The 113,819-nt window shown below is 71.4% G+C and carries 97 protein-coding genes and 1 pseudogene (2 of these 98 only partly in view); 45 read left to right on the top strand and 53 right to left on the bottom strand.

Going from position 1 to position 113,819, the window contains the following annotated elements; all coding sequences use genetic code 11:
• Positions 1–951: the 3' portion of a helix-turn-helix transcriptional regulator gene (locus ACWD02_RS22325; protein ID WP_451213519.1), read on the top strand. Its footprint begins 120 nt before the window's first position; the window shows 951 of its 1,071 coding nt (coding positions 121–1,071); the start codon falls outside the window, past its left edge; it ends in the stop codon at positions 949–951.
• A gap of 1 nt (position 952) precedes the next feature.
• Here the strand turns inward: ACWD02_RS22325 and ctaD are convergent.
• Positions 953–2,575, bottom strand: a pseudogene (gene ctaD, locus ACWD02_RS22330) (aa3-type cytochrome oxidase subunit I); the annotation flags it as partial.
• A gap of 366 nt (positions 2,576–2,941) precedes the next feature.
• On the opposite strand from ctaD, the gene ACWD02_RS22335 reads away from it, so the two are divergent.
• On the top strand, positions 2,942–3,157 hold the full coding sequence (locus tag ACWD02_RS22335) for an I78 family peptidase inhibitor (RefSeq protein ID WP_451213522.1): 216 nt from the start codon (positions 2,942–2,944) through the stop codon (positions 3,155–3,157).
• Positions 3,158–3,268: 111 nt separating this feature from the next.
• On the opposite strand, the gene ACWD02_RS22340 is transcribed toward ACWD02_RS22335, so the two are convergent.
• The gene (locus ACWD02_RS22340) at positions 3,269–4,282 is read right to left on the bottom strand and encodes a phosphatase PAP2 family protein (protein ID WP_451213525.1); all 1,014 of its coding nucleotides are present in this window, start codon (positions 4,280–4,282) and stop codon (positions 3,269–3,271) included.
• Positions 4,283–4,518: 236 nt separating this feature from the next.
• A complete protein-coding gene (locus tag ACWD02_RS22345) occupies positions 4,519–5,679 on the bottom strand; it encodes a glycosyltransferase family 39 protein (protein ID WP_451213528.1) in 1,161 nt (386 codons plus the stop codon).
• Positions 5,680–5,909: 230 nt separating this feature from the next.
• Here ACWD02_RS22345 and ACWD02_RS22350 point away from each other — a divergent pair, with 230 nt between their 5' ends.
• Together ACWD02_RS22350 and ACWD02_RS22355 are read left to right on the top strand one after the other, a co-directional pair.
• Positions 5,910–7,538 carry an MFS transporter gene (locus ACWD02_RS22350; protein ID WP_451213531.1) on the top strand — a complete coding sequence of 543 codons (1,629 nt, stop codon included), beginning with the start codon at positions 5,910–5,912 and terminating at the stop codon, positions 7,536–7,538.
• Positions 7,539–7,681: 143 nt separating this feature from the next.
• Positions 7,682–8,878, top strand: a complete 1,197-nt coding sequence (locus ACWD02_RS22355) for an acyl-CoA dehydrogenase family protein (RefSeq protein ID WP_451213534.1) — start codon at positions 7,682–7,684, stop codon at positions 8,876–8,878.
• A gap of 13 nt (positions 8,879–8,891) precedes the next feature.
• On the opposite strand, the gene ACWD02_RS22360 is transcribed toward ACWD02_RS22355, so the two are convergent.
• Positions 8,892–9,335, bottom strand: coding sequence for a cell division protein SepF (locus tag ACWD02_RS22360; RefSeq protein WP_160504177.1), 444 nt, complete (start codon positions 9,333–9,335; stop codon positions 8,892–8,894).
• A 290-nt stretch (positions 9,336–9,625) separates the two neighbouring features.
• On the opposite strand from ACWD02_RS22360, the gene ACWD02_RS22365 reads away from it, so the two are divergent.
• The 5 genes from ACWD02_RS22365 (at position 9,626) to ACWD02_RS22385 (ending at position 15,421) form a co-directional block, all read left to right on the top strand.
• Positions 9,626–10,906, top strand: a complete 1,281-nt coding sequence (locus ACWD02_RS22365) for a DUF5685 family protein (RefSeq protein WP_451213538.1) — start codon at positions 9,626–9,628, stop codon at positions 10,904–10,906.
• Between the two features lie 74 nt (positions 10,907–10,980).
• On the top strand, positions 10,981–11,799 hold the full coding sequence (locus tag ACWD02_RS22370) for a DUF1684 domain-containing protein (RefSeq protein ID WP_451213541.1): 819 nt from the start codon (positions 10,981–10,983) through the stop codon (positions 11,797–11,799).
• A 254-nt stretch (positions 11,800–12,053) separates the two neighbouring features.
• Complete coding sequence (locus ACWD02_RS22375; RefSeq protein ID WP_451213544.1) at positions 12,054–12,953, top strand: S1 family peptidase; 900 nt, start codon at positions 12,054–12,056, stop codon at positions 12,951–12,953.
• Positions 12,954–13,133: 180 nt separating this feature from the next.
• Positions 13,134–14,060, top strand: a complete 927-nt coding sequence (locus tag ACWD02_RS22380; RefSeq protein ID WP_451213547.1) for a slipin family protein — start codon at positions 13,134–13,136, stop codon at positions 14,058–14,060.
• 275 nt (positions 14,061–14,335) lie between these two features.
• Positions 14,336–15,421, top strand: a complete 1,086-nt coding sequence (locus tag ACWD02_RS22385; protein WP_451213550.1) for a S1 family peptidase — start codon at positions 14,336–14,338, stop codon at positions 15,419–15,421.
• A 94-nt stretch (positions 15,422–15,515) separates the two neighbouring features.
• On the opposite strand, the gene ACWD02_RS22390 is transcribed toward ACWD02_RS22385, so the two are convergent.
• Together ACWD02_RS22390 and ACWD02_RS22395 are read right to left on the bottom strand one after the other, a co-directional pair.
• On the bottom strand, positions 15,516–16,661 hold the full coding sequence (locus ACWD02_RS22390; protein ID WP_451213553.1) for an AAA family ATPase: 1,146 nt from the start codon (positions 16,659–16,661) through the stop codon (positions 15,516–15,518).
• Positions 16,662–16,716: 55 nt separating this feature from the next.
• Positions 16,717–17,772, bottom strand: coding sequence for a DUF3533 domain-containing protein (locus tag ACWD02_RS22395; RefSeq protein WP_451213556.1), 1,056 nt, complete (start codon positions 17,770–17,772; stop codon positions 16,717–16,719).
• Between the two features lie 163 nt (positions 17,773–17,935).
• Here ACWD02_RS22395 and ACWD02_RS22400 point away from each other — a divergent pair, with 163 nt between their 5' ends.
• Together ACWD02_RS22400 and ACWD02_RS22405 are read left to right on the top strand one after the other, a co-directional pair.
• Positions 17,936–21,391 carry a DNA polymerase III subunit alpha gene (locus ACWD02_RS22400; RefSeq protein WP_451213558.1) on the top strand — a complete coding sequence of 1,152 codons (3,456 nt, stop codon included), beginning with the start codon at positions 17,936–17,938 and terminating at the stop codon, positions 21,389–21,391.
• Positions 21,388–22,362 (top strand): DNA polymerase Y family protein, encoded by a 975-nt coding sequence (locus ACWD02_RS22405; protein ID WP_451213561.1) that lies wholly within the window; start codon positions 21,388–21,390, stop codon positions 22,360–22,362. The genes ACWD02_RS22400 and ACWD02_RS22405 overlap by 4 nt, the downstream gene beginning before the upstream one ends.
• Positions 22,363–22,378: 16 nt before the next feature.
• Here the strand turns inward: ACWD02_RS22405 and ACWD02_RS22410 are convergent, their stop codons facing one another.
• Both ACWD02_RS22410 and ACWD02_RS22415 read right to left on the bottom strand, forming a co-directional pair.
• On the bottom strand, positions 22,379–23,239 hold the full coding sequence (locus ACWD02_RS22410; protein WP_451213563.1) for an ABC transporter permease: 861 nt from the start codon (positions 23,237–23,239) through the stop codon (positions 22,379–22,381).
• Positions 23,236–24,144 carry an ATP-binding cassette domain-containing protein gene (locus tag ACWD02_RS22415; protein ID WP_451213566.1) on the bottom strand — a complete coding sequence of 303 codons (909 nt, stop codon included), beginning with the start codon at positions 24,142–24,144 and terminating at the stop codon, positions 23,236–23,238. The genes ACWD02_RS22410 and ACWD02_RS22415 overlap by 4 nt, the downstream gene beginning before the upstream one ends.
• Before the next feature lie 133 nt (positions 24,145–24,277).
• Between ACWD02_RS22415 and ACWD02_RS22420 the strand changes: the two genes are divergently transcribed.
• The 3 genes from ACWD02_RS22420 to ACWD02_RS22430 all read left to right on the top strand — a co-directional run bounded on the left by ACWD02_RS22420 (position 24,278) and on the right by ACWD02_RS22430 (position 27,315).
• Complete coding sequence (locus ACWD02_RS22420; RefSeq protein WP_451213569.1) at positions 24,278–25,621, top strand: sensor histidine kinase; 1,344 nt, start codon at positions 24,278–24,280, stop codon at positions 25,619–25,621.
• Positions 25,618–26,286: a response regulator gene (locus ACWD02_RS22425; RefSeq protein ID WP_451213572.1), complete on the top strand. Its 669-nt coding sequence runs from the start codon at positions 25,618–25,620 to the stop codon at positions 26,284–26,286. Before ACWD02_RS22420 ends, ACWD02_RS22425 begins: the two co-directional genes overlap by 4 nt.
• A 162-nt stretch (positions 26,287–26,448) precedes the next feature.
• Positions 26,449–27,315, top strand: a complete 867-nt coding sequence (locus ACWD02_RS22430) for an esterase/lipase family protein (protein ID WP_451213575.1) — start codon at positions 26,449–26,451, stop codon at positions 27,313–27,315.
• A gap of 54 nt (positions 27,316–27,369) precedes the next feature.
• On the opposite strand, the gene ACWD02_RS22435 is transcribed toward ACWD02_RS22430, so the two are convergent.
• Both ACWD02_RS22435 and ACWD02_RS22440 read right to left on the bottom strand, forming a co-directional pair.
• Positions 27,370–28,383 (bottom strand): lytic polysaccharide monooxygenase, encoded by a 1,014-nt coding sequence (locus tag ACWD02_RS22435; RefSeq protein ID WP_451213578.1) that lies wholly within the window; start codon positions 28,381–28,383, stop codon positions 27,370–27,372.
• Between the two features lie 254 nt (positions 28,384–28,637).
• On the bottom strand, positions 28,638–29,324 hold the full coding sequence (locus ACWD02_RS22440) for a response regulator (RefSeq protein WP_451213581.1): 687 nt from the start codon (positions 29,322–29,324) through the stop codon (positions 28,638–28,640).
• A gap of 217 nt (positions 29,325–29,541) precedes the next feature.
• Between ACWD02_RS22440 and ACWD02_RS22445 the strand changes: the two genes are divergently transcribed.
• Genes ACWD02_RS22445 through ACWD02_RS22460 form a run of 4 tightly spaced genes read left to right on the top strand, consistent with a single transcriptional unit; the run spans position 29,542 to position 33,038 of the window.
• Entirely contained in the window at positions 29,542–30,525 is a 984-nt protein-coding gene (locus ACWD02_RS22445; protein ID WP_451214564.1) for a Bug family tripartite tricarboxylate transporter substrate binding protein, read from the top strand.
• Positions 30,522–31,073, top strand: coding sequence for a tripartite tricarboxylate transporter TctB family protein (locus ACWD02_RS22450; RefSeq protein WP_451213584.1), 552 nt, complete (start codon positions 30,522–30,524; stop codon positions 31,071–31,073). Before ACWD02_RS22445 ends, ACWD02_RS22450 begins: the two co-directional genes overlap by 4 nt.
• A gap of 1 nt (position 31,074) precedes the next feature.
• Positions 31,075–32,583, top strand: coding sequence for a tripartite tricarboxylate transporter permease (locus ACWD02_RS22455; protein WP_451213587.1), 1,509 nt, complete (start codon positions 31,075–31,077; stop codon positions 32,581–32,583).
• The gene (locus ACWD02_RS22460) at positions 32,580–33,038 is read left to right on the top strand and encodes a GNAT family N-acetyltransferase (RefSeq protein ID WP_451213590.1); all 459 of its coding nucleotides are present in this window, start codon (positions 32,580–32,582) and stop codon (positions 33,036–33,038) included. Before ACWD02_RS22455 ends, ACWD02_RS22460 begins: the two co-directional genes overlap by 4 nt.
• Before the next feature lie 22 nt (positions 33,039–33,060).
• On the opposite strand, the gene ACWD02_RS22465 is transcribed toward ACWD02_RS22460, so the two are convergent.
• On the bottom strand, positions 33,061–33,201 hold the full coding sequence (locus ACWD02_RS22465) for a hypothetical protein (protein ID WP_451213593.1): 141 nt from the start codon (positions 33,199–33,201) through the stop codon (positions 33,061–33,063).
• Between the two features lie 108 nt (positions 33,202–33,309).
• On the opposite strand from ACWD02_RS22465, the gene ACWD02_RS22470 reads away from it, so the two are divergent.
• Positions 33,310–33,855, top strand: a complete 546-nt coding sequence (locus ACWD02_RS22470; RefSeq protein ID WP_451213596.1) for an NUDIX hydrolase — start codon at positions 33,310–33,312, stop codon at positions 33,853–33,855.
• A 2-nt stretch (positions 33,856–33,857) separates the two neighbouring features.
• On the opposite strand, the gene ACWD02_RS22475 is transcribed toward ACWD02_RS22470, so the two are convergent.
• A complete protein-coding gene (locus tag ACWD02_RS22475; RefSeq protein WP_451213599.1) occupies positions 33,858–34,346 on the bottom strand; it encodes a DUF402 domain-containing protein in 489 nt (162 codons plus the stop codon).
• Entirely contained in the window at positions 34,327–35,256 is a 930-nt protein-coding gene (locus ACWD02_RS22480) for an N-acetyltransferase family protein (RefSeq protein ID WP_451213601.1), read from the bottom strand. Before ACWD02_RS22480 ends, ACWD02_RS22475 begins: the two co-directional genes overlap by 20 nt.
• Positions 35,257–35,326: 70 nt before the next feature.
• Here ACWD02_RS22480 and ACWD02_RS22485 point away from each other — a divergent pair, with 70 nt between their 5' ends.
• Positions 35,327–35,719 (top strand): GntR family transcriptional regulator, encoded by a 393-nt coding sequence (locus tag ACWD02_RS22485; RefSeq protein WP_451213604.1) that lies wholly within the window; start codon positions 35,327–35,329, stop codon positions 35,717–35,719.
• Positions 35,720–35,745: 26 nt separating this feature from the next.
• Here the strand turns inward: ACWD02_RS22485 and ACWD02_RS22490 are convergent, their stop codons facing one another.
• Entirely contained in the window at positions 35,746–36,840 is a 1,095-nt protein-coding gene (locus ACWD02_RS22490) for a DUF5925 domain-containing protein (RefSeq protein ID WP_451213607.1), read from the bottom strand.
• Positions 36,841–37,012: 172 nt separating this feature from the next.
• Here ACWD02_RS22490 and ACWD02_RS22495 point away from each other — a divergent pair, with 172 nt between their 5' ends.
• On the top strand, positions 37,013–38,437 hold the full coding sequence (locus ACWD02_RS22495) for a GH39 family glycosyl hydrolase (protein ID WP_451213610.1): 1,425 nt from the start codon (positions 37,013–37,015) through the stop codon (positions 38,435–38,437).
• Between the two features lie 36 nt (positions 38,438–38,473).
• Here the strand turns inward: ACWD02_RS22495 and ACWD02_RS22500 are convergent, their stop codons facing one another.
• The 6 genes from ACWD02_RS22500 to ACWD02_RS22525 all read right to left on the bottom strand — a co-directional run bounded on the left by ACWD02_RS22500 (position 38,474) and on the right by ACWD02_RS22525 (position 47,006).
• A complete protein-coding gene (locus ACWD02_RS22500; protein ID WP_451213613.1) occupies positions 38,474–42,409 on the bottom strand; it encodes a lipopolysaccharide biosynthesis protein in 3,936 nt (1,311 codons plus the stop codon).
• A complete protein-coding gene (locus ACWD02_RS22505) occupies positions 42,402–43,202 on the bottom strand; it encodes a polysaccharide deacetylase family protein (RefSeq protein ID WP_451213616.1) in 801 nt (266 codons plus the stop codon). The genes ACWD02_RS22500 and ACWD02_RS22505 overlap by 8 nt, the downstream gene beginning before the upstream one ends.
• A gap of 31 nt (positions 43,203–43,233) precedes the next feature.
• The gene (locus ACWD02_RS22510; protein ID WP_451213619.1) at positions 43,234–44,265 is read right to left on the bottom strand and encodes a glycosyltransferase family 2 protein; all 1,032 of its coding nucleotides are present in this window, start codon (positions 44,263–44,265) and stop codon (positions 43,234–43,236) included.
• Positions 44,262–45,095 carry a glycosyltransferase family 2 protein gene (locus tag ACWD02_RS22515; protein ID WP_451213621.1) on the bottom strand — a complete coding sequence of 278 codons (834 nt, stop codon included), beginning with the start codon at positions 45,093–45,095 and terminating at the stop codon, positions 44,262–44,264. Before ACWD02_RS22515 ends, ACWD02_RS22510 begins: the two co-directional genes overlap by 4 nt.
• Positions 45,096–45,472: 377 nt before the next feature.
• On the bottom strand, positions 45,473–46,573 hold the full coding sequence (locus ACWD02_RS22520; RefSeq protein ID WP_451213624.1) for a GNAT family N-acetyltransferase: 1,101 nt from the start codon (positions 46,571–46,573) through the stop codon (positions 45,473–45,475).
• Position 46,574: 1 nt separating this feature from the next.
• Positions 46,575–47,006, bottom strand: coding sequence for a hypothetical protein (locus tag ACWD02_RS22525; protein ID WP_451213627.1), 432 nt, complete (start codon positions 47,004–47,006; stop codon positions 46,575–46,577).
• Positions 47,007–47,240: 234 nt separating this feature from the next.
• Between ACWD02_RS22525 and ACWD02_RS22530 the strand changes: the two genes are divergently transcribed.
• Entirely contained in the window at positions 47,241–48,065 is an 825-nt protein-coding gene (locus tag ACWD02_RS22530; protein WP_451213630.1) for an SGNH/GDSL hydrolase family protein, read from the top strand.
• A 16-nt stretch (positions 48,066–48,081) separates the two neighbouring features.
• Here the strand turns inward: ACWD02_RS22530 and ACWD02_RS22535 are convergent, their stop codons facing one another.
• From ACWD02_RS22535 to ACWD02_RS22550, 4 genes are all read right to left on the bottom strand, one after another.
• Positions 48,082–49,698: a serine/threonine-protein kinase gene (locus tag ACWD02_RS22535; protein ID WP_451214566.1), complete on the bottom strand. Its 1,617-nt coding sequence runs from the start codon at positions 49,696–49,698 to the stop codon at positions 48,082–48,084.
• A gap of 110 nt (positions 49,699–49,808) precedes the next feature.
• Complete coding sequence (locus ACWD02_RS22540) at positions 49,809–51,203, bottom strand: urease accessory protein UreH domain-containing protein (RefSeq protein WP_451213633.1); 1,395 nt, start codon at positions 51,201–51,203, stop codon at positions 49,809–49,811.
• Entirely contained in the window at positions 51,200–52,525 is a 1,326-nt protein-coding gene (locus ACWD02_RS22545) for a tetratricopeptide repeat protein (RefSeq protein ID WP_451213635.1), read from the bottom strand. The genes ACWD02_RS22540 and ACWD02_RS22545 overlap by 4 nt, the downstream gene beginning before the upstream one ends.
• Before the next feature lie 97 nt (positions 52,526–52,622).
• Complete coding sequence (locus ACWD02_RS22550; protein ID WP_451213638.1) at positions 52,623–54,179, bottom strand: DUF4331 domain-containing protein; 1,557 nt, start codon at positions 54,177–54,179, stop codon at positions 52,623–52,625.
• 210 nt (positions 54,180–54,389) lie between these two features.
• Here ACWD02_RS22550 and ACWD02_RS22555 point away from each other — a divergent pair, with 210 nt between their 5' ends.
• The 3 genes from ACWD02_RS22555 (at position 54,390) to ACWD02_RS22565 (ending at position 56,079) form a co-directional block, all read left to right on the top strand.
• A complete protein-coding gene (locus ACWD02_RS22555; protein ID WP_451213641.1) occupies positions 54,390–54,932 on the top strand; it encodes a sigma-70 family RNA polymerase sigma factor in 543 nt (180 codons plus the stop codon).
• 35 nt (positions 54,933–54,967) lie between these two features.
• Positions 54,968–55,696, top strand: a complete 729-nt coding sequence (locus tag ACWD02_RS22560) for an anti-sigma factor (protein ID WP_451213645.1) — start codon at positions 54,968–54,970, stop codon at positions 55,694–55,696.
• A 116-nt stretch (positions 55,697–55,812) separates the two neighbouring features.
• Positions 55,813–56,079: a hypothetical protein gene (locus ACWD02_RS22565; protein ID WP_363210773.1), complete on the top strand. Its 267-nt coding sequence runs from the start codon at positions 55,813–55,815 to the stop codon at positions 56,077–56,079.
• 182 nt (positions 56,080–56,261) lie between these two features.
• Here ACWD02_RS22565 and ACWD02_RS22570 read toward each other — a convergent pair whose 3' ends face one another.
• Positions 56,262–57,044: an ABC transporter permease gene (locus ACWD02_RS22570; protein ID WP_451213648.1), complete on the bottom strand. Its 783-nt coding sequence runs from the start codon at positions 57,042–57,044 to the stop codon at positions 56,262–56,264.
• 61 nt (positions 57,045–57,105) lie between these two features.
• On the bottom strand, positions 57,106–58,035 hold the full coding sequence (locus ACWD02_RS22575; protein WP_451213651.1) for an ATP-binding cassette domain-containing protein: 930 nt from the start codon (positions 58,033–58,035) through the stop codon (positions 57,106–57,108).
• Between the two features lie 63 nt (positions 58,036–58,098).
• On the opposite strand from ACWD02_RS22575, the gene ACWD02_RS22580 reads away from it, so the two are divergent.
• On the top strand, positions 58,099–58,809 hold the full coding sequence (locus ACWD02_RS22580) for a TetR/AcrR family transcriptional regulator C-terminal domain-containing protein (protein ID WP_451213654.1): 711 nt from the start codon (positions 58,099–58,101) through the stop codon (positions 58,807–58,809).
• A 13-nt stretch (positions 58,810–58,822) separates the two neighbouring features.
• Here ACWD02_RS22580 and ACWD02_RS22585 read toward each other — a convergent pair whose 3' ends face one another.
• Genes ACWD02_RS22585 through ACWD02_RS22595 form a run of 3 tightly spaced genes read right to left on the bottom strand, consistent with a single transcriptional unit; the run spans position 58,823 to position 63,568 of the window.
• A complete protein-coding gene (locus ACWD02_RS22585) occupies positions 58,823–61,585 on the bottom strand; it encodes a helix-turn-helix transcriptional regulator (RefSeq protein ID WP_451213657.1) in 2,763 nt (920 codons plus the stop codon).
• A 22-nt stretch (positions 61,586–61,607) separates the two neighbouring features.
• Positions 61,608–62,549: an NADP-dependent oxidoreductase gene (locus ACWD02_RS22590; protein ID WP_451213660.1), complete on the bottom strand. Its 942-nt coding sequence runs from the start codon at positions 62,547–62,549 to the stop codon at positions 61,608–61,610.
• A gap of 35 nt (positions 62,550–62,584) precedes the next feature.
• Complete coding sequence (locus ACWD02_RS22595) at positions 62,585–63,568, bottom strand: zinc-binding dehydrogenase (protein WP_451213663.1); 984 nt, start codon at positions 63,566–63,568, stop codon at positions 62,585–62,587.
• A gap of 209 nt (positions 63,569–63,777) precedes the next feature.
• On the opposite strand from ACWD02_RS22595, the gene ACWD02_RS22600 reads away from it, so the two are divergent.
• A complete protein-coding gene (locus tag ACWD02_RS22600; RefSeq protein WP_451213666.1) occupies positions 63,778–65,169 on the top strand; it encodes an MFS transporter in 1,392 nt (463 codons plus the stop codon).
• Between the two features lie 13 nt (positions 65,170–65,182).
• Here the strand turns inward: ACWD02_RS22600 and ACWD02_RS22605 are convergent, their stop codons facing one another.
• The 3 genes from ACWD02_RS22605 to hmgA are packed head-to-tail and all read right to left on the bottom strand — an operon-like array spanning position 65,183 to position 68,570.
• The gene (locus ACWD02_RS22605; RefSeq protein ID WP_451213669.1) at positions 65,183–66,391 is read right to left on the bottom strand and encodes a type ISP restriction/modification enzyme; all 1,209 of its coding nucleotides are present in this window, start codon (positions 66,389–66,391) and stop codon (positions 65,183–65,185) included.
• Between the two features lie 15 nt (positions 66,392–66,406).
• The gene (locus ACWD02_RS22610) at positions 66,407–67,156 is read right to left on the bottom strand and encodes a GntR family transcriptional regulator (RefSeq protein WP_451213672.1); all 750 of its coding nucleotides are present in this window, start codon (positions 67,154–67,156) and stop codon (positions 66,407–66,409) included.
• A gap of 58 nt (positions 67,157–67,214) precedes the next feature.
• Positions 67,215–68,570, bottom strand: coding sequence for a homogentisate 1,2-dioxygenase (gene hmgA / locus ACWD02_RS22615; RefSeq protein ID WP_451214568.1), 1,356 nt, complete (start codon positions 68,568–68,570; stop codon positions 67,215–67,217).
• A 101-nt stretch (positions 68,571–68,671) separates the two neighbouring features.
• Between hmgA and ACWD02_RS22620 the strand changes: the two genes are divergently transcribed.
• From ACWD02_RS22620 to ACWD02_RS22635, 4 genes are all read left to right on the top strand, one after another.
• Positions 68,672–69,304: a TetR/AcrR family transcriptional regulator gene (locus ACWD02_RS22620; protein WP_451213675.1), complete on the top strand. Its 633-nt coding sequence runs from the start codon at positions 68,672–68,674 to the stop codon at positions 69,302–69,304.
• Positions 69,305–69,394: 90 nt separating this feature from the next.
• Positions 69,395–71,635, top strand: coding sequence for a molybdopterin-dependent oxidoreductase (locus ACWD02_RS22625; RefSeq protein WP_451213678.1), 2,241 nt, complete (start codon positions 69,395–69,397; stop codon positions 71,633–71,635).
• A gap of 121 nt (positions 71,636–71,756) precedes the next feature.
• Positions 71,757–73,190 (top strand): CitMHS family transporter, encoded by a 1,434-nt coding sequence (locus tag ACWD02_RS22630; protein WP_451213681.1) that lies wholly within the window; start codon positions 71,757–71,759, stop codon positions 73,188–73,190.
• Positions 73,190–74,431, top strand: a complete 1,242-nt coding sequence (locus ACWD02_RS22635) for an MFS transporter (protein WP_451213684.1) — start codon at positions 73,190–73,192, stop codon at positions 74,429–74,431. Before ACWD02_RS22630 ends, ACWD02_RS22635 begins: the two co-directional genes overlap by 1 nt.
• 16 nt (positions 74,432–74,447) lie before the next feature.
• Here ACWD02_RS22635 and ACWD02_RS22640 read toward each other — a convergent pair whose 3' ends face one another.
• From ACWD02_RS22640 to ACWD02_RS22665, 6 genes are all read right to left on the bottom strand, one after another.
• Positions 74,448–76,670 (bottom strand): beta-xylosidase/alpha-l-arabinosidase, encoded by a 2,223-nt coding sequence (locus ACWD02_RS22640; RefSeq protein ID WP_451213687.1) that lies wholly within the window; start codon positions 76,668–76,670, stop codon positions 74,448–74,450.
• A gap of 13 nt (positions 76,671–76,683) precedes the next feature.
• On the bottom strand, positions 76,684–77,571 hold the full coding sequence (locus ACWD02_RS22645; RefSeq protein ID WP_451213690.1) for a carbohydrate ABC transporter permease: 888 nt from the start codon (positions 77,569–77,571) through the stop codon (positions 76,684–76,686).
• Positions 77,568–78,470, bottom strand: a complete 903-nt coding sequence (locus tag ACWD02_RS22650) for a carbohydrate ABC transporter permease (RefSeq protein ID WP_451213693.1) — start codon at positions 78,468–78,470, stop codon at positions 77,568–77,570. The genes ACWD02_RS22645 and ACWD02_RS22650 overlap by 4 nt, the downstream gene beginning before the upstream one ends.
• On the bottom strand, positions 78,467–79,822 hold the full coding sequence (locus ACWD02_RS22655) for an ABC transporter substrate-binding protein (RefSeq protein WP_451213696.1): 1,356 nt from the start codon (positions 79,820–79,822) through the stop codon (positions 78,467–78,469). Before ACWD02_RS22655 ends, ACWD02_RS22650 begins: the two co-directional genes overlap by 4 nt.
• 144 nt (positions 79,823–79,966) lie before the next feature.
• The gene (locus ACWD02_RS22660) at positions 79,967–80,980 is read right to left on the bottom strand and encodes a LacI family DNA-binding transcriptional regulator (RefSeq protein ID WP_451213699.1); all 1,014 of its coding nucleotides are present in this window, start codon (positions 80,978–80,980) and stop codon (positions 79,967–79,969) included.
• Between the two features lie 157 nt (positions 80,981–81,137).
• Complete coding sequence (locus ACWD02_RS22665) at positions 81,138–82,352, bottom strand: S8 family peptidase (RefSeq protein ID WP_451213702.1); 1,215 nt, start codon at positions 82,350–82,352, stop codon at positions 81,138–81,140.
• 329 nt (positions 82,353–82,681) lie between these two features.
• Here ACWD02_RS22665 and ACWD02_RS22670 point away from each other — a divergent pair, with 329 nt between their 5' ends.
• The 3 genes from ACWD02_RS22670 to ACWD02_RS22680 all read left to right on the top strand — a co-directional run bounded on the left by ACWD02_RS22670 (position 82,682) and on the right by ACWD02_RS22680 (position 86,754).
• Complete coding sequence (locus ACWD02_RS22670; RefSeq protein ID WP_451213705.1) at positions 82,682–84,070, top strand: aldehyde dehydrogenase family protein; 1,389 nt, start codon at positions 82,682–82,684, stop codon at positions 84,068–84,070.
• A gap of 34 nt (positions 84,071–84,104) precedes the next feature.
• The gene (locus tag ACWD02_RS22675) at positions 84,105–85,187 is read left to right on the top strand and encodes a Zn-dependent alcohol dehydrogenase (RefSeq protein ID WP_451213708.1); all 1,083 of its coding nucleotides are present in this window, start codon (positions 84,105–84,107) and stop codon (positions 85,185–85,187) included.
• 202 nt (positions 85,188–85,389) lie between these two features.
• Positions 85,390–86,754, top strand: coding sequence for an MFS transporter (locus tag ACWD02_RS22680; RefSeq protein ID WP_451213711.1), 1,365 nt, complete (start codon positions 85,390–85,392; stop codon positions 86,752–86,754).
• On the opposite strand, the gene ACWD02_RS22685 is transcribed toward ACWD02_RS22680, so the two are convergent.
• Together ACWD02_RS22685 and ACWD02_RS22690 are read right to left on the bottom strand one after the other, a co-directional pair.
• Positions 86,720–87,763: an urea transporter gene (locus ACWD02_RS22685; protein ID WP_451213714.1), complete on the bottom strand. Its 1,044-nt coding sequence runs from the start codon at positions 87,761–87,763 to the stop codon at positions 86,720–86,722. The two genes, ACWD02_RS22680 and ACWD02_RS22685, sit on opposite strands and share 35 nt — an antisense overlap.
• A gap of 111 nt (positions 87,764–87,874) precedes the next feature.
• Positions 87,875–88,525 (bottom strand): TetR/AcrR family transcriptional regulator, encoded by a 651-nt coding sequence (locus ACWD02_RS22690; protein WP_451213717.1) that lies wholly within the window; start codon positions 88,523–88,525, stop codon positions 87,875–87,877.
• A gap of 108 nt (positions 88,526–88,633) precedes the next feature.
• Between ACWD02_RS22690 and ACWD02_RS22695 the strand changes: the two genes are divergently transcribed.
• The 3 genes from ACWD02_RS22695 to ACWD02_RS22705 all read left to right on the top strand — a co-directional run bounded on the left by ACWD02_RS22695 (position 88,634) and on the right by ACWD02_RS22705 (position 90,869).
• Positions 88,634–89,785: an acyl-CoA dehydrogenase family protein gene (locus tag ACWD02_RS22695; RefSeq protein WP_451213720.1), complete on the top strand. Its 1,152-nt coding sequence runs from the start codon at positions 88,634–88,636 to the stop codon at positions 89,783–89,785.
• A gap of 85 nt (positions 89,786–89,870) precedes the next feature.
• Positions 89,871–90,167, top strand: coding sequence for a YiaA/YiaB family inner membrane protein (locus tag ACWD02_RS22700; protein WP_451213723.1), 297 nt, complete (start codon positions 89,871–89,873; stop codon positions 90,165–90,167).
• 69 nt (positions 90,168–90,236) lie between these two features.
• Positions 90,237–90,869 (top strand): TetR/AcrR family transcriptional regulator, encoded by a 633-nt coding sequence (locus ACWD02_RS22705; protein ID WP_451213725.1) that lies wholly within the window; start codon positions 90,237–90,239, stop codon positions 90,867–90,869.
• Positions 90,870–90,882: 13 nt separating this feature from the next.
• On the opposite strand, the gene ACWD02_RS22710 is transcribed toward ACWD02_RS22705, so the two are convergent.
• Positions 90,883–91,347: a MaoC family dehydratase gene (locus ACWD02_RS22710; protein WP_451213728.1), complete on the bottom strand. Its 465-nt coding sequence runs from the start codon at positions 91,345–91,347 to the stop codon at positions 90,883–90,885.
• A gap of 116 nt (positions 91,348–91,463) precedes the next feature.
• Between ACWD02_RS22710 and soxR the strand changes: the two genes are divergently transcribed.
• Positions 91,464–91,931: a redox-sensitive transcriptional activator SoxR gene (soxR, locus tag ACWD02_RS22715; protein ID WP_451213731.1), complete on the top strand. Its 468-nt coding sequence runs from the start codon at positions 91,464–91,466 to the stop codon at positions 91,929–91,931.
• Here soxR and ACWD02_RS22720 read toward each other — a convergent pair.
• Entirely contained in the window at positions 91,888–93,234 is a 1,347-nt protein-coding gene (locus ACWD02_RS22720; RefSeq protein ID WP_451213734.1) for a uracil-xanthine permease family protein, read from the bottom strand. The genes soxR and ACWD02_RS22720 overlap by 44 nt on opposite strands.
• Before the next feature lie 4 nt (positions 93,235–93,238).
• The gene (locus tag ACWD02_RS22725) at positions 93,239–94,411 is read right to left on the bottom strand and encodes an aryl-sulfate sulfotransferase (RefSeq protein ID WP_451213737.1); all 1,173 of its coding nucleotides are present in this window, start codon (positions 94,409–94,411) and stop codon (positions 93,239–93,241) included.
• 60 nt (positions 94,412–94,471) lie between these two features.
• On the opposite strand from ACWD02_RS22725, the gene ACWD02_RS22730 reads away from it, so the two are divergent.
• Positions 94,472–95,062 (top strand): helix-turn-helix domain-containing protein, encoded by a 591-nt coding sequence (locus ACWD02_RS22730; RefSeq protein WP_451213740.1) that lies wholly within the window; start codon positions 94,472–94,474, stop codon positions 95,060–95,062.
• 28 nt (positions 95,063–95,090) lie between these two features.
• On the opposite strand, the gene ACWD02_RS22735 is transcribed toward ACWD02_RS22730, so the two are convergent.
• Together ACWD02_RS22735 and ACWD02_RS22740 are read right to left on the bottom strand one after the other, a co-directional pair.
• Positions 95,091–96,173, bottom strand: coding sequence for an RNA ligase (ATP) (locus tag ACWD02_RS22735; RefSeq protein ID WP_451213743.1), 1,083 nt, complete (start codon positions 96,171–96,173; stop codon positions 95,091–95,093).
• 142 nt (positions 96,174–96,315) lie between these two features.
• Entirely contained in the window at positions 96,316–97,038 is a 723-nt protein-coding gene (locus tag ACWD02_RS22740; protein WP_451213746.1) for a 3-keto-5-aminohexanoate cleavage protein, read from the bottom strand.
• Between the two features lie 51 nt (positions 97,039–97,089).
• Between ACWD02_RS22740 and ACWD02_RS22745 the strand changes: the two genes are divergently transcribed.
• Positions 97,090–97,608, top strand: a complete 519-nt coding sequence (locus ACWD02_RS22745) for a hypothetical protein (protein WP_451213748.1) — start codon at positions 97,090–97,092, stop codon at positions 97,606–97,608.
• 33 nt (positions 97,609–97,641) lie between these two features.
• On the opposite strand, the gene ACWD02_RS22750 is transcribed toward ACWD02_RS22745, so the two are convergent.
• Complete coding sequence (locus ACWD02_RS22750; protein ID WP_451213750.1) at positions 97,642–98,250, bottom strand: hypothetical protein; 609 nt, start codon at positions 98,248–98,250, stop codon at positions 97,642–97,644.
• Between the two features lie 238 nt (positions 98,251–98,488).
• Between ACWD02_RS22750 and ACWD02_RS22755 the strand changes: the two genes are divergently transcribed.
• Positions 98,489–101,302: a penicillin acylase family protein gene (locus ACWD02_RS22755; protein ID WP_451213753.1), complete on the top strand. Its 2,814-nt coding sequence runs from the start codon at positions 98,489–98,491 to the stop codon at positions 101,300–101,302.
• A 13-nt stretch (positions 101,303–101,315) separates the two neighbouring features.
• Here ACWD02_RS22755 and ACWD02_RS22760 read toward each other — a convergent pair whose 3' ends face one another.
• The 4 genes from ACWD02_RS22760 to ACWD02_RS22775 all read right to left on the bottom strand — a co-directional run bounded on the left by ACWD02_RS22760 (position 101,316) and on the right by ACWD02_RS22775 (position 106,774).
• A complete protein-coding gene (locus ACWD02_RS22760; RefSeq protein WP_451213756.1) occupies positions 101,316–102,596 on the bottom strand; it encodes a serine-threonine protein kinase in 1,281 nt (426 codons plus the stop codon).
• Positions 102,597–102,671: 75 nt separating this feature from the next.
• A complete protein-coding gene (locus ACWD02_RS22765) occupies positions 102,672–103,925 on the bottom strand; it encodes an MFS transporter (protein ID WP_451214570.1) in 1,254 nt (417 codons plus the stop codon).
• A gap of 139 nt (positions 103,926–104,064) precedes the next feature.
• Complete coding sequence (locus tag ACWD02_RS22770; protein ID WP_451213759.1) at positions 104,065–105,390, bottom strand: erythromycin esterase family protein; 1,326 nt, start codon at positions 105,388–105,390, stop codon at positions 104,065–104,067.
• A 115-nt stretch (positions 105,391–105,505) separates the two neighbouring features.
• Positions 105,506–106,774: an exo-beta-N-acetylmuramidase NamZ family protein gene (locus ACWD02_RS22775; RefSeq protein ID WP_451213762.1), complete on the bottom strand. Its 1,269-nt coding sequence runs from the start codon at positions 106,772–106,774 to the stop codon at positions 105,506–105,508.
• A 155-nt stretch (positions 106,775–106,929) separates the two neighbouring features.
• On the opposite strand from ACWD02_RS22775, the gene ACWD02_RS22780 reads away from it, so the two are divergent.
• The 3 genes from ACWD02_RS22780 to ACWD02_RS22790 are packed head-to-tail and all read left to right on the top strand — an operon-like array spanning position 106,930 to position 110,013.
• Complete coding sequence (locus tag ACWD02_RS22780) at positions 106,930–107,697, top strand: SDR family NAD(P)-dependent oxidoreductase (protein ID WP_451214572.1); 768 nt, start codon at positions 106,930–106,932, stop codon at positions 107,695–107,697.
• A complete protein-coding gene (locus ACWD02_RS22785) occupies positions 107,694–109,394 on the top strand; it encodes a class I adenylate-forming enzyme family protein (protein WP_451213765.1) in 1,701 nt (566 codons plus the stop codon). The genes ACWD02_RS22780 and ACWD02_RS22785 overlap by 4 nt, the downstream gene beginning before the upstream one ends.
• A gap of 25 nt (positions 109,395–109,419) precedes the next feature.
• Entirely contained in the window at positions 109,420–110,013 is a 594-nt protein-coding gene (locus ACWD02_RS22790; RefSeq protein WP_451213767.1) for a TetR/AcrR family transcriptional regulator, read from the top strand.
• Positions 110,014–110,029: 16 nt separating this feature from the next.
• Here ACWD02_RS22790 and ACWD02_RS22795 read toward each other — a convergent pair whose 3' ends face one another.
• The 3 genes from ACWD02_RS22795 to ACWD02_RS22805 all read right to left on the bottom strand — a co-directional run bounded on the left by ACWD02_RS22795 (position 110,030) and on the right by ACWD02_RS22805 (position 112,797).
• Positions 110,030–111,244: an acyl-CoA dehydrogenase family protein gene (locus ACWD02_RS22795; RefSeq protein ID WP_451213770.1), complete on the bottom strand. Its 1,215-nt coding sequence runs from the start codon at positions 111,242–111,244 to the stop codon at positions 110,030–110,032.
• Between the two features lie 7 nt (positions 111,245–111,251).
• Positions 111,252–112,286, bottom strand: a complete 1,035-nt coding sequence (locus tag ACWD02_RS22800; RefSeq protein ID WP_451213773.1) for a phosphotransferase family protein — start codon at positions 112,284–112,286, stop codon at positions 111,252–111,254.
• Positions 112,287–112,500: 214 nt separating this feature from the next.
• Positions 112,501–112,797 carry a hypothetical protein gene (locus ACWD02_RS22805; protein WP_363312015.1) on the bottom strand — a complete coding sequence of 99 codons (297 nt, stop codon included), beginning with the start codon at positions 112,795–112,797 and terminating at the stop codon, positions 112,501–112,503.
• Between the two features lie 128 nt (positions 112,798–112,925).
• Here ACWD02_RS22805 and ACWD02_RS22810 point away from each other — a divergent pair, with 128 nt between their 5' ends.
• Positions 112,926–113,819, top strand: the 5' portion of a protein-coding gene (locus tag ACWD02_RS22810) for an NADP-dependent oxidoreductase (protein WP_451213776.1). The gene runs 63 nt beyond the window's last position; only the first 894 of its 957 coding nucleotides appear in the window; the start codon lies at positions 112,926–112,928; the stop codon falls past the right edge of the window.

The following is a 113,819-nucleotide window of genomic DNA, read 5'->3' on the forward strand; positions in this document are numbered from 1 at the left end:
GTGGACCGGCTGCGCGAGCTCGGCTACCCCGTCAACGCCAGCCCCGGCACGGGCGGCGGTTACCAGCTCGGCGCGGGCGCGGAGCTGCCCCCGCTGCTCCTGGACGACGACGAGGCGGTCGCGGTGGCCGTCGGCCTGCGCACCGCCGCGGGGCAGGGCATCGAGGGCATCGGTGAGACCTCCGTACGCGCCCTGACCAAGCTGGAGCAGGTCCTGCCGAGCAGGCTGCGGCGGCGGGTGGGAGCGCTGACGGCGTTCACCGTGCCGATGCTGCGCACCCCGCGCCAGAGGGCCGTCGACCCCTCCGTCCTGACCGAACTCGCCCACGCCTGCCGGGACGCGGAGCGTCTGCGCTTCGACTACCTCGACCACGGCGGCAGTTCGACCCGCCGCACCGTCGAACCGCACCGCATCGTCTGCACCGAGCGCCGCTGGTATCTCGTCGCCTGGGACGTCGACCGCGCCGACTGGCGCACGTTCCGCGCGGACCGCATCACGCCGAGGCCGCCGCACGGACCGCGCTTCGCGCCGCGCACACCGCCCGCCGACGACCTCGCCGCCTACGTCTCCCAGGGCGTCTCCACTCGCGGGTACGCCGCCCAGGCGGTGTTCCGGCTCCTGGTGCCCCTGGAGGAGGCGGCCCAGCGGGTCACCCCCTCGGACGGCACCCTTCAGGCCGAGACCGAGGGCAGTTGTCTGTTGCGCACGGGGGCCATGAGCCTGGACGTCATGGTGATCCATGTGCTCCTGATGGGCTTCGAGTTCGAGGTCGTCGAGCCCGCGGACTTCACCGAGCGGATCAGCTCGGCGAGGGACCTCCTGAGCCGGGCCCTGGACCGGGGTGTTCGGTCTGCGGGTCCGGATACTGCGCCTGGGGCGGATGGAACGCCGCGTACTCCGGATGGTGCAGGTCGAACGCCGGGGACTCCGAGCGGATCCGGGGCAGCGTGACGAAGTTGTGGCGCGGCGCCGGGCAGGCGGTGGCCCACTCCAGGGAGCGGCCGAAGCCCCAGGGGTCGTCGGCGTCGACCTTCTTGCCGTACTTGGCGGTCTTCCAGACGTTGTAGAGGAACGGCAGCGTGGACATGCCGAGCAGGAACGCCCCGATGGAGGAGACGGTGTTGAGCGCCGTGAAGCCGTCCGCCGCCAGGTAGTCCGCGTAGCGCCGTGGCATGCCCTCGGCGCCCAGCCAGTGCTGGACGAGGAACGTCACGTGGAAGCCGATGAAGAGCGTCCAGAAGTGGATCTTGCCGAGTCTCTCGTCGAGCATCTTCCCGGTGAGCTTGGGCCACCAGAAGTAGAAGCCGCCGAAGGTCGCGAAGACGACGGTGCCGAACACGACGTAGTGGAAGTGCGCCACGACGAAGTACGAGTCGGTGACGTGGAAGTCGAGCGGCGGCGAGGCCAGGATGACGCCGGTGAGCCCGCCGAAGAGGAAGCTCACCAGGAAGCCGACCGACCACAGCATCGGTGTCTCGAACGACAGCGACCCCTTGAGCATCGTTCCCGTCCAGTTGAAGAACTTCACGCCGGTGGGGACCGCGATGAGGAAGGACATGAAGGAGAAGAAGGGCAGGAGCACCGCGCCCGTCGCGAACATGTGGTGCGCCCACACGACGACGGAGAGCCCGGTGATGGCCATCGTCGCGCCGATCAGGGGCAGATAGCCGAAGATCGGCTTCCTGCTGAACACCGGGATGATCTCGGAGATGATCCCGAAGAACGGCAGCGCGATGATGTAGACCTCCGGATGCCCGAAGAACCAGAAGAGGTGCTGCCACAGCAACGCGCCGCCGTTCTCCGAGGCGAAGACCATGGAGCCGAAGCGCCGGTCCGCCTCCAGGACGAGCAGCGCGGCGGCCAGAACGGGGAACGCGAGCAGCACCAGGATCGAAGTGAACAGCACATTCCATGTGAAGACGGGCATCCGGAACATCGTCATCCCGGGAGCCCGCATCCCGATGATGGTCGTCAGGAAGTTCACCGAGCCGAGGATCGTGCCGAACCCGGAGAGCGCGAGCCCCATGATCCACAGATCGGCACCCACCCCCGGTGTCCGCTCCATGCTGTTGAGCGGCGCATAGGCGAACCAGCCGAACGAGGCGGGGCCGCTGGGCACCAGGAGAGAGCCGAGCACCATCAGGCCGCCGAAGAGGAACAGCCAGTACGACAGCATGTTGAGCCGCGGGAAGGCCACGTCCGGGGCGCCGATCTGCAGCGGCATGATCTCGTTGGCGAAGCCCGCGAACGTCGGCGTCGCGAACAGCAGCAGCATGATCGTGCCGTGCATGGTGAACGCCTGGTTGAACTCCTCGTTGGTCATCAGCTGCAGCCCGGGACGGGCCAGCTCGGCCCGCATCATCAGCGCCATCAGACCCGCGACGAGGAAGAACACGAACGACGTGATCAGGTACAGGTGACCGATCTTCTTGTGGTCGGTGGTGGTCAGCCAGTCCACGAGAACCCGGCCCGGAGTCCTCTGCCGGACCGGCGGTGCCGCCGCGCTTGCGGTCTCAGTCCCCATCGCTCGCCCCTTCGCCGTCACGCCGCCGGTCCTGTCCGAAGCACCCGCCATGATGCTCGCGTCACACCCGGATCCGACAGGGGGCGTACGGTCCCGCTGTGCTGGAATCCTGAATTCCCTATGCGTCGTCACATCTCGCCGAGCGCCCTGGATTCGGAAAAGAAGGGGGGCGCGAAAAGGCGGGTCGGCAACCTGTTCGCCTCGCTATTGCGGTGGTATCGGGGCCCTCCCGAAGAGTTCGCGGGAAATCCGCTAATGGCAGGGGAACAGCTTCGGAACCGCCCGTACGTGTGACGGAGTTAAGGCGAAACGGGCGTCGTGATCCTGTGACAGAAGTGTGACCGGAGAGGTACCGGTGACGCATGGTGTCCGGCTACGGCCTTCCGTGGCCGGGCCGCGCCGCCTAACGTGGCGGCCATGGCACCTATACCGACCCCTCCCGCCGAACCCCAGGACTCCTTGGACGCCTACGTCGGCCTCGCGGCCGACGGAGCCGAGCGGCAGGCCCGCGAGCGCGGCTGGTCCACCGTCAGGGCGTTGCCGCCGGGCGCGATCATCACCATGGAGTACCTCGCGGGGCGGCTCAACTTCGAGGTCAAGGAAGACGTCGTGGTCCGCTGCTGGAAGGGCTGACCCGGCGAGACGTGACCACGGCACGGCGAAAGGCCCCGGTTCCTGGACGGAACCGGGGCCTTCGCGGTGCGGGGGATGGGTTGTGCGTACCGGCCCCCGCTGTCTTCGGGGCTAGCCGCCCGCGACGGGGCGGGGCGACGTGGCGGCGCGTGTGGCGCGCTCGGAGTGCGGCGGGCGGCGGCTGCCCGCCGGGGTGACCGGGCTGCGCTCGGAGCGCGGTGTGTGCGGCCCCGGGGCGAGGTAGGCCGGGGCGCGCGCGGGGCGCGCGGCGCCGACCGGCTCGCGGAGTGGGGGCTCCTCGGCCGGTGCGGGCGTGGGCTGCGGCACCCTGGCCGGGGCGGGGGCGGCCGGTCCTGCGAGGCCGGCGCGACGGGAGCGCCACAGGTCCCGCAGGCTGAAGATCCAGCCCTCGACCTGGGTGAGCAGCGGCTCCACCCAGGGCAGCGCGAGCAGCACGAGCAGGCCCGCGGCCCAGCCGAGGAAGACATCGCTCAGCCAGTGTGTGCCGAGGTACACGGTGGTCAGGCCGACGCTGAGGGAGACCACGGCGGAGAGCGCCGAGAGATAGCGGCGGGTGCGCGGGGTGGAGGCCATGTAGGCCAGGATTCCCCAGGTCACGACGGCGTTGGCGGTGTGGCCGGAGGGGAATATATCGCCGCCGAGCCACATCTCGTTGGCGCCGATCGTGGTGGCGTAGTGCGGGCCGAGGCGGCCCATGCCGATCTTGGCGGCGCCGACCGTGACGTTCAGGAGCAGCAGGGCGGCGCCGAACGTCAGGAGCGGGCGGATCGTGTGCTGACGCCAGGAGCGCCAGCCGAGCCAGGCCGCGACCATCACGGCGGTCGGGCCGCGCTGGCCGAGGACCACCCAGTAGTCGAGGAAGGCGTGGATCTCGGGCCACTGCTGGTAGGGCCGGAAGAACATGACCTGCCAGTCGAACCGCACCAGCCACGAGGTGGTCAGCACGGCGACCACGATCGCGAGGTAGAAGGCCAGGGTCGCGCTGAAGAGCACGATCCTGTGCCTGCTCATCCTCGGCAGATCGAGGCCGGCCGGTCGTTCCGGCTCACGGTCGAGCCGGGCGAAGACCCGGTCCAGACGGGTGAGGTTTCGTTCGGTACGCACCCAATCGACGTTACAGCGAGTGAGTGCGGCACTAGGCCGAATCAGTGGCTTTGTGATGACGATGTGATGTGGCATTGATCTCAGACGGGGGTTTATTCCTGGGATTTCCCTATTCCGAGATCAGGCCCTTGCCGAATTCGTTGATCATTGGCGCGGCCGTTTTATGGCCCTTATTAATTCGTTCACCGGGGGCTGGTGCGGAATTTCCCGGCCGCTCACCGGGCCCCCGGAAACGATCATGGCGGACCCGAGCCGTTCAGCCAGAACGCCCCGTACACCGCGCTCGCCGCCGCCACAGCCCCGAGAACTGCCGCCGACCTGGACGTACGCAGTCCGGCGAGCGCCACCGCGAGGGGCAGCAGCAGAGGGAAGGCGGGCAGCAGGAGGCGCGGCTTCGAGCCGAAATAGCCGGCGGCGCACAGCGCGAGCGCCACGACGATCCCGCAGTACACCAGGAGCGGCAGCGGCTGCTTCCGCCGTACACCGATGACGTACAGCCAGACCACCAGGGCGACCCCGACGATCAGGCCGACCCCCGCGAGAGCCCCGGGAAAGCCGGTGAACCTGTCGCCGACGAAGCGGGCGAAGGCGTAGCCGAAGTCGAAGCCGTTGCCCCAGCCGGCCTGGACGTCGAGATAGCCGAGGACGCCGTCACCGGTGCGCCGGCCGACCCACAGGACGTAGCCCGCGGCGCCGAGCGGGGCGAGGACCACCCCGAGGATCATGCGCGGGTCCGGCCTGCGCTCCCGGTACAGGCGGACGGCGGCCGTCACCCAGATCGCGGCGACCACTGCGGCGCCGACCGGCCGGGTCAGGCCCGCGAAGGAGGCAAGGACGCCCGCCCACACCCAGCGTCCGGTGAGCACCGCGTACAGCGACCAGGCCGCGAGCGCCGTGAACAGTGACTCGCTGTACGCCATCGACTGCACGATGCCGACCGGCAGCACCGCCCACAGCGCGACCGCGCAGACACCGGCCCGGCGCCCGTACAGATGGTCGGCGATCGCGAAGATCCCCGCGGCGGCGCAGAGCGAGGCGAGCCAGCTCACCACCAGGCCCGCGTCGGCGTACGACAAGGGGCTGATCGCCGAGACGAGACGCTCCAGCCAGGGAAGCAGCGGGAAGAACGCGAGGTTCGAGTGGACGCTGCCGTCCGGGAGCGTCACCTCCCAGCCGTAGCCGTGCTCGGCGACGCGGGTGTACCAGAGCGAGTCCCAGCGGGCGGTGAGGAGCGTGTGGGCGCTCTTTCCCGCGGCCGCGCTCCACAGGGCGAGCACCGCGAGCCCCAGGGCACGCACCCCGGCATAGACGAGCAGCGCGGGCGCCGCACGGCGCAGCGCGGCGCCCGCACGGGCGCCGGGGGACGGCGGGGGCGGGCGTTGGTCCAGGTCGGTCACGGGCTCGATTATCGGCGCAGGCGGGAACCGGTCCGCCTGCCGGGGGCGTGGTCCATGCGTGGGCAGCGTGGCGTACGCCACACCGTCTCCGCTCAACCGTGAGAGGTCCGCCACGCGCCACAGCCGTGAACTCGCGTACTCTGACGGCTCACTCGCCTTTCGTTGCCGCCAGCTGGGAGATCACGTCCCGCGGGGCCGCCGATGCGAGGGATCACTGGGAGGTATCGCACATGTCGGGTTCAACCACGGCCACCGCTCCTTCCGGCCGTCGGGTACCCGGGTCGCAGGGCGGCGCCAACCGCTGGCTGGTGCTCGTGGTCCTCTGCGTAAGCCTGTTGCTCGTCGCCGTCGACGCGACCGTTCTGCACGTCGCCGTGCCCGCCGTCACCGAGGACCTGAAGCCCGGTGGCATCGAGCTGCTGTGGATCGTGGACGTCTATCCACTGGTCTGCGCCTCGCTGCTCATCCTCTTCGGCACGCTAGGTGACCGGGTGGGCCGCAGACGGGTGCTGCTCCTCGGCTACGCGCTCTTCGGCGTGGCCTCGGCCGTGGCAGCGATGGCGGACAACGCGCAGGTGCTGATCGCGGCCCGCGCCCTGCTCGGCGTCGGCGGCGCGATGATCATGCCCGCGACGCTCTCGATCCTCCGTCAGGTCTTTCCCGACCGGCGTGAGCGCGCCGTCGCCATCGGCGTCTGGAGCGCCGTGGCCGGAATCGGCGCGGCGGGCGGCCCGCTGCTCGGCGGATTCCTCCTCGAGCACTTCTGGTGGGGCTCGGTCTTCCTCATAAACATCCCGCTGATGCTGGTCAGCCTGCCCATCGGGCGCCTGCTGCTCCCCGAGTCGACGGGGGATCGCGACGGACCCTGGGACGTGATCGGCGCGCTGATGGCCGCGGGCGGCCTCTTCGGCATCGTGTTCGCGGTGAAGCGTGCGGGCGGCGGCGAGTCGCCGTTCGGCATGACCACCCTTCTCTCGTTCTGCCTGGGCGCGGCCCTCCTGGTCGGGTTCGTCCGCAGGCAGCGGCGCCGCAAGCATCCGCTCATAGACCTCTCGATGTTCGCGCGGCCCGCGTTCAGCACCTCGCTGGGCTGCATCGTGCTCGCGATGCTCGCCCTGGTGGGCCTCGAACTGGTCGCCGCGCAGTATCTGCAGCTGGTGCTCGGCCTCTCCCCGCTGGAGACCGGTATGCGGCTCGTGCCGCTCACCGTCGCCGCGATGGCCGCGGGCCTCGCCGGATCGAAGCTCCTGCACCGCTTCGGCCCGCGCACGATGGTCGCCTCCGGCTTCACCCTGACCGCGGTGGCCGTGGTGATCCTCACCGGGATGGGCGACCAGCTGAACGACCCGCTGATGATGACCAGCTTCGTGCTGCTCGGCCTCGGCCTGCAGACCACGCTCTTCGGCAGTTACGAGTCGATGCTCAGCGAGGCGCCCCAGTCGCAGGCCGGCGGCGCCGCCGCGATCGGCGAGACCTCCTACCAGCTGGGCGCCGGCATCGGCATCGCGCTGCTCGGCAGCGTCATGAACGCGGCGTACGCGCCGGGCCTCTCGTCCGTCCAGGGCGTGCCCGCCAAGGAGAGTTCCGCCGCGAGTCACTCGCTCGGCGAGGCGTACGAGGTCGCTTCGGGCCTCGGCGGCGGGGCGGGCGCGGCACTGCGCGACGCCGCGCGCGAGTCCTTCGTGCACGGGCTGCACGTGACGCTGCTGGTCAGCGCCGGGCTGCTGCTGCTCGGCGCGCTGATGGCGCTGAAGCTGCCGCGGACCATGGAGTGCGGGGCGCAGGGGGAGCGGCCCGAGCAGGGGATTCCGGCGCCCCGGGACGAGGCGGGGGTCCCCGTGGATGCCGTCCGCCGCTGAGGCGCCAGGTTCCTGGCCTCCGCCCACGGCCGGGGCGGGCGTGGAGAAGACGGGCGGCTCTGGACGTGCGGGATGCTGCGTCGTAACGTCAGCCGAGCCGTAGATAACTAACACTGCTAGTTTTCGTGTCGCCGGAGGCCCGCATGTCCGCAAGCACCCGCACACCCCTGCCGCCCTTCGACCCCACCGACCCCCTCGGCATCGACGATCTCCTGGAGCCGGAGGACCTCGCGATCCGCGGGACCGTCCGCACCTGGGCCGCCGACCGCGTCCTGCCGCACATCGCCGACTGGTACGAGAAGGGCGAGCTGCCCGGCATCCGTGAACTTGCCCGGGAGCTCGGCTCGATCGGCGCGCTCGGCATGTCCCTGGAGGGCTACGGCTGCGCGGGCGCGAGCTCCGTCCAGTACGGGCTCGCCTGCCTGGAGCTCGAGGCCGCCGACTCCGGCATCCGCTCGCTGGTCTCCGTGCAGGGCTCCCTCGCCATGTACGCCATCCACCGCTTCGGCTCCGAGGAGCAGAAGCAGCGCTGGCTGCCCGGCATGGCCGCGGGCGAGATCATCGGCTGCTTCGGCCTGACCGAGCCCGACCACGGCTCCGACCCGGCGTCCATGCGTACCTTCGCCAAGAAGGACGGCACCGACTGGGTGCTCACCGGACGCAAGATGTGGATCACCAACGGCTCCGTGGCCGGGGTCGCCGTGGTCTGGGCGCACACCGACGACGGGATCAGGGGCTTCGTCGTCCCCACCGAGACCCCCGGTTTCTCGGCGCCCGAGATCAAGCACAAGTGGTCGCTGCGCGCGAGCGTCACCAGTGAGCTGGTGATGGACGAGGTGCGGCTGCCCGCCGACGCGGTGCTTCCCGAGGTCACCGGGCTCAAGGGCCCGCTGAGCTGTCTCTCCCACGCGCGTTACGGCATCGTCTGGGGAGCCATGGGCGCGGCCCGCTCCTCCTTCGAGGCGGCCGTCGAGTACTCCAAGACCCGCGAGCAGTTCGGCAGGCCCATCGGCGGCTTCCAGCTCACCCAGGCCAAGCTCGCCGACATGGCGGTCGAGCTGCACAAGGGCATCCTGCTCGCGCATCACCTCGGCCGGCGCCTGGACGCGGGCAGGCTCCGTCCCGAACAGGTCAGCTTCGGCAAGCTCAACAACGTACGAGAGGCGATCGAGATCTGCCGCACGTCCCGGACCATCCTGGGCGCGAACGGGATCTCGCTGGAGTACCCCGTGATGCGGCATGCGACGAATCTCGAGTCGGTGCTCACCTATGAGGGCACCGTCGAGATGCATCAACTCGTGTTGGGCAAGGCGCTCACCGGTCTTGACGCCTTCCGGTGAGCGGCCTCGCCCGCTAGCTCTGGTTGAAGAAACCGTCCGTCGGACGGCTCGTGGCCTCCCCGTTGACGATGTGCGTGTCGGCGGGGGTGAGCAGGAAGACCCGCGTCGCCACGCGCTCGATGGAGCCGCGCAGTCCGAACGTCAGGCCCGCCGCGAAGTCCACGACGCGCTTGGCGTCGCCGGGCTCCATCGACGTGAGGTTGATGATGACCGGGACGCCGTCCCGGAAGAGCTCGCCGATGCCGCGCGCGTCCCGGAAGCTGTCCGGGGTCACGGTCCCGATCCGGCGCCCTTCCTCTTCGGCGGCCTCGGCGACCACCCGCACCCGCGGGTCGGTCACCCATGCTTCGCCGGGCCCCTCGGCCCCGTCGTCGTCGTAGCCGTCGTAGTAACGCTCGTCATTGTTGTTGTCGTCGACGAGGCCAAGCCAGGCACTCGCCTTGCGCACCGATCCCATGGACGCCTCCTCTCACAGCGGGCTTTCTGCGTTCCCTGTCCCCATGTTCGTCCATGATGCGGATAGTGCGCCAAGTGGATAGTCGCCGCGCGGGGTTTTCGTGACGGTACTGGTGCAGAGTCAACACGCCGTAAACGCGTGATTCCCCAAGGGTCCTGCTGTGTACGGCTGCTGACAGTGAGTGAAATATGATTCTTCACGGCGTATGGGTGACGACCGGTGCGTACGGGTGAACGGACCCCTCGATACGATGCCCGAGTTGATCGAAGACAGGCTCACGGGGGAGTCGCATGTTCGGAATCGTCAGGCCCTGCAGCCATCGTCTGGGCGAAGGGCTCAAAACGCAATGGATGGCACACCTCTGCGGCCTGTGCCTCGCGCTGCGCGGTGATCACGGGCAGTTCGCCCGCGTCGTGACGAACTACGACGGCCTGATCATCTCGGTTCTGACGGAGGCTCAGGCGCAGGAGACGACCGGCTGGCGCCGCACCGCGGGCCCCTGTCCGCTGCGCGGCATGCGCACGGCGTCCGTCGCGCAGGGCGAGGGCGCACGGCTCGCCGCCGCGGTCTCGCTGGTGCTCGCGTCGGCGAAGGTGCGCGACCACGTCGTGGACGGGGACGGCATCCTGGCGCGCAGGCCGGTGGCCGCCGCCGCCCGCAAGGTCGCCCGCAGCTGGGACCGGGCCGGCGCCCGTACCGGCGCCGACGTGGGATTCGACACGGCAGTCCTGCTCGACGCCGTCGAACGGCAGGTCGGCATCGAGGGCTTGGCGGGCCCCGGCACCTCGCTGCTCACGGTCACCGAGCCGACCGAGACCGCGACCGCCGCGGCCTTCGCGCACACCGCCGTCATCGCGGGCAGGCCGGGCAACGCAGAGCCGCTCGCCGAGGCCGGGCGGCTCTTCGGCAGGCTCGCGCATCTCCTGGATGCCGTGGAGGACAAGGAAGCTGACGCCGCGTCGGGCGCCTGGAACCCCCTGACGGCCACGGGCACCGGCCTCGCCGAGGCCCGGCGCCTCGCGGACGACGCCCTGCACGGCATCCGGCTCGCGTTGCGCGACGCCGAGTTCACCGACGGCAAGCTCGCCCACATGCTGCTCGCGCACGAGCTGGGACGTTCGGTGGACCGCGCCTTCGGGACCGACGCGTGCGGACACACCCATGAGGTGACGGCTCATCAGGGCGGCTCCTTCGGTCCGCCGCCGGGCGGACCCTATGACCAGCAGGGCGGGGCCTATGGCAGCGGCAATCCGTACGGGGGCAACAATCCGTACGGGGGCGGGGCGCCCGGCGGGCCCGTCGGTCCCGGTGGCCCTGCCGGCCCCGGTGGGCCCGGTGGGTTCGGGGGCGGGCCCGGGTTCGAGCCGCAGCCGCCGAAGCCGGGCAAGCGGGGCTTCTGGGCGGGGTGCGCGGTCGCCATCGGGCTCTGCTGCACCTGCAAGCTGTGCTGCGCCGATTCGTACGAGGGCCCCTGGTCCCGCAAGAAGCGGGAGGGTTGCTGCAACAACTGCGGCGACAGCGGATGCTGCTCCTGTTGCGAGTGCTGCTCCTGCTGTGACTGCGGTCTGTAGACGCGACCGACGCGACCGACTCGACCGATGCGGCCGTCCGGGTTCTCCCGAACACGTGTGGAAGGGTTGATCACATGACCACGGACGCATCGACGGACGCAGCACGCGACTGGAAGCACTGGCACGAGCAGCGGACCCGGACGGTGTCCGCGCCCTACGGCCCGCTCTCCCTCACCGGCACCCACTGGCTCGCGGATTACCCGGATGGTTCGCTTCCGGACATCCCCGGGCGCTGGACCGAGGCGGGCGACGAGATCGTCCTGACCGCCGGAGCCGGCGACGGGATCACCCTGGACGGACAGCCGTTCACCGGCGAGGCCCGCCTCGCCGCCGACCCCGGCCCGGTCGCCGCGGCCCGCGTCGGGCACGGCGACCGCCGTCTGGTCGTGCTGCGGCGCGAAGGTCTTTGGGCGGTACGCGACTTCGACCCGGAGTCCGCCACGCGTCGCGCCTTCAGGGGCATCGAGGCCACGGAGTTCGACGACCGCTGGGCCGTGCCGGGGCGCTTCACGCCGTACGCCGCCGAGAGCACCACCGACGGGGTGCGCACCGTCCGGGTCGGCAACGCGGACGGGGTGGAGCGGGGGCTGGGCCTCGGGGGTGAGCTGGCCTTCGACCTGGCCGGAAAGAGCCATACGTTGCAGGTGTCCGTGGAGGGCGACGGCTCCCTGTGGGCGGTCTTCGCCGACGCGAGCAGCGGCGTGTCCAGCTACCGGTTCCGCTTCCTGCGGCCCTCCGCTCCGGACGCCGAAGGGCGCACGACGGTGGACTTCAACCGCGCGCTGCTTCCGCCGTGCGCCTTCGCCGACCACTTCATCTGCCCCTTCCCGCCGCCGGGGAACACTCTCGATGCCGACATCGCCGCGGGAGAGCGGAACCTGGCCGGCCGCTGACACGTCAGAGGCAAGCCGATGACCCGAGCCCCGGCGGCGTACGACGGACAGGTCAGCCGTCGGGGCCGGTCGCCGTGTACCCGCCGACGGCCGAAAGGCGCCCTTGTGCGCGGTGTCCTTGGCCCGAATACTCCCGAGCAGCGCTTGTCAGGGGCACGGCGTAACCGGAATCCGGCTTGCCTTTTGTCCTTTGGCTGCGCCTCACGGGCCCCAACCCACCGGGCCCACTGACTTCCCCTCGGGAGGAACAACAAGTGAGGAACAAGCGCACCACCCCCCGCAGCGGCATAGCGAGACGTACTCGTCTGCTCGCCGTGGCCACCGGACTCGTGGCCGCCGGCGCGCTCGCCGTCCCCGCCGCGAACGCCAATGACGTCACCACCTTCAGCTCGGCGCAGCTCACCAAGGCGAGCGACGCGGTGCTCGACGCGGATGTCGCAGGCACCGCGTGGAGCGTCGACAAGGCGACGAACCGCCTGGTCGTCACCGCCGACAGCACCGTCTCCAAGGCCGAGATCGCCAAGATCAAGGAGGCGGCGGGCGGCAACGCGGGCGCCCTCAAGGTCGAGCGCACTCCCGGCAAGTTCAGCAAGCTGATCTCCGGCGGCGACGCGATCTACGCGTCGAGCTGGCGCTGCTCGCTCGGCTTCAACGTCCGCAGCGGCAGCACCTACTACTTCCTGACCGCCGGTCACTGCACCGACGGCGCGGGCACGTGGTGGTCCAACTCCGCGAAGACCACGGTGCTCGGCACCACGCATGGCTCCAGCTTCCCGACCAACGACTACGGCATCGTCAGGTACACCAACACGTCGGTCACCAAGTCGGGCACGGTCGGCAGCCAGGACATCACCAGCGCGGGCAACGCCACCGTGGGCCAGAACGTGACCCGGCGCGGCTCCACCACCGGCACCCACAGCGGCAGGGTCACCGGCCTGAACGCGACCGTCAACTACGGCGGCGGCGACGTCGTCTACGGCATGATCAAGACCACGGTCTGCGCCGAGCCCGGCGACAGCGGCGGTCCGCTCTACGCGGGGACCAAGGCCCTTGGCCTCACCTCGGGCGGCAGCGGCAACTGCTCATCGGGCGGCACGACCTTCTTCCAGCCGGTCACCGAGGCGCTGAGCCGGTACGGCGTGAGCGTCTACTGATCCACGCACGGCCACAACTGATCCACGTGCGGCAGTTCGCAGCCAGCAGCTGAGGAGAGGGCCCCCGTCCGGCAGTCCGGGCGGGGGCTCTCTCCTGTCTCCCGTCTCCCTTTGTGCGCCCCGCGGCGTTACCTTCGAAGGGCACGCCCAACATGCCCAATTCGGACCCTGGGGGCCGGCATGGTCGAGGATCTTGTGGCTGCGGGAGTGGCCGTCGGATGTGCCGGAGCGGTCTATGTGATGGCCGCGGCGCGTGTGGTCAAACAGTACGAACGGGGCGTGGTGCTCCGGCTCGGGAAGCTCCAGCGCTCGGTGCGCGGCCCCGGGCTCACGATGATCGTGCCGTTCGTCGACCGGCTGCGCAAAGTGAACATGCAGATCGTCACGATGCCGGTCCCGGCGCAGGACGGCATCACCCGGGACAACGTCACCGTGCGCGTGGACGCGGTCATCTACTTCAAGGTGATCGACGCGACCGAGGCCGTCATCCAGGTGGAGGACTACCGCTTCGCCGTCTCGCAGATGGCGCAGACGTCGCTGCGTTCGATCATCGGCAAGAGTGATCTGGACGATCTGCTCTCCAACAGGGAGAAACTCAACCAGGGCCTGGAGTTGATGATCGACTCTCCCGCGGTCGGGTGGGGCGTGCAGATCGACCGGGTCGAGATCAAGGACGTGTCGCTCCCGGAGACGATGAAGCGCTCGATGGCGCGGCAGGCCGAGGCCGACCGTGAGCGGCGGGCCCGCGTGATCAACGCGGACGCCGAGCTGCAGGCCTCCAAGAAGCTGGCCGAGGCCGCGCACCAGATGGCGGAGGAACCCGCCGCGCTGCAACTGCGGCTGCTGCAGACCGTGGTGGCCGTCGCCGCCGAGAAGAACTCGACCCTCGTCCTGCCCTTCCCCGTGGAACTCCTGCGCTTCCTGGAACGGTCCACCCAGCAGGCGCAGCAGCCGGCCGCGACCGGGGGAGAGCCTCCCGCCGAGGTCACTGAATCACCCGCCGCGGTCACCGAATCTCCTGTCGTCGCGCTGCCGGATTTCGGTGCTCCGGATCCAGAAGCCGGTGAGCGGGACGCGCCAGGAGCGTCGAAAACCGGACAGGACTAGTCCTTACCCGCTGCCGATCACCCGCTCGCAGGCGGTGTTTGCAGCGGGAACCGACGTGGTGAGACCGGCGCCGGTGAAGACGCGGGGGGCGCACGGTGTTTGTCGCGTGCGCGTCCTGAAGTAGACCTTGTGTGCTACCTGGCGGTATCGGGATAGTGGGCCGCACCCTTTGGCATGGACGCGGCTTTCGCAGCGTGTGCGACTCCGTGCCGGTACGCCTTCCGGCCCTCAGGTCCCCACACCGAACGGGCCGACCCCCCACAGGAGGACGTGACTTGAAGCACCGACGCATATCCAAGCGACGTGCAGCCGTGGCAGGTGCGGGCATCACCGCACTGATCGCCGCCGGAATCACCTTCCAGACTGCGAACGCGAGTGAGAGTGCCCCGACCCCCACGCCGGACACCCTCTCGATCGCGAAGGCCGGAAAGCTCGCCTCGACCCTCGGCAAGGACCTCGGTCTGGACGCGGCGGGCTCGTACTACGACGCCAAGGCCAAGAACCTCGTCGTGAACGTCCTCGACAAGAGCGCGGCGGACGCCGTCGAGTCGGCGGGAGCCAAGGCGAGAGTCGTCGAGAACTCCCTGGCCGAGCTGAAGAGCGCCCGTACGACGCTCAGCGACAAGGCGTCGATCCCCGGCACCTCGTGGGCGGTCGACCCGGCCACCAACAAGGTCGTCGTCACGGCGGACCGCACGGTCAAGGGCGCCGACCTCGACAAGCTCGACGCGGTCGTGAAGGGGCTCGGCTCCAGGGCCGAACTCCAGCACAGCAAGGGGGAGTTCAAGCCCTTCATCGCAGGTGGCGACGCCATCTGGGGTGGCGGGAGCCGCTGCTCGCTCGGCTTCAACGTGGTCAAGGACGGTGCCCCGCACTTCCTGACCGCGGGCCACTGCACCGAGGCGGTGACCAGCTGGTCCGAGGAGCAGGGCGGCCCGGCCATCGGTGAGAACGCGGGCTCCAGCTTCCCCGAGAACGACTACGGCATCGTCAAGTACAGCGGCGACACCGCGCACCCGAGCGAGGTGAACCTCTACAACGGTTCGACGCAGGCCATCACCAAGGCCGGCGACGCGACCGTGGGCCAGAAGGTGCAGCGCAGTGGCTCGACCACGCAGCTGCACGACGGCACGGTCACCGGTCTCGACGCCACCGTGAACTACGGCAACGGCGACATCGTCAACGGACTCATCCAGACCGATGTCTGCGCCGAGCCCGGTGACAGCGGCGGCGCGCTCTTCGCGGGTGACACCGCGCTGGGTCTCACCTCCGGCGGCAGCGGTGACTGCAGCGCCGGCGGGGAGACGTTCTTCCAGCCGGTGCCGGAAGCGCTGAGTGCCTTCGGCGCGGAGATCGGCTGACCCTGCGGGGCAGGCCTACGGCCCGCGGACGGCGAACCGGATCAGGCACCCATCCGTTGCCGTAGTACTGATGAGGCGCCCCTCGCGGGGCGCCTCATCGTTTGGGCCAGTACCACAGCGGCTCGTCCAGGAGACTCTCCCGGCCCGCCACCGCCGTTTGGCCCGACTCCTTGAGCAGTTCTATGGAGTTGACGTCGATCCGATGGCGTACCGCACGCTTGGCCACCGCTTCGGCGAGAGGGCGGGCGTGGGTCACCAGGACGATCTGCGTGTCCTTCGTCGCGGTGAGGATCAGGTCCGCGAGGGGGCGCAGGAGATCGGGGTGCAGGCTCGTCTCCGGCTCGTTCAGGACGAGGAGCGAGGGCGGCCGGGGCGTGAGGAGAGCGGCGGACCACAGCAGATAGCGGAGTGTGCCGTCGGACAGTTCCGCCGCTCCCAGGGGGCGGTTCAGCCCGCGCTGGTGCAGCTGGAGCTCGAAGCGTCCCCCGCTGTCGACGATCCGCACCCGGCTGCCCGGGAAGGCGTCGTCCACCGCGGCGTCGAGCGCCGCCGGGTCGCCGATCTCGCGGATGGTCTGCAGCGCGGCGGCAAGGTCGCCGCCGTCAGGGCCGAGGACCGGCGTACGGGTGCCGATGCGGGCGGCGCGGGCGGGCGCTTCGGCGTCGGTGCGCACGTGGTCGTAGAACCGCCAGGACCGGATCAGTTCGCGCAGCCTGAGCAGGTCGGGGGCGAGCTGCGGGTCGGCCAGCTCGCCGAGCATGCTGTCGTACGGCCTGATGCCCTGGGTGCGGTGCCAGCCGCCGTCGGCGGTGCGGGTGCGCACGGCGGGGCCCGCGCGGTCGCAGAGCAGCGCGGCGGGGCGCAGGACGGGCCCGGCCCAGGTGCACTCGCGCTTGATCTCCGGGTCCAGGTTGAACATGGAGGGGGCCGCGCCGGAGCCCGAGGTGGGGGTGGGGTACCCGAAGTCGACCGCGTACCCGAACTCGTCGCCGGCGAAGCCGAGGCGGAGGCTGGTGGCCTCCGCCTTCGAGGGGCCCGCCCACAGCGCCGAGGGGAGTCCGCCCTCGCGGGCCAGGGCCGAGACGGCGCCGCCCCGCGCGGAGTCGGAGAGCAGCCGCAGTGCGCGGTACAGGCTCGACTTGCCGGTGCCGTTCGCGCCCGTCACGACGTTCAGCCGGTCCAGGGGGACGATCAGTTTGCGCAGGGAGCGGTAGTTCTCGACCGCCAGTGTGGTGATCATTGCCCCAGCTTCGCACCCGGGTCCGACAACGCCCGTGGGGAACGGGCCGCCCGGCTCACCGGCGGTGGGCGCCGGTGTCCGTCCCGGGCTCCTCCATCGCGGGCCGCTGACCCGGCTGGCGGTCCCCGCGCAGCGCGGACATGACCAGGGTGACGACGGTGCCGAGGACCGCCCAGGCGGCGAGCACCAGCATCGGTCCGGTGATCGCGTTGCCCTTGAAGTACGCGATGGAGCGGGCCACCCAGGTACCGGCGCCCGGCGGCAGCCAGGGGCCGATCTCCTTCCAGAACGGCGGCAGCATCGGCAGCGGGAAGGCGCCGCCCGCGCTCGGGTTGCCCGCGATCACCACGAGCAGGACGGCGAGGCCGATGCCCACGATGCCGGTCAGTGACTGCAGGGCGAGCGTGATCATGCCGACCGAGAAGACGACGAGCGAGCCGAGGCCCCACAGGCCCATGATGCTGCCGGGCAGGGCGCCCAGGATCGGCCCGATGATGAGCGCGCCGCCCAGACCGCCCGCGATCGAGTAGAGCGCCATGACGCCGGTCCTGATCAGGGCACGCTGGCGGTTGGTGGCCCGGGCGCCCGCGCTGATCGCCAGGATCGACGCGCACAGGTAACCGCCGACGCACCAGCCGACGACCAGGTAGAAGGACGAGAGCCCGTCGAAGTCCTTGCTGGACGCCGGGGCCACGTCCACGGTCCTGACCGTCCGCTTCTCGGCCCCGTCGGCCTCGGTGGCGATCTTCTCCAGTGCGGTGGCGAGGACGGTGCCACCGCCCGAGCCGACCAGGAGGGTGTCGGTGGTGCCCCGGGGGTCCACGATCAGGGCGCCGTCGATGTCGCGGTTCAGGATCTGGTGCCGGGCGGCGGCCTCGTCCTTGACCACGCGCGGGTCGAGCGGGTCGCCGGGCAGTTTCCCGAGCTTGTCCGAGGTCTCCTCGGCCGCGGGTCCCGGAGCGACGACCCCGAAGGGCACGTCCTTCGGCTTCGGGTCATGCAGGGCCCCTACGTAGGAGGCGATGAACAGCAGCTGCAGGGCCAGTACACCGATGACCAGCAGGGCTGCTCGCGGGGTGACGGCGCTCTTCAACTCATCGGTGAAACTCATGCCCCCACGCTCCGTGCCCCTTGTCGTTCCCGCAGGTGGGCGGGGCCGAATGGGCGAAACGGAGTGCCGTTCGACTCGGGTGTCGTACGTACGTTCGAAACTTGGTCTATGGTGGAGGCGGGGGATGTGAGAACGGATCGATTCAGGGTTTCAGGAGGTGCGTGTGCCCGGGTTCACGCATCTGCACACCGTCTCCGGGTTCTCCCCGCGGTACGGGGCCTCGCACCCGGAGCGGCTCGCCGAGCGCGCCGCCGAGCGGGGCATGGACGCCCTCGCGCTCACCGACCGGGACACCCTCGCGGGGGCCGTCCGGTTCGCCAAGGCCTGTGCGAAGGCGGGGGTGCGGCCGCTGTTCGGGGCCGAGCTCGCGGTGGGGGAGCCGGCACCGCCACGCGGTGCGCCGCGGCGGACCCCGGTGCGCGGAGGTGCCTTCATCGACGAGTCGACCCCCCGCGTCACCTTCCTCGCCCGCGACGGCGCCGCCGGCTGGGCCGCCCTGTGCCGCCTGATCACCGCCGCGCACCGGAGCGGCGAGGGGCAGCCCGTGCTTCCGTGGGAGGAGAACCACGGCGACGGCATGACCGTGCTGCTCGGCCCCGCGTCCGACGTGGGGCGCGCGCTCGCCGCCGGCCGCCCCGACCGGGCCGCCCGCCTCATCGCACCCTGGCGCGAGCGCTACGGGGACGCGCTGCGCCTGGAGTCCGTGTGGCACGGCCGCGAAGGCACCGGACCCGGTTCGCTCCGGCTCGCCGCCCGCACCGTCGGCTTCGCCGCCGAGCAGGGTGTCCGCCCCGTCCTGAGCAACGCCGTCCGCTACGCCGATCCGGGCATGGGTCCGGTCGCCGACGTACTCGACGCCGCGCGTCGCCTGGTCCCCGTCGACCCGACCAAGGAACTCGACAGCGGGGAGCGGTGGCTGAAGGGCACGGACGCCATGCTGGGCAACGCCGAGCGGATCGTGGAGGCGGCCGGTTTCCGCCGTGACACCGCCCGCCGCCTCGTCGAACAGACCCGCTCGGTCGCCGACGAGTGTCTCGTCGACCCCGACGAGGACATCGGCATCGGCTCCGTCCGCTTCCCCGAGCCGCACCTGGTGGGCGCGGGGCGCCGCAGCGCGCAGCGCGTGCTCGCCTCGCGGGCGGCGGCGGGGATGGTGCTGCGGGGGTACGACCGCGGCCCCCGGGCCCGCGGCTACTGGGAGCGGATGCACCACGAGCTGGACATCATCGCGTACCACGGCTTCGCCTCCTACTTCCTCACCGTGGCCCAAGTGGTCGACGACGTACGCGACCTGGGGATCCGGGTGGCGGCGCGCGGCTCCGGCGCCGGGTCTCTGGTCAACCACCTGATCGGCATCGCGCACGCCGACCCCGTCGAGCACGGCCTGCTCATGGAGCGGTTCCTCTCCACGCGACGGGCCGTCCTGCCGGACATCGACATCGACGTCGAGTCGGCCCGCCGCATCGAGGTCTACCGCGCGATCATCGACCGCTTCGGCACCGAACGGGTCGCGACCGTCGCCATGCCCGAGACCTACCGGGTCCGCCACGCCATCCGTGACGTGGGCGCCGCCCTCTCCATGGACCCGGCCGAGATCGACAAGATCGCCAAGTCCTTCCCGCACATCCGCGCGCGGGACGCCCGATCCGCGATGGAGGAACTGCCCGAACTGCGGGCGGTGGCGGGGGAGGCGGAGAAACACGGCCGCCTGTGGGATCTCGTCGAGGCCCTGGACGCGTTGCCGCGCGGGGTCGCCATGCATCCGTGCGGGGTGCTGCTCTCCGACGCCTCGCTGCTCGCGCGTACGCCCGTCATGCCCACCAGCGGCGAGGGCCTGCCCATGTCCCAGTTCGACAAGGACGACGTGGAGGACCTCGGGCTGCTCAAGCTCGATGTGCTCGGCGTACGGATGCAGTCGGCGATCGCGCACGCGGTGGGGGAGGTCGAGCGGGCCACGGGTGAGCGGATGGACGTGGACGCGGCGGCGCCGGAGGACCCGGCGACGTATCAACTCATCAAGTCCACCGAGACGCTCGGCTGCTTCCAGATCGAGTCGCCGGGCCAGCGGGACCTGGTGGGGCGGCTGCAGCCCGCGACCTTCCACGACCTGGTCGTCGACATCTCGCTCTTCCGTCCCGGGCCGGTCGCCGCCGACATGGTGCGGCCCTTCATCGAGGCCCGGCACGGCCGCGCGCCCATCCGTTATCCGCACCCGGATCTGGCGGGACCGCTCGAGGAGACGTACGGCGTCGTCGTCTTCCACGAGCAGATCATCCAGATCGTGGACATCATGACCGGCTGCGGACGTGACGAGGCGGACCGGGTGCGGCGCGGGCTCTCCGACCCCGAGTCGCAGGGGCGGATCCGGTTCTGGTTCGCGCAGCAGGCGGCGGCGAGGGGCTACGACGCCGAGACGATCGCCCGGACGTGGGAGATCATCGAGGCCTTCGGTTCGTACGGCTTCTGCAAGGCGCACGCGGTGGCCTTCGCCGTGCCCACCTACCAGTCGGCGTGGCTGAAGGCCCATCACCCGGCCGCGTTCTACGCCGGGTTGCTCACGCACGACCCCGGGATGTACCCCAAGCGGCTGCTGCTCGCGGATGCGCGGCGGCGCGGGGTGCCGATCCTTCCGCTGGACGTGAACCGGTCCGCGGTCGCCCACCGTATCGAACTGGTGTCTGGTTCCGGCTCGGCTCCGGACCGCTGGGGCCTGCGCCTCGCGCTCTGTGACGTCCACGGCATCAGCGAGGCCGAGGCCGAGCGGATCGCCGCCGGGCAGCCCTACGCCTCGCTCCTGGACTTCTGGGAGCGGGCCAGGCCCGGCAAACCGCTCGCGCAGCGCCTCGCGCAGGTCGGCGCGCTCGACGCGTTCGGCGCCAACCGCCGCGACCTGCAGCTGCACCTGACGGAGCTCCGGCGGGGCTCGCGAGGCTCAGCAGGGGGCCAACTCCCGCTGTCCGGCGGGCGGAAGACGGCACCCGCCGGTCTTCCCGACCTGGACGACGCGGAACGGCTCAGCGCCGAGCTCGGCGTCCTCGGCATGGACTCCTCACGCCATCTCATGGGCGACCACGCCGAGTTCCTCCGGGAGCTCGGCGTGCAGAGCGCCCGCCGCCTGCGGGAGGCCGAACACGGGGCGACAGTCCTGGTCGCGGGCGCCAAGGCGGCCACCCAGACCCCGCCGATCCGCTCCGGGAAACGGGTCATCTTCACCACCCTGGACGACGGCTCGGGCCTGGTCGACCTGGCCTTCTTCGACGACGCCCACGAACGGTGCGCGCACACCGTCTTCCACTCCTGGCTGCTCCTGGTCCGCGGCGTGGTGCAGCGGCGCGGGCCGCGCAGCCTCAGCGTGGTCGGCGCCGCCGCGTGGAACCTGGCGGAACTGGCGGAGCTGCGCCAGGAGGGCGGGCTCGAAGCGGTGGGGGCGCGCCTCGCCGAGCCGGGGCCGGGGTCAGGGCCGGAGGGGGAGTCCGACGGCGCCCCGGCGGACGGCGGCCGCCGCATCCGGATGTCCACGGGGTACGAGATGCACCCCTGGGCCGACCTCCAGCCGCCCGGCGAACGGGCGGCCACCGGACGGAAGTTGTGGCATCAGAGCCCGGGGAGCGCGGGATGAGCACTCTGTGCGTACGGTTCTTGCTGCCGTCCATGTACGAGGCCGCCGTGCCCCGGCTGCTCACGCTGCTCGGCGAGTTCAGCCCTGTCGTCGAGGCCCTGCCGCCGGACGCCGCGCTCGTCGACGTACGGGGAGCGATGCGGTACTTCGGGCGCGACGCCGTCGAGCTCGCCTCGGTGATCCGGGTGCGGGCGCTCGCCCTGTACGGGGTGGACTGCGTGATCGGCGCGGGGCCGGGGCCGATGCTGGCGCGGATGGCCGCACGGGAGGCCGCGCCCGGGGTGACCCGGTTCGTGGGCCCGGGGCCGGACGCCGTCGCGGAGTTCCTCGGGCCGAAGCCGGTCGCCGAACTGCCCGGGGTCGGCCGCGCCACCGCCCGTACCCTCTGCTCGTACGGGCTCGACTCCGTCGGCAAGGTGGCCGCCGCGCCACTGTCCACGCTGCAGCGCCTCGTCGGCGCCCGCGCGGGCCGCGAACTGCGCGAGAAGGCGAACGGCGTCGACCGCGCACCCGTCGTGCCGAACGCCGCCGCCCGCTCCCTCGCCTCCGAACGCCCTTTCACCCGCGATGAGTTGGACCCCGTACGGCACCGCAAAGCGCTGCTCTCGCTCACCGAGGAACTCGGCGCGCGGCTGCGCGACGAGGACCAGGTGTGCCGCTCCCTGACCCTCACCGTGCGCTACGCGGACCGCTCCACGACGAGCCGCACGCGAGCGCTGCCCGAACCGACCGCGCACACCTGCGCACTGACCGGATCCGCCTACCGCATGTACGAGGCGCTCGGCCTCCAGCGGGCCCGGGTGCGCGGCATCTCGCTGCGCGCCGAAGGGCTCGCCCCCGCCGAACACGCCGCCCACCAGCTGATGTTCGACCCGGTGGACGACAGGGCCCGCAAGATCGAGGCGGTGGCCGACCGGGCGCGGGCGAAGTTCGGTCCCGGCGCGATCGTGCCGGGGACGCTGGCGGCGTAGCGCCCACCCTCCGGGGTCACAGGTCCCTGCGGCGCACGGCCAGCACCATGACGATCACCGCGGCCACCGGCCACGCCGCGAACACGATCCACGCCTCCGTGACCGTTGCCGCGTACTTGACCGGCGGGTGGACCACCGCGGGGTTGTCGATGAGGGCGTTCCACGCGCTGACCGGCATCGTGTTGCCGAGCTCCTTCACCCACCGGTACGTGTCGCCCTGGAGGAAGGCGGGCACCAGGATCAGCGTCACGAGGGTCGTGACGATGCTGCCCGTGGCGTGCCGGACGAGTGCCCCGACGGCCATGCCCACGAGCGCGCTCAGCGGTACGAGCAGCGCGGACGCCGCGACGCCGCGCAACGCGCCCGGGTCGCCGATCGAAAGACCCCCGTGCTCCCGCAGGACCGCCTGCGTCACGCCGAACGAGACGACGGAGACGAACGTGCCGAGCGCGGCCATCACCACCGTCATGACGACCGCCTTGGCCAGCATCACCGCACGCCGGTCGGGGACGGCCGTGAACGTCGTACGGATCAGACCGCTGGTGTACTCGCCGAAGACCGCGAGAGCGCCCACGCTGCCCGCGACGACCATGAGGATCTGCCAGGCGGGGTCGACGAACGCGGTGGACAGCACGTCGAACCGCATCCGCGGGTCCATCCGCGCGGGCGGGTCCTGTTGCGAGAGCCAGTCGAGGTTGGTCACCGCCGAGTTCACGTTGATCCCGATGACCGCCAGCGCGCCGGCCGCGAGGACCCAGTAGGTGGAGCGCAACGACCACAGCTTGATCCACTCGGCGGCGACGAGGTGGCGGAAACGGGCCCGGGGTTCGGTGGCCCCGGTGACTTCGGCGGCGGAGGAAGGGGCGGTGGTCGTCATCGGGCATCTCCCGCGAGGTATTCGACGCTGTCGGCGGTGAGTTCCATGAACGCCTCCTCCAAGGAGGCGGCACTTGTGGCGAGTTCGTGGAGCCGCACCTCGTGCCGGAAGGCGAGTTCACCGATGCGGGCCGCGGGCAGGCCGGTGACGGTGAGCGTGTCGTCGACCGTCTCCACCGACGCGCCCTCGGCGCTCAGGGCTTCCGTCAGCTTGTGGGGGTCCGGCGTTCGCACCGTCACGCTCAGCCGCGTGCCCCGCGCCGCGAAGTCGGCGACGCTCTCCGCCGCGATCAACTCGCCCCGGCCGATGACGACGAGCTGGTCGGCGGTGTTCTCCATCTCGGACATGAGGTGACTGGAAACGAAGACCGTGCGGCCCTCGGCGGCGAGGCGACGGAAGAGCCCGCGCACCCACAACACACCCTCCGGATCAAGGCCGTTGAGGGGCTCGTCGAAGAGCAGCACCGGCGGGTCGCCGAGCAGCGCGGTGGCGATCCCGAGACGCTGGCGCATGCCGAGGGAGAAGCCGCCCACGCGCCGCCCCGCCACCTCGGTGAGGCCGACCTCGCGCAGCACATCGGCCACCCGGCCCCGGGGGATGCCGTTGGCGTGGGCCAGCGCACGCAGATGGGCGCGGGCCGTGCGGCCGCCGTGCACGTCGCCCGCGTCGAGCAGCGCGCCGACATGACGCAGGCCGCGCGGCCGGGACGCGAAGGCACGGCCGTCGATGGTGGCGGTGCCGCCGCTGGGACCCACCAGGCCGAGCAGCATCCGCAACGTCGTGGTCTTCCCCGCCCCGTTCGGGCCGAGGAACCCGGTGACCTGGCCGGGGCGCACGGTGAAGCTCAGGCTGTTGACGGCGGTGGCGCCGCCGTACCGCTTGGTCAGCTCGTTGACTTCGATCATGTGCTCCACGGTGCCGTGGGCCGGGACCGCCCGGCATCGGGCCGTCGGCCACATCCGCGGCGGCGCCCACCGCCCACGGGCGTACGACCGCAGGCCAATACCCCCGCGCGGGGCTGCCGCATACGATCGGCGCATGGACGTCACACCAGGTCAGCCGCTGCCCGCGCCGGGCAGGAGCAAAGGGCGCGGCAGGCTCACGCGCCGCCCGTTGTGGCCGGCCGTGCGCACGGGTCTTGCCTGGACCGGGGCCGCCCTCTTCCCGGCCGTCACGTACGTCACGTTCTCCGACGGGCAGCAGGGCTTCGACCTCCTGATGGTCCTCGCGTCGGTCCTGCTCGCCGCCGTGGTCGCCTCGCTGCTGCGGCGCAGACCGCTGCCCGCCCTGACCTTGCTGCTCCTGGGCGGGGTCACGGCCACGATGGAGATGCGCACGACGGAGGTCAGCTACCTCCAGGCCCTGGCGGGGGTCTGCGCCGTCGGCTATCTCGCGGCCACCCGTCCGCGCCGCACGTCGGTCATCGCCGCCCTCCTGGCGTTCACTGCACAGATGGGCAGCCTCTTCGGCTTCCCGGTCGACAACAACTGCCTTCCCCCGTACGGGACCCGCCCGGACGCAACCGGTCGGTACGAGACCCTCCCGTACGGGATGGATCACTGCGCGATCCCCGTATGGGCCGACGACCGAGCTCAGACCGCCGTGTTCGTCGCCGTCCTCCTCATCGCCGCCTGGATGGCGGGCAGTTCGGCCCGCGAACGCCGCATCCACGCCGAAGCCCTGCGTGCCCAGACCACGGCCCGCGCCATCACCGCAGAACGGCTGCGCATCGCACGGGAGTTGCACGACATGATCGCGCACAGCATCGGGGTCATCGCCATCCAGGCGGGCGTGGGCAGCCGGGTCATCGACACCCAGCCGGCGGAGGCCCGCAACGCGCTCAGCACCATCGAGGCCACCAGCAGGGAGACCCTCGCGGGGCTGCGCAGGACGCTGGTGGCGCTGCGCAGATCCGAGCCGGAGCCAGGCGCCGCCGACGGGGCCGCGGACCGGGCCCTCGCCGGTGACTCGTCCGCGCCGCCCCGTGACCCCGCCCCGGGGCTCGCCGACGTCGACCGCCTCGCCGCGGCGGCGCGGGACGCCGGGGTCCGGGCGGAGATACGCAGGGTGGGGGAGTGCGGGCCGCTGCCGGCCGACATCGACCTGGCCGCGTTCCGCATCCTCCAGGAGGCCCTCACCAATGTCGTACGGCACGCGGGAACGGACACCTGCCGGGTGACCGTCGAGCGGAGGGAGGGCGAACTGTCCCTCGCGATCGAGGACGACGGCCGCGGTGGCCTGCCCGCCGGCACCGGGTTCGGCCTCGTCGGCATGCGTGAGCGAGTCGCCCTGCTGCACGGCCGGTTCACCGCGGGGCCGCGTCCCGAGGGCGGCTTCCGGGTGACGGCGCTGCTGCCCCTGCCTTCGGCGGAGGCCCGATGACCGCCCCCGCCGTCCGGGTCGTCCTCGCCGACGATCAGCCCCTCGTCCGCGCGGGCCTGCGCGTCCTGATGGCCGACACCCCCGGCATCGAGGTCGTGGGGGAGGCGGGGACGGGCGCCGAAGCGGTCCAACTGGCCCGCGACATACGCCCCGACGTCGTCGTGATGGACATCCGCATGCCCGGCATGGACGGCATCGAGGCGACTCGCCGGATCACAGCGGAGGTGGGGGCGACGCGCGTCCTGGTCCTCACCACCTTCGATGACGACGACTACGTGTACGGAGCGCTGCGCGCGGGCGCGAGCGGGTTCCTGGTCAAGGACATGGCCCTCGAGGACATCCTGGCGGCGATCCAGGTGGTGGCCGCGGGGGACGGCCTGATCGCGCCGAGCGTCACCCGGCGCCTCATCGCTGAGTTCGCGGCGCGGCCCGTCCAGGAGCGGCGGGCGCGGCGGACTGTCGACGGCATCACCGACCGCGAGTGCGAGGTGCTGACGCTGGTCGGCCGTGGTCTGTCGAACGCGGAGATCGCGGCCGAACTCTTCATCACCGTGGCCACGGTGAAGGCCCATGTGGCGCGGCTATTCGCCAAGCTGGACTCCCGCGACCGGGTCCAACTGGTGATCATCGCGTACGAGGTGGGGCTGGTCTCGCCGCCGCGGTGACTGTTTCCGGGTGACCGCGCCAGTGTCTGCTGGAAGTTTTGCCGACGCGCAACTTCACACTTTTACTACTCGCCCGTAATTTGTCGTGTGCACGGCATCCTCGTGATCCGGATCACAGGGCTCACCCATCGCAACTCCCTTGAGCCGCAAGGAGATCACACGATGCTGCCCTGGAGACGAGCGCTCAGCGCGTTCACCGCCGCCCTCCTCATGACGCTTCTCGTGACGGGACTGCTCACCCTCACCCCCACCGCGGCGTCCGCCGCGCCCGCCGCCACCTCGCGCGGCTGGAACGACTACGACTGCCGGCCGTCCGCCGCACACCCCCGCCCCGTGGTCCTCGTCCACGGCACCTTCGGCAACTCCATCGACAACTGGCTCGTCCTCGCGCCCTACTTGGTGAAGCGCGGCTACTGCGTCTACTCCCTCGACTACGGCCAGCTGCCCGGTGTGCCGTTCTTCAACGGGCTCGGGCCGATCGACAAGTCGGCCGAGCAGCTCGACGGCTTCGTCGACAAGGTGCTCGCCTCGACGGGCGCGGCCGAGGCGGACCTCGTGGGCCACTCGCAGGGCGGCATGATGCCCCGCCACTACCTGAAGTTCCTCGGCGGCGCGGCGAAGGTCAACGCCCTGATCGGCCTCGCGCCCGACAACCACGGCACCACCCTGCTCGGCCTGACCAGGCTGCTGCCCTACTTCCCCGGCATCGAGGACCTGCTCACCACCAAGACCCCGAGTCTCGCCGACCAAGTGGCGGGGTCCCCGTTCCTGACCAAGCTCAACGAAGGCGGCGACACCGTCCCCGGCGTGCGCTACACCGTCATCGCCACCAAGTACGACGAGGTCGTCACCCCGTACCGCTCGCAGTTCCTGAACGGCCCCGGCGTACGCAACGTGACCGTCCAGGACCTGTGCCCCGTCGACGTGTCCGAGCACGTGGCGATCGGGATACTCGACCGCGTGGCGCACCACGAGGTCGCGAACGCGCTCGACCCGGCGCACGCGACGCCGAGCACCTGCTTCTCCTGAACGAGAGCCGCCGCTGACCGAGGTCAGCGGCGGCTCACAGCACGTTCTCAGAGGTCAGCGGCCGTGGCGCGCCGTGCGACGGCGGGCCGTGCCGAACATGGCCGCGGCGCCGACGGCGAGGGCGGCGGCGCCGCCGATCGCGATGTACGGGGTGGTGCTGTCGCCGCCGGTCTCGGCGAGGTTCTCGTCGGTGGCGGCGGCGGGCTTCGCGGCGCCGCCGTTCACCTCGGGCTCGTTGGCGGCGGTGTCGTCACCCGCGGCCGTGTCGTCACCCGCCGCCGGGGCGGCCTCGGAGGCCTCGGCACCCGTCTTGGCGTCGCCGTCACCGTGGCCGTTGTGCTCGACGGTCGACTTCTCGGCGCCCGCGGCGATGTCCTTCTCGGAGGGCGCGGAGGCGGTCGGGGCCGGAGCCGCGGCCCCGCTGCCGCCGCTGTCCTTGCCGAAGACGACGTCGGAGCAGGTGTAGAAGGCCTCGGGGGAGTCCGAGCGCTGCCAGACCGAGTAGATCAGGTGGCGGCCCGACTTGGCCGGGACCTTGCCGTCGAAGACGTAGTCGCCGTTCTCCATCTTCGGGTCGGCGACGTCGACGAACGGCTTCTCCTCCAGGTCCGACCACTTCAGGGGCTTGGTCGGGTCGTACGAGTCCTTCGTGATGTACAGCTCGAAGGAACCCTTGTGCGGGGCGGTGCCCTTGTAGTGGAAGGTGTGGTTGCCGCCGGACATCTTGCTGGACGGCCAGTCGGCGCGCGGCAGGTCGAGGCCCTTGTACTTGTCGTTGCCCGCGCTGCACAGCTTGCCGTCGGGGATGATCTCCTTCGACTTGCCGGCGGCGTTGGCGATGTTCACGCCGTTCCAGTCGTAGAAGGCCTGCGCGCCACTCGCGGCCACAGCGGCCTTGCAGGCGGCCGACTTCGGAGCCTCGGGGCCCTCCTGGAAGCACGCGGAGACACGGCTCACCGGGTCCGTCATCGAACCGTGCGCGGCGGCCGGGGCGGCCGACAGGGCGGTCAGGGCGAGCGGGGCGATGCCGACGGCGGCGATCGCGGCGACCTTGCGGCGTGCGGTCATGAGTGGTTCTCCTCAGCGGCGGTTCTGGGGGGTGGGGGACACGAGCCGGTTGCGAACGGCCGGTGCCGCCCCCCGATCACGTGCGGCGCCGACGGTTCGTAACCGGCCCGGCGACGAGAAAGCTAGCCGCTGAAATCCCCGAATTCGCCTGCTGGGAGGGGTGATGGCGATCTTTATGGTCGACTTAAGGGAGCCCTCAGACTCCGCTCAGGTCGTGCCCGAATTGCCCCGGCGGGAGCCCGCCCGGCCGACTGCTAGCGGATCCACCGGTACCGCCGCTCCGGCCGCCCCGTCCCCCCGTACCGAAGCGTCACCTCCACGCGGCCCGTGTCCGCGAAGAACTCCAGGTAGCGGCGTGCGCTCACCCGGGAGAGAGTGCCCTCCTGTGCGCACTCCGAGGCCGAGAGGCCCCCCGGATGGCCCCGCAGCGTCTGCTCCACCAGGTCCGCGGTGTGCGCCGCCAGGCCCTTGGGGAGTTCGCGGGAGCCGGGCGGGCGGGTGCCGAAGATCTGGTCGACGTCCTCCTGGCGTGCCTCGTCGAGGCCGTCGAGGCGCGCCCGCACCGCCGCCACGTGCAGCAACTGCTCCCGCAGCGCAGCCTGGTTGAACGGCTTGATCAGGTAGTGCAGGGCCCCGGCCCGCAGCGCCGCCCGCACGATCTCCGCGTCCCGCGCCGCCGTGATGAACAGCGCGTCGAGCGGCTGCCGGTCCCGGTCGCGTTCCTCGACGGCCCGCAACTCCCGTAGCACCGCGATGCCGTCCATGTCGGGCAGATAGATGTCGAGGAGCACGAGATCGGGGCGCAGCCGCTCCACCGCGGCCAGCGCCTCCGCGCCGCTGTGCGCCACTCCCACCACCGAGAATCCGTCCACCGCGGACACATAACGGCTGTGCAGTTTGGCGACCATGAAGTCGTCGTCCACGACCAGCACCCTTGTCATCGCCGCAGGCTATGGGCGCGACCACAACGACCACAACGTCCGTTGATTCCGGAAGAGAGACAGCTTCTTAACGCGCAGGCAACATGTGGGCCACCTCACAGGAATCCCCGTCCCCGCGGACGGCGGCCGGGTTCCCTCCCCCCCACGGGGAGCCCGGCCGCACCAACTCCCCGTACCGACCAGGTACCCGACTACGTACCGACAGGTGGTGGCACACGTGCGTCTGCGCACACCCCTTGCCCTGCTCGGGGCCGCGCTGCTCGTGCTCGCAGGGCCGCCGCTGCTCTCCACGGGCAGCGGCACCGAGACCGGCACACAGATCCCCGGCCTGCGCCTCATGGTCCCCAACACGCCGGGCGGCGGTTACGACATCACCGCCCGCACCGCGGCGAAGAACGCCGAGGACGCCGGACTCACCCACAACATCGAGGTGTTCAACCTGCCCGGCGCCGGCGGCACCGTCGGCCTCAGCCGCCTCGTCGGCGAGCACGGCAACGGCAAGCTCGCGATGTCCATGGGCCTCGGAGTCGTGGGCGCCGCCCGCTCCAACGACTCGCCCAAGACCCTCGCCGACACCACCCCGATCGCCCGCCTCACCGAGGAGCCGGACGTCGTCGTGGTCGCCAAGGACTCCCCGTACAAGGACATCAAGCAGCTCGTCGCGGCCTGGAAGAAGAACCCGGGCAAGCTCCCCGTCGGCGGCGGCTCGTCCCCCGGCGGCCCCGACCACCTCGCCCCGATGCTGATGGCGCGCGCCGCCGGGATCGACCCGAAGAAGGTCAACTACGTCCCCTTCGACGGCGGCGGGGAACTCCTCGCCTCGATCCTCGGCAAGAAGGTCGCCTTCGGCGTCTCCGGCGTCGGCGAATACCTGGACCAGATCAAGTCGGGCGAGCTGCGGCTCCTCGCCACCACCGGACCCAAGCGGGCCAAGGGTCTCGACGGGCCGACCCTCAAGGAGTCCGGCTACGACGTGAACTTCACCAACTGGCGCGGCATCGTCGCCCCGCCCGGCCTCTCCGACGCCGAACGCAAGAAGCTCACCGGCCTGGTCAGAAAGCTGCACGACTCTCCCCAGTGGCGCAAGTCCCTCAAGACCAACGGCTGGGACGACGCCTTCCTCACCGGCGACAAGTTCGGCGACTTCCTGGCCGCCCAGGACAAGAGCGTGGTGTCCGTGCTGAAGGAGCTGGGACTGTGACGACCTCGACCACCGAAACCCCGCCCGGGGAGCACGGCGGGCGCGGCGGCAGCCGCCGCGCCTGGCTGCGCGAGCACTCCGAACTCGGCGTGTGCGTCATGCTGCTCGCCCTCGGCGCCCTCGTCCTCACCGACGCCCTCACCATGGACGTCGAGATCGCCCAACGCGGCCCCATCGGCCCCAAGACCGTTCCGATCGCCGTCGGCATCGGCCTCCTCGTCGTCGCCGTCATCCTCGCCATCGACGTCCTGCGCGGCGGCCGCGGCGAGGCCGAGGGCGGCGAGGACATCGACCTGTCCGAACCCGCCGACTGGCGCACCGTGCTGCTCCTCGCCGGAGTCTTCCTCGGCGCCGCCGTCCTCATCGAACCGCTCGGCTTCCCCGTCGCGGGCGCGCTGCTCTTCTGGGGCGCCGCGTACGCGCTGGGCAGCCGTCACCTGGACCGCGATCCGCTCATCGCGGCAGGGCTCTCCCTCCTCACGTACGTCGTCTTCAACAACCTGCTCGGGGTGCCGCTCCCCGGCGGACCGCTGATGGGAGTGCTGTGACATGAACGCCTTCAACTCCCTGATGGACGGCTTCGGCACGGCCCTCACCCCCATGAACCTGCTCTGGGCCGCCGTCGGCGTCCTCCTGGGCACCGCCATCGGCGTCCTGCCCGGCATCGGCCCCGCGATGGCGGTGGCACTCCTGCTCCCCGTGACGTACGGCCTGGAGCCGACCGGCGCGTTCATCATGTTCGCCGGCATCTACTACGGGGCGATGTTCGGCGGCTCGACGACCTCGATCCTGCTGAACACACCGGGTGAGAGCGCGGCGGTGGTGGCCGCCATGGAAGGCAACCCGATGGCCAAGTCCGGCCGGGGCGCGCAAGCGCTCGCGGCCGCCGCCATCGGGCACTTCGCGGGCGGCATCATCGGCACGATCCTCCTGGTGGCCCTCGCACCGAAGGTCGCGGAACTCGCGGTCGACATCGGGGCGCCCGACTACTTCGCCATCATGGTCCTCGCGTTCATCGCCGTGACGTCGGTGCTCGGCTCGTCCCGCGTACGAGGACTGGCGTCCCTCCTCATCGGCCTCACCCTCGGTCTGGTCGGCCTCGACCAGATGACCGGACAGCAGCGCCTGACCTTCGGTTCGCTCCAACTCGCCGACGGAATCGACGTGGTGATCGTCGCGGTCGGCCTCTTCGCGATCGGCGAGGCACTGTGGGTCGCGGCCCATCTGCGGCGCACCAGCGGCGAGGCGATCCCGGTCGGCCGCCCCTGGCTGGGCAAGGCGGACGTGAAGCGCACCTGGAAGTCCTGGCTGCGCGGCCCGCTCATCGGTTTCCCGTTCGGCGCGATCCCCGCCGGCGGCGCGGAGATCCCCACCTTCCTCTCGTACGTCACCGAGAAGCGCCTGTCCAAGCACAAGGACGAGTGGGGCAAGGGCGCGATCGAGGGGGTGGCGGGCCCCGAGTCGGCGTCCTCGGCGTCGGCCGCGGGCACCTTGGTCTCCATGCTGACGCTTGGCCTGCCCACGACGGCCGTGGCCGCCGTGATGCTGGCCGCCTTCCAGCAGTACGGCATCCAGCCGGGCCCCCTCCTCTTCGAGCGCGAGCCCGACCTGGTCTGGGGCCTGATCGCGTCCCTCTTCGTGGGCATGGTCCTGCTCCTGGCCCTGAACCTGCCGCTGGCCCCGGTCTGGGCCAAGCTGCTTCGCATCCCGAGGCCGTACCTCTACGCGGGCATCCTCTTCTTCGCAGCGGTGGGCGCGTACGCGGTCGGCGGCGAGGCCCTCGACCTGGTGATCCTGCTGATCATCGGCCTGATCGGCTTCGGCATGCGGCGCTACGGACTGCCCGTCCTGCCCGCGGTCATCGGCGTCATCCTCGGCCCCAACGCCGAGCAACAGCTGCGCCGCGCCCTGCAGATCAGCGACGGCAGTGTGAGCGGCCTGGTCGACACGCCCTTCTCGATCACGGTGTACGTGATCATCGCGCTGATCGTGCTCTGGCCGCTCCTGAAGAAACTGCTGGTGCGGGGCAGGAGCACTGACGTAGACGTAAAGGCATGACACGGAAGACAACCACGGGCATCCGCCCCGCCACCGCCGCCGACGTCCCCGCCGTGCAGGCGGTGACGGACGCGGCGTACCACCCCTACATCGAGCGCATCGGTGTCGTGCCCGTCCCCATGGAGGCGGACCACGCGGCGGAGGTGGCGGCGGGGCGGGTGTTCGTCACCGGGGACCCGGTGGTCGTGGGCGTCCTGGTCCTCGTCGCGCACGAGGACCATCTCTTCCTGGACAGCATCGCGGTCCACCCCGAGGCGGCGGGCCAAGGGGTGGGCCGCCGCCTGCTCGCCTTCGTGGACGAGCGGGCGCGGTCACTGGGACTGCCGGAGGTCCGGCTCTACACGAACGCGCTGATGTGGGAGAACCAGAGGATCTACCCTCGATACGGCTACGAGATGGTGGAGCGCAAGGTGGACGGGCCGTACGACCGCTACCACTACCGGAAGCGGCTCTAGCTCGCTTCCGTGCCCCCGGGTCTCACCCGTCCGGCCACCAGGTCCGCTGGATGTCCTTGCGGACCTCGGTGCGCTCGCGAGGACGCTCCCGCTCCTCGGACTTCTCCCGGATCTGTCGATTGGTGGGCTTCCCGACGGTCTTGTGCACGGTCACACGGCGCATGGCTGCCTCCCTGTACTACCGATGTCCAAGGTGGGACGTCTGTAGACCTCTGCCGGGAGGGTTTCTCATCGAAGACGGATTGTCAGTGGCCGGTGTCACCATCGCCGGATGACGACCGACCGGGACGAAACCCCGCCCGCACCCCGCCGCCACCAGGAAGTGGTGGACGTCCACCTGCTCCTCCGGCGCGGCGACGAGGTGCTCCTGGCCCGCCGCGCCAACACCGGATACGGGGACGGGCTGTACAACCTCCCGTCCGGTCACGTCGAGCCCGGTGAGGATGTCCGCACGGCGCTGATCCGCGAGGCCCACGAGGAGATCGGCCTGACCCTCGCCCCCGCGGACATCACCGCCGAACTGGTCCTCCAGCACCGAGGCCCCGGCGAGGAACCCCGCATCGGCTGGTTCTTCGAGGCGGTGTACGGCGCGGGCGGCGAGCCCTTCAACGCCGAGCCCGACAAGTGCACGGACCTGAGCTGGTACCCGATCGCCGCGCTGCCGGACGACATGGTGGCGTACTGCAGGGCGGCACTGGAGGCATGGCGGGCAGGAGAACGGTTCGCCCTGCACTGGCAGGAGGAGGGGGACGCGGTGCGGTTCGAGAGGGGCGGGGCCGTGCGGTTGGTGGCTCTTGCCCCACCGGCCCGGGGCTGAGGTCAATGCGGGGAGAGCGGGCCTCCGCCGCGGGCCAGGTGTTCCAGGGTGTCCAGGGCCGCCAGGGCCGCGGATGCCGCCTCGGGGTCGGTCGTCGTGAGGTTGCTTTCCCTGAACTCGTCCTCGTCCAGGCGGAGGATCGTGCTGCCGTCCGCCGAGCACCAGAGGTCCAGGTCCAGGTCTTCCACCGTGAGGGTGGCGCCGTTGCGTACCGCGGGGCGGGTCACGTCGCAGTACCAGCCCTTCAGGACGCCCGTGGACGTGCGGACCTCCTTCACGGCGTACCAGCGGTCACGCCAGTAGTGCTCCGTGAAGACGTCGCCCGGCTCGAAGCGTACGAAGCCGAAGTCCCGTACGCCGGCGGCCGCCCACGGCGCGCGGACCGTCACCACGGTGCCGTCGTCGGAGACGACCTCCGCCGGGTAGCGGATCTTCGTGCGGCCCGCCTTGAGCAGAACGACCTCCACCGGGTCAGCCGAGGTCTCGGACATGGCGTACCTCCGTCGCGCAGATCTCGTAGCCGAACCACTTGTTGATCGCCAGCATGGGCTCGTTGCCCGCGTCGTTTCCCGTGAACGCCTCCGTGTATCCGGCAACCCGCGCCCGGTGCAGGGAGTCGTTCTTGGCGAGCTTGGCGAGGCCGCGCCCCCGGTACGCGCGTCCCGTGCCGGTCATGCCGCTCGCATAGCGCGACGCGTCGTCAGTGCGGGCCAGGGTGAACGCGGCCGGGCGGCCGTCCACCACCGCCACCGTGGTCAGCTCGCGGTTCACCAGGGGGTGGTTCCAGGTCTCCGCGAGCCAGTGCCCGTAATCCGTGAACTCCGCGGCCACATCGCTCGGTTCGTCCGCCACGGTCTCAGCATCAAGATCGAAGAGGGCGCGCGGGTCGTCCCCGAACGACGCCCCCGTACGCAACTCGACCCCGTCCGGCGGCTCTTGGCGCGGCGGCAATGGGCCATCGGCCAGGTCGAGGCGCAGGAAGTGCGCCGAGCGGCTCGCGCGGTAGCCGCGCGCGGCGGCGAAGGCGAGGTTCGCGGGCTCGTCGAGCACCCAGGAGAAGACCGTGGTGGCCCCCTGGTCGGCCAGGTGGTCCTCCGCCGTCCGCAGGATCAGCGAGCCCGCGCCGAGCCCGCGCCGCTCGGGCAGCACGTAGACGTTGGCGAAGCCCTGGCCCGGCTCGGGGCTGTCGTGGGCGATGCCCACCTGCGCCGTGCCGATGATCTCCCCGTCGGTCTCGGCGACCAACTGGCGGTAACGGGCGGCGGGATGGGCGTGGGCCAGGTCGAACCGGACGGAATCGGCGGTGGCGAGCATCGCGGGCACGCAGGCGCGGCGTACGACGGCGAACGCCTCGGCGTCCGGCGTGTCACCGGGGCGCAGGGCGCGGACTAGGACGGTCATGGGGCCGCACGCTACGCGCGGTGCGCCTCGCGGTGCCTCTCATTTTCCGGGGGTGCGGGACAATCGCCGCGTGACTCTGAAGATCGAGATCGATGGTGGCGGCGCCGGTGCGAGCGGCGTGCCCTCCTACGAACAGGTGCGGGCCCAGATCGCCGAGCAGGCGCGGGGCGGGACCCTGCCGGTGGGGTACAAGTTGCCGACCGTGCGGGGCCTCGCCCAGGACCTCGGGCTCGCCGCCAATACGGTGGCCAAGGCGTATCGGGCGCTGGAGGCGGACGGGGTGATCGAGACGCGGGGGCGGCACGGGACGTTCGTCGCCGCCGCGGGCGACGCGGCCGCCCGGGAGGCTTCGGCCGCCGCCCAGGCCTTCGCCGAGCGGGCGCGAAGGCTGGGGCTCTCCGAGGATGCCGCGCTCGCCGCCGCGCGGGATGCGTTGCGTGCTGCTTACGGGGACTCGGGGTGAACCTCTGACCGCCACGAAAACAGCTGTCAGAGGTAGAGCCCCGCATCCGCCCCCTCGCGAGGGTCGGGCACCGACGTAGGTGACGTGCCGCGGCGCAAGGCGTACAGCTCCGCCAGCGTCGCGCCCTCGCGGGAGACCCCCTCCTCCGTGCCGAGCCAGTCGACCGACTCGGCGCGGGTCAGGCCGCCGACCTCGATCCGGGCGAGGCACCGGCCGGGGCGGACCACCGCCGGGTGGAGCCGCTCCAGGTCCTCATTGGTCGTGACGCCGACCAGGACGTTGCGGCCCTGCCCGAGCAGCCCGTCCGTCAGGTTCAGGAGCCGCGACAGCGCCTGCCCCGCCGTGTGCTTCGCCTCCCCGCGGATCAGCTCGTCGCAGTCCTCGAGGAGCAGCAGCCGCCAGCGGCCCTTGGCCGTGCCGTCGTCCTCGCCGATCGCGATGTCCATCAGATAGCCGACGTCACTGAACAGCCGCTCCGGGTCCAGGACGCAGTCCACCTGGCACCAGTCCCGCCAGGACCGCGCGAGGGTCCGCAGCGCCGACGTCTTGCCCGTGCCCGGCGGGCCGTGCAGGAGCAGGAGGCGGCCCGAGATGTCCTCGGGGGTCGTCTTCATCAGGGAGTCCATGGCCTCGGCGACCGGCGCGGTGTAGTTCTCCCGCACCTCCTCCCAGGTGCCGGCGGCGATCTGCCGCGTGGTGCGGTGCGGGCCGCGCCTGGGCGAGACGTACCAGAACCCCATGGTCACGTTGTCCGGCTGCGGCTCCGGCTCGTCCTGCGCGCCGTCCGTCGCCTGCTTCAGGACCTTCTGCGCGAGGTCGGCGCTCGTCGCCGTCACCGTGACGTCCGCGCCGCGGTTCCAGCGCGAGACCAGGAGCGTCCAGCCGTCACCCTCGGCCAGCGTCGCGCTGCGGTCGTCGTCGCGGGCCGCGCGCAGCACCGTCGCATCCGGCGGGAGCAGCGTGCAGCCGGACTTGACGCGGTCGATGTTGGAGCTGTGCGAGAAGGGCTGCTCGCCGGTGGCGAAACGGCCGAGGAAAAGGGCGTCCACGACGTCCGACGGAGAGTCGCTGTCGTCGACGTTGAGCCGGATCGGCAGGGTGTCCTGAGGGTTCGCAGACATGCCGCCATGATCCGGCACACAAGTGCCCTCGTGCATCCCGGTTTACGCACTCCACCGCGCTCCGCCGCACTCCCGCCGCACCCCCACCGCGCTCCGTCGTACCACGATCGGTTGCGAACCGGTGGTGCGGAACCTGTCCTACCACCAACTGCCGCCGTTACTGTTGTCCTTGATGGGACGTCATGGGTGGAATTCGGGGGCACAGCGGTGGCGGCTCACCGCGCTGCTCGCAGTTGGTCTGGTCGCACTGGCCCTGGTCCTGACCGTCATCACCACGCTTCCCGATGACGGCAAAAGCACCGAGGGCACCACACGCGACGGCGACAAGGTGCACGGCACCCCCGCCGTCCCGCCGGGTGACGCGGAGCCGGCCGTCGGCTGGGGCTTCACCCACACCCAGTACAGCGCGGACGAGGGCGGCGCCGCGGCCACGGAGCGTGCCGAGGAACTGCTCGCGGGCCAACCGCGCCCGCTGCCGCAGATCCAGCACATCATGGGCTGGGGCGCGAGCAACCCCGAGCCGGTCAAGGGGCGTTACGACTTCGAGGAGATGGACCGGCGGATGGACTTCATCCGCGCCACCGACGGCACGCCGGTCGTCACCCTGTGCTGCGCCCCGGACTGGATGAAGGGCGGCGAGCCCGGCGCGGACAACACCGACTGGAGCCAGCAGGCCCTGGAGACCGCCCCGGAGCGCGCCCACTACAAGGACTTCGCGAAGCTCGCGGCGACGGTCGCCAAACGCTATCCGGACGTACGGCACTTCATCGTCTGGAACGAATTCAAGGGCTTCTGGAACAACGAGGAGGCCCGCTGGGACTACGAGGGCTACACCGAGCTCTACAACCTGGTCTACAAGGAGCTCAAGAAGGTCAACGAGGACATCATGGTCGGCGGCCCCTACCTCGTCATGGACAGCGTCGACCCGCGCCAGACCGAGGGCGCCTCGAAGGAGGTCAAGGGCCCCTGGGGCCGCATGGACCAGCGGGTGCTCGACGCCTTCGACCACTGGAACAAGAACAAGGCGGGCGCGGACTTCGTCGTCGTGGACGGCTCCAGCTACACCGTGGACGACGAGATGATCCCCGACGAGTTCAAGGCCACCGACAAGCTCACGGCGGTCGGCGAGTGGGTGCGGGAGCGCACCGGGGATCTGCCCCTGTGGTGGGCCGAGTACTACGTGGAACCGGGCGACAGCGAGGACAACCGCGACGACTGGTCCGAGCCGCACCGCGTCGCCGTCCACGCCTCGGGGCTGATGGCGATGGCCCGCGGCGGCGCGAGCAGCGGCTTCTACTGGAACCCGCAGAAGAGGGGCGAATCCTGCGCGGGCTGCCTGTGGCGCTCCACCGAACTGGACGACGGCGGCACGGAGTTGCCGATGCTGAAGATGCTCGCCCGGTTCAGCGACGCGTTCCCGCCCGGCACGCGGTACGAGAAGGTTTCGGTCGCCCCCGACGACGTACCGAACGTGCGTGTCCTCGCCGACAAGCAGACCGTGCTCGTCGTGAACACCCTCGACCGCCCGATCGACGCGAAGGTCGACGGCAAACGGTTCGGGATGAAGGGGTACGAGGTGAAGTGGCTGAAGCGGTGATCCATTTCAGCCGCACACTCCCCGCCGCGAGGCGCGTCACGCCATCGTCAGGAACCGCTGGACCAGCGAGGCGAGCAGCACCGCGAGCAACGGCAGCGAGAACCAGAAGCTGCTCTGCAGCCAGCGCAGTTGCCGCACGCTCGGCGCCACCGCCACCCGCACGATCTCCCGTGTGACGAGCAGCAGGACCACGGCGATCGCCGCGAGGGCGCCGATCACCGACCACGGGGTCCACGTCACCTGGGGGCCGACCGGGCCCGGCTCGGCTTTGTCGACCTTGCCGTTCGGCTGCTTGCGCAGCGTGTAGAGGGTCGCGTCGTCGTTGGCGAAGACCTTCTTCAGCTCCTGGCGGTTGTCGAGGTTCCTGATCAGCCGCGTGTCCCAGGTGCCGGAGTAGCCCACGTCCATCTGGAGATAGACCGTCTGGCTCTTGTTGATCATCAGATACGAGTGGGGGCCCGCGTCCTTGAGGGCCTTGACCAGGCCGGACACCAGGACCGGGTCGGCCGGGGCGAGGGTCGGGACGTACTGGACCTTCTCCATGTCCCGTGCGCCCCACGGCATCGCGGGCGTCACGTTGTTGAGGGTGTCGTCGCTCATCCACAGCAGCCGCACCGTCGGGTCGTCGTGCTCGTACACGTACTCCATCGCGGCGACCTCGCCGGCCCGGGTCCGCTCGAACGGTTCGTTGCCCCAGCGCGCGACCAGGAAGCCGCCCATCAGGACGAGACCCGCGAGGAGCGCGGCCAGGGGTGCCAGACTCACCCGGTCGCGGTCCCGCTCCTTCGCGGTGATGCCCGCGCGCGGGAAGAACGCGAGACCGGCGAGGAGCGCGGCACCCGGCAGCGCGAACATGAAGACCCGCAGGGCCATCTCGCCGCCGTACGACTGCATGCCGAAGCCCAGGAACGGGACGAAGGTCAGGACGAGCAGCGAGCGTTCCGTGTACTTGTGGTCGCGCCGCCGCCACCAGCCCCAGCAGGCGAACGCCATGACACCGCCGGCCAGCGCCACGCGGGCGTACAGCACGAGCTGATGGGTCGAACTGCCGCCCTCGATGCGTCCGGACACCGACGACGACACGTTGCCGCCGACGCCGCCGATCCCGCCGAACAGCTCGTCGAAGTGCCCCGACCAGTACGGCTCCGCGAGGAACCCGATCCAGACGGCGACGAGGACCGCGAAGAGGATCGGCAGGCCGCGCAGCTCCGAGCGGCCCACCATGACGAGCACGGCAAGGACGCCGAGCATCACGAACGGCGTGAGCTGGTGCGCCGGGACCGTCGCCGCGAACAGCGCGATCAGGACCACCAGCAGCACCGCGCGCTGCCGCCGGTCGGCGGGTTCGACCTCCAGCTCGCCCGGTCGCCGCTTGGCCCACAGCACGTGCGGCGCGCGGAACCACACGAGGAGCACCGCGACGAACACCAGATAGAGCAGATACGTGAAGCCCTGCGGGGAGAAGTAGTCCTGGCCGACCCAGCCGCTCAGCGCGAAGATCCACAGACCGGCCCACTTGGCGCGCCAGGACGCCCGCATGGAGCGTACGAGCAGGAACATGGGTGCCAGGTAGAGCAGTTGCATGGCCAGCGGCCACCAGCGGATCACCTCGGTCATGTCCGAGACGCCGCACGCCTTCGCCACGAACGTGGCCGCGGCGAAGAACCCGGGCCAGCTCCAGCGCGCGTCCAGGTCGGGCACCGCGGACCCGGTCCTGTCGATGTACTCCATGAAGCCCAGGTGCTGCCAGGCCGTCGCGAACCGCGGCTCGTCCTCCAGGACGGCGGGCAGCGCGTGCAGGCACACCACCGTGGCGAGCAGAGTCACCAGGAGCAGGGCCCGGTGCGGCCGTTCCGCCCAGAGCAGCGAGGCGAAGGCGACGACGAGCAGCGCGGCCCCCAGCAGGGTCGCCGTGGGCAGCACCGAGATGAGCCCGAGCCCGCCCATCGTGTCCAGATCGGCCTCGGTGATGTCCAGGGCGGGCAGCCAGTAGAGGGCGAGCGCGAGGGCGAGGAACAGCGCCATGAAGACGGTGCGGCGGCGGGGGAGCGGCTCGGGTTCGCCGACGGGCTCGGGCGGTGCCCCGCTCGTGCGCACGGCCGTGGCCGGCTCTTCGGCGGGCGGTGTCACGGCGACGGACACCGAGGAGGGCATCGGCGACGGCCGCGCGGGGGCGTCCCCGTCATCGGTACCGGCAGCGGTCCCGGCCTCGTCCTCGGGTTCAGGTGACTTCAGCGGTGTTCTCAGTGCCCAGGTCGGCCGGTGCTCCATGTCGTCCCCCTCGTCCCCCGTGCCCACGGGCTTCCCGGCCCCGGGCCTTCCCGCGGCGGCCCTCGTGACAACGGGCGTCCCTGCGGCGGGGGTCCCCGGCCCCGGCCGCATGTCGGGCCTGCGCTCCGGATGCTCGAAGTCGGGCTGCACGGCCAGTTGCAGCGTGTCCGAGTCGAGCGACTCGCGCAGCGCCCAGGCGGGCCCGCGCCGCTCCTTCTTCCGCTCCGCCTCCTCGGCGGCGGGCACCGGCGCGTCCCCGGGCGCGCCCAGGTCCGCGAGGTCACCGTCCGGCGCCCCTCCGTCGTCCGGCGAGGACGGCCCGGCCCCCCGCGCCACCCGGTACAGCTTCGGCGCCGCGATCGCCACGATCACCGCGAGGCTGCAGATCTCCGCGACGCCCGCCCCGGTCAGCCCCATCCGCGGCAGCAGAAGCAGCGTCAGGCCGAGCACCAGGAAGCACAGCAGGCCCTGCATCCAGGCGATCCCGGACGTACGGCTCTGCGCGCGCTGCACCGCGAAGTACGTCTCCATGACGACCCGCAGCGCCGCGCCCACCGCGAACCACCGCAGCAGCGGCGTCGCCGCGTCCGCGTACTCCTGGCCGAAGACCCCCAGGACGTAGGGCGCGCCGATGAACAGCAGACCGCAGACCGGCAGCATGATGCGGGCCATGCGGCGCAGCGCGGCCCGGGTGTTCGCCGCGAGCCGCGCCGGGTCGTGCGCGCCCTCGACGGTCAGCGAGGCGCCCATGTTGATGGCCAGCAGATTGACCGTGCCGCCGATCGTGGTGGTGATGTAGAAGTACGCGTTGTCGACCGAGCTGACCTGCGAGGCGACGATCACCGGCACGAGATAGACCACGGCGAGCGAGAAGAGCGAGCCCGTGTAGTCGCCGGCCAGGAAGCGGCCCATCTCGCGCAGTGTGGGCGGCTTGGTCTTGTCCTGCGTCGCCTTCACGTGCCGTGGCACGAGCCGGCGGAACACCAGCCAGCCGAGCGGGACGACCGACATGGCGATCGCGGCGACCCACGAGACGAAGACGCCCGCCGTCGGGATCGCCGCGGCCACCGCGATGAGCAGCCCCAGCTTGACGACCGAGAAGATCGTGTTGCCGACCGGCACCCACAGCGCGCTGCGCAGCCCCGTGAGCACCCCGTCCTGGAGGGTGAGCAGCGACCAGGCGATCACCGCGGCGATGAAGCCGAGGCCGTTCAGCGGGCCGTGCAGGAACTTGTACGACGGTCCCCACAGGTCGAGCGTGAACAGGAAGATCAGCGCGGCACACGCGACGACCACCGAACTGCCCGCGTACGTACGGAAGATCAGCCTGCCGGTGGCGCGCCCCGCGATGGGGATGAAGCGGGCGAGTGCCCCCGTCAGGGTGAGGGCGGTGAGACCCGCCAGGAGTTTCATGGCGGCGATCGCCGCCGAGCCCTGGCCGACCGCCGACTCGGAGTAGTACCGGGCGGCGGCCAGCCAGAAGCCGACGCCGAGCACGCCGGAGATGCCGGTGTTCAGCATCAGCGCGTAGGCGTTGCGGAACAGCGGACTCCCGCCGCCGGAGCCACCGGAGCCGCCCGCACCGCCCGAGCCGCCGAACAGGCGCAGCCTGCGCGGCCTGCCCGACTTGCCGGACGTCGGCTGCTGTTCGATGCCGGTGGTCCCAGAGACGTCTGCCTGGGCGGTCGACGTGTCAGACACGGGTACGAGTTGCCTTCCGGCGGGCCTGTCGTGCTCTGCGGACCACGGCGTACCCCTTGGTGTGGGCACGGTCCCTTGCGAAGTTGAGGGCGACCGAACGGCCCTCGACGAGCCGCGCGAACTCCTCGATGCCGGTGGAGCGGCGCACGGTCACCCGCTGCAGGGCGTACGGCCCCTGGGTGCGCCGCGCGAGGCCGTTGCCGACCGCGAGCGACTGGGAGAACCCGGCACCGCGCACCGTGTTGCGCACCCGGCGACTCGAGTAACCGTACGGGTAGGCGAAGGAGGCGGGCCGGGTGCCGAGTTCGTCGGTGACGATCTCCCTGCAGCGCAGCAGCTCGGACCAGAGGTCGTCGTCGTCCAGCTGGTCGAGCTGCGGGTGCGTGTGGCTGTGCCCGCCGATCTCCGTGCCCGCCGCGGCCAGTTGGCGCACCTGGTCCCAGTCGAGCATCACGTCGAGCCCGCCCCCGGTGTCGTGCGCCCCGCGCAGCCAGCCCGTGGAGACGAAGAGCGTAGAGGCGAAGCCGTGCTTGGCGAGCACGGGCAGCGCGTGCCGGTGCACGCCCTCGTATCCGTCGTCGAAGGTGATCAGGACCGGTCTCGCGGGCAGCGCGCGGCCGGGAGTACGCCAGATCGCGCCGAGCCCGGCCGTGGTCAGCGGCGTGAACCCCCGCTCGCCGAGCAGTTCGAGCTGCTCGGCGAACGCCTCCGGAGAGACCGACAACTCCCGTGTCTCCAGCGTCGGTTCGTGCGCGATCGAGTGATACATGAGTATCGGCACGGGTGCGTTCATGGCGGCCCCCCTCGGCCGATCGGTGCCGTGCTCATGCCGCAGCCCCCTCACCGTCCGCGTCCGTCCCGATCTCCACGACCGAGAAGGAGGCGCCTGCCCCGCGCGCGCGGACACTGCCGAGGACGTACCCCCCGGCCGCCGTGACCACGCCCGCCACGATGGCCCCCGCGCGGCCCGCGCCGCCGGGGCGGGCCAGGAGCGCGTCCCGCAGCCCGCGCGCGACACCGGCCGGCAGGACGCGCGTGGCGTACCGCCGCTCGGACTCCAGGCCCTTCTCCGCGCCGACACTACGGGCGACGAGCGCCTTGGACAGGCCCTCCGCGTAGGTCCGCGTGCGGAAGTACCGGAAGCGTTCCCGTGCCGCCGGGACGCGGTGGTGGATCACCGCGCGGTCGTCGATGAGCAGGATCGCGTCCGGCCTCGCGCGGGTGAGCCGGATGCACAGCTCCGTCTCCTCGCAGCCCAGCGGACGCTTGTCGCCGTCGCGCCCGATGCCGGTCGCGAAGCCGCCCGCCGCCTCGAAGGCGCTGCGGCGGAAGGAGGCGTTGCCGCCCAGGACGTTGCGCACCCGCACGCGTCCCTCGGGCAGTCCCTTGTACGTACAGCCGACGACCCAGTCGAACTCCTCGGGGAACCAGGCGGGCCTGCGCCGGGACTCCCAGATCGGCATGGTGCGCCCGCCCACCGCGAAGACCTTCGGGTCGGCGTACCCCTCGGCGAAGTGGCGCAGCCAGTCCCGCTCCGCGACGGCGTCGTCGTCGAGGAACGCGATGATCTCGCCGCCGGACGCGGCGATCCCGGTGTTGCGGCCCGCGGAGAGGCCGCGGGGGCCCGCGTTCGCGAGCACCCGCACCCCTTCGGTCTCCTTGTACTCCTTGCCGAGGCGCTCCAGGAGCGAGGCGTTGTGATCCACCACGAGAAGCGTCTCGAGCGCCGCCAGGGACTGCGCCCGCACCGAGGCGACCGCCGCGAGGATGTCCTCCCAGCGGTCCTCGGTGTAGACGCAGATGACGACGGAGATACCCGCCACCGTGCCTCCCCCGTGGTGGTGGGGAGCGCTCAAGACACCTCTCCCTGACGCGTGCGGAAGGGGACACCGCGGGTGCCGCGGCGCTGCCCGCGGCGGTTGGAGCGCTCCGTGAGGATCACCTTCAGGACGCGCAGACCGTCGCGCACGGCGCTGAGATTGCTGACGCCGTGGATGCGCAGATACTCGTGGCTGGGAATCTCCTGCACCTTGAGCCCGGCCTTGACCACCCGGATGTTCATCAGGGTCTCCACCTCGAAGCCCGTGCAGTCGAGCTCTATCTTGTCGAGGCAGTGCCGCCAGAAGGCGTTGTAGCCGTAGCAGAGGTCGGTGTAGCGGGCGCCGAACTTGGCGTTCACGACGGAGCACAGGACGTGGTTGCCGAGCTTGCGGATCGGTGTCATGTCGTCCGTGGCGCCGCCGTTGGCGAAGCGTGAGCCCTTGGCGAAGTCCGCGCCCGAGACGAGGGCGGAGACATAACTGACGATCTCGTGTCCGTCGGCCGAGCCGTCCGCGTCGACCATCACGATGATGTCGCCGGTGCACGCCTCGAATCCGGTGATCAGGGCGTCGCCCTTGCCTTTGCCGAGTTGTCTCACGACCTTCACGTCCGGCCACAGTTCGCGTGCGACCGCCACGGTGTCATCGGTGGAATTCCCGTCCACCAGTACGACCTCGTGGACCCAGTCGGGGAGTGTCTTGAAAACGTAGGGAAGATTCTCCGCCTCATTCATGGCGGGAATCACGACGCTCACCGGCGGAGTGATCGCCAGGTGTGAGGAAATCGGCCGGTAGTCGGCGGACAGCGTCGGCTTGTCTAACGGGTCCGGACCCGGCTCGGTGGCCGGGCGCACAACAGAACTCATGAGTCTGATCCCTCTCGTCCGGTGGACCGCCCACCCCCGGGCGGTCCGGCTTTGTATCCGGTTCGAAAGGGGGGTTGTCACTTGCGCATGACGAAATGGATCTCCGTGCATGCCGAGTGAGCTGGCATCGCGCGGGACGTGACCCGGCAAGATTCAATCGCCGGGCACGGCACCCCCCTACCGCGCCCCGCTCCGGAACCACCGCGATCTTGAGCCCTCCCCTAGATCGCATTGCGTGATGGACCGATGCGGGTGGATGTAAGACGGTATTGATGATTGAGACCGTATGGCAAGACCTGGAACGTGGCCTCACGTTTTCGATGATTTGGCCAGTCTTGGCGGGCACAAATGGAGCACCCTGTTCCTGTCTCCGGTCTTTAGTCCTTCTTTCTTGATCGTATTTTTCCCACCTGTTTCAGCAGCTTGTCGGCCGGTTCAAAGAATTCCGGTCTCGACAAGACGGTGTTGCGCAGCGCCCTGACCGGAGCGCGCCGCGCCCGGTGTCCGATCGCTGCCGGATGGCGCAGAGCCATCCACCCCTCGTACACGGTGAGTTCGCGTGTCTTCAGGGAGTCCTTGTACTGCTTCTGGCCCCGGCCGAGGTCGAGATACGCGATGCCGTCGGCCGCGGCCGCCTCCGCCATGTGCAGATGCATGATCAGACCGGGGGAGTACTTGGCGAACGCGGGGTCGTAGGCCGGGAACCACTGCGCGATGATCCGCTCGGAGCGCAGCCCGAAGTGCGCGGCGACCGGCACCTCGTTCACGTACAGCACGGAGAGCAGGCCGGCGAACTGGTCGGACCTGGTGTGGAAGAGCTGTCGCACGAGCTCGGTGATCCAGGCCTGCGCGAAGCGGTTGCTGCGGCCGGTCCTGCGGTACTGGGCCGCTTTCCACTCCATCAGGGTGCCGAGGACCGTGGGGTCGCGTTCGTCGTGCACGTAGCGCACGGTGCCGTGGTCGCGCGTGAGCCTGCGCTCCTTGGCGTGGGTCGTGCGGGTGAACTTCGGCGACTTGACCTTGAGCTGGGCGAGATAGGCCTCGTACCCCTGGTCGATGTCCATGACGGGGGAGGCGAAGGAGCCGGAGGCGCCCGCCTCGAACGGCTCCTGGCCGCCGGCCAGATGGTCGAACTCGTACATCGCGAGCCCGCAGGCCCGCAGCAGCTCCCGCGCGTCCCAGGTGAAGCCGGGCCGGTGCACGAGGCCCTGACAGTCCGAGACGCCCAGGCCGATGGCCCGGCCGACGCCGGTGATGGATCTCTGGAACGGGAAGAACGCCGCGGGCTCACCGGCCTCGCGTACGACCGCGATCCGCACCCCGCGCCGCCAGTGGCCCACCGCGAGGGTGAACTCGGGGGAGAGGAAGGGATTGGCCAGCTCCGGGGCGCCGTTGAGGTGGGCCTTGGACTGCAGCGCTGTCCAGGCCGCCCGGTCCGCGGCGGTGAGCTCTCCGGGGCGGTGCACGGTGATGTCCACGTCAGGAGGTCCGCCTCGTCGGGGTACGGCGTCGCAGTTGCCGTACCAGTACCAGCAGATGGATGAGCGACCCGATCACGGTGATGGCGACCACCCCGCCGCGCACCGACCACATGTGGAGGGCCAGCATCGCCTGGGCCACCAACAGGTTGACCGCGACGGCCCCGGAAACGGAAGTGATGATCCGGCCCCATGGATCAAGTCCCCTGAGCGCGGCGCCGATTGCGGCGCCGGGTGCGGCCAGGAGGAAGAACAGGGTGAAGGGTGCGCGCAGCGGCGAATCGATGTCCGTGAGCGCCAGCATCGCGCCGACCGCGCCCACCGCCACCGCCGTGCCCGCGAGCAGCGCGGGCGCGTCCTCGTGACGTCTCGGCCGCTCCCCGGGCTCACGCCCGGTGTCTGATGAAGGTGCCTTGATCCTGATGGTCTGCATTGGCGACTTTGCCCCCCGACGCGCCGGATGCCGGGCTTCAATGTCGCGCAGTCCGCGGCGGCGCGTCAAGATGCGGAGGGAGTGTGCAGATGTTCGCCGATACACCCTTGAACCGGAGCGGAACTCCCGGCGTGGGCACGGGAATTGCCGGGGAACTTATTGACATGAACACTATCGACGCCCCGGGGGGAGTGGTACCACGGTCGAGGCAGAAATCCTGCTAAGGGAGGTTCCATGAGATTGTCCCGAATCACGGCATACGCTTCCTCACTCCTCCTCGCCACCGCCTTCGCCCTCACCGGGGCCACAGCGGCTCAAGCGGACCAGCGATCCGACCAGCAGGCCGCGGCCACCGGCTACGTGGCACTCGGCGACTCCTACTCGTCCGGCGTCGGAGCCGGCGCCTACGACAGCACAAGCGGCAACTGCAAGCGCACCCCACGCGCGTACCCCGCACTGTGGGCGGCCGCCAACTCACCCTCCAGCTTCAACTTCACGGCCTGCTCGGGCGCTCGTACGGGTGACGTCGTGGCCAACCAGCTCGGCCCGCTCAACTCCGGAACGGGCCTCGTCAGCCTCTCCGTGGGCGGCAACGACGCCGGCTTCGCCGACGTCATGACGACCTGCGTGCTCCAGTCGGAGAGCAAGTGCCTCGCGCGCATCGCGCAGGCGCGCAGCTACGTCGAGACGACGCTGCCCGGCAACCTCGACCGGGTCTACTCGGCGATCAGCGCCAAGGCACCGGCCGCCCAGGTCGTCGTGCTCGGATACCCCCGCTTCTACAAGCTCGGCGGCGGCTGCCTCGCCGGCCTCTCCGAGAAGGAACGCGGCGCCATCAACAGCGCCGCCGACTTCCTCAACTCCACGACGGCCAAGCGTGCCGCCGACCACGGCTTCGCCTTCGGCGATGTGACCTCCACCTTCAGCGGCCACGAGATCTGCTCCGGCGACGCGTGGCTGCACAGCGTGAACTGGACCAACATCGGCGAGTCCTACCACCCCAAGGCCGCGGGCCAGTCCGGCGGCTACCTCCCCGTGTTCAGCGCTGCGGCTTCCTGACCGGCCCCCTGGGTTCCTATTCGTTCGGCGCATAGGAGGAGGCCCCGCCCGTCGGGGTCTCCTCCTCGCATGTCACGGAGTACGCGACCGAGTTCGAATCGGCCTTGACCGGACTGCGCACCTCCACGCTGATCTCGTTCTGATGTGTCGAGCCCGGCTCCCCGTCGACCGTCTCCGTGTGCTGCACCTGCTTGGTCTTTCCCCCGCCGGAGGCGAAGTCGAGCGTCTTCCAGCCGGGATCGCTCGGCTCGCCGGACTTGGTCACCCAGCGATAGTCGACGGTGACCGGAACCCGTCCCACGGTGAACGTCGCCGTGAACGAGGGCCCCTGCCCGGCGGCCGGCGGACAGGCGCCGCTGTACTGCGTGTGCGATCCGGCGACCGTGACCTTGACGGACTGCGCCGGGTGTGTGGTCGAACCGCCGTTGCCGCCACCGCCGTCGTTGCCGCCTCCGCCGCCGTTCGTGGAGCCCCCATCGGTGGAGCCGCCGTCGCTGCCGCCGCCGTCGCCCGATCCTCCGCCGTCGCTGCCGCCGGAGGATGTGCTGCCGCCGTTCTTGCCGCCGTCGGAGCCGCCGTCGCCGTTGCCCCCGCCGTCGCCTCCGCTTCCCTCGGAGGCCCCGCTGTTGTTGCCGCCCCCGCCGCCGCCGTCGCGGTTGACCAGGGCGTACACGAGTCCGCCCAGTGCGAGCGCGAGAGCGACCAGGCCCGCGGTGAGGACAAGGACCGTGCGGCGTGAGCGGGTCGGCGGGACGGTGGTGGTCGTGGTGACGACGGGGTCCTGCCCGTCCGTGGTCGGCGGGTATGGCGAAGGCACCTGCTGTTGCTGCTGTGATGTGACGGTCGGCATGTACGGCAGGGGCGTCGCCATCTGCGGGGTGCCGCCCGCCGCGACGAGCCGCAGCTGGTTCTCGGCCTCGGCGGCGGAGATCCGGGCGGCGGGGTCCTTGCGCAGCAGCCCCTCGATGACCGGGACCAGCGGGCCCGCGTTCCGCGGCGGCGGCAGCTGCTCGTCGACGACCGCGCGCAACGTGCTCAGCGGGGTGTCCTGCCGGAAGGGCGAACTGCCCTCGACGGCCGCGTAGAGCAGCACCCCCAGCGACCACAGATCGGACTCCGGACCCGGCCGCTGCCCCAACGCCCGCTCCGGGGCCAGGAATTCGGGCGAGCCGACCACCTCACCCGTCATGGTGAGGGCCGAACTCCCCTCCACCATGGCGATCCCGAAATCGGTGAGCACGACCCGGCCGTCGTTCGCGATGAGTACGTTGCCGGGCTTCACGTCGCGGTGCAGCACCCCGGCGTCGTGGGCGGCGCGGAGGGCGGCGAGCACCTCGGCGCCGATGCGGGCGACCCGCTGCGGCGCCATCGGCCCCTCGGCGTCCAGGACATCGGACAGCGAGAGCCCCCGCACGATCTCCATGACGATCCACGGGCGCCCGTCCTCGCTCGCCACGTCGTAGACCGTCACCACATTGCGGTGCGGGATACGGGCGGCCGCCCACGCCTCGCGCTCCAGACGGGCGTACAACCGGTCGACCTCACCGGCCGGGAGCCCGGCGGGCGCGCGCACTTCCTTGACCGCGACCTCACGGCCCAGGACTTCGTCGCGGGCCCGCCAGACCGTGCCCATGCCACCCTCGCCCAAGGGGGCGAGCAGGCGGTAGCGCCCCGCGATCACACGCTCGTTCCCGCTCACGAACGTCCCCCATCCGCAGCCGTGCGATTCTCCACAAAACTACCTCAACCGAGCGCGGTTGCCGCCCCCTTGAACACCAATCCACACCCGAGGGCCACCACGACAAAGGCGGAGCCCAGCGGCAGGAACCGATGCGTGGCCCGGTGCAGCCACCGCGGCCCGTGCACCCGCCGACCGGCGAGGGAACCGACCCGCACCACCAGGAACCCGGCGGCCGTCAGCGTGACGGCGAGCCCCACCCCGTACGCCAGGACGAGCAGCAGCCCGAACCAGGCCTCGCCGAGCGCGGCGGCGCCGACGAGCACGACCACGGCGGAGGGACTGGGCACCAGGCCGCCCGCGAAGCCGAGGAAGAGGGCGCCGCGCACCGTGGGCGGCGCGCCGTGCGTGTGGTGATGGTGGTGGTGATGAGGGTGGTGCCTGCGCCGCCGCCAGGCCCTTCGCAGCAGCAGCGCCCCCGCCCCGGTGACGAGCACACCGCTGACCACACCCAGCCAGGCGATGACGGACGGGGCGGCGGCCGAGCCCCCGGCCACGAGCAGCCCCAGGGCGGTCACGCCCAACGTGTGCGTGACGGTCACCGACGCGGCGAGGGGAAGGACGTCCCGCAGAGAGGCGTGTCCCCTGGCGGCGGCGCTCGCGGCCATCAGCGTCTTGCCGTGCCCCGGCGCGACCGCGTGCAGCGCCCCCAGCAAGAGGGCGATGGCCAGGGCGAGTCCGGCGAAGCCGGGGGTGAGGTCATGGCGCGCCACGAGCCCCGTCAGGGCCTGCGTCCACCGGTCGGCGCCGCGCGGCAGCACGGAGGCCGGCGCCTGCGGCTTCTCCTCGCTCAGCGCGGGGCCGCCGGGAGTGATCCGCAGCGAGGCGGAGTCCTCACCGGGCGGCGAGTCGAGCAGCCGCTCCGGGTAACGGGTGAGGCTCTTCGACACGGACGCCTCGGGTACGTCGGACGCGCTCAAGGTCATCCGGTCCCCCCGCGCGGTGACCTCCCGCCACCCCGGCCCCGCGTCCCCCGCGGCCTCGAACCGCACCGCGAGCTCGGTGCCCCGGGGGAGCGGGGCACCGAGCTCGCACTCCACGCGCAGGGTCGCCAGGCCCGCCTGCCCGTCCCGGGTGACCGCCCCGGCCTTCCGCACGCGGAGTTCCGTCGCCCGCCCGTCCACCCGGAGCCGACTGTCGCGGGCGGCGTCCGCACACCGCTCGTCGGCCCAACTCCCCATGCCGACACGCTTGATGCGGGACATGGCCTGGGTGGCCGGGATCTCGGCGAGGTCCTCGACGTGGTCGACCCGCAACTGCCCGGGGCCCACCACAAGTCCGTCGTACCGATTGACGGTGAAGTTCCCCAACGGGTGCGCGTGCGCCTCGGCGGCGGGCAGCAGCGTCAGGGCGAGGCCCGCGAGCAGGACACCCCCGCCGACGAGGGCGCGCCGCCTCATCGCTCCTCCTTCGGCGGCTTCGGCGGCTTCGGCGGGGTGAACCCGGGGTTCAGGTCCCGCGCCGCCGACAGCCAGCGCCGGGCGGCGGCAGCGTTGCCCGCCGCCCCCTCGATCACACCCCGGTGGTACAGGAACGACGCCTCGCGGAAGCCGGTGGCCGTGGCCCTGCGGGTGTACGGGAGCGCCTCCTCGGAGCGGCCGTCGACGTGCAGGGCCCAGGCCAGCGCGTCCGCCGTGTGCACCGTCTGGCGCCGCCCCCACTCCGCTCGCGCCGCCCGCAGCGCCGCCTTGCGTTCGTCCCGGTCCCCGTGGTCGGTCAGCGCGACCGCCGCGTCCAGGTCCGCGTTCACCCCGTTCGCGCGGGCCAGCGACACCCAGGCGGACACCAGCGCGTACTGCTCCCGGGCCTTCGCCTCGTCACCCGGCCCGCGCCGGGCCTCGTACAACTCGCCCAGCGCGACCAGCGGGCCGGGCAGCGGCGCCCGCGCCACCACGTCCCGCAGCGCCCGTATCGCCCGCTCCGTCTCGCCCCGCCCGGCCCAGGCCCGAGCCCGGCACTCCAGCGCCGGAAGATACGTGGCGTCTGCCCGCAGCGCCTTGCCGCACTGCTTCAGCGCCTCCCCGAACTCGCCCTGCCTCGCGGCGAGCTGCCCGAGCGCGGTGGTGACGTAGGCGAGGTCCCCGCCGGCCCCCGGGCCGGTGCCGACAGCCTGCGTCAGTGCCCGCCGGGCCCCGGCCACATCGCCCCGCAGCTCCCGCACGTACGCGTACCGCGTGAACACCGGCACCCCGGGCCGCCGGGCATCGGCCTGGTCAGCGGCCCGCGCGGCGGCCCCGTACCGCCCCAGCTCGACCAGTGCGTCGATCCGCGAGGCCAGCGCGCCCTCGCTGTAGGGGTTCACCTCCAGCGCGGCCTCTGCATGGCGCAGCGCCCCGGTGAAGTCATGGCGGGCGGCGGCCAGCGCCGCCCGCCCCGCGAGCCCCGCGTCATTGCGGGGCCGCAGCTCCAGGGAGCGGTCCAGAGCGCGCTCCGCCTCGCGGTAGCGCGACGGGTCACCCCGGGTACGGGCCTGCTCGACGTAGGCGGTCCCCAGCGTCGCCCACCCGCCGAAGTCCTCCGGCTGGTCCCGCAGATGGGACTGCAGCGCCTCGACGCCACGATCGAGATCGGCGCCCCGCAGCACACCCGGCGCCACGGCGGACGACGAAGGCGACCGGTCCGGACCGTCCTCGCCGCCGGCCACGACGGCGCCCCCGGTGATCGCGAGCGCGAGAGCGGCGGCGGCCACGACGGACCGGCCGACAGGACGGGGCAGTGCCATCACGGAACCCTCCAGAAGGAGTTGCTGAGCCGGGAAGAAGAGAGAGGGCGCGGCCCGCAGGGGGATGGGAGCGGGCCGCGCCGGTCAGGGAACGGGCTCAGCCCGCGATCCCGGAGGTACCGCGCCTGCGCCACCACGCGAGCCCGAGCCCGACAAGGAGCACCCCTGCCGCACCCGCGGCCGCCGAGGCGATCAGCACGGCATCGGTGTCGTCGCCGCCGGACGCCGGACGTCCGGGCATGGCGCCGCCGTTCAGCGCGTCGCGCGCCGAGGTGTCGCCGCCCCCGCCGCCCTTGGCCAACGGGCCCCGGGAGCCGGACGTGGGAAGCGCCAGGTACGGGAACGTGTCGCCGAACTTCTGTTCGTTGGCGTTCACCGCGTCGCCCAAGTCGTTCTTGTTCCCGGTGAGTTCGCCCTCGACGGCCTGCAGTTCGATGTCGATGACGTCGTCCGCGAGGCGCCGCCCGTTCGGGAACCCGGCGTTGTCGCCGTCGAGCACCCCGAGCCGCTTGGGCGTGGCCGCGGGCTTGATGGACGTGTTGAGCCGCAACGCCTCGGCGGGCCTGACGCCCGGCGGCTGGTTGAGGTCCTTCACGCCCGTCAGGAACACCGACACGAGGTCGTTGCGCGGCTCGGCGGGCGCCTTCAGCTTGTAGATCTTCTCCAGGAGCTTCGGCAGCTCGGGCTTGGTCACGTACTTCAGGAAGTCCGCGTCGTTCCAGGGCGAGGACGCGTTGAACTTGTCCTTGTCCTTCCGCGGCACGACCACCTCGTTGACCAGCGGGTTGCCGAGCCGCGAGACCTGGGACCACTTGCCGTTGGCGTTCTTGCGCTGGGTCGTCGACCAGATTCCGACGGTGGGCTGTTTCGCCGACTGCCGTATCTCGGAGGTCGGCACCTGAAGGGCGACGGAGTTCACGTTGTAGCCCTTGAGGGTGTCGTTCCCGACCTCCGACAGGTCGCCGCCGTACAGCAGGTCGAACACCCGCAGGTCCGCGAAGAACGGGTCGTCGGCCTGTCCGGCGAACGTCGAGCCGCCGCCCTTGACCTGCTTGACGGCCTGATCACGCAGCTTCTGGTAGTTCGGCATGGACGCCTTGCCGACGTGCGACGGCGCGGCGGGCGCGTCGTCGGCGAGCTTCGTCGTCGACGTGACCTTCTGGTCCTTGAGCTTCAGCAGCTCCAGGTCGTACGTCTGCGTCACGTTCAGGTCGGGGTCGTCGAGGCTCGTCACGGGCCCGGTGTTGTAGAGGAACGTGTCGCCGTTCTTGGTCTGCGTGTCGAACGTCCACCGGTAGAGGAGATCGCCCTGCGCGTCCCCGTCGCTGTCGATGTGGACGTCGTACTGCGCGTCATCGGCGAACGGATAGAAGGTCGGCCCGCCCGTGGGCTCCTCGAAGGGCAGCCAGTTCGCCACGATCGTCGTGGAGTCGGGCTTGTCCGGGCTCACGAACGCGTACACGTCCGTGGTGTCGTACTGGGGCTGCCCCGAGATCAGCGGGGCCTCCCGGTGGCTGGAGGCGTCGGCCGCCTCCGGTGCCAGTGCCGTCACGCCGGCGGCTGCGAGCCCCCCGGCGGCCAGCGCGCCACACACGAGTGCGGCGAGGCCGCGTGTGCCGCGGCGCCCCGACCCGCTCTTGGCGATAGCTGTCATCGCGTCCGTCCTTACTGTCCTTCGCGCGACCCCGCGCGGTGCGCGCAAGCCGCCTGACGCACGCCATTCGGGCCCGAGCGCCCGGCGGATTGGCCTCGTTCCCAATCCGCTGCCTTCTCCCGCCCCGAATCCCGGTGCGACCGCACGGCGCGGCACCCGGGCCGGGGACGGCATGAGCCGCCCGGACGGGAGGAGGGGGAGGGGACGCGCATGGAGTCCGACGAGTTGCTGCCACTGATCGCCCGGGGCGACCAGCAGGCGTTCGAGAAGCTGTACGACCAGGTGTCCGGGCCGGTCTACGGCATGGTCCGCCGCGTGCTCCGCGACCCCGCCCAGTCCGAGGAAGTGGTCCAGGAGGTGCTGCTCGAACTCTGGCGTACGGCGGCCCGCTTCGATCCGGCGCGCGGCAGCGCCCTCTCCTGGGTCCTCACGCTGGCCCACCGCAGGGCGGTGGACCGCGTACGCAGTGTCCGCGCGGCCGGCGCCCGCGAACAACGCGTGGCCGAGCGCGGCGAGGGGCCCGCCTACGACCAGGTCGCCGAGGCGGTCGAACAGAACCTGGAGCGCGAATGGGTGCGCCGCTGCCTGCGCCGCCTCACCGACCTCCAGCGCCAGGCGGTGACCCTCGCCTATTACGACGGCTACACGTACCGGGAAGTCTCCCGGCGGCTTTCCGTGCCCCTCGGCACCGTCAAGACGCGGATGCGGGACGGACTGCTGCGGCTGCGGGACTGCCTGGGCGCCGCCGCGTGAGGCGCGACGCCGGGCGGCCGCGGCCCCGACGGCGCGTGCACTCCCTGGCCGTCCCCTACGCCCTGGACGCCCTCGACCCCCGTGAAATGCGCGGCTTCGAACGGCACCTGGCCCGTTGCGCGCCCTGCCGGGCGGAGACCAGGGAGCTGGGCGAGGGCACCGTACGTCTGGCGGGCGCGGCGGCGGCCTGTCCGCCGGCCGCCTTGCGCGAGCGGGTGCTGACCGCCGTACGCGCGACGGAGCAGGAGCCGCCCCGGCGGGCGCCCGGCGCCGAGAGCGCGCCCCCTCGCGCCCGGACGCTCCTTGTCGCCGTCGGATCCTTCACCGCGCTCGTGCTCGTCGCGTGCGCGGTCTTCGCCCTCCAACTGGTCCGAACCGACCGCCGACTCGACGCGGAGCGCGCCGAAGCACGTGAGATCGCCCACGTCCTGGCCGCTCCGGACGCCCGCGCGAGCGGAACGGCGGACGCGTGGGGGCGCGGCATCAACGTCGTCATGTCGGAGTCCAGGCGGCGCGCCGTGGTGACCGTCACAGGGCTCGGGGCGCCGCCCCGGGGCCGTGCGCACCAGCTGTGGCTGCTGCGGCCCGCCGCGCGGCCCCGTTCCCTGGGCCTGCTGGACGGCGAAACGCCCGTGATCGCCGCGGGCTTGCGCGGATCCACCGCGTCACTGGCCGTGACCACCGAACCCGACGGCGGCTCGGGGAGGCCCACTTCCGCCCCTCTTGTCCAACTCGCCCTGGAATCAGTTGGATTCGGAGAGTAATCGTCAACCTCCTTACGGGGTAGGTGAATCCTGTGACCGGGATACACGAGTGTCGGGACGGGGCGATAGGGTTAACCTGCCCTGGGCCGGGTGCCCTCGTACGGGTGGGGAGTGACATGGAACAGATAACGGTGCGCAGCAGGGCGCGTGTCCCTGCGATCACCTGCGGGAGCAGCGCGACCAGCTCGCGTCTCGACCGCCATCTCTCAGTGCTGGGCGGCCCCGCCGTCCCGCAGCGGGAGACGGCCGAGGCGACGCTGCTGATGCGTGAGCTGACCTCACGGGGCGCGCATGACCGCAGCGGCCACGGTGCACGTGTGCGGAGGGTCTCCCTCTTCGCCCCCTTGCGCAGGCTGCGTCGGTCCCTCTTTGGGGGTCGCTGACCACGGGTGGTCGGGGGTTCGGCCGCCGCCAGCGGCGGATTGCCTCCACCCACCCGCCCCTTCCCTCCGGACAAGTCACCCTTCCTGCCCCCGTGAACTCACCCCGCCCAACCTCGTGTTCATGGGAAGTTCTCCTCGCTCTGCCTTGAGCCCCGCCCCAGAAGTACGGCGCGGCCGTCCGCTCACCGCCCCCCGCGCGTGTACCGCCGGACGGAGAGCGGCACGCACACGGCGAGCAGCGCCAGCGACCACAGGACCGCACCGGCCACGGGATGCGCCACCGGCCACGCGGCGTCCGCCGGGACGGGCGCGTTGCCGAACAGGTCACGCACCGCCGTGGCGACCGCGCTGATCGGGTTCCACTCGGCGACGGTGCGCAGCCACCCCGGAAGCCCGTCCACGGGGATGTAGGCGTTCGAGAGCAGCGGCAGCATGAACGTCGCACCGCCCAGCTGCCCCGCCGCCTCCTCGCTCTGCGAGACGAGGCCGAGCAGGATGCCCACCCAGGTCGCCGCGAACCGGAAGAGCAGCAACAGGCCGAAGGCGCCGAGGGCCTTGAGCGGTCCGCCCTCGATCCGCCAGCCCATCGCGAGCCCTACGAGCATCAGCGGCACCAGGCCCGCCGCGGTGGTCAGCAGATCGGCGGCGGCCTGCCCGAGCGGCACGGCCGAGCGGCTTATGGGCATCGTGCGGAACCGGTCCATGACGCCCCGGTGGGAGTCCTGGGCGGCGGTGAACATGCCGGTCATGATGCCGTTCGCGGCGGTCGCGACGAGCATGCCCGGGACCAGGAAGGCGCGGTAGTCGGCGCCGGGCATGGCGAGGGCGCTGCCGAAGACGTAGCCGAAGAAGAGCAGGAAGACGACGGGCATCGTCTGCGTCATGAGGAGGATCGCGGGCGCGTGCCTGATGCGCCGCAGATGCCGGCCGAGGACGGCGGTGCCGTCGTGGAGGATGGCGCTCAAGGGGAATCCCTTCGGGGTGACCGGGTGGGTGTGCGGGAGATGTCCGCCGCGAAGCGGCGGTCTAGGAAACGCGGTCGACCAGCCGAAGAAAGACCTCGTCGAGAGTCGGCGCCCGAAGCGTCGCGTCGACGACCGGCACCCCGGCAGAGTCCAGATCCCGTACGACCCTGGGCAGGGTCAGCGTCGTGTCGAGGGTGACCGCCCCCGCGGCCCGCCGCCCGGGGTCGAGTGCCGGCTCGGAGCCGGTCAACTGGTCGAGGACGATCGCGGCGGCATGCAGCGCGGCATCCTCGGCGACGACGACCTCGACGTAACTCCCGATCTGCGCCTTCAGCGAGGCAGGAGTACCGCGATGCGCCGCCCGCCCTCCGTCGACGAGGACGATCTCATCGGCTAGCTGATCCGCCTCCTCCAGATACTGCGTGGTCAGCAGCACGGTCGTCCCCTCGGCGGCCAACTCCCGCACGGCGTCCCAGATGCCGTTGCGGCTGTGCGGATCGAGCCCGGTGGTGGGCTCGTCGAGGAAGAGCACCCGCGGCCGCACCAGCAGACTCGCCGCGAGGTCGAGCCGCCGCCGCATGCCACCGGAGTACGTCCGCGCGGGACGGTCGGCCGCGTCCGTGAGGCCGAACCGATCGAGCAACTCGTCGCCCCGCGCCCGCGGAGCCCGCAGCAGCCGGGCGAAGAGCCGCAGATTCTCCCGCCCGGTCAGATCCCCGTCGACGGAGGCGTACTGCCCGGTCACCCCGATGAGCCGCCGCACCGCGGCGGCATCCCGCACCACGTCGTGCCCCGCCACGAACGCCCTCCCGGCATCCGGTCTCCGGAGCGTGGTGAGCAGGTGCACGGCGGTCGTCTTGCCGGCGCCGTTGGGGCCGAGCAACCCGCAGACGGACCCCTCCGGGATGGCGAGGTCGAGCCCCCGCAGGGCGTGGACGTCCCCGAAGCGCTTCTCCAGACCCTCACTAAGTACAGCGTACGTAGAAGTCATGTCCGCACGGTACCCCACTACGTACGCTGTACGTAACTAACATGGTGAGCGAGGTGATGATCAATGGCGGGCCGAGCGGCCGAACCGGAAGTGATCTGGGCGCGCCCCGAGCGTGCGGGCCGTGGCCCGAAGCCCGCGTACAGCAGGGCGGACATCGCGGCGGCGGCCGTCCGCATCGCCGACGCGGACGGCATCGAGGCGCTCTCCATGCGCAGGGTCGCGGCCGAGCTGGGCTGCGGCACCATGTCGCTCTACAACTACGTGCCGCGCAAGGAAGACCTGAACGAACTGATGGTCGACGCGGTGAGCGGCGAGTACGTGCTGCCGGCCGGGCCGCCGGGCTGCGGCTGGCGCGCCGAGATGCTGGCGCTCGGCCGCCAGACGCGCGAGATCATGCGGCGCCACCCGTGGCTGCCGCGGATCATGTCGGCGCTCTACGGCTTCAGCCCGAACGCCCTGCGGTACCTGGAGCACTGCCTCGGCGCGCTGGAGAGCCTCGATGCGCCCCACGGCACCAAGATGGAACTCATCGGGATGGTCAACGGCTCGGTCATGACGTACGTCGTCAACGAGTTCGCCATGGCGGAGCGCGCGCGGGCCCTGCCGTGGACGGAGGAGCAGGAGCAGCAGGTGCGGTTCGCGTACCTCGCCGGGCAGGTCGCGGGCGGCGCCTATCCGCGGCTCGCGGCGGCGCTGGCGGAGGGGCCTTCGCCCGGGGACGCGGACGAGCTCTTCGACCGGATGCTGAACCGGCTCCTGGACTCGTTCGCCTGAGCGCCGGTGCCGCTCAGGCCGTGGCCTCCTCCTGGTCCCGGAACCGGAGGCGGGCCAGCTCGCCGCGCGATGCCACGCCCAGCTTCGGATAGGCGTTGTAGAGGTGGTAGCCCACCGTGCGCGGCGACAGGAACAGCTGGGCGCCGATGTCCCGGTTGGTCATGCCGGTCGCCGCGAGGCGTACGACCTGCCGCTCCTGCGGGGTGAGCCGTTCCAGGGGCGCCTCGTCGCCGACGTGCCGCGCCCTGCTCTCGCCGGTGGCCCGCAGCTCGGCGCGGGCCCGCTCGGCCCACGGCGGCGACGCGAGCAGCTCGAAGGTGTCGAGGGCCGAGCGCAGCGGCGCACGGGCCTCGCTCCTGCGGCCCGCGCGGCGCAGCCACTCCCCGAAGAGCAGCTCCGTGCGGGCCCGTTCGAAGGGGCGGCCGTCGTCGGTGTGCAGCGCGAGGGCTTCCTCGTACGCGGCCTGCGCCTCCGCCTCCGGGGCGAGCAGCGCACGGCAGCGGGCGGCCAGTGCCCGCGCCCAGGCCGCGCCCGTGTGCTCGGCCCACTCGGCGAACGTCCTCGCCGGCTCCCGAACGGAATCGGCCTGCCCGGTCCGTACGGCCGCCTCGACCCGGTCCGGCACGCAGTACAGGACCACGATCGTGTGGCCGGACGGGCTCGCCGCCACGTCCTCGTACGCCCGCAGCGCGGCCTCGTGGCGGCCGAGGCCGAGCTCCAGCATGGCGAGCGCGGTCCCGCCCCACACCTGCCCCGGCAGCACCTGGCGCAGATCACCCTTGGCCGCGAGCTCGCGGCAGCGCTCCTCGTCGCCGTCGAGCGCGGCGAGATAGGCGAGGACACCCCGCAACTGGCCGACGTAGTGCGGCTGTCCGGTGTCCTGCGCGATCCGCAGACCTTCTTCCGCGCCCGTCAGGGCGCAGCTGTGACGGCCCAGGAAGATCCGCGCCCGGGTGCGCAGCAGGAGCACGAGCGGCAGCGGGCCCAGAGCGCCCTGCTCACGGCACTCGCGGTCCAGCTCGGCCGCGAGGTCGTTGCCGGTCTCCAGCGCGCCGAGCGGCGAGAACCAGGAGGCGATCGAGACGCGTTCGCGCAAGGTGTGCCCGCGGTCGTGCCGCACGGCCCGCAGACTGTCGAACAGCGCGCGCAGCGGCGGCAGCCCGCTGCCCGGATCGCCCGCCGCGAGCCGGGCGAGACCCTCGGCGGCCGGCAGATAGGGCAGGGCGTGCGGGGGAGTCCTCAGGTCGAGTCCGCCGATCCGAAGGCTCATCTCGTCGATCGACTGCCGGTGCCCGGAGAGCCAGGCGGCCGTCATCGCCTCGTACGCCATGAACGCGGCCGTTTCCGGGGCGTGCGGGGCGATGTCGGCGGCCGTGTCCAGGAGCACGGAGTACGAGGCCTCCAGGCGGCCCTGCTCGCGGGCCACGGTGGCGCGCACCTGCGCGAGCTGCGCGAGGACGGCCGGATCGGTCAGGTGCGGGGCGGCGCGCAGGGCCAGTTCGGCGGCGCGTTCGTTGTGGCCCGCGTCCGCGGCGGCCGACGCGGCGAGCGCGAGGCGCCGGGCGCGGTGCGCGCCGTCCGGGCTGAGCTGGGCGGCGCGTTCGCAGGCGGCGGCGACGGCCGCGTAGCCGCCGCGGGATCTCGCGTGTTCGGCGGTCTGCTCCAGGACACCGGCGACATACTCGTCGGGCTCCGTGGTGGCGGCCGCCAGATGCCAGGCGCGGCGGTCAATGTTGCCCACGCAGGGCAGCGCCTCGGCCAGCGCACGGTGTGCGGCGATGCGGTCGCCGACGGGTGCGCTCTGGTAGGCGGCGGCGCGGATCATGGGGTGCCGGAAGGTCAGGCGCTCGCCGTCCAGGCTGAGCAGCTCCTTGCGCTCGGCGGGCTCCAGATCGGTGACGGTGGCGCCGAGCCTGCTCGCCGCGGCCGCCGTCACGGTCAGGTCGCCGGTGCCTTCCGCCGCCGCGATCACGAGCAGGGTGCGGGTAGCCCGGGGCAGCGACGACATCCGGTCCGCGAAGGTCCGCAGGAGGCGGGAATGGCTCGGCAGCGAGCTCAAGTGCTGTCCCTGGACGGATATGTGGCCCTCGCGCTGGGCCGCGGGCAGCTCGCGCAGGGCGAGCGGGTTGCCGCCGGACTCGGCGCGGATCTGCTCGCGTACGTAGCGGGGGAGATCGCCCGCGTGCTCGGCGAGGAGGTCCCCCGCGGTCTCGTCGTCGAGCCCGGTGAGCCGCAGCTCGGGCAGGCCCTGGGCGGGGAAGGGCGGCGCGTGGGCGTCACGCGCGGCGAACAGCATCACCACACCGTCGGCGGCGAGGCGCCGGGCGGCGAAGAGGAGGGCGTCCGCCGAGGCCTGGTCGAGCCACTGGGCGTCGTCGACCAGGCAGAGGAGGGAGCCCGCCTCGTCGGCGAGGTCCGCGAGGAGGGTCAGCACGGCCAGGCCGATGAGGAAGCGGTCGGCCTGTGCGCTCGGGGCCAGACCCAGAGCCGCGCGCAACGCCTTGGCCTGCGGCTCCGGCAGGGCGTCGATCCGGTCGGTCACGCGGTGCAGGAGCAAGTGCAGCCCGGCGAAGGGAAGTTCGCTCTCCGCCTCGACGCCCGTCGCCTGCAGCAGGCGGGTGTCGTGGCTCCTGGCGGTGGCCGCGGCGTGCGCGAGGAGCGCGGACTTCCCGATCCCGGCCTCTCCTCGCACGACGAGGGCAGCGCTGTGGCCCTGCCGGGCCCGGTCCAACAGGGCGTCGAGCCGGGCGGTTTCGCTGCCGCGTCCATAGAGCATGGCTTGACCCTAACGGGGCCTTTCATCCACTCAACCCCGCCAGAACCACCTTGCCCCGCCCGTGCCCCCGTTCCACCTCCCGCTGCGCGTCCGCCGCCCGCTCCAGCGGGTACTGCGCGCGGATGTGGACCCGCAGCGCGCCCTTCGCGTACAGGGCCGTCATCTCCGCGAGGCGGGACGCCGTTCTCGTGCCGGTCAGTTCGGGCAGGCCCAGGCGGCGGGCCTCCTCCGTGTCGACCATCGTGATCACGCGATCGGGGTGCTTCGCCACCGCCGCGGACGCGCGCAGCGCCTCTCCTCCCGCCCCGTCGAGCGCCGCGTCCACCCCCTCCGGGGCGATGGCGCGCACCCGCTCCGCCAGGCCTTCCCCGTATGTCACGGGAATCGCGCCCAGCGCCCGCAGATGGTCGTGATTGGCCTCGCTCGCCGTGCCGATCACCGTCGTCGCGCCCCACGCCCACGCCAACTGCACCGCCAGCGTGCCGAGTCCGCCCGCCGCCGCATTGACCAGGACCGTGTCGCCCGCGCCCACCCGCATCGCGCTCAGCGCCATGTGCGCGCCCTGCGCGTTGCCCGAGAAGCCGCCCGCCACCGCCCACTCCATCGCGTCCGGCTTGGCGACCAGATTCTCCTCGGGGACGACGACGTACTGTGCGTACGAGCCGAGCAGGGAGAAGCCGAGCACCGGATCACCCGGCCCGAAGCCGGTCACCCCGGAGCCCGTCGCGTCGACCGTGCCCGCGAACTCATTGCCCGGCACCACGGGGAACGCGGCCCCCGGCGGCCGGATCTCGCCCTTCCGCAGCCCGATGTCGAACGGCATCACGCCGGCCGCCCGTACCCGCACACGGACCTCGCCAGGACCGGGCCCGGGGACGGGCAGGTCCACCGTGCGCAGCACATCCGCCGGGCCGTGGGCCGCGAACGCCGCGGCTCGCATCGTCTTCCCCGTACCGGCGTTCATGAGAGTTCCTCTCCGAGTTCCGAGTCGTCCGGTGCTCACGGTGTCAGCACCACCTTTCCCACCGTCTCCCGCCCCAGCAGCGCCGCGTGCGCGGCCCCCGCGTCCCGCAGCGGGAACGTCGTCACCGCCGGTACGAGCGTGCCGCGTGCCGCCTCCTCAAGCGCCCGCTCCTGCAGGCCCCGCAGGCCGCCGGGAACCCGTGCGATCCGCGGACCCAGCGCGTACGTCGCCGTCAGGAGCCTGCTCTGCAGGTCCTTCGTGCCCAGTTCCGTGGGCGCGCCCGACGACCAGCCGTACATCACGAACCGGCCGCCGAAGCCCAGGAGTTCGAGCGCGGCACGCCCCGCGGCGCCGCCCACGCTGTCGAAGGCGACGCTCACCTCGCGGCCGCCGAGCGCCGCGCGCACCTTCTCAGGCCAGTCGGGCTCGTTGTAGTCGACGGCCACGTCCGCGCCGAGCTCACGGACCCGCGCGGTCTTCTCGGGGCCTCCCGCCGCGCCCACCACGGTCATGCCCGCGTTCCTCGCGGCCTGCACGAGGAGTGAGCCGATGCCGCCCGCGGCGGCCGTCACCAGGGCCACGTCGTCCGGTTCGAGCGCGGCGACGTGCAGGATGCCGAGGGCCATCCGGCCGGTGCCGACCATGGCGATCGCGGCCTCGTAGGAGAGCGAGTCGGGCAGGGCGAACAGCGCGTCCGTCTCCCGCACGGCCAGCTCCGCGTACCCCGCGTTGACCAGGCCCAGATGCGTCACCACCCGCCTGCCGAGCCACTTCTCGTCCACTCCGTCGCCGAGGGCGTCGACCACGCCCGCCACCTCCCGGCCAGGAGTCATCGGCAACTCCGGCATCGGGAAGGGGAGTTCGTCGTCCGCACCCTTCTGGATCGCGGTGTCCAGGAGGTGGACGCCCGCCGCCTTGACCGCGACCCGGACCTGGCCGGGTCCTGGCTCCGGGTCGGCGACCTCCTCGTACCGCAGGTTCTCGGGCCCGCCGAAGGCGTGCAGTCGGATCGCTCGCATGGTCAACTCGCTTTCGCCGTAACAAGATGAGGCGGCGGAAGGCCCGCCGACACCGGGAAAGCTACGGAGCGGCCCAACTCCGGGGCCTCTGTCGGACGACCGGGATCGTGACTGGGGGCCGACCGGGTGATGACTGGGGTGGGGCCGTCCCGTCACCCCAGTCGTACGACAGAGGCGGCACACGGGCTCCGGTTCCTAGCGTCGACCCCATGACGCACGCGACCCGTGACACCACGCCCCCTGCCGAGAACGCACTCACCAAGACCCGCTGGACGCCGGTCGCCGTCATGGCGCTCGCCATGCTGATGGTCACCCTGGAGCTGAGCCTCTCCTCCGTGACGCTGCCCGCGATCGGCGCCGACCTCGGCGTCGGGACCTCCGCGACCCAGTGGGTGCTCCTCGCCTACGCCCTGCCGACGGCCGCCCTCGCGATCCCCGCGGGTCGGTGGGCCGACCGCGTCGACCTCCGCGCGGTGTTCCTCTTCTCCGTCCCGGCCATCGGACTCACCAGCGTCCTCGCGGCCGCCGCACCCAACCTCCCCGTGCTGCTTGCCGCCCGCGTCCTGCAGGGCGTCGCGGGCGCGCTCGCCGTAGCGGTCTACCTGCCGGTGGTCGCCGCCGTCGTACGACCGGAGCAGCGGGGCCGCGCGATGGGCTACATCGCCACGATCATGCCGATCGGCTCGATGGGCGGCTCGTCCCTCGGCGGGATCGTCGCCGACGCGTACGGCTGGCGGCCCGTGCTCCTGATGAAGGTGCCGGTCCTGCTCCTGGTGATCTGGCTGGGGGCACGGCACATCCCGTCCACCGGCGGCGGGCTCTCCCGGCCCGACCGGTCCCTGGTGGGCGACGGCCTGGTCCTGGGCGGCTCGGTGACCGCGCTCCTGGTGGCCTTCGACCGGGTGGAGGCCGAACAGCCGGTCGTCGCGGCGCTGTTCGCGGTGGCCGCGGCGGCGCTCGCGCTGTGGTGGACGCGGCTGCGCTCGGCCCGCCCGGTGATCGGTCTGCTGCGGCGCAGGGCCATCGGCCTTCCGGTCCTCTCACTCCTGCTGACCGGCACGTTCGTGGGGCTCTCCTACTTCCTGCTGCCGTTCTACGTCGCCGACGTGCTGCACGGGAGCGCCGCCATGACGGGCCTCGCGATGGTCTTCTTCATCGGCGCCGTGGCCGTGAGCTCGCCGCTCAGCGGTCAGCTCGCCGACCGGCTGCCCGGCAGGTTCCTCGGGGCCGCGGGACTGCTCCTGGTCATCGGCGGTCTGCTGAGCATGCTGACCCTGGGGCCCGGCTCCGGGCTGCTCGACATCGGCTGGCGGCTGGCGGTGATCGGCGTCGGCCAGGCGCTGTTCGGCACCCCGGTGAACGCCTCGATCCTGGCCGCGGCACCTCCCGAGCTGGTGGGCACGAGCGGCGGGGTCGGCAACACGTTCCGCACCCTCGGCTTCACCGTCGGCCCGGCGGCAGCGGCCCTCGCGTACGGCCTGGGCGGCGGAGGGGCGGACGGCTTCCGGGTCGGGGTCGCCACCCTGACACTGCTGCAGGTGGCCGGCCTGGTGGCGTTGCTCGCCTCTGGCGGCGGCCGTCGCACGGCACAGGCCAAGTGACCTCCGGTCAGGCTCAGATGAGGGCGAACTGGCCGCCCGGTCCCTCTTCGTGGTGGTCGAGGACCGATGCCGGGCGGCGGGCCGCGGCGGGGACGGGGAGTACCCCCGCCCGGTGCAGCACGTCCGTGGAGATGCCGGGGCCGGCCGCCGTGAGCGAACGGGTCAATTCACCCTGGAGCGGCCGGAGTTCCGCCAGGAGCGCGAGTGCCGTGATCAGCTCCAGGAGCTCGGACGTCCAGGCCTGCGGCCACTCCTTCGGACGGATCGCCGCCAGGGAGCCCGCCTCACCCGTCTCCGTACGCCGTGCGCACCACAGCTCCAGGACACGTACTCCGCTCACCTCGAAGTCCCACGCCTCCCGCGGCACCGGCGAGATGCGGCCCGCGTCCACGCACAGGGCCTCCTCGTCGGCGTCGTACGCGACCTCCGTGGGGCGGGCCGGCAGCGGTGCCCGGACGTAGGGCCGGCGGCCACCGGGAAGCTTCGGCCGCGCGCCGTCGCCCCGGGCCTGGAGCGCGAGCATGCGGCGCCCCAGCTCCGTGCCCCGCGCCCAGAGCTCGGCGTCGGACGTCAGCGGCACCCGGCAGCCGGCCGGTGACGCCTGCGCGACGGCCAGCGTCCAGGCGAGGAGGTCACCGGCGTCGACGTCCGTGCCGAGTGCCGTGGAGAGGTGGGCGAGCAGGCCGGGCGCCGCATTGGGTTCGCCGCCGCCGGGGCGGCGGAACAGCGGGCGGATGCGCCCCGGCCGCCCGGCGGGGGAGCGCCCGTCCGGCAGCACGGCGGAGGCAAGGACCGCGGGGCCCGTGGAACCGGCGACGTGACCCTGCTCGACGAGGAACAGCTGCCCTTCGCCCGCGACCCGCCACAGCTCCGGGCGGGCGGCGTCGATGAGCCGGTGGTCCGGGATCAGCCACTGCTCGTCGAAGGGGCCGTGCAGGACCCGCACCGGCTCGGGGCAGGGCCCGGACTCGGCGGCCAGCGGAACCGTGCCGCCCGGGTGGCCAGGGAGCTGGGCGACCGCGGTGTGCAGGGTGCGCGAGCGCGAGGGCAAGAGGAGCTTCTCGCGTTCCGCCGTGTCCGCCCGCACGAACGCGGCCCAACGGGCTCTGAGAGAGGCGGCGTCCGGTCCCATCGGCCACCCGCGGCCCGGCCGGAGCGGTGCGACGGACCACGGCATGAGGTCCGCGAGCAGCGGCGCTTCGTCGTGCGTCACGCCCGGCATCGTACGTCGAGACCCTTACGTCGCGTCGAGGGTGACCGTGAAGGAGAAACGGTCCCCGCGGTAGTGGATGCGTGCCACGTCCAGGGCGCGGCCGTCCTCGTCGTACGTGATGCCCGTGTAGTGCAGGATCGGGCTGAGCAGCGGCACTTCGAGGAGGCGGGCCGTCTCCGGGTCGGCGAGCGTGGCCTCGACGGTGTCGGTGATACGGCTGATGCGGACGCCCACGACATCGCGCAGGACCTTGGTCATCGGCCAGCGTGAGAGGTCGTCGAGGTCGACGCGGTCCGCGAGTTCGGGACGTATGTAGTTATGGGCGTGATTGGTCGGTTCGCCCGTCTTCTCGTCGCTGCGCAGCCGGTGGTACGTCGCCACCTCGGTCAGGTCGGGGAAGTGCTCGGCGAGTTCGCCGGAGACCGGAGCCGTGCCGTGCGCGAGCAGTTGCGTGCTCATGCCCGACTGCTGGGCCACGATCGCGTCGACCGAGCCGAGCAGCCGGACCGGTGAACCGCGCTGGGCGCTGGGCTCGATGAACGTGCCGCGCCGCCGGTGCCGGGTGATCAGGCCCTCGTCCTCCAGCTCCTTGAGGGCCTGGCGCATGGTCAGGACGCTCACGCCGTAGTGCCCCGCCAGCTGCTCCTCGGTGGGCAGCCGGAGCGGGGCATCGGGAGTCCGGCCGAGTATCGAGGCGCGCAGGGACTGCGACACCTGATACCAGAGCGGCAGTTTGCGATTCAGGACGATCGAGTCCGGGGCGAAAGCGGTCACGGTCTCTCCGAATCAGTCAATCAGTCCGCAACGGCAGCGAAACGGGATCAGTTGCCGATCAGTTTCGAAAATGGCGCTCCAGACCCTCCCACACATCGTCGTACCCGCGCTGCAGATGGGCGGCCTGAGCTGCCTGTTCGGTCGCCGTCACCGGCCAGCGCGTCTCGAACATGAAGGCAAGCCCGTCGTCGATCTTCTGCGGCTTCAGCTCGGCGGCCGAGGCCTTCTCGAAGGTGTCGCGGTCGGGGCCGTGCGCCGACATCATGTTGTGCAGCGAGCCGCCGCCGGGCACGAAGCCCCCTGGACCGGCAGCCTTCGCGTCGTACGCGCCCTCGATCAGGCCCATGTACTCGCTCATCACGTTCCGGTGGAAGTACGGCGGCCGGAAGGTGTTCTCGCCGACCAGCCAGCGCGGCGCGAAGACCACGAAGTCCACGCCGGCCAGGCCCGGGGTGTCGGACGGCGAGGTGAGCACCGTGAAGATCGACGGGTCCGGGTGGTCGTAGCTGATGGTGCCGATGACGTTGAAGCGGCGCAGGTCGTACACGTACGGCACGTGGTTGCCGTGCCAGGCGACGACATCGAGCGGCGAGTGGTCGTAGGTCGCCTGCCACAGGTTGCCGCAGAACTTGTTCACGACCTCCACCGGGCGGTCCTGGTCCTCGTACGCGGCGACCGGGGCCCTGAAGTCCCGTGCGTTCGCGAGGCCGTTGGCGCCGATCGGGCCCAGGTCGGGGAGCTGGAAGACCGCGCCGTAGTTCTCGCAGACGTAGCCGCGCGCGGTTCCGTCGAGGAGCTCCACGCGAAAGCGCACCCCGCGCGGGATCAGCGCCACCTCGCCCGGCTCGGCGCGCAGCAGGCCGAACTCCGTGCGAAGGAGCAGGCCGCCCTGCTCGGGTACGACGAGGAGTTCACCGTCCGAGTCGCTGAACACCCGGTCCGTCATGGAGGAGTTGGCGTGATAGAGGTGGACGGCCATGCCGGTGCGCTGGGCGGCGTCGCCGTTGCCGCCCAGCGTCCACAGGCCCGCGAGGAAGTCCGTGCCGGGGGCGGGGTCGGGGAGCGGGTTCCAGCGCAGGCGGTTGGGGTCGGGCGTCTCGGTGAAGGGCGCCGTCCGCAGGGCGCCGTTGTCGACGCGGGTGAAGGCCGGGTGTGCGGCCGAGGGGCGGATGCGGTAGAGCCAGGAGCGGCGGTTGTGCGCGCGGGGCTCGGTGAAGGCGGTGCCGCTCAATTGCTCCGCGTACAGGCCGAGGGGGGCGCGCTGGGGCGAGTTCCGGCCGTGCGGCAGGGCGCCGGGCACTGCTTCGGAGCTGTGTTCGTTGCCGAAGCCGGAGAGGTACGTCAGTGCCTCGGCCGTCTTGCGCGGGTCGTTCCCGTCTCCACGGCTGGCGTCGCTGGTGTGTTCCCGGCTCATCATCGCTCCCTCGTCAACGATTCCTATGGGACACCGTAGGATTCACGTTTTCCTTCCGCAAGGGGGTCCATGGATGTGAACATTGCTCTACTCTCCCGGGGATGCCCCACCGTGATCAGCCAAAGCCGCCGCCGCCCCCGCAGACCCTGCGCCGCGTGCCCGTGCAGGAACGCAGCGCCGAGCGTCTGGCCCGCATCCTCGACGCCTGCGCCGAACTTCTGGACGAGGTCGGTTACGAAGACCTGAGCACCCGCGCCGTCGCCACCCGGGCGGGCGTACCGATCGGCTCGGTCTACCGCTTCTTCGGCAACAAGCGCGCCATGGCCGACGCCCTGGCCCACCGCAACCTCGACGCCTACGGAGAGCGCGTGGCGGCGCGCATGGCCGGGGTGGAGCGCGGCGACTGGCGCGGCGCCGTCGACGCGGCCTTCGACGAATACCTCGCCATGAAACGCACCGTCCCCGGCTTCGGCCTGGTCGACTTCGGCATCCCCTCGGCCCCCGGCGCGATGCCCGACGCCAACTCGGACGTCGCCGAGCGGGTGGCGGGCCTGCTCGCCGACCACATCGGCCGACCGCTGGACGAGAAGCTGCGCCGCACGGTGCTCGTCGGCGTCGAGGCGGTGGACGCCGTCCTGCAACTCGCCTTCCGCGCCCACCCGTCGGGCGATCCGGACCTGATCGACGAGACGCGGACCCTGCTGCACTCCTACTTCGCGGGTTCACTGGACTGAACCCGATCGCCGCAGGGTCCTGACGGCATGCATACCGGTCGGTATGGTGAGGGTGAACGTGCGCCGTAGCCGCCGCCCTGGAGGGTCTCCATGCCCAGCACAGCCCTGCGTATCTGCCCCCTCTGCGAAGCCACCTGCGGGCTCACGCTCACCATCGAAGACAGTCGGGTCACCGGAGCGCGCGGGGACCGGGACGACGTGTTCAGCCACGGCTTCATCTGCCCCAAAGGCGCCTCCTTCGGAGAGGCCGACTCGGACCCCGACCGCCTGAAGGGCCCCCTCGTACGCAAGGACGGCGTACTCCGCGAGGCAAGCTGGGACGAGGCGTTCGACGCCGTCGCCGCGGGCCTCCGCCCCCTGATCGAGCGGTACGGCCCGCAGGCGGTCGGCGTGGTGCTCGGCAACCCGAACGTGCACACCATGGCCGGCGGCCTCTACCCGCCCGTGCTGATCGGCTCGCTCGGCACCCGCAACATCTTCACCGCGAGCACCGTCGACCAGATGCCCAAGCACGTGTCCAGCGGGCTCCTCTTCGGCGACGCGTTCGCCATCCCCGTGCCCGACCTGGACCGCACCGACCATCTGCTTCTGCTCGGCGCCAACCCCCTGGACTCCAACGGGAGTTTGTGCACGGCCCCCGACTTCCCGGGCAAGCTGAAGGCGCTGCGCGCGCGAGGCGGCACGCTCACCGTCGTCGACCCCCGCCGCACCCGTACCGCCAAGCTCGCCGACCGGCACCTCGCGATCCGGCCCGGCACGGACGCGCTGCTGCTCGCGGCCATGGTCCAGGTCCTCTTCGAGGAGAAACTCACCGACCTCGGGGTGCTCGAGGACCAGGTGGAGGGCGTGGCGGAGGTACGGGAGGCCGTGGGCCACCTAACCCCCGACGCCGTATCCGCGGCCTGCGACGTGCCCGCCGACACCATCCGCACCCTCGCCCGCGACCTGGCCGCCGCACCCACCGCCGCCGTCTACGCCCGCGTCGGCGCGAGCACCGTCGCCTACGGCACGCTCACCAACTGGCTGGTCGACGTCCTGAACGTGCTGACCGGCAACCTCGACCGGCCCGGCGGCGCCCTGTTCCCGCTCTCGGCCACCGACCGCGCACCCCGCCCGGCGGGCCCCGGCAAGGGGTTCGCCCTCGGCCGCTGGCACAGCAGGGTGAGCGGGCACCCCGAGGCCAAGGGCGAACTGCCGATCGCCGCGCTCGCCGAGGAGATCGACACCCCCGGCGATGGCGCGATCCGCGCGGTCGTCGCCGTCGCGGCCAACCCCGTCCTTTCGGCACCCGACGGCGACCGGCTCGACAAGGCCCTGGCCGCACTGGACTTCATGGTCAGCGTCGACCCGTACCTGAACGAGACCTCCCGCCACGCCCACGTCGTGCTGCCGCCGCCCCCGCCCTCCCAGAGCCCGCACTTCGACTTCGCCTTCAACGGATTCGCCGTACGCAACCAGGTCCGCTACACCCGCGCGGCCCTTCCCCTGGCGGACGGCAGGATGGCGGAGACCGAGATCCTGGCCCGGCTCGTGCTGGCCGCCGGGGGGATGCACGGCGCCGATCCCGCGGCCGTCGACGCGATGGTCGTCGACAAGGCCATCGGCAAGGCCGTCACCGAGCCGCACTCCGCCGTGCACGGCCGCGACCCCGGACAACTGGCCGCCCTGCTCACCGGCGAGAGCGGCCCCGAGCGGCGGCTCGACCTGATGCTGCGCCTCGGCCCCTACGGCGACGGATTCGGCGCCCGCGAGGACGGGCTGACCCTGGAACGACTCCTCGCCCACCCGCACGGCATCGACCTCGGCCCCCTGGAGCCCCGCCTCCCGCAGGTCCTCAGGACGCGCAGCGGCCGGGTGGAGCTCCTCCCCGCACCGATCGCGGACGACCTGCCGCGCCTGACGAACGCGTTGCGCGCCGCCCCGGACGAGCTCGTCCTGGTGGGCCGGCGCCACCTGCGCTCCAACAACAGCTGGATGCACAACGTGCGCTCCCTCACAGGTGGCTCCAACCGCTGCACCCTGCACGTCCACCCCGACGACGCGGCCCGGATCGGCCTGGAGCACGGCGGCCAGGCGCGCGTGGAGGCCGCCGGCGGCTCGCTCACCGTCCCCGTGGAGGTCACGGACGCCGTGCGCCCCGGAGTGGTCAGCCTGCCGCACGGCTGGGGCCACGACCGTCCCGGCACCCGCCTGGCCGTCGCGGCCGAGAACCCCGGTGCCAATGTGAACCAGCTCCTGGACGGCACCCTCCTCGACCCGCTCTCCGGGACGTCCGTGCTCAACGGATTCCCGGTGACCCTTACCCCCCTGGTACCGGCAGCAAGTCGTTGACCTGGAGTTTTGCGCTTATTGCTCACGCGTCAACATCTTGTTAACGGATCGACGCGGGTCCTAACGTCAACCGGACCGCCAGACCTGGTGGGAGTTCGATGGTGAACGTTAGGTAGCCCCCATGCTGACAATCCTCGGATTCGTCATGATCGCCACCTTCCTGGTGCTGATCATGATGAAGAAGATGTCGCCGATCGCGGCACTGGTGCTGATCCCCGCGCTCTTCTGCGTGTTCGTAGGAAAGGGAGCCCATCTCGGGGACTACGTCCTCGAAGGCGTCGGGAATCTGGCGCCCACGGCGGCCATGCTCATGTTCGCCATCGTGTACTTCGGCGTCATGATCGATGTCGGCCTGTTCGACCCGATCGTCCGGGGCATCCTGCGCTTCTGCAAGGCGGACCCGGTGCGCATCGTGGTCGGCACCGCGCTGCTCGCCGCGATCGTCTCGCTCGACGGCGACGGTTCGACGACCTTCATGATCACGGTCTCGGCGATGTATCCCCTCTACAAACGCCTCAAGATGAGCCTCGTCGTCATGACGGGCGTCGCGGCCACCGCCAACGGCGTCATGAACACCCTGCCCTGGGGCGGCCCGACGGCCCGTGCCGCGACCGCCCTCAAGGTCGACGCCGCCGACATCTTCGTGCCGATGATCCCGGCGCTCGCCATGGGCCTCGTGTGCGTCTTCCTGCTCTCCTACGCACTGGGTCTGCGGGAGCGCAAGCGGCTCGGCATGCTCTCCCTGGACGAGGTCCTGGAGAAGGAGACGGCGAGCGAGACGGTTCTCGTGGGCGCCGGTGGCGGCACCACCGGCGGCGGCCGCATGTCACTCACCAAGGAGAGCGCCGGGGGAGCGGGCACCGGGGCCGGTACCGGCACGGACGCGTCCGGCGATGCCGACGAGGACGACGGCTTCCAGGGGCTCGACCCGAACCGCTCCACCCTGCGCCCCAAGCTCTACTGGTTCAACGCCGGTCTCACCGTGGTCCTGCTCACCGCCATGATCATGGAGTGGCTGCCGATCCCGGTCCTCTTCCTGCTCGGCGCCGCGCTCGCCCTCACGGTCAACTTCCCGCACATGCCCGACCAGAAGGCCCGTATCGGCGCGCATGCCGAGAACGTCCTCAACGTCACCGGCATGGTCTTCGCCGCCGCCGTCTTCACCGGCGTCCTCCAGGGCACCGGCATGGTCGACAGCATGGCCAAGTGGCTCGTCGACGCGATCCCGGAGGGCATGGGCCCGCAGATGGGCCTGGTCACCGGCCTGCTGTCCCTGCCGCTCACGTACTTCATGTCGAACGACGGCTTCTACTTCGGCGTCCTGCCGGTCCTCGCCGAGGCGGGCCAGGCGCACGGCGTCAGCACCCTCGAGATCGCCCGCGCCTCCATCGCCGGTCAGGCGCTGCACATGTCGAGCCCGCTGGTGCCCGCCGTGTACGTCCTCGTCGGCATGGCCAAGGTCGAGTTCGGCGACCACACCAAGTTCACCGTCAAATGGGCCGTGCTCACCTCGCTCGTGGTGCTCGGCTCCGGAATCCTCTTCGGCATCATCTGATGCCATCGACACCGGGCCGGGCCTGGTTGCTGCGCCTCGTCATCGCCTTCAGCTTCGCGCAGGGGGCGGTGTCGATGGCGCGTCCCGCCGTCTCCTACCGGGCGCTCTCGCTGGGCGCCGACGAGCGGGCCATCGGCGTCATCGCGGGTGTGTACGCCCTGCTCCCGCTCTTCGCCGCCGTGCCGCTCGGGCGCAGGACGGACCACGGGCGGTGCGCGCCCCTCCTTCCGGTCGGTGTCGTCCTGATCGCCGGAGGGTGCGCGCTCAGCGGTACGGCGGGGTCGCTCGGGCCGCTCGCCGCCTGGAGCGGTGTGATGGGCCTCGGCCACCTCTGCTTCGTGATCGGCGCCCAGTCGATCGTCGCGCGGCAGTCCGCCCCCGACGAACAGGACCGCAACTTCGGCCACTTCACGATCGGCGCCTCGCTCGGGCAGCTGATCGGGCCGGTCGCCGCGGGGTCCCTCATCGGCGGGGACATGGGGCGTACGAGTGCGTTCGCCCTGCTGGTCTCGGGTGCCGTCGCCGCCGTCTCGCTCACCTCGCTGTGGCGCATCGAGCACGCCCGTCCGGCCATGGCCTCGTCGAAGCGGGGCGACAAGGTCCCCGTTCTCGGCATCCTGCGTACCCGTGGCGTGCCCGCGGGGATCTTCATCAGCCTCGCGGTCCTCTCCGCGACGGACATCCTCACGGCCTATCTGCCGGTGGTCGGTGAGCACCGGGGCATCGCGCCCGCGACGGTCGGCGTGCTGCTCTCGCTGCGGGCCGCGGCGACGATCGCCTGCCGCCTCGTGATGACGCCGCTGATCAATCTGCTCGGGCGTACGGCGCTGATCGTGGTCACGTGTCTGCTGGCCGCCCTGCTGTGTGCGGGGGTCGCGCTGCCGGTGCCCGTGTGGGGGCTTGCGGTGATGCTGGTGCTCCTCGGGTTCTGTCTCGGGGTCGGGCAGCCGCTGTCGATGACCACCGTGGTGCAGGCGGCTCCCGAGGGGGCGCGGTCCACTGCGTTGGCTTTGCGGCTCACCGGTAACCGCCTTGGACAGGTGGCTGCTCCCGCCGGGGCGGGGCTGATTGCCGGCGTGGCGGGGGTGGCGGCGCCGTTCGTGATGCTGGGAGGGCTGCTTCTGGTGGCGGCCGGGTTGGGGCTGAGGCGGAACCCTGCGGGGCCTTCCCCCACCCCTCCCCTTCCCGAAACGAGGGGCTCCGCCCCCAGACCCCCGCTCCTCAAACGCCGGAGGGGCTGAAGGCTGGTCCGCCCCCCTACTTCACCCGCATCTCGCACCGCATACGCCGCTCATGGCCCACGGTCCGCTCCGGGCCCGTCAGGGTCAGTGGTACCCGGTGGTGGGTCGTCGCGCTGGATGGGCCGAAGCGGAGTTCCAGGGCGCCCGGGTCCACGATTCGGTGGCCCTCCGGGCCCGTGTACGACGCCAGGTCGGCGTGGAACGTTGCCTCGACCTCCGCGGACTCGCCCGGTGACAGCGGCACGCGGGCATAACCGATCAGGCGGGTCACCGGGCGTGCCACCCGGCCCACGGGATCGTGGAGGTAGAGCTGGACCACCTCCGTGCCGGGAACGGGACCCGTGTTGGTGACCGTGAGCCGCAGCGTCACCTCGCCGTCCGTGGGCAGCTCGGCGGGGACGGGGGACACCTCCCACGCGAACGTCGTGTATGAGAGGCCGTGCCCGAAGGGGTACAGGGGCGTCGGATCGAGGTTGCTCGCCTCGCCGCGGTGGCCCAGCGGGGGAGCCAGGTACGTCCACGGCTGGCCCGTCGGCTCGCGGGGCACGCTCACCGGCAGCCGCCCCGACGGATTCACCCGGCCCGAGAGGACGCCCGCGACCGCACCGCCGCCCTCCTCGCCGGGGAAGAACGCCTGCACCACCCCCGCGAGGCGGCCCGTCCAGCGCCCGAGCGCGTAGGGGCGGCCGGTGAGGAGCGCCAGGACCGTGGGTGTTCCCGAGGCGAGGGCGCCATCGATCAAGTCGCCCTGTGCGTCCGGAAGTTCCAGGTCCGCGGCATCGCACCCCTCCCCCGACGTACCTCTGCCGAAGAGCCCCGACCTGTCACCGGCCACGACCACGCAGACGTCCGCCTCGGCCGGATCCGCCACGAACACCGCCTCAGGGAACTCCGCACGCAGCGCCTGGAGCAGCGTCGGCACGGCGACGCCCATCGGCAACTCCGGGTGCTCCACGCCCACATGGCGCGGGAAGGTGTAGCAGCCGAGCATCGCCGCAGGGTCGTCGGCGAGCGGGCCCAGCACGGCGATCCGTGCGTCGTGTGCGAGAGGGAGCGCCTCGTTCTCGTTGGCGAGCAGGACCACCGATTCCTCGGCCAACTCGCGCGCCAGCAGCCGCATATGGGGCGGGTCCAGGTCCAGCCGCCCTGCGGGGGGAGTCGGCGTCCAGTCCGGGTCGAGCAGGCCCAGTTCGCACTTCTGGGTCAGTACGCGAAGGGCGGCGCGGTCCACCGCGTCCCGCGGGACTGTGGCTCCCGCGCCGAAGCACCTGACCGCCGGGAGTTCCACGTCCACGCCCGCCGCCAGGGCCAGCGCCGCCGCACCCGCCCTGGAGCCCGTGACCCCGTGGGCCGACTCCAGGAAGGACACGGCGAAGTAGTCGGAGACGACGGTTCCGGTGAACCCCCATTCCTCGCGCAGGATTTGGGTGAGCAGCGCCTTGTGGGCGTGGGCCGGGACGCCGTCCAGGTCGTTGTACGCGGGCATCACCGAGCGGGCGCCCCCGTCACGTATCGCCATCTCGAAGGGCGGCAGGACCACGTCCGCCAGTTCGCGCGGGCCGATGGAGACGGGGGCGTGATTGCGGGCCCCGCGCGACGCCCCGTAACCCGCGAAGTGCTTGAGCGTGGCGACGATCCCCGCCGACTGGAGGCCCTGGACGTAGGCCGTGCCGACGGTCGCCACCAGGTAGGGGTCCTCGCCGATGGCCTCCTCCGTGCGACCCCAGCGGGGGTCGCGCACGACGTCGAGGACCGGGGCGAGCCCCTGGTGGACGCCGACCGCGCGCATCGACTCGCCGATGCTCTCCGCCATCCTGGCCACCAGGTCCGGGTCGAAGGAGGCCCCCCAGGCGAGCGGTGTCGGGAAGACGGCCGCCTGCCAGGCGGTGAAGCCGGTCAGGCACTCCTCGTGCGCGACCGCGGGCAGGGCGAAGCGGTTCGCGGCGCGGACGCGCTCCTGGAGGGCGGCGAGCCGGGCGGCGCCCTCGGCGGGTTCCACCGGGGTCGTGCCGAAGGGGCGCGTCACCTGGCCGAGGCCGTGGGGGAGCAGCACCTCCAGGTCGACGCGTTCGGCCACCTCGTGCTGGAGCGGCGCCACGTCGGCGCTCTCCTCCTGCGCGTCGGAGCCGGGCCAGACGCTGTGCAGCTGGGCGAGCCTCTCCTGCGGCGTCATCCGGGCGAGCAGGTCCGCGGCCCGCTCGGACGCGGGCAGCGTGGTGTCCTGCCAGGGGTGGACCATGGAACTCCTCAAGTCAGCGGCCGCCCGCGCCCATCAGACCGTCGACCAGCTGACGGCGGGCGAAGAGATACACGGCGAAGATGGGCACGATGGAAAGGACCACGGCGGCGAGCAGCGCCGGCACGTCGACGCGGAACTCGCCGACGTAGTCGTAGAGACCGAGGGTGAGCACCCGGGACTCGGGAGACTGGGTGAGGATCAGCGGGAAGAGGAAGCCGTTCCAGGCCTGCAGGGCGGTGTAGACGGCCGCCGTGGAGATGCCTCCGCGGGACATCGGCACGACCAGGCGCAGCAGGATGCGGGCGGGCCCGGCGCCGTCGAGGGCCATCGACTCGTACAGCTCCTCGTCGATGTCCCGCATGGAACCGGCGAGGATCAGCACGCTGACGGGCAGCGCGAACGCGGCCGTCGGCAGGATCACCGCGAGCAGCGAGTCATAGAGCTGCAACTTCGTGATCAGCAGGAACACCGGGATGATCACGGCTTGGGCGGGTATCGCGAGGCCGAGCAGGAACATCTGGAAGAGGCGCTGGGCGCCCCGGCCCCGCGCGCGCACCACCGCGTATGCGACGCACACCCCGAGCACCAGGACGATCGCGACGCAGGCGACCGTGACCACGGCGGTGTTGAGGAGGTAGGTGAAGAAGCTGCTGTCCAGGACGCGGCGGTAGTTGTCGAGGGTCGGATCGGTGGGCACGGAGAGCGGGCCGCGGTCGAAGTAGGCGTCGCGCGACTGGAGGGTCGTGGCGAGCAGGACGTACAGCGGCAGCGCGATGATCACCAGCCAGACGAGCGAGGCGACGCCGGCCGGGAGGTTGGGGCGGGCGCGCCGCCGAGGTCCTGTCTTGCGCGGCGGCCGTACGGGGGTACGCGTACCCGGCCGCTCGATGGTGCTGGTCACAGACCCTCCCGCGTGGAGCGCATCGCCGTGAAGCCGGTGAGCCGCACGAGCAGCAGGGAGATGCCCGTGGCGACCACGACGAGCGCCGTGGCGATGGCGCTCGCGTAGCCCATGTCGCGGGAGACGAAGCCGGTCTCGTACATCCAGTAGGGGACGATCGTGGTGTCCGTGCCGGGGCCGCCCTCGGTGAGGATCAGCACGGTGTCGAAGAACGTCAGCGCGCCGACGACCATCAGGACGGACGAGGTGACGACGGTGTTGCGCAGCTGCGGCAGCGTGATGTGGAAGAACTGCCGCACCGTGCCCGCCCCGTCGATCGACGCCGCGTCGTAGAGGGAGCGCGGGATCTGCCGGGCGCCGCCCTGGTAGAGCAAGGTGTGGAACGGGATGAACTGCCAGGCCGCCACGAAGAGCACCGCGCCGAACGCGCCGCGCGAGGAGCCGAGCACGTCGCCGTCCGCGAAGCCGATCCAGGGCCCGATGTCGGCGATCAATCCGAAGTTGGGGTCCAGGAGCGTCTTCCAGAGCAGCGCGAGCGCCACCGACGAGGCAAGCAGCGGCAGGAAGAAGACGGCGCTGAGCACGGCGCGGTTCTTCTGCCGGCCGGCCGCCCAGACGCCCAGGAGCAGCGCGATCGGCGTCTGGACGAGCCAGGTCAGCGCGGTGAGCAGCAGGCTCAGGACGATCGCACCGCGCATCGTGGAGTCCTCCCACAGACGGCGCCAGTTGCCGGTGCCGCTGAAGGAGGGCAGGCCGCCGAGTCCGTCCCACTCGGTGAAGGAGAGGTAGCCGACGAGGAGGAGCGGGCCGAGCGCGAAGCAGAGGAAGAACAGGGCGCCGGGCGCGGCCCACAGCAGGCCGGGGCGGCCCACGCGGCTGCCGGCGGGGGCCGGGCTCACTTCACCCGCCGCATCGCGTCGGCGAAGCCCTTCGGGCTCAGGTCGCCGTTGAAGAGCTTCTGCAGGTTGTTGGTGAGCGGGGCGGTGAACTTGGCGGGGAGTGCCTGGTCCCAGGAGAGCGTGAAGGACGGGGCCTCGCTCACCATGTCGTACTGGTACGTGGCGTACTCGGGGCTCTTGTGCGCGCTGAGCTGCTTCTTCGCGTCCGAGGTCGCCGGTACGTCTCCGTTGGCGACGAGGTCCTTGGCGTAGGCGTCCTGGGAGGCGAACTTCAGGAACTCCACGGCGGCGTCGCGCCGTTCGCCCTTCTTCACCCGGGTGGCGTTGACGGACCAGTAGTTGGTGGGATTGCCGACGACGTCCTTCGGGTCGCCCTTGCCGTCCGGCACCGCGGGGAAGGACGTCCAGCCGAGGCCCTTCTCGGCGAACTCCTTCTGGTTGGCCTGCTGGTTGGCGTACTCCCAGCTGCCCATCAGGTGCATGGCGGCCTTGCCGCGCGCGAACAGGGTGGACGCGCCGTCCGCGGTGTAGTTGACGGACTTGTAGTTCTTGCCGAACGCCCCGCGGTCGACCAGGTCACGGATCATCTCGCCCGCCTTGATCATGGCGGGGTCGTTCCAGGCGGACGCGTCGCCGTCCATGATCTTCTGGAACACCTCGGGCCCGCCGATCCGGTCGAGGAGGTACTCGAGCCACATCAGCTCGGTCCACGGGTCGGCGCCCGCGAGCGCGAAGGGCGTGACGTCCTTCTCCTTGAAGGTGTCGATCAGGTCGAGCATGCCGGCCCAGGAAGAGGGAGGTTGGGCGCCCGCCTCGCGGAAGACCTTCTTGTTGTAGAAGAGGATCACCGGCTGCATGCCGCGCATCGGGACGCCGTAGTACGTCCCGTCGATGCGGCCCGCGTCGAGGATCGAGGGGATGAACGCCTTCTTCAGCGCGGGGTCCTTCTTCATGTACGGGCCGAGGTCGACCAGCATGTCCTTGGCCACGAAGTCACTGATGGAGCCGCCGCCCCAGTTGAAGAAGATGTCGGGGGCGTTGGCGGTGCCCATGGAGGTGCGCATCTTGTCCTGGTAGCCCTCGCCGGGGATCTCGACGAGCTTCACCTTCACGTCCGAGGTCTTGTTGAAGCGGTCGACGACCTTGCGCTGCACGGCGGCCGACGGGTCGCCGTAGACCCAGGCCTCCAGCGCGGCGCCACCACCGCCCGCGCTGTCCTGGGGGCCGCCGCTGCCGCAGGCGGAGAGGCCGGTGGCGGCGAGCGTCAGGGCCGCGGCGGCGGCCAGGGCCGTACGTATGCGCCGTCCCGGACGGCCCGGTCGGGACAGTCGGCGCAGGGGAGGGGTAGGCATCGCAGCGCACCTTCCGGAAGAGTTCCGAAAACTATCGGTCGATGCGCACGGAAGTTACGGGCGGCGCCCGGACGTGTCAACGCTCCTGACAGGAAAGGGAGTTCGCGGCACCGACCGATGCGTCGGCGGATGCGTGGGCGGGGCTCAGACGCGCGGCGCGGTGCTCGCCCGCACCACCAGCTCCGTGGCCAGCTCGACGCGGGGCGAGGCGGGCTCCTCGCCGAGCGCCAGCCGCAGTACCGTACGGGCCGCCAGTTTCCCCATGTCGGACAGCGGCTGGCGCACGGTCGTCAGGGGCGGAGCCGACCAGCTGACCTCCGGCAGATCGTCGAAGCCCACCACACTGAGGTCCTCGGGAACCCGCAGGCCGCGCCGCCGCAGGGCCTCGATCGCGCCGAGCGCCATCTGGTCGCTGGCGGCGAAGAGCGCGGTCGGCGGCTCGGCGAGGCCGAGGAGTTCGCCCGCCCCGGCGAACCCGGACGCGTGGTAGAAGTCGCCCGGCACGATCAGGGCGTCGTCGACCGGCACGCCCGCGCTCTCCAGCGCCGCACGGTAGCCGTCGAGCCTGGCCCGGGAGCACAGGAGCCTCGGCGGCCCCGCGATGAAGCCGATCCTGCGGTGTCCGAGGGAGAGCAGATGCTCCGTCGCGGCCATCCCGCCCGCCCAGTTGGTGGCGCCCACGGTCGGTGCGTCCAGGGCGGGCGACCCCGCCGGGTCGATCACGACGAGCGGTACGCCGAGCCGCCGCAGCTCGTCGTGGAGCATCGGTTCCAGGACGGAGGTCACCAGGATCACGCCGTCCGACGCGCGGGCCCGCAGGTTCTTCATCCACTGGCGGGCCGAGCCCGATGCCCCGTGGATCGCGGAGACGACCGTGCCCGCGCCTGCCGCGTGCGCCACTTCCTCCACCCCGCGGATGATCTCCACGGCCCAGGGGCTGTCGAGGTCGTTGAAGACCAGGTCGACGAGGGCGGCGCGGCTGCCGGGCGCGCTCGCCCGCCGTTCGTAGCCGTGCTCGCGCAACAGGTCCTCGATGCGCGCGCGGGTGTCCTCCGAGACGTCGGACCGGCCGTTGACCACCCGTGACACCGTCGGCACCGAGACACCGGCCTGCCGGGCTATCTCCGTGATGGTCACCTTGCTTTTGGACCGGCTCACTTCCCCACCTCCGTCGAAACCTTGCAGAAGTCTTCCGGAACACCGGAGTTGGGGGAAGCCTAGAGGAGAGGGGCCGCTGAACGAGTTGGCGTGCGGATGTTCCCCGGAGGCGCCGGCTGCCTCCGGGGAACGGGTTACCGCGAGAACCGCATGGGAGCTACGGGACGATCTTCAGCAGCCTGTTCGGCGAACCGGAACCCGGGCTGGTGACCTTGCCCGTGGTGGCTCCGTTCACCAGCGCGGACGAGACCTGGGCGGGTGTGGCCGAGGTGTGGCCCGCCAGGTAGACCGCCGCGGCACCCGCGACATGGGGAGTGGCCATCGACGTACCGGAGATGGTGTTCGTGGCGGTGTCGCCCGTGTGCCAGCCCGCCTTGATGGAGACGCCCGGCGCGAAGATGTCCAGGACCGAGCCGTAGTTGGACCAGCTGGCCTTGGCGTCCGTGTTGCTGGTGGCGCCCACCGTGATGGCCGCGGGGACCCGCGCCGGGGACGACGAGGAGGCGTTGACGCCCTCGTTGCCCGCGGCGACCGCGTAGCTGACGCCGTCGGCGATGGAGTTCTTCACCGCGTTGTCGAGCGTGGTGGATGCCCCGCCGCCGAGCGACATGTTGGCCACGGCGGGGGCGCCCGCCGTGTGGTTGCCCGTCACCCAGTCGATGCCCGCGATGACGCCGGCGGTCGTGCCGGAGCCGTTGTTGTCGAGCACGCGGACGGCCACGATCTTGGCCTTCTTGGCGACGCCGTACGTCTTGCCCGCGATGGTGGTGGCCACGTGCGTACCGTGGCCGTTGCCGTCCTGGGCGATGTTGTCCCGGTCGACCGCGTCGTAGCCGTTCACCGCGCGCCCGCTGATCTCGGAGTGCGAGATGCGTACGCCGGTGTCGATCACGTACGCGGTGACGCCCGAGCCCGCGGTGTCCGGGTAGGTGTACGTACCCGAAAGCGGCAGGCTCGTCTGGTCGATGCGGTCGAGACCCCAGGGCGCGTTGCTCTGGGTCGCGTCCGCACGGACCGTCCGGTTCTGCTCCACCGAGGCGACGGCGGGGTCGGCGGCGAGGCGTCTCGCCTCCGCCGCGCTCAGCTCGACGGTGTATCCGTCGAGCGCGGACTTGAAGGTCTTCTTCACCGACCCGCCGTACTCGGATATCAGGCCCTTGCCCTGGGTCGAGGCGGCCTTGAAGCCCGAGTTCGTCTTCAGCGTGACGATGTAGCTGCCCTTGACGGCGTCGGCCGAACCGGCGCCGATCACGGTGCCCTCGGCGGGAGCGGCCTGGGCCGGAAGGGCGGTGACCGCACCGAACAGGGTGGCGGCGGTGGCGGTCGAGATCGCCGCGGCGATCACGGTCTTCTTGCTGCGCAGCATTGCCATTACGAGGGAGTCCTCCTCATAGGCGGCGCTCGCCCTGGGGTCGGGCGGCGCAACTGTGGGGGCGTGTGCGTGATCGCACACACAGCCAGGAGCGGTGCGTTCCGCTCCTGGCGCGCTCAGCAGAATGTCGGCTCTACAGGCGTAGATCAAGGGAGTTGGCGAGGTGACATGTATCTGTCACATGCACGAAACGGAATGTGGGCGGTCCGTCTGGGGGGTAGGTGTGGAGCCGGGGTGAATGTCCCTGGTTCTGACGCCCTTCCGACGCCCCTGGTGCCAGAAAACTAACAGCGCTAGTTTGGGGTGCGGACGACTACCTGAGGAGTGCGATGAAGGCCCACGACGGCATGTACATCGGCGGCGCCTGGCGGCCCGCCGTCGGCACGGACACGATCACGGTCCTGAACCCGGCCGACGAGCAGCCGATCGGTCAGGTTCCGGCAGGCACGGCACAGGACATCGACGCGGCGGTGCGCGCCGCCCGCGAGGCCTTCCCCGCCTGGGCGGCGACCCCGCCCGCCGAGCGCGGCGCACTCATCGGCGCGCTCCGCGACCAGCTGGTCGCCCGCAAGGACGAGATCGCCGAGACGGTGACGGCGGAGCTCGGCTCGCCGCTCCCGTTCTCCCAGATGGTGCACGCGGGCGTACCGATCCTGGTCTCCGGTTCGTATGCCGAGCTCGCCGCGACGTACGCCTTCGAGGAGAAGATCGGCAACTCCACGGTCTACATGGAGCCGGTCGGCGTGGTCGGCGCGATCACCCCCTGGAACTACCCCCTCCACCAGATCGTCAACAAGGTCGCTCCCGCGCTCGCCGCGGGCTGCACGGTCGTCCTGAAGCCCGCCGAGGACACCCCGCTCACCGCCCAGCTCTTCGCCGAGGCCGCGCACGACGCGGGCATCCCGGCCGGTGTCTTCAACCTGGTCACCGGGCTCGGCCCGGTCGCCGGACAGGCGCTCGCCGAGCACGAGGACGTCGATCTGGTCTCCTTCACCGGCTCGACGGCGGTCGGCAGGCAGATCGGCGCGACCGCGGGCGCGGCCGTCAAGCGCGTCGCCCTGGAGCTCGGCGGCAAGTCCGCCAACGTCATCCTGCCCAGTGCCGATCTGGCCAAGGCGGTCAACGTCGGCGTCGCCAACGTCATGTCCAACTCGGGCCAGACGTGCAGCGCGTGGACCCGCATGCTGGTGGACGCGGAGCGGTACGACGAGGCGGTCGCGCTCGCGTCGGCCGCCGCGGTCAAGTACGGCTCCCGCATCGGTCCCGTCGTCAACGCCAAGCAGCAGGCGCGCGTGCGGGGTTACATCGACAAGGGCGTCGAGGAAGGCGCCCGGGTGGTGGCCGGCGGCTCCGAGGCGCCGCGCGAGCAGGGGTACTTCGTCCAGCCGACGGTCTTCGCCGACGTCACCCCCGAGATGGCGATCGCCCAGGAGGAGATCTTCGGCCCGGTCGTCTCGATCATCCGGTACGAGGACGAGGACGAGGCCCTGCGGATCGCCAACGGCACCGTGTACGGGCTCGCGGGCGCGGTCTGGGCGGCTGACGACGCGGAGGCGATCGCCTTCGCCCGCCGCATGGACACGGGGCAGGTCGACATCAACGGGGGCAGCTTCAACCCCCTTGCCCCGTTCGGTGGTTACAAGCAGTCCGGGGTGGGGCGCGAGCTGGGCCCGCACGGGCTCACCGAGTACCTCCAGACGAAGTCCCTCCAGTTCTGATCCCCGCCACCCGCCTTTCAAGGAGTACGCCACCGTGGTCCGCGCCGCCGTTCTGCCCGCCGTCGGTTCTCCCCTGGAGATCACCGAGATCGACCTGCCCGAGCCGGGTCCAGGCCAGGTGCGGGTGCGCCTCGCCGCCGCCGGGGTCTGCCACTCCGACCTGTCCCTGACCAACGGCACTATGCGGGTGCCCGTGCCCGCCGTGCTCGGGCACGAGGGCGCGGGGACGGTCGTGTCCGTGGGGGAGGGCGTCACACATGTGGCCCCCGGCGATGGTGTCGTCCTCAACTGGGCTCCGTCCTGCGGCAGTTGTCACCCCTGCTCGCTCGGCGAGGTATGGCTGTGCGTGAACGCGCTGGCCGGTGCGGCCGATGTGTACGCACGCCGTGCCTCGGACGGCGTGGACCTGCACCCCGGTCTGAACGTCGCCGCGTTCGCCGAGGAGACGGTGGTGGCGGGCAACTGCGTGCTGCCCGCCCCGGACGGCGTCCCGCTGACGGACGCGGCGCTCCTGGGCTGCGCGGTGCTCACCGGATACGGCGCGGTCCACCACTCCGCGAAGGTCCGCGAGGGCGAGACGGTGGCGGTCTTCGGGGTCGGGGGAGTGGGCCTCGCGACGCTCCAGGCGGCACGGATCGCCGGCGCCTCGCGGATCGTCGCGGTCGATGTGTCCCCGGAGAAGGAGGGGCTCGCGCGGGCCGCGGGTGCCACGGACTACGTGGTCGCCTCCGAGAAGACGGCCAAGGACATCCGCAAACTCACCGGCGGCCACGGGGTGGACGTGGCCGTGGAGTGCGTGGGCCGCGCGGTGACGATCCGTACCGCCTGGGAGTCCACGCGGCGCGGCGGGCGCACGACGGTGGTCGGCATCGGCGGCAAGGACCAGCAGGTCACCTTCAACGCCCTGGAGATCTTCCACTGGGGCCGGACGCTCGCGGGCTGCGTCTACGGGAACTCCGACCCGGCGGTGGACCTGCCGGTCCTGGCCGAGCACATTCGCGCCGGGCGCTTCGACCTGAGCGGCCTGGTGACGGACCGCATCGCCCTGGACGGCATCCCGGCGGCCTTCGAGAACATGGTCGCGGGGAAGGGGGGCCGGGCGCTGGTGGTGTTCTAGTCCCGGTCAAGACATCACCGGCTCCGCCGAGTTCGTCCTCGAACGCCGGACGTGCTGACTTCCAGCCCGTCCGGCGTTCGTCTGCCACGAACAGAACCCTCTGTGCGAACCGTTGACCACATACCCACCGGTCGGTACGGTCCCTGCAATCACACGCCCACCCCCCCGTCCCGTCCCCGGACCCACCAGAGTGTGCACCGCAATGGACCCCGCACCGTCCGCCCCCACGGCGGCCCCCCACCCCGCATCCGCTCAGCCCGCGAACCCGGCGGATCCCCACCGCCGCAAGGTGGCGACCGCCGCCGCCCTCGCCTCCGCCGTCGAGTGGTACGACTACTTCGTCTTCGGTATCGCGGCCGCCCTCGTCCTGGGCGATCTGTACTTCCCCTCCGGCAGCTCCTCCGCGGGAGTCCTCGCCGCGTTCGCCACCTTCGCCGTCGGCTTCCTGGCCCGCCCCATCGGCGGCATCATCGCGGGTCACCTCGGCGACAAGCGTGGCCGCAAGCCCATGCTGGTCCTCGCCCTGACCCTGATGGGCCTCTCCACCACGGGCATCGGCCTGCTCCCCACGTACGACACCGTCGGCATCGCCGCGCCGATCCTCCTCGTCACCCTCCGCGTGTTCCAGGGCATCGCGGTGGGCGCACAGTGGGGCGGCGCGATGCTGATGGCCACCGAGTACGCCCCCGAGGGCAAGCGCGGCCTCTACGGCAGCCTGGTCCAGCTCGGCGTGCCCATCGGCGTGGTGACCGCCAACACGGTCTTCCTGATCGCCGGTGCCGTCACCAGCGAGAGCACCTTCGAGGCGTGGGGATGGAGGGTGCCCTTCATGGTCGGGCTCCTCGTGCTCGTGCTCGCCTGGTACATCCACACGCGGGTCGAGGAGACCCCCGAATTCCGCGAGGCGGAGAAAGCTCTCGCCGAGAAGGAGAAGTCCCAGAAGGGCGAGGGCGGCGAAGGGGGCAACTCACCCCTGCGCACCATCCTGCGCCACCACCTCGGCACCGTCTTCCTGGCCGGCGGCTCCTTCGCCGTGAACACCGCGACCTTCTACATCATCATCACCGGCGTCCTCGACTACACCACCCGCGAACTCGACATGAAGCGCAGCGCGGTCCTCACCGTCTCGCTCTGCGTGAGCCTCACCCAGCTCGCCCTGATCCCGGCGTCCGCCGCGCTCTCCGACCGCATCGGGCGGCTGCGGATCTATGCGCTGGGCGCCGCTGGACTCGCGGTCTGGGCCGTGCCCATGTTCCTGCTCATCGACACCGGTTCGCTGCTGTGGCTGGCCGTCGGCACCTTCGTCACCAGCTGTTTCCTCAGCATCATGTACGGGCCGCAGGCCGCGCTGTTCGCGGAGCTCTTCACCGCGGAGATGCGCTACACGGGAGCCTCGCTCGGCTACCAGATCGCGGCCGTCTTCGGCGGCGGGCTCGCGCCCTTCGTGATGGTGCTGCTCCTGGAGGCGACGGGTACTTCGATGGCCGTCTCCGCCTACATCATCGGTCTCGCGGTGATCGCCCTGAGCTCCATCAAGGTGCTTGCGGGGCGGGCGAGTTCCCGCTGACGGCAGGGGGTACGACAGGCTCCGGCGCCGGGCTCGCCGAGGGCGCCGGAGCCGTCGTGCGCAGCCGTGGGAACGACTTGGCCGCCGCCAGGAACGCGAGCGTCGTCAGCACGAAAGGCCAGGTGAACGTATGCCCGCCGGACGGTGCGAGGAGCGCCGACATGGCCGAGCTGACGGCGGTCGCCGTGGCGGCGCCCACGCTCGCGTACGCGAGCGTCGCACCCCGCGCGGGAAGGAAGACCCCGCACAGCGCCAGCGCGACGAGCACCGAGTTGTATCCCGCCGTGCCGTCCGCGATCTGCGCGGCAGGCGCCCCGAGTGCCCAGGCCGAACCGATCCCGACCGCGCTGCCGAGGCAGGCCACGGCCCCCGCGCGACGGCTCGCGACGAAGAGGCCCACGAGCAGGATCGCGCCGACGTACCACTGCGGCATGAAGAAGATCTGGGCGAAGCCCGCGAAGAACCCCCGCGCCAGGTCGTCGATTCGCAGCGAGGTCGGGCCCGTCGCCGCGCGCGTCAGCGCGGCCAGGGCGTCGCCGTGGTGCCAGACCCGCTCGAAGCCGGGTGCGGCGATCGTCGTCGCGCTCGCGAGCAGGCAGTACGGGAGCGTGAGTGAGGGCAGCTCCCAGACGGCGAGGAGGTTGCCGGCCGCCGCCGTCACCACCGTGACCACCACACAGCCCGCGAGGGCGAGCAGGGCCGTGGACAGGTGCCCGGCCCCGAGGAACACCGCGAAGCACAGCGCGGTGAGGCAGGCGTTGAAGCCTTCGAGCCCCGTCGAGACGCGGTCGTGCGCCGCACCGAGGAGCCGGGCCGTCACCGTGCCGACGGCCGTGCCCGCGAGCCCGTAGAGGCCGTACTGCCATCCCGCCGCGAAGAGCGCCACGCAGAAGACGCCGCCTGCCGCCGCGCTGGGCAGGAAGGTGACCTGCGCCTGGCCGCGCAGGACGTGAGCGGCGAAGGGCAGGGCCCGAAGTGGCAGGCTCTTGGCATCAGTTGAGTGCCGCACGGCTCACTCCCGTGTTACGTCCATGTGTCACCCGACAAGGCAGGTGCACCTTACATCTACCTGGCGGGGCGTGGCGATACCGAGGTGCGTCTCCCGGCCGGCGGCGAGCCGTCAGCCCGTGGCCACCGCGACCTGGGTGTACTGGAGCGCGAGACCGTCGAGGAGCGCGCGCAGGCCCGTCTCGAAGGCGCGCTCGTCGATCTCCTGCTGTCGCTCGGCGAGGAGGTGGGCCTGGCCCAGGTGCGGATAGTCGGCCGGGTCGTACGCGGTCGCGTCGTCCACGAAGCCGCCGGCGAAGGAGCCGAGCGCCGAACCCATGATGAAGTACCGCATCAGGGCGCCGATCGACGTGGCCTGCGCGGCGGGCCAGCCCGCGTCCACCATCGCCCCGAACACCGCGTCCGCGAGCCGCAGTCCGGCCGGGCGGCGGCCGGGGCCGCTCGCGAGCACCGGAACGATGTTGGGGTGCAGGGTGAGCGCCGCGCGGTACGAGACGGCCCAGTCGTGCAGCGCCGTCCGCCAGTCGCGCGCGTCGGCGGCCTCGAACATCGACAGGTCCACCTGTGCGCTCACCGAGTCCGCGACCGCCTCCAGGATCTCGTCCTTCGTGCGGAAGTGGTTGTAGAGCGAGGGCCCGCTGACCCCGAGCTCGGCGGCGAGGCGACGCGTCGAGACGGCGGCGAGCCCCTCGGCGTCCACGAGCGCGCGCGCCGTCTCGACGATGCGTTCTCTGCTGAGGAGGGGCTTGCGCGGTCGGGCCATGCGGCACATAGTAGGGCTGCCGTAAGAAACTAGCAGTGCTAATTTAAATCCGCGCCACATACCGGTCCGAGGACTGGTCCACGACTCGACCCGAAGAGGTGCCACGCGATGAATCTGGAGCTCAGCGAGGAGCAGTCCGCCGTCCGGCAGTTGGCGAAGGACTTCGTGGCCCGCGAGATCGCGCCCCATGTCATCGAGTGGGACCGCGCCGAGAGCGTGGACCGGTCCATCGTGAAGAAGCTCGGCGAGGTCGGCTTCCTCGGGCTGACCATCGACGAGGAGTACGGCGGCTCGGGCGGCGACCACCTCGCCTACTGCCTGGTGACCGAGGAGCTGGGGCGCGGCGACTCGTCCGTGCGCGGCATCGTGTCGGTCTCGCTGGGGCTCGTGGCCAAGACCATCGCGTACTGGGGGAGCGAGGAGCAGAAGCGCCAGTGGCTGCCGGGGCTCACCTCCGGTGAGCTCGTCGGCTGCTTCGGGCTCACCGAGCCGGGCACCGGCTCCGACGCCGGGAACCTCTCGACGAAGGCCGTGCGCGACGGCGACTCCTACGTCGTCAACGGCTCCAAGATGTTCATCACGAACGGCACTTGGGCCGATGTCGTGCTGCTCTTCGCGCGGACGAACGACGCCCCCGGACACAAGGGCGTCTCCGCCTTCCTCGTGCCGACCGACACCCCCGGCCTGAGCCGTCGCACGATCCACGGCAAGCTCGGCCTGCGCGGCCAGGCCACCGCCGAGCTGGTCCTGGAAGACGTCCGCGTCCCGGCCTCGGCCATGATGGCGCCCGAGGGCAAGGGCTTCTCGGTGGCCATGTCGGCGCTCGCGAAGGGGCGGATGTCGGTCGCCGCCGGATGCGTGGGCATCGCGCAGGCCGCCCTGGACGCGGCCGTGACGTACGCGACCGAGCGCGAGCAGTTCGGCAAGGCCATCGCGGGGCACCAGCTGGTGCAGGAGCTGATCAGCGACATCGCGGTGGACGTGGACGCCGCGCGCCTCCTCACCTGGCGGGTCGCCGACCTCATCGACCGCGGGCAGCCCTTCACCACGGAGTCCTCCAAGGCCAAGCTGTTCGCCTCCGAGGCCGCGGTGCGCGCCGCCAACAACGCGCTCCAGGTCTTCGGCGGCTACGGCTACATCGACGAGTACCCCGCGGGCAAGCTGCTGCGCGACGCGCGCGTGATGACGCTCTACGAGGGCACGAGCCAGATCCAGAAGCTGGTCATAGGGCGGGCTCTCACAGGGATCTCGGCCTTCTAGACGCGGCTCCCGCCGCGCGGGCTGAGTACGTGAGCTGAGTACGGGAGCGGATGTGGCGCGGCCGTAGCCGGGCGAAGCTCTGACCATGAGTGAGACACCGGCACCGGTCAAGCAGCAGAGCACCACCGCCTACTACGGTCAGGCCATCGCGTCGTTCGCCGTGGCGATCGGCGCCGTGGCGATCGGCATCTACAGCCTCGACGTCAGCGGCTGGATCCGCGCCTTCCTCGCCATCTCCGTCCTGTACCTGACGACCTCCGCGTTCACCCTCGCCAAGGTGATCAGGGACCGCCAGGAGGCGGACCAGCTCGTCAGCCGCGTCGACCAGGCCCGTCTGGAGAAGATTCTGGCCGAACACGACCCGTTCAAGCCGGTGGTCTGACCGGCGTCCTAAGCGCTTGCTCACCGTCAGGGGTATGGTGTCCCTCCCGACCGGCGGAAGGAGTGGGCGATGAGCACGGCGGAGCAGACCGAGGGCGAGGACCTGCCATGGGGCGAGGTCACGCCTGATGCGGCGCGGCGGCTGCTGATCGCCGCCGTCGAGGCCTTCGCCGAGCGTGGGTACCACGCGACGACGACCCGGGACATCGCGGGCCGCGCCGGCATGAGCCCGGCGGCGCTCTACATCCACTACAAGACCAAGGAAGAGCTGCTCCACCGCATCAGCCGGATCGGCCACGACAAGGCCCTGCGGGTCCTGCGCACCGCGGCCGACGGTCCGGGCGGCGCGGCGGAGCGGCTCGCCGACGCCGTGCGGTCCTTCGTGCGCTGGCACGCCGACCATCACACCACCGCCCGCGTGGTCCAGTACGAGCTGGACGCGCTCGGCGAGGAGCACCGCACGGAGATCGTCGCGCTGCGGCGCCAGTCGGACGCGGCCGTGCGGGACATGATCAACGACGGGGTGCGGGACGGGGAGTTCGACGTCCCCGACGTGCCGGGCACCACCCTTGCCGTGCTCTCGCTCTGCATCGACGTGGCCCGCTGGTTCAATGTCGCGGGCACCCGGACGCCCGACGAGGTCGGCGCGCTCTACGCCGACCTCGTGCTGCGGATGGTGGGGGCCCGGCAGCGGGCGTCCTGAGCCCCCGCCCGCCTCAGAAGTAGTAGCGGGACACCGACTCCGCGACGCAGGCGGGCTTCTCGGAGCCCTCGCGCTCGACGGTGACCACGGCGGTGACCTGGACGCCGCCGTCCTTGGTCTGCTCGACCTCCTTGAGCACGGCGGTCGCCCGCACCCGGGAGCCCGAGGGCACCGGCGAGGGGAAGCGGACCTTGTTGGTGCCGTAGTTGACGCCCATCTTCATGCCCTCGACGCGCATGACCTCCGGCACCAGGCTCGGCAGCAGCGACAGCGTCAGATAGCCGTGCGCGATGGTCGTCTTGAAGGGGCCCTGCGCCGCCTTCTCCGCGTCCACGTGGATCCACTGGTGGTCGCCCGTGGCCTCGGCGAACAGGTCGATCCGCTTCTGGTCGACCTCCAGCCACTCGCTGTGCCCGAGCTGCTCGCCGACCCCGGCGCGCAGGTCGTCGGCCGACGCGAAGATCCTCGGCTCTGCCATGTCCCTGGCCTCCTCAAAATGTACGAACTAAGCGGTTGCTCAGCATGCTGCGTGTGTCGACGCGTGTCAACGGACCGGTCGTCGCGGCCGGTGGATCTGCCATTAGGGTTGGAGGGGTGCCCCAGATCCCAGAGAAGATCCACGAGCTCACGGTCGGCCAGCTCTCGGCCCGCAGCGGCGCCGCCGTCTCCGCCCTGCACTTCTACGAGACCAAGGGCCTGATCGCCAGCCGTCGCACCTCGGGCAACCAGCGCCGCTATCACCGTGACGCGCTGCGCCGCGTCGCCTTCGTCCGCGCCGCCCAGCGCGTCGGCATCCCGCTCGCCACGATCCGCGAGGCGCTCGACTCGCTCCCCGAGGAGCGCACCCCCACCCGCGAGGACTGGGCACGCCTCTCGGAGGACTGGCGCTCCGAACTGGACGAGCGGATCAAGCAGTTGGGGCGGCTGCGCGATCACCTCACCGACTGCATCGGCTGCGGCTGTCTCTCCCTGGAGAACTGCGTGCTTTCCAACCCCGACGACGTCTTCGGCGAACGCCTCACCGGCTCCCGTCTGTTGGCGGAGCGCCGGCCTCAGTCGTGACCGCGGGAGTGGCGTCGAGAGTGGCTTCGGGCGTGGCGGCGGCCCGGTCCCGCGGTCCCAGGTGGCGGAAAGCCACGCTCAGGATCACCGCGGCGAGCGCTCCCGCGGCCACTCCGCTGCCGAGGACGGTGTGCGCCCAGGACGGCAGCGGCGCGTACAGCCCGGGGGTCATCACCGGCAGCAAGCCCACGACCAGGGCGAGAGCGACCACGACGCTGTCGGTGCCGTGCGTGAGGTCGACCCGGGACAGCATGCTGAAGCCGAGGACCGCGATCACCGCGTAGATCACCAGGCCGGCCGCGCCGACCACCGGCTCGGGGATGGCGGCGAGAAGGCGCGTCAGCGGGGTCAGCAGGCCGCAGACGACGAGCAGCACGCCCGCGCCCGCCGTGACGAACCTGCTGCGTACGCGCGTCAGTTGGACGATGCCGATGTTCTCGGCGCTCGTCACCATCAAGGACGTGCCGAACACACCCGCGCCCAGCGACACGAGGGCGTCGGCGCGGGCGATGCGCGGCACGTCCCGGCCCGCGTCCGGGGTGCGTCCGACCGCCTCGCTGTTGAGCACGGTCTGGCCGGTGGCCTCGGCGAGCGAGGCGAGCGCGAAGACCAGCAGCGGGATCGCCGCGAGCAGGTCGAAGTGCGGGGCGCCGTAAGGGAAGGGGTCCGGCAGCGCGAACGCGGCACCGGACGCGAGATGGATGTCCGTACCGAGCAGGAGCGCGATGGCGGTGCCGCCCACGAGACCGAGGAGCACCGCCATCTGCCGCCACACCCCTCGCAGGACGAGGAAGAGGAGCGCGATGACGCCGAGCGTGGCGAACCCGGGGCCTGGCCCCGACGCCACCATCGGCGCCGTCACCTTGATCATGTTGATGCCGATCAGGACGACCGTCGTCCCCATCACCAGGGGCGGGAACAGCCGCACCACGCGTCCGTAGAAGGGCAGTACACAGATCAGGAACACCCCGGCGATCAGTACGGAGCCGGACGCCGTCGCGGCCCCGTACTCCTTCCCGATCTGCAGGAAGATCGCCACCGCGGCCCCGCCCGGCAGCATCAGGAACGGCAGCCGGGCGCCGATGCGCAGCGCCCGTACCCCGAGGGACTGGAGCAGCGCCCCGATGCCGCACAGCACCAGCGTGGCGCTGAGCAGCGAGGCCGTCTGAGCGGCGGTCAGCCGCAGCGTCGTGCCGATCAGGATCACCGAGGAGACGGGCGCGGCGATCCCGGCGAGGAGATGCTGGAGGGCGAGCGGTGCGAGGCGCGGCAGCGGAAGGCGCTCGTCGACGGCGGCCACCACGGGCTCAGCCCTTCGCTGGCGCGGGAGCCGGGGTGAGCCAGGGCAGTTCGGATGCTGCGTAACGATAGGCGCGGAAGACGGCGTTGGGCTCCGACGGGAAGAGCTTGCGGACCTCTTCCTCCTCGTAGCCGCCGAAGAACGGCACGACGTACTCCCAGCAGAGATAGCCGTCCGGAGTGACCTCGAAGAGGCGGCCCGCCGGGGAGTCGGTGATGAGGGTGTTGCCGTTCGGGAGGCGCTGGGCGCTGCCCATGAACGGCGCGAAGAACGACTCGCGGGCCGGGTCGTGGTACTCCCAGACGACCTTCCCGCTGGAGCGCTCGATCTCGACGACGCGGCTGAACGGCACGTCCCAGTGCGGCCGGAAGACGCCGTTGTCGAAGACGAGGAAGTTGCCGTTCGCCAGCTCGGTCGGGCAGTGCTGCTGGGAGACGACGCCGGGCTCCGAGCGCCAGATGATGTCGCCCGTCTCGCGGGATATGACGACGACGGCGGAGACCGAACGGAAGCTGGCGAGGATGTTGCCGTCGCTCGTCGGCAGGACGCTGTTGATCAGCGGGTAGTGCTCGCGGGCGTAGTCGGGGTGGAGCGGGAAGTCCGCGCGGCCGAGGTGCTCGGAGACCTTCCACTCCCAGGTGGTGTTCCCCTCGGCGTCCACCTCGACGATGGTGTCGGCCCAGACCGTGCCGCCGTCGGCCTCTGAGCCGGGCACGCCGCCGCGTACGGCTGCCGCGTCCGCGCCGGTCAGGGGCTCGAGTGCCGTGTAGAGGAGCCGTCCGTCGCCGTAGTGGTGCGCGTCGTGGTGCTGGAAGCGGTCGCGGTGCTCGCGCAGGACCGTGCCGTCCGGTGCGACCTCCCGCATGATCCCGCCGCGGTACTTGTGCCACATGGGGAACAGGGCGGGCTCGTCGGGGAGTACGCCGTTGTAGGCGAGGTTGCCGTTCGGCAGGATCCGCGCGTGCCGTCCCGGGCGGTGCGGGAGGTCCCACCGGTGGGCGATCTCGCCGTGGGCGTCGACGAGGTAGACCTCGCCGCTTCCGGTGAGCGGTGCGAAGAGGGTGTAGCCGCCGTAACTGGCGTCCTCGTCCAGGGCCATCAGGCCGGTGCCGCGGCGGCGGCGCTGATTCTGGTCCACGCGGGTCATGGAGATCCCGTCCTCTCGGTCCGGTTCATTCATGGGCGCTTAAGTTTCTTAAGTGGTGCCGAAGAGGTTAACCCGACGGATAGGCTGAGTGACATGGGTACGAGTGATGAAAGTGCGGCGGGCGTCCCGCGGGTCGGCCCCGGCATCCGCAGGCTCCGCCGGGCCCTTGATCTGACGCTGGCGGACGTGGCGGCGCGGGCCGGGGTCTCGGCGCCCTTCCTCAGTCAGGTGGAGAACGGCCGCTCGCGGCCCAGCATGGGATCCCTGCAGCGCATCGCCGACGCCCTGGACACCACGGCCGTCCAGCTCCTCGCATCGGCGGATCCGCCGAAGCCGGTGGACGTGGTGCGCGGCGGCTCCGCCTCGGTGGGCGAGGGCGAGGGCGACCGGGAGGCCCGGATGCGGCCGCTGGTCCGCGGCCACCAGCGGCTGCACGCACTGGAGTTCACCGGGGATCACGACTGGGGCCGCGAGTACCGCCACCGCAACGACGAGATCCTCTACGTGGCCGACGGCTCGGCCGAGGTGGAGGCGGACGGCTCCGTGTACCGCCTGGACCGCGGGGACACGCTGTACTGCGCGGCGGAACTGCCGCACCGCTGGCGCCCGTTGGAGAAGGGAACCCGCGTGCTGGTGGTGGGGATCGCGGACGGGGTGCGGGTGACGGACGAGAGGGGCCACTGACGCGGCCGCCTCCCGTCCGCCCGGGAAGTCACTCGAACTCCGTGCCGCCCTTGCGCGTCAGGTAGTCCGCGCTGACCGCCTTGGCGATGGCGCGGCCGCCGGTCACGGGGGAGTACCGCTCGACCGCGGGCCGGATCACGACGCCCTCCCGCAGGTGCAGGGCGCGTCCCGAGACCGTCTCGCGGCCGGAGGCGATCTCCAGGACGCGCTCGGCGTCGTACGGGCCCTCGTACAGGCGCGGCACCAAGGGGAGCCGGTCCTTGAGCAGCGCCGCCGGGTCGAGCCACCGGACCTCGCCGTCGATCTCCGCGCGCACGTCGAAGACCGCGTAGCCGAGCGTCTCACGACGCCCGTCCGCGCCGTACGTGAGGTCCTGGACCCCCGCTCCGTACACCTCCCCGTAGATGCCGACCCGGCGCGCGCCGAGCCGCTCGGCCAGCGCGGCGGCCTCGGCCACGACTCCGTGGCCGTGGACCGCGCGCCAGTAGAGATTGCGCGGATCCTCCTTCAGGGCGAGGGACTTGGAGCCGAAGCCCTTCGACGAGACGTGCACCCGGCCGCCCTCGCTCTCACCCTCTCCCGCCACGTAGGTCAGCAGGCAGGCGGAACCATGCAGCTTCTCCGTGAGGACCACCGGCTCGCCGGGCGCGAAGATGTCCGGGTGGCGCTGGATGTTCTCGATGTCCACCCAGGGCAGCAGATCGGGCGCGGGCTCGACGTCGCCGCTCATGGTGGGCGGAATCGGCGGCACCCACTTCACGACGCCGAGCCGGTCCGCGAAGTCCGTGCCGTCCGCGGCGGCCCGCGCCAGGTCCACCTCCGCGAGCGCCCGCGGCCGGCACACGATGCCCTGCGACAGCTCGCCCCGCAGCCGTACCGCCTTGACCCGGTCCGCCTTGCCGCCCGCGAGCCGCCCGGTGAGCCCCAGTTCGGCGATCAGCTCCGCCGGGAGCACGGACTGCTCGGGGATGTAGAGCGCCGTGTCACCCGTGCGGTAGGCGCCCTTGGCGACGACCGCGCGGTACAGGCCCACCTGGGCCAGCTCGAGCGCGTCGGCGTTCGGATGCTCGTGGATGGTCAGCACTTCGGCGGTGACGCGCAGCGTCGACATGGGGCGGGCTCCTGGGTTCTACGTGCCTCGCGGGCACGGGGACACGACTGTCATCGACGCCAACTGTGCCGACGGCAAATCGCTGGAGCGACCGGATATGGGCCTGCTAGCATCCGCGCTCCAAGGCGTCGGGCCCACCCCTTCACGGGGACGGCGTGCCGAGCATCGAGAGCGCCGTCGACACCAACTGGGCGTTCGACGCGGCCCGTTCACCGTCCGGCAGGACCAGCGTGTCCTCCAGGCCGATGCGGGTGGCAAGGCCGAGGCGCCCCGCGAGCCGCAGCACGGGCCAGGTGCCGCCCTCCTCGCCGTGCAGCAGGACGGGGCGGCCGTGTGCCCGGCCGATCACGGCGAGGAGGGCGCGGGCCGAGTCGCGGGCCGTGCCGGGGTCGGGGTCCGTCACCTCCGCGAGGACCCGCAGGACGCGCGGGCCGAGCGCCGACGCCAGGAAGCGTTCCGTCCCGTCCGTGCCGGACCAGATGCCTGCCTCCACGCCCACCCCCCGGTCCAGCAGCGCCTCGGCCACCGCCTCCGCCCCGGGCTCGTGCCAGTTCACCGACGCGTGGTCGGGCAGCACGGTCCACGCGCGGATGTGCGCCACCCGCTCGCCGGGGTCGGGGCCGGCCCAGGCGCCCGTGGTCACCCCGACCGGCACGGACGTCACGGAGCGGACCGCTGTCAGCGCGGCCGCAACCGCACGTGGCGCCAACGTGTCTTGCCCACAGGGGGACTTGGGGTGAACATGAACGTCCCGCGCGCCGGCCGCGACGGCTGCCGCCACGGACTCGGCCATCGCCCCGGGTGACAGGGGGATCAACGCACCATCGCCCGCGCCGCGGGCGCCGTTCAGACATACCTGCATCACCACAGGACAGCACAGACGACGACACACAGACGACTCACAGGGGGTAGGCCGATGGGTATAGCCATCTGCTCGTTGCTGTGGAGTGCCGAGCGCTCGGGACGGCAGAAGATCACCTACGACAGCGACGGCTACCACCTCGTGCGTTTTCCGTACACGGGCACCGACGAGTCGTACGACCCCTGGCACATGCACGACCCCGGCAAGGGAGCCACCAGTCCGTCGGGCTTCCCGGACGCCCGGTCCGGACTCATCTGGCCGAGCCACCACGGCTGGGGCACCCTGTCGGCGATGATCTTCTGGGAGCCGGACGACCGGCCCACCGAGTACCGCGCGCGCTTCGTGCGCGATCCGCTCGGCGACTCCTCCGGGTACGACTCGACGGCCACCACCGACTGGATGCCCACCAGGGGCGGGCAGTACCGGACGCACATGTGGCAGATGTTCGTCCACCCGCAGACTCCGGTCGGCCTGAAGATGTCGGCGCGCGGCCCCGGCGACGTGAAGATCGCCGCTCCGCTCATGTTCGCCGAGTTCAAGCTGGCCATACAGACGGACGTGGCGACGCCCTAGCCCGCGTACGCCCCCGGACGCTCCGGCCGGACGTCATGCCGAGACCAGCGGCCGTGCCCGCCGGGCCCGCGCCCTCGCCATCGCGGCGGGCGTGAGCACCGGGGCCGGCACGACGATGCCGCAGCCCGTGCAGACGGCGCCCGCGGAGGGCTCGTGCGCCAACCCGTGCGTCCAGACGAGGTCGGTGCGGTCGCACACCGGGCAGACCGCGCCCGGCTCACGCTCAAGTGCCGCGATCAGCCGCCGCAGCACCTCGGCCAGTGGTCCCGAGGGGTGGATGCCGGGATCGTCGCACCAGGCGACCCCGAACCCGCCCCAGGTGCACCGGTGCCAGTCGTCCACGCTGCCGGGCCGGCGGAGCCCGTCGTGCTTCTCCTTGCGGCGGCGTTCCGCGAAGTCCCGCTCGTAGGCGAGCCAGACGGCACGCGCCGCCTCCAGTTCGTCGAGCGCGGCCACCAGTCGCGCCGGATCGGGCGAACGGTCCTCGGGACCGAAGCCCGCCCGGGAGCACAAATGGTCCCAGGTCGCCCGGTGACCGTAAGGGGCGAACCTCTCCAGGCACTTGCGCAGTGAATACCGCCGCAGTGCCAAATCGCTCAGCGGATCGCGCACCTGTCTCGCGAGACTCCGGAATCCGGCCATCGCCCTGCACCTCCGTCGCACGTTCTCGGACGTTGCCGAGTAGACGTATCGACTTGCGATTCGGCTCCCTCGACTTCCATCCGATTTTCGATGCACGACATAAGACGGCGGTGAGCTGGAGCTATGTGTGCATTCTGAAAAAGCGACGCATGTTCATCTTCCGGGTTCGGCAACCCGCCAGTAACCTCCGCCTCAACTCCACCCCACAGGAGCACAAGCGGAGCCCAGAGGAGCACACATGCGACGACGCATCGTCCGGCTCAGAACCCTCACCGCCACCGCGGCACTCGCGCTCGCCGCGTCCCTCCTCGCGCCGCAGCCGGGGAACGCCGCCGACGAACCGCCGCCCGCCGCCGACCACTGCGAGGGGCAGTGCGCGGACATCCTGCCGCCCGGCGCGAACGGCAACGCCACGCTCGCCGAGATACTCGCCCACCGCGTCCTCGGCACCCAGCCCAAGCACGCGGACGACCAGTTGGGCCCCTACGACGCGCTCTCCTCCGGCTATCCGTCCCTCACCGACGACAAGCTGACGGAGTTCTTCAACGACGCGTCCTTCGGCGTCCGCGACGGCCAGGTCGCCTCTGTCACCAGGCCGCGCGACGACGTCACGATCACCCGGGACAAGAAGTACGGCATCCCGCACATCAAGGGCTCCACGCGCTACGGCACCGAGTTCGGCGCGGGCTTCGCCGCCGGGCAGGACCGGCTCTGGCTGATCGACCTGTTCCGGCACATCGGCCGCGGCGAGCTGACCTCCTTCGCGGGCGGCGCGCTCGCCAACCAGGGCCTGGAGCAGCAGTTCTGGCCGCAGGCCCCGTACACGGAGAAGGACCTGGAGAAGCAGGTCGAGTACATCAAGTCGACGCAGGGCGAGCGCGGCGAGCAGGCGATGAAGGACGCGCAGGCCTACATCGACGGGCTCAACGCCTACCGCGTCAAGTCGAAGAACGGCCGCTACTTCCCCGGTGAGTACGTCCTCACCGGCAAGATCGACGCGATCACCAACATCGGCGAGATAGAGCCCTTCAAGATCAGCGACATGATCGCGCTCGCGTCCGTCGTCGGCGGTCTCTTCGGCAACGGCGGCGGCGGCGAGGTCGACGCTGCCCTCTCCCTCCTCAAGTCCCAGGAGAAGTACGGCGTCGAGAAGGGCACGAAGGTCTGGGAGTCCTTCCGGGCCCGCAACGACCCCGAGGCCGTCCGGACCATCCACGACGACACGAGCTTCCCGTACGCGGGCAAGCCGGAGAACGCGCGCGGCACCGCCATGCCCGACGCGGGTTCGGTCGAACGCGAGCAACTCGTGTACGACCGCGAGGGCGGCGCCAGGACGGCCGCCAAGGACCCGGTGAAGGCGCCGAAGAAGCTCAAGCCGGTCCAGGGGATGTACGACGACGGGGTGCTGCCCGCCGACCTGTTCGGGAAGGACGGCCACAAGAAGGGCATGTCGAACGCCCTCCTCGTCTCCGGACAGCACACCGCTAGCGGAAACCCGGTCGCCGTCTTCGGCCCGCAGACCGGCTACTTCGCCCCGCAGCTCCTCATGCAGCAGGAGTTGCAGGGCCCCGGGATCAGCGCGCGCGGCGTCTCCTTCGCGGGCGTCGGCATGTACGTCCAGCTGGGGCGCGGACAGGACTACGCCTGGTCGGCCACGTCCGCCGGGCAGGACATCACGGACACGTACGCGGTCGAGCTCTGCGAACCGGGCGGCGGCGCCCCCACCAAGCAGTCCACCCACTATCTCCACGACGGCACCTGCACCCCCATGGAGAAGCTGGAGCGCAAGAACGCCTGGAAGCCGACCCTCGCCGACTCCACGGCCGCGGGCTCCTACCGCATGCAGGTGTTCCGCACGAAGTACGGCGTCGTGACGCACCGCGCGAGCGTGGAGGGCAAGCCCGTCGCGTACGTCTCGCTGCGCTCCACCTACCGCCACGAGGCCGACTCGATCATCGGCTTCCAGATGCTGAACGACCCGACGTACGTCAAGGACGCGTCGACCTTCAAGAAGGCCGCCGAGAACATCAGCTACGCCTTCAACTGGTTCTACGCCGACTCGCGCGACACCGCGTACTACAACAGCGGCGCCAACCCCCAGCGCGCGAAGGACATCGACCCCGCCCTGCCGGTCAAGGCCCAAAAGGCCTACGAATGGCGGGACTTCGACCCGGAGAACAACACCTCGGCACAGACCCCGCCGAACGAGCACCCGCAGTCCGTGAACCAGGACTACTACATCTCCTGGAACAACAAGCAGGCCAAGGACTTCAGCACGGCGGGCTTCGGCATGAGCGCCGTGCACCGCGGTGACCTGCTCGACGGACGGGTGAAGAAGCTCACCGAACAGGGCAGCGTCACCCGGGCCAAGCTGACGCGGGCCATGTCCGAGGCGGCCGTCACCGACCTGCGCGGCGAACAGGTCCTCCCCGAGCTGCTCGAGGTGGTGCGGAGCAAGCCCGTCACCGACCCGCAGCAGGCCAAGGCCGTACAGCAGCTGGAGGCGTGGCTGAAGGCCGGGTCGCAGCGCAATCAGACGGCCGCCGGCTCCAAGAAGTACGCCCACCCCGACGCCGTACGCATCATGGACGCCTGGTGGCCCCTGCTGATCGAGGCCGAGTTCAAGCCGGGCATGGGCAAGGAGCTGTACGAGGCGCTGACGGCGCAGCTGAGCACCGACGAGTCACCGTCGGCCGGGCACGGCCCGACCGGGGCGCACGCCGGATCGGCCTTCCAGTACGGCTGGTGGGGTTATGCGGACAAGGATCTGCGGGCCGTGCTCGGTGAGCCGGTGAAGGGTGAGCTCGGCGAGAAGTACTGCGGCGAGGGGAAGCTGGACGCCTGCCGTGACGCGCTCCTTGCCACCCTCACGCAGGCCGTGGCCAAGCCCGCGACCGAGGTCTATCCCGGCGACGACAGCTGCAAGCCGGGCGAGCAGTGGTGCGCGGACTCGATCATCCACCGGGCGCTCGGCGGCATCACGCACGGGCCGGTCCAGTGGCAGAACCGGCCCACGTACCAGCAGGTCGTCGAGTTCCCCGAGCACCGCTAGGCGCGCAGGGGAGTCACGACAAGGCGATCCGCCCTGCGGCGAACACGACACGCGCCAGCTCCTCGTGGCAGATGTCGCTGTGCGCGCCGGAGGGCGGACCGCCGCGCCGCACCACCGACGACGCGTCCACGCTGACGCACCCCTTGGCCGGGATCGCCCGGCCCAGCTTGACGCGCTTGGCGCCGTCCACCGCCCGGATTCCGTCGTACCCGATGGCGCCCCAGCGCTCCCAGAGACCGAGGAAGGTCGAGGAGTCACCGGCGGTCTTCGACGCCAGGGGGTAGATCTTGCCCAGGGCGTCGTCATGCCGTGAGTAGCAGGACACCAGCGGCCCGTCGATCCGCCGCTGCACGCCGTTGAGCGCGCCGCCGCGCGAGGGCGCGTGCGGCAGCCGCTTGGAGAACGCGTAGTGCGAGAAGGCCCCTTGGAGCAGGGTCGTGGACTTCACGCTGCGCACCGACGCCGGCATCCCGCGCAGGGCGTACGACACGAGCCGAGCGCCGAAGCTGTGCCCGATGAGGTGCACCCGGACGTTCGGCGCCTCCCGGGCGAGCAGCCCGAGCGCGGGGCCGAGTCCCAGCTGGCCCACGGAGCCCGCCCGGCGTTTCATGGCGTAGTAGCTGGCCTGGCGCAGGAGTTCGTGCGCCCCGTTCCAGAGACGTTTGCGCAGGCTGCCGAAGAGCTCCTGCTGGCCCGTGCCCTCCATCGCCGCGGCGAACACCTGGCACACCTCGACCGCGTCGTCGGTCAGCATGGCGGGCAGGCCCGTCCAGGTGTCGTTGGCGAAGCGCCACGCGGCACTGTTCTGGTGCACGGCGACCAGATTGCGCACGAGGCGGCTGTACTCGTAGAGGCGCGTGGGTACCTCGGAGCGCTCCTCCAACAGCGCCCCGATCCGCCGCAGGTCGTCCTCGTGATCGGGGAACGTGCGGGTGAGCAGAAGCCGCGTCGGCTCGTCGAGCAGGGGTCCCGCGCCCGGCACGGGCCCCGGCCCGGCGGCCGTGACCGAGGGCTCGAAGTCCGGGATCGGCTCGTCGGGGAAGCGGATGGCGGGCCAGAGCACACCCACGTACCCCAGGCGTACGCGCGCTCCCGCGAGGTCCCGGCACGGTGCGAAGAACCGTCGGTAGAGGTCGGTCGCCATGTCTTGGTCGTTGTTCCAGCCGTGCGCGAGGACGAGGAGATCGGTGACGTTCTCGTCGGCCACCTCGGCGAGGAGATGGTCGCGTTGCGTGGTGTCGACATCCCCGTCGGCGTCGAAGGTCAATTCCCAGTAGGGCTCCACGCCGACCATCGTCCTGCGGCCCCGGTGTACTGACCAGATGTCCCGCAGCACGCATTGGGACAGGCGCCCACCACGGTCACCGGGTCACGCCAGTTCCCGCTCCCGGGTCTCCGGCAGCGCGAGGACGCACACCAGGGACACGACGGCCATCGCGCTCACGTACCAGCCCACCGAGGAGGAACCGAACGCGGACTGCAGCCGTGTCGCCACCAGCGGGGAGACCGCGCCGCCGAGCACACCGCCCAGGTTGTAGGCGAGCGAGGCGCCCGAGTAGCGCACCTTCGTGCCGAACAGCTCCGGGAGGTAGGCTCCCATCGGCCCGTAGACGACCCCCATGCAGAACAGCGCGCCGCCGAGCGCCAGCGCCATGAGCACCGGCTGCTCGGTGTCCAGGAGCGGGAAGAGCACCAGGCCCCACACCACCGCGAGCCCGGCGCCCACGAGGACCAGCTTGCGGCGTCCCGCACCGTCGGAGCGCGTCGCGGCGAGCCAGGTGCCGGCCGCGAGGAAGAGACAGGCCACCAGCGAGAGGCCCAGCATGGTGTTGCGGGAGACGCCCAAGGTGCCGGTGGAGTAGGCGAGGCAGTACGTCGTCGCCGTGTAGAAGAGGCCGTACGCGACGACCATCCCGCCCGCGCCGAGGAGCAGTTCGCGCGGATGGTGCCGCAGCACGTCGAGCGTGGGGACCTTGCTGGCCTCCTGTGCGTCCATGACCTTCGCGAAGACCGGCGTCTCGCTGATGCGCAGACGTACGAAGAGTCCGACGCCGACGAGGAGGAAGGAGAGCAGGAACGGCACGCGCCAGCCCCAGGAGCGGAACGCGTCGTCGGTCAGGACGGCCGAGAGCAGCCAGAAGACGCCGGTCGCCGCGAAGAACCCGACGGACGGGCCGAGTTGCGGGAAGGCGGCGTACAGGCCGCGCTTCTTCTTCGGCGCGTGCTCCACCGCGAGCAGCGCGGCACCGCCCCACTCGCCGCCGAGCCCGATGCCCTGCAGGAAGCGCAGCAGGATCAGCAGGACCGGCGCCCAGATGCCCAGGGTGCCGTATCCGGGCAGGAGGCCGACGAGCGCCGTCGACAGCCCCATCAGCAGCAGCGAGGCCACGAGCACCGACTTGCGGCCCACCCGGTCGCCGAAGTGCCCGAAGACCACCGAGCCGATGGGCCGCGCCGCGAACGCCACCGCGTAGGTGGAGAAGGAGGCGAGGGTGGCGTTGACCGGGTCGAGGGTGGGGAAGAACGCCTCGTTCAGGACGAGCGCGGCCGCCGTGCCGTAGATGTAGAAGTCGTAGAACTCGATGGCCGTCCCGATGAACGAGGCCACGGCCACCCGGCGCATGCTCTCGGGGCTGCCGTCCGCGCCCGGGACCTGCTGTTTCTCTGCTGCTGTCGTTTCGCTCCGCACGACCGGCACTGTCGCGTTGGATGTAGGGGCCAGTCAATACCCGGGACGGCTTGTCTCGGTCATTGAGACCGCTTCACCGGGGCTGGCGGTGAGCTGCGGTGACGCGGTGCAGATGGATGAGGATGTCGTGCGAGGACGCGAGCCGGATCTTGTGCGGGCCGTCCGGGTACGCCGTGCCGATGCTCTTGGTGAGACGGCTCTTGCCCAGCCACTTCCGGGCGGTCGCGGGGGCGGTCCGCAGGTCGAGGAAGTAGTCGTCGTGCCGCACCTTGTCCAGCGTGTGCTCGTTCATCCCGCGCGTGGCCGCGCCCACGGAGCGTGGCTTCCACACCTCGGACTCGGCGCTCTGCGCCATGAGCGAGCCCCGGTCGAAGGTGAACCCGATGCTGACGTAGCGCTTGCCGAGCCGGTCCCGCAGGAAGGCGCCCTGCATCTTCGGGTAGCGGGGGTCGTAACTCTCGTATCCCACATGGGCGTTGTGCGCCGACAGGAGCACCTTGTCGCCGGTCTGCCGCTGCCACCACGCCGTGTTCTGCGCCATGAGGCGGTCGCGGTAGAGCATGCCGTCCTTGATCCCCTCGGGAGTGTCCAGGGGGAACGCGTAGATCGTGGCGGTCTGCGAGACGGACCGGGCATGGTGCAGGGCCAGCGTGAACGCGCGGTCCTTGGCGGCGGGGCGCAGCTTCTTCAGCAGGTCATGCGCATCCCGTGCCTTGCCGGCCAGCTCTTCGCGCTCCTTGAGGGGCCTGCCCATGTACGTGTCCCCGTCCGCGAGGCGGCGGATCGGCGCGTACAGCTCGGTGATCCTGGGCAGCAGGGCGGGCTCGTGGGCGCGGACGTAGTCCTCCACCCCGTCGAACAACTCGGTGCCGGTCTCCGGATAGTTGAGGTCGTTGCCCATGAAGCGCACCTGGCGGTGCGGATGCTTGTCGTTGTACGTGCGCATCCACGTCAGGAGCTCGACGTACTCCTCGGTGTCCCAGGGCGTCTTCACCAGCTCCTTGTGGACCAGCGCGCGCACGTCTCCCTGGCCCCCACGGACGTACGCGTCGAAACGCAGCCCCGTGGTCCAGCTGACCTCCTGCGAGAAGGTGGTGAACCCCTTCTCCTCCACGAGGTAGCGGAAAACCCGGTCCTTCATCGTGAAGAATTCGTGCGAACCGTGTGTGGCCTCACCCAGGCCCACCACCGAAGCGTCACCCACCATCCGGCCCATCGGCCGCAGGTCCTTCGTGGAACCGCCCGGGTCGGTCGAGCGCAAGGGGTGGGCCGCGCGTTCGATCGCCGGGACCGGATCGGTGGACGCCGGCGCCGCTCCGGCTTGTGGGGCGACGAGCACCCCCAGGCCGAGTGTGCCGGCCACCGCCAGGGGGACGGTGCGTCGTACTGTCCGTGCCATGCCGGATCTCCTCAACTCGGGTGTACGGAGCTGAAGATCAGGATTCCGGCCCGGCGGGGGTGCCTGCCAACCGGCAGGCACCCCTCTCACCGGTGGGGCCTTCCCCACCGGAGACCTAGGGGTAGCGCAGGTACCGCTTGCGCACGGCACGGAACCGCGCGAGGTCGTCGTGCCAGCCGGCCACCACCTCGTCCGTGTCGGCGCCCGCGTCGATCATGGTGCGGACCCGCGTGGTGCCCGTCAGCTTGTCGATCCAGTTGTCGGGGCGCCAGGCGAAGCCGCTCCAGGTCTTCTTGGCGGTCACCAGGAGCGCGATACCGGTGCGCACCGGGTCGAACGACTCCCGGTCGTGCACGTGGAGCTGCACGCCGCCGACCGTCTTGCCCTGGAACTTGGAGAACGTCGGCGCGAAATAGGCTTCCCTGAAGTGCACGCCGCGCAGCCCGGCGTCGTTCGCGGCGGCCGCCCACTTCCGGTCGATGCCGTCCGCGCCGAGCAGCTCGAAGGGGCGGGTCGTGCCGCGCCCCTCGGAGAGGTTGGTGCCCTCGAAGAGGCAGGTGCCGCTGTAGACCAGGGCGGTCTCGGGCGTGGGCATGTTCGGGCTCGGCGGCACCCACGGGAGCTCGGACGCGTCGTAGAAGTCCGAGCGCTTCCACCCGGTCATCCGTACGGTCTCCAGCTCGGCCGGGCGCTCCAGGAACTCGCCGTTGAACAGCAGCGCGAGCTCCGTCACCGTCATCCCGTGCGCCTGCGCTATCGGCTGCCGCCCGACGAACGTCGCGAACTCCTTGTGCAGCACGGGCCCGTAGGCACCCCGTCCCGTCACGGGGTTGGGCCGGTCCAGGACGACGAACCGCTTGCCCGCGAGCTCGGCCGACTCCATGCAGTCGAAGAGCGTCCAGATGTACGTGTAGAAGCGCGCGCCCACGTCCTGGATGTCGAAGACGATCGTGTCGACGCCGGACGCGGTGAAGATGTCGGCGAGGGCCTTGCCGCTCTTCTGGTACGTGTCGTAGACCGGAAGCCCGGTGGCCGGGTCGTCGTACCGGCCCTCGGAACCGCCCGCCTGGGCCGTCCCCCGGAAACCGTGCTCGGGGCCGAAGACCGCGACGAGGTTCACGCGCTCGTCGGCGTGCATGACGTCGACGATGTGGCGGACGTCCCTGGTCACGCCGGTCGGGTTGGTGACGACGCCGACCCGCTCGCCGTCCAGGAGCGCGTAGCCGTCGGCGGCCAGGCGGTCGAAGCCGGTGCGCAGCCTTCGGCCGCCGCCCGATCCGGCCCTGCCTCCCGCGGCGGCCGCCGGGGCCGCCGATGTGAGGGCCGTGGCGGTGGTGGCGGCCAGCAGGCCCCGTCTGGAGAAGCTGCGGCGGGACAGGTTCATGCAGGGACCTCCGTGTGCGCGGTGGCTGTCATGGCCACGCACGCTAGCGCGCGGACCGCGGACGGGGAACGAACCTGGCTGCCCGACCCTCTTCCATCCGAACATACCGACTGGTTAGTCTGCGATCACAGCGGAGCCGCAGTCGAAGGAGACTGATCGTGGAGACCCTGCAGGACAAGGGAGTTGTCGTCACCGGTGCCGGAGGCGGGATCGGGGCCGCGCTGGCCCGCCGGTTCGCCGCCGCCGGGGCGCGCGTCGTGGTCAACGACCTGGACGCCGCCAAGGCCAAGGCGGTGGCCGACGAGATCGGCGCCGTCTCCGTCCCGGGCGACGCATCCACGATCGTGCCGGAGGCCAGAGAGGCGCTCAGCGGCACCGTCGACGTGTACTGCGCCAACGCGGGCCTCGGCTCCGGCGGCTCGGAGGCCGCCCCCGAGGAGGTCTGGGCCACCGCCTGGGACGTCAACGTCATGGCCCACGTGCGCGCGGCCCACGCGCTGCTCCCCGAGTGGCTGGAGCGCGGCAGCGGCCGCTTCGTCTCCACCGTCTCGGCGGCGGGACTGCTCACCATGATCGGCGCCGCGCCCTACAGCGTCACCAAGCACGGCGCGTACGCCTTCGCCGAGTGGCTCTCGCTGACCTACCGCCACCGCGGGATCGACGTCCACGCGATCTGCCCCCAGGGCGTGCGCACCGACATGCTCGCCGCCACCGGCACCGCGGGCGACATCGTGCTCACGCCCACCGCGATCGAGCCGGAGGACGTCGCGGAGGCGCTCTTCGCGGGGATGGAGGAGAACCGCTTCCTGATCCTGCCGCACCCCGAGGTCGCCGAGTACTACCGCATCCGCGCCGCCGAACCGGACAAATGGCTCAGCGGCATGAACCACATCCAGCAGAAGTGGGAGGCGACGGAACGGTGAGCGACTCCTCCACGGCCACCGGTGCCTCCATATACGCCGCCAAGCCCTGGCTCGGCGTCCTCACCGAGGCCCAGCGCGGCCCGGTCGAACCCGCCGCGTCCGTCGTGCACGCCTTCCGCGCCGCGGTGCTGAGGGCCCCGGAGCACACCGCCCTCGCCTACTTCGACGGGCGCCTGAGCTACCGCGAGGTGGACGCCCTCACCGATTCCGTCGCCGGGCACCTGGCCGCGCGCGGCCTCGCCCGGGGCGACCGCGTCGCGATCCTGCTGCAGAACACCCCGCACTTCGTGATCGCGCTGCTCGGCGCGTGGAAGGCGGGCGCCACGGTCGTGCCGGTGAACCCCATGTACAAGTCGGCGGAGGTCGGGCACGTCCTCGCGGACGCCGACGTGACCGCGCTGATCTGCTCGGACCGCGCGTGGGAGACGTATCTGCGCGAGACGGCCGCCGCCTCTCCCGTACGCATCGTGCTCACCGCGTGCCAGCTCGACCTGCAGACCCGCGACGACACACGCGTCCTGGACTTCGAGCGGCTCCCGCAGGCCGCCGACGCCGATGACCTGGTGGCCGTGGCCGGCCAGGGACTCCCGGCCCCCGGCGACCGGCGGCTCGGCCCCGCCGACATCGCGCTGATCAGCTACACCTCGGGCACGAGCGGTCAGCCCAAGGGCGCCATGAACACCCACGGCAACATCACCTACAACGCCGAGCGGCAGCGCACCGGCTCCGGCATCCCCGAGGGCGCCTGCTACTTCGCGATGGCGCCGCTCTTCCACATCACCGGCATGGTCGCGCAGGTCGCCGCCTGTCTGACCAACGCGGGCACCCTCGCGCTCGCGTACCGCTTCGAGGCCGGAGTCGTCCTGGACGCCTTCGCCGAGCACCGGCCCGCGTACACCGTGGGACCCTCCACCGCCTTCATGGCGCTCGCCGCCCACCCCTCCGTCACGCGGGAGCACTTCGACTCCTTCGCGATGATCTCCTCGGGCGGCGCACCGCTGCCGCCCGCCCTGGTGGAGAAGTTCCGCGCGGGCTTCGGCCCCTACATCCACAACGGCTACGGCCTCACCGAGTGCACCGCGCCCTGCGCCTCCGTGCCGCCGGGCCAGGAGGCGCCGGTCGACCCGGTGTCCGGCACCCTCGCCGTCGGCGTCCCCGGCCCCGAGACGGTCGTCAGGATCGTCGACGACCACGGCGCGGACGTCCCCTTCGGGGAACAGGGCGAGATCACCGTGCGCGGCCCGCAGGTCGTGCCCGGCTACTGGAAGCGCCCCGACGCCACGGACGAGGCGTTCCCCGACGGCGAGCTGCGCACCGGCGACATCGGCTTCATGGACGAGCAGGGCTGGCTCTACGTGGTCGACCGCAAGAAGGACATGATCAACGCGTCCGGTTTCAAGGTATGGCCGCGTGAGGTGGAGGACGTCCTCTACAGTCACGCAGCCGTCCGTGAGGCGGCGGTCATCGGCGTCCCCGACAGCTACCGCGGCGAGACGGTCAAGGCGTTCGTCAGCCTGCGCCCGCAGGCCGACGTCGCGCCGGACGAACTGGCGGCGTACTGCAAGGAACGGCTCGCGGCGTACAAGTACCCCCGCGCGGTCGAGATCCTGCCGGAACTGCCGAAGACCACAAGTGGGAAGATCCTCCGGCGGGAACTGCGTTCCCGCAACGACACGGGCTCTCGGCACGAGAGCTGAATACCTCGAAAGGCAGGTGGCGGCAGTGGCCAGGACGACGGACGGTGACGGCACGCCCGTCCCTCAGCGGCTGCTCGCCGCCGCCACGCGGCTCTTCGCCGACCGCGGCTACGACCGCACATCGGTGCAGGAGATCGTGGAGTCGGCAGGCGTCACCAAGGGCGCGCTCTACCACTACTTCGGCTCGAAGGACGACCTCCTGCACGAGGTGTACGCACGGGTGCTGCGCGTCCAGCAGGAGCGTCTGGACGCCTACGCGGACGCCGACGCCCCCATCGAGCAGCGGGTGCGGGACGCGGCGGCGGACGTGGTCGTCACGACGATCGACAACCTCGACGACGCCTCGATCTTCTTCCGCTCCATGCACCACCTGAGCCCGGAGAAGAACAAGCAGGTGCGCTCCGAGCGCCGCCGCTACCACGAGCGGTTCCGCGCGCTGATCGAGGAGGGCCAGGAGGCCGGCGTCTTCTCCAGGGCGACCCCCGCGGACCTGGTGGTGGACTACCACTTCGGTTCGGTCCACCACCTGTCCACCTGGTACCGCCCGAACGGCCCGCTCACCCCGCAGCAGGTCGCCGACCACCTGGCGGACCTGCTGCTGAGGGCGCTGCGGCCGTAGCGGTACCTCCGCCCGGCTACAGGTACTTCTTCAACTCCCGCCGGGCGAGCGACCGCTGGTGCACCTCATCGGGCCCGTCGGCCAGGCGCAGCGTCCGCGCCGAGGCCCACAGCTCGGCGAGCGGGAAGTCCTGGCTCACGCCGCCCGCGCCGTGCAGCTGGACGGCCTGGTCGAGGATGTCGACGACCGTGCGCGGCGTGGCGATCTTGATGGACTGGATCTCCGTGTGCGCGCCCTTGTTCCCCACGGTGTCCATCAGCCACGCGGTCTTCAGGACGAGCAGCCGCAGCTGCTCCACCGCGACCCGGGCGTCCGCGATCCACTCCTGGACGACGCCCTGCTGGGCCAGCGGCTTGCCGAACGCCGTGCGCGCCACGGCCCGCCGGCACATCAGCTCGATGGCCCGCTCGGCCATGCCGATCAGGCGCATGCAGTGGTGGATGCGGCCGGGGCCCAGGCGCGCCTGCGCGATGGCGAAGCCGCCGCCCTCCTCGCCGATCAGGTTGCTCACGGGGACCCGCGCCCCGTCGAAGACGACCTCGGCGTGCCCGCCGTGGGAGTGGTCCTCGTAGCCGTACACCTGCATGGCGCGCCGTACCTCGACACCCGGGGTGTCACGCGGCACGAGCACCATCGACTGCTGGCGGCGCGGGTCGGAGTTCTCGGGGTCGGTCTTGCCCATCAGGATGAAGATCTGGCAGTCCGGGTTCATCGCCCCGGAGATGTACCACTTGCGCCCGGTGATGACGTATTCGTCGCCGTCGCGCTCGATGAGCGTGGTGATGTTCGTGGCGTCGGACGAGGCCACCTCGGGCTCGGTCATCGCGAACGCAGAGCGGATCTCACCGGCGAGCAGCGGCTCGAGCCACTGCTTCTTCTGCTCGTCGTTGCCGAACTGGGCGAGCACCTCCATGTTGCCGGTGTCCGGGGCCGCGCAGTTCAGCGCGGTGGGCGCCAGGTGCGGGGAGCGCCCGGTGATCTCGGCGAGGGGGGCGTACTGCAGGTTGGTGAGCCCGGCGCCGTGCTCGGCGTCCGGCAGGAAGAGGTTCCACAGGCCCTGCTTGCGGGCCTCGGCCTTCAGCTCACCGACGATCGCCGGGGTGTCCCAGGGAGAGGCGAGCTGGGCGCGCTGCTCCTCGGCGACCTTCTCCGCCGGGTACACGTGCTCGTCCATGAAGGTCAAGAGCTTGTCGCGCAGCTCCACGGTACGGGCGTCGAATGCGAAGTCCATGGCTGTCTCAGCCTTCCTGTCGTCCTTGGAGGGTGGTGAGGCCGTGCTCGATGAAGACGGGGACCAGCTCCCCGATGCGGTCGAAGCCCGCGCCGACCGTCTGGCCGAGCGTGTACCGGTAGTGGATGCCCTCCAGGATCACGGCGAGCTTGAACCACGCGAACGCCGTGTACCAGGCGACCGCGGAGACGTCGCGCCCCGAGCGCGCGGCGTACCGCTCGATCAGCTCGGCGGCGTCCGGGTGTCCCGGCGCGCCCGCCGTGGTGCTGATGGGGGAGTCCGGCAGTTCGAGCCGGGTGCTGTACATGACCAGGAGGCCCAGGTCGGTGAGCGGATCGCCGAGGGTGGACATCTCCCAGTCGAGGATCGCCTTGATCCGGTCGTCCTCGCCGATCAGGACGTTGTCGAGGCGGTAGTCACCGTGCACCACGGTGGGCGCGGGGGAGACGGGCAGCTGCCGCCCCAGGGCGGCGTGCAGCTCATCGATCCCCGCCAGGTCGCGGTTGCGCGAGGCGTCGAGCTGCTTGCCCCAGCGGCGCAGCTGCCGGTCGAGGAAGCCCTCGGGCCGCCCGAAGTCACCGAGACCGATCGCTTCCGGGGCCACGGAGTGCAGGTCGACGAGGGTGTCGACGAGCCCGAGGACCGCCGCGCGGGTGCGCTCGGCGCCCAGCGGCGCGAGCTCCTCGGCGGTGCGGTACGGGGTGCCGTCCACGAAGTCCATGACGTAGAAGGGCGCCCCGAGTACGTCGACGTCCTCGCAGAGCAGCACCGGCGCCGGCACCGGAACCTCGGTCCCTCGGTGCAGGGCGCTGATCACGCGGTGCTCGCGCTTCATGTCGTGCGCGGTCGCGAGGACGTGCCCGAGCGGTGGCCGCCGTACGACCCAGCGCGTGGTGCCGTCCGTCACGGCGTACGTCAGGTTCGACCGGCCGCCCTCGATCAGCCGGGCGGTGAGCGGGCCGCCCACGAGGTCCGGCCGCTCGCGGTCCAGATGGCCGCGCAACTTGTCGAGGTCGAGGCCTGGCGGATGGTCTGAGCTCATCTTCGCTCCTGGTCGGACGGTCGTCGTCGGGTGCGCGCTGCGTCGCGCTGACGTTCATGATGCCGACCAGTCGGTATGTAGTCCAGAGCGCAGCGCGAACGTGATCGGGATCGCGGAAGTGCCGATGCCCCCGTACATGCCGATCCCCCGCCACAGACTGCCAGTTGGCGCCCGCGCGGGGGAAGTCGGTCGAGCTGCTCGGCCCTGGTGGGCCTCAGTGGTCGTCCCAGTGACCGTCGTGCGCCGCGTGCCGGTGGCCGTCGTGCACGTAGTCCACGTGGTCGCCGTGCAGCACCGAGCTGTGCCCGCAGCCCTCGCCGTGCCGGTGGTCGTGCCCCTCGTGCACGGAGTGCTCGTCCGGCTCGCACTCGTCCCAGTGGCCGGAGTGCAGGCGGTGCATGTGGCCGTCGTGCGCGTAGTCGACGTGGTCGCCGTGCGGCACCTCGGGGTGGCCGCAGGCCGGGCCGTGGACATGCTCGTGGACGGGGTGTTCGTGGTGGAGCGTGGTCATGGCGACTACACCTTCCGTGGGAGGGGGTGACTCTCTCAGGCTAGTACTCAATGCCCCTTTGGTGGGGATATGGAAGGTTCGTTGATGTTTCCGTCACCCCATGAAGGCGCTCCCATGAAGCCGACCCCATGAAGGCGATCAGCTACCGCCGGTACGGCGGCCCCGAAGTCCTCGAGTACGGCGATGTGCGCGACCCCAAGGTCGGCCCCGACTCCGTCCTGGTGAAAGTCCGTGCCGCGTCGGTGAACCCCGTCGACTGGAAGTGCATGGGCGGGCACCTCGACGGCATCCTCGACCCCGTCTTCCCGGTGATCCCGGGCTGGGACGTCGCGGGCGTCGTGGTGCAGCCGGGCGCCGCCGCCCCGGAGTACGTGGTGGGGGACGAGGTCATCGGCTACGTACGCGAGGACTTCCTCTCCCGCGGCACCTTCGCCGAGTACGTGGCGGCTCCCGTGCGCACTTTGGCCCGCAAGCCGCGCAACCTCACCTTCGAGGAGGCCGCCGGCCTGCCGCTCACCGGGCTCACCGCCTATCAGGTGGTCGTCAGGACGCTCGCGGTGACGGAGGGCGAGGTCGTCCTCGTGCACGCGGCGGCCGGTGGCGTCGGCTCGGTCGCCGTCCAGCTGGCCCGGCACGCGGGCGCCCGCGTCATCGGCACCGCGAGCGAGCGCAACCACGACTTCCTGCGGGAACTCGGCGCGGAACCGGTCAGCTACGGCGACGGTCTGGCCGAACGCGTGCGGGCCCTCGCCCCGGACGGGGTGGACGCGGCCTTCGACACCGTCGGCGGCGACACCCTCAAGGTGTCCGCCGAACTCCTCGCGCCGGACGGCCGCCTCGCGTCGATCGCGGACGGCGCGGTGATCGGCCTCGGCGGCCACTACTGCTTCGTGCGTCCGGACGCGGACGACCTCCGGCGCCTCACGCAGCTGGTGGAGCAGGACGTCGTCACGGTCCACGTCTCCGAGACGTTCCCGCTGGAGCGGGCGGCCGACGCGTACCGCCTGAACGCGGAGGGCCGC

The organism is Streptomyces sp. NPDC002853, assembly GCF_053591915.1.

Excerpts from the sequence above, each read along its gene's own strand:
- ACWD02_RS22335 (WP_451213522.1), top strand. The coding sequence starts at position 2,942 with ATGGCACCTATACCGACCCCTCCCGCCGAACCCCAGGACTCCTTGGAC.
- ACWD02_RS22350 (WP_451213531.1), top strand. The coding sequence starts at position 5,910 with ATGTCGGGTTCAACCACGGCCACCGCTCCTTCCGGCCGTCGGGTACCC.
- ACWD02_RS22355 (WP_451213534.1), top strand. The coding sequence starts at position 7,682 with ATGTCCGCAAGCACCCGCACACCCCTGCCGCCCTTCGACCCCACCGAC.
- ACWD02_RS22360 (WP_160504177.1), bottom strand. The coding sequence starts at position 9,335 with ATGGGATCGGTGCGCAAGGCGAGTGCCTGGCTTGGCCTCGTCGACGAC.
- ACWD02_RS22365 (WP_451213538.1), top strand. The coding sequence starts at position 9,626 with ATGTTCGGAATCGTCAGGCCCTGCAGCCATCGTCTGGGCGAAGGGCTC.
- ACWD02_RS22370 (WP_451213541.1), top strand. The coding sequence starts at position 10,981 with ATGACCACGGACGCATCGACGGACGCAGCACGCGACTGGAAGCACTGG.
- ACWD02_RS22380 (WP_451213547.1), top strand. The coding sequence starts at position 13,134 with ATGGTCGAGGATCTTGTGGCTGCGGGAGTGGCCGTCGGATGTGCCGGA.
- ACWD02_RS22390 (WP_451213553.1), bottom strand. The coding sequence starts at position 16,661 with ATGATCACCACACTGGCGGTCGAGAACTACCGCTCCCTGCGCAAACTG.
- ACWD02_RS22395 (WP_451213556.1), bottom strand. The coding sequence starts at position 17,772 with ATGAGTTTCACCGATGAGTTGAAGAGCGCCGTCACCCCGCGAGCAGCC.
- ACWD02_RS22405 (WP_451213561.1), top strand. The coding sequence starts at position 21,388 with ATGAGCACTCTGTGCGTACGGTTCTTGCTGCCGTCCATGTACGAGGCC.
- ACWD02_RS22410 (WP_451213563.1), bottom strand. The coding sequence starts at position 23,239 with ATGACGACCACCGCCCCTTCCTCCGCCGCCGAAGTCACCGGGGCCACC.
- ACWD02_RS22415 (WP_451213566.1), bottom strand. The coding sequence starts at position 24,144 with ATGATCGAAGTCAACGAGCTGACCAAGCGGTACGGCGGCGCCACCGCC.
- ACWD02_RS22420 (WP_451213569.1), top strand. The coding sequence starts at position 24,278 with ATGGACGTCACACCAGGTCAGCCGCTGCCCGCGCCGGGCAGGAGCAAA.
- ACWD02_RS22425 (WP_451213572.1), top strand. The coding sequence starts at position 25,618 with ATGACCGCCCCCGCCGTCCGGGTCGTCCTCGCCGACGATCAGCCCCTC.
- ACWD02_RS22430 (WP_451213575.1), top strand. The coding sequence starts at position 26,449 with ATGCTGCCCTGGAGACGAGCGCTCAGCGCGTTCACCGCCGCCCTCCTC.
- ACWD02_RS22435 (WP_451213578.1), bottom strand. The coding sequence starts at position 28,383 with ATGACCGCACGCCGCAAGGTCGCCGCGATCGCCGCCGTCGGCATCGCC.
- ACWD02_RS22440 (WP_451213581.1), bottom strand. The coding sequence starts at position 29,324 with ATGACAAGGGTGCTGGTCGTGGACGACGACTTCATGGTCGCCAAACTG.
- ACWD02_RS22455 (WP_451213587.1), top strand. The coding sequence starts at position 31,075 with ATGAACGCCTTCAACTCCCTGATGGACGGCTTCGGCACGGCCCTCACC.
- ACWD02_RS22460 (WP_451213590.1), top strand. The coding sequence starts at position 32,580 with ATGACACGGAAGACAACCACGGGCATCCGCCCCGCCACCGCCGCCGAC.
- ACWD02_RS22465 (WP_451213593.1), bottom strand. The coding sequence starts at position 33,201 with ATGCGCCGTGTGACCGTGCACAAGACCGTCGGGAAGCCCACCAATCGA.
- ACWD02_RS22470 (WP_451213596.1), top strand. The coding sequence starts at position 33,310 with ATGACGACCGACCGGGACGAAACCCCGCCCGCACCCCGCCGCCACCAG.
- ACWD02_RS22475 (WP_451213599.1), bottom strand. The coding sequence starts at position 34,346 with ATGTCCGAGACCTCGGCTGACCCGGTGGAGGTCGTTCTGCTCAAGGCG.
- ACWD02_RS22480 (WP_451213601.1), bottom strand. The coding sequence starts at position 35,256 with ATGACCGTCCTAGTCCGCGCCCTGCGCCCCGGTGACACGCCGGACGCC.
- ACWD02_RS22490 (WP_451213607.1), bottom strand. The coding sequence starts at position 36,840 with ATGTCTGCGAACCCTCAGGACACCCTGCCGATCCGGCTCAACGTCGAC.
- ACWD02_RS22495 (WP_451213610.1), top strand. The coding sequence starts at position 37,013 with ATGGGACGTCATGGGTGGAATTCGGGGGCACAGCGGTGGCGGCTCACC.
- ACWD02_RS22505 (WP_451213616.1), bottom strand. The coding sequence starts at position 43,202 with ATGAACGCACCCGTGCCGATACTCATGTATCACTCGATCGCGCACGAA.
- ACWD02_RS22515 (WP_451213621.1), bottom strand. The coding sequence starts at position 45,095 with ATGAGTTCTGTTGTGCGCCCGGCCACCGAGCCGGGTCCGGACCCGTTA.
- ACWD02_RS22525 (WP_451213627.1), bottom strand. The coding sequence starts at position 47,006 with ATGCAGACCATCAGGATCAAGGCACCTTCATCAGACACCGGGCGTGAG.
- ACWD02_RS22530 (WP_451213630.1), top strand. The coding sequence starts at position 47,241 with ATGAGATTGTCCCGAATCACGGCATACGCTTCCTCACTCCTCCTCGCC.
- ACWD02_RS22535 (WP_451214566.1), bottom strand. The coding sequence starts at position 49,698 with ATGGGCACGGTCTGGCGGGCCCGCGACGAAGTCCTGGGCCGTGAGGTC.
- ACWD02_RS22540 (WP_451213633.1), bottom strand. The coding sequence starts at position 51,203 with ATGAGGCGGCGCGCCCTCGTCGGCGGGGGTGTCCTGCTCGCGGGCCTC.
- ACWD02_RS22545 (WP_451213635.1), bottom strand. The coding sequence starts at position 52,525 with ATGGCACTGCCCCGTCCTGTCGGCCGGTCCGTCGTGGCCGCCGCCGCT.
- ACWD02_RS22550 (WP_451213638.1), bottom strand. The coding sequence starts at position 54,179 with ATGACAGCTATCGCCAAGAGCGGGTCGGGGCGCCGCGGCACACGCGGC.
- ACWD02_RS22555 (WP_451213641.1), top strand. The coding sequence starts at position 54,390 with ATGGAGTCCGACGAGTTGCTGCCACTGATCGCCCGGGGCGACCAGCAG.
- ACWD02_RS22565 (WP_363210773.1), top strand. The coding sequence starts at position 55,813 with ATGGAACAGATAACGGTGCGCAGCAGGGCGCGTGTCCCTGCGATCACC.
- ACWD02_RS22575 (WP_451213651.1), bottom strand. The coding sequence starts at position 58,035 with ATGACTTCTACGTACGCTGTACTTAGTGAGGGTCTGGAGAAGCGCTTC.
- ACWD02_RS22580 (WP_451213654.1), top strand. The coding sequence starts at position 58,099 with ATGGCGGGCCGAGCGGCCGAACCGGAAGTGATCTGGGCGCGCCCCGAG.
- ACWD02_RS22585 (WP_451213657.1), bottom strand. The coding sequence starts at position 61,585 with ATGCTCTATGGACGCGGCAGCGAAACCGCCCGGCTCGACGCCCTGTTG.
- ACWD02_RS22590 (WP_451213660.1), bottom strand. The coding sequence starts at position 62,549 with ATGAACGCCGGTACGGGGAAGACGATGCGAGCCGCGGCGTTCGCGGCC.
- ACWD02_RS22595 (WP_451213663.1), bottom strand. The coding sequence starts at position 63,568 with ATGCGAGCGATCCGACTGCACGCCTTCGGCGGGCCCGAGAACCTGCGG.
- ACWD02_RS22600 (WP_451213666.1), top strand. The coding sequence starts at position 63,778 with ATGACGCACGCGACCCGTGACACCACGCCCCCTGCCGAGAACGCACTC.
- ACWD02_RS22605 (WP_451213669.1), bottom strand. The coding sequence starts at position 66,391 with ATGCCGGGCGTGACGCACGACGAAGCGCCGCTGCTCGCGGACCTCATG.
- hmgA (WP_451214568.1), bottom strand. The coding sequence starts at position 68,570 with ATGAGCCGGGAACACACCAGCGACGCCAGCCGTGGAGACGGGAACGAC.
- ACWD02_RS22620 (WP_451213675.1), top strand. The coding sequence starts at position 68,672 with ATGCCCCACCGTGATCAGCCAAAGCCGCCGCCGCCCCCGCAGACCCTG.
- ACWD02_RS22625 (WP_451213678.1), top strand. The coding sequence starts at position 69,395 with ATGCCCAGCACAGCCCTGCGTATCTGCCCCCTCTGCGAAGCCACCTGC.
- ACWD02_RS22630 (WP_451213681.1), top strand. The coding sequence starts at position 71,757 with ATGCTGACAATCCTCGGATTCGTCATGATCGCCACCTTCCTGGTGCTG.
- ACWD02_RS22635 (WP_451213684.1), top strand. The coding sequence starts at position 73,190 with ATGCCATCGACACCGGGCCGGGCCTGGTTGCTGCGCCTCGTCATCGCC.
- ACWD02_RS22640 (WP_451213687.1), bottom strand. The coding sequence starts at position 76,670 with ATGGTCCACCCCTGGCAGGACACCACGCTGCCCGCGTCCGAGCGGGCC.
- ACWD02_RS22655 (WP_451213696.1), bottom strand. The coding sequence starts at position 79,822 with ATGCCTACCCCTCCCCTGCGCCGACTGTCCCGACCGGGCCGTCCGGGA.
- ACWD02_RS22665 (WP_451213702.1), bottom strand. The coding sequence starts at position 82,352 with ATGGCAATGCTGCGCAGCAAGAAGACCGTGATCGCCGCGGCGATCTCG.
- ACWD02_RS22670 (WP_451213705.1), top strand. The coding sequence starts at position 82,682 with ATGAAGGCCCACGACGGCATGTACATCGGCGGCGCCTGGCGGCCCGCC.
- ACWD02_RS22680 (WP_451213711.1), top strand. The coding sequence starts at position 85,390 with ATGGACCCCGCACCGTCCGCCCCCACGGCGGCCCCCCACCCCGCATCC.
- ACWD02_RS22690 (WP_451213717.1), bottom strand. The coding sequence starts at position 88,525 with ATGGCCCGACCGCGCAAGCCCCTCCTCAGCAGAGAACGCATCGTCGAG.
- ACWD02_RS22695 (WP_451213720.1), top strand. The coding sequence starts at position 88,634 with ATGAATCTGGAGCTCAGCGAGGAGCAGTCCGCCGTCCGGCAGTTGGCG.
- ACWD02_RS22700 (WP_451213723.1), top strand. The coding sequence starts at position 89,871 with ATGAGTGAGACACCGGCACCGGTCAAGCAGCAGAGCACCACCGCCTAC.
- ACWD02_RS22705 (WP_451213725.1), top strand. The coding sequence starts at position 90,237 with ATGAGCACGGCGGAGCAGACCGAGGGCGAGGACCTGCCATGGGGCGAG.
- ACWD02_RS22710 (WP_451213728.1), bottom strand. The coding sequence starts at position 91,347 with ATGGCAGAGCCGAGGATCTTCGCGTCGGCCGACGACCTGCGCGCCGGG.
- ACWD02_RS22725 (WP_451213737.1), bottom strand. The coding sequence starts at position 94,411 with ATGAATGAACCGGACCGAGAGGACGGGATCTCCATGACCCGCGTGGAC.
- ACWD02_RS22730 (WP_451213740.1), top strand. The coding sequence starts at position 94,472 with ATGGGTACGAGTGATGAAAGTGCGGCGGGCGTCCCGCGGGTCGGCCCC.
- ACWD02_RS22735 (WP_451213743.1), bottom strand. The coding sequence starts at position 96,173 with ATGTCGACGCTGCGCGTCACCGCCGAAGTGCTGACCATCCACGAGCAT.
- ACWD02_RS22745 (WP_451213748.1), top strand. The coding sequence starts at position 97,090 with ATGGGTATAGCCATCTGCTCGTTGCTGTGGAGTGCCGAGCGCTCGGGA.
- ACWD02_RS22750 (WP_451213750.1), bottom strand. The coding sequence starts at position 98,250 with ATGGCCGGATTCCGGAGTCTCGCGAGACAGGTGCGCGATCCGCTGAGC.
- ACWD02_RS22755 (WP_451213753.1), top strand. The coding sequence starts at position 98,489 with ATGCGACGACGCATCGTCCGGCTCAGAACCCTCACCGCCACCGCGGCA.
- ACWD02_RS22760 (WP_451213756.1), bottom strand. The coding sequence starts at position 102,596 with ATGGTCGGCGTGGAGCCCTACTGGGAATTGACCTTCGACGCCGACGGG.
- ACWD02_RS22765 (WP_451214570.1), bottom strand. The coding sequence starts at position 103,925 with ATGCGCCGGGTGGCCGTGGCCTCGTTCATCGGGACGGCCATCGAGTTC.
- ACWD02_RS22770 (WP_451213759.1), bottom strand. The coding sequence starts at position 105,390 with ATGGCACGGACAGTACGACGCACCGTCCCCCTGGCGGTGGCCGGCACA.
- ACWD02_RS22775 (WP_451213762.1), bottom strand. The coding sequence starts at position 106,774 with ATGAACCTGTCCCGCCGCAGCTTCTCCAGACGGGGCCTGCTGGCCGCC.
- ACWD02_RS22795 (WP_451213770.1), bottom strand. The coding sequence starts at position 111,244 with ATGGACTTCGCATTCGACGCCCGTACCGTGGAGCTGCGCGACAAGCTC.
- ACWD02_RS22800 (WP_451213773.1), bottom strand. The coding sequence starts at position 112,286 with ATGAGCTCAGACCATCCGCCAGGCCTCGACCTCGACAAGTTGCGCGGC.
- ACWD02_RS22805 (WP_363312015.1), bottom strand. The coding sequence starts at position 112,797 with ATGACCACGCTCCACCACGAACACCCCGTCCACGAGCATGTCCACGGC.